At 34.8% G+C, this 115,343-nt stretch carries 109 protein-coding genes, 2 pseudogenes and 1 other annotated feature (2 of these 112 cut by a window edge); of the genes and pseudogenes, 78 read left to right on the top strand and 33 right to left on the bottom strand.

Going from position 1 to position 115,343, the window contains the following annotated elements:
- The 4 genes from BKP37_RS18385 to BKP37_RS18370 form a co-directional block, all read left to right on the top strand.
- Nucleotides 1–615: the 3' portion of an ABC transporter substrate-binding protein gene (locus tag BKP37_RS18385; protein WP_071311082.1), read on the top strand. 381 nt of this gene lie to the left of the window's left edge; the window shows 615 of its 996 coding nt (coding positions 382–996); the start codon falls outside the window, past its left edge; it ends in the stop codon at nucleotides 613–615.
- A gap of 116 nt (nucleotides 616–731) precedes the next feature.
- Nucleotides 732–1,730: an ABC transporter permease gene (locus BKP37_RS18380; protein WP_071311081.1), complete on the top strand. Its 999-nt coding sequence runs from the start codon at nucleotides 732–734 to the stop codon at nucleotides 1,728–1,730.
- Nucleotides 1,717–2,511, top strand: a complete 795-nt coding sequence (locus BKP37_RS18375; RefSeq protein ID WP_071311080.1) for an ABC transporter ATP-binding protein — start codon at nucleotides 1,717–1,719, stop codon at nucleotides 2,509–2,511. Before BKP37_RS18380 ends, BKP37_RS18375 begins: the two co-directional genes overlap by 14 nt.
- A 152-nt stretch (nucleotides 2,512–2,663) precedes the next feature.
- Nucleotides 2,664–3,230: a hypothetical protein gene (locus BKP37_RS18370; protein WP_071311079.1), complete on the top strand. Its 567-nt coding sequence runs from the start codon at nucleotides 2,664–2,666 to the stop codon at nucleotides 3,228–3,230.
- 143 nt (nucleotides 3,231–3,373) lie between these two features.
- Here the strand turns inward: BKP37_RS18370 and BKP37_RS18365 are convergent, their stop codons facing one another.
- From BKP37_RS18365 to BKP37_RS18350, 4 genes are all read right to left on the bottom strand, one after another.
- On the bottom strand, nucleotides 3,374–4,540 hold the full coding sequence (locus BKP37_RS18365) for a KamA family radical SAM protein (RefSeq protein ID WP_071311078.1): 1,167 nt from the start codon (nucleotides 4,538–4,540) through the stop codon (nucleotides 3,374–3,376).
- A gap of 284 nt (nucleotides 4,541–4,824) precedes the next feature.
- A complete protein-coding gene (locus BKP37_RS18360; protein WP_071311077.1) occupies nucleotides 4,825–6,768 on the bottom strand; it encodes a TRAP transporter permease in 1,944 nt (647 codons plus the stop codon).
- A 190-nt stretch (nucleotides 6,769–6,958) separates the two neighbouring features.
- Nucleotides 6,959–7,906 (bottom strand): TAXI family TRAP transporter solute-binding subunit, encoded by a 948-nt coding sequence (locus BKP37_RS18355; RefSeq protein WP_071311076.1) that lies wholly within the window; start codon nucleotides 7,904–7,906, stop codon nucleotides 6,959–6,961.
- Nucleotides 7,907–8,291: 385 nt separating this feature from the next.
- Nucleotides 8,292–9,704 carry an MATE family efflux transporter gene (locus BKP37_RS18350; RefSeq protein WP_071311075.1) on the bottom strand — a complete coding sequence of 471 codons (1,413 nt, stop codon included), beginning with the start codon at nucleotides 9,702–9,704 and terminating at the stop codon, nucleotides 8,292–8,294.
- Nucleotides 9,705–10,045: 341 nt separating this feature from the next.
- Here BKP37_RS18350 and BKP37_RS18345 point away from each other — a divergent pair, with 341 nt between their 5' ends.
- From BKP37_RS18345 to BKP37_RS18305, 9 genes are all read left to right on the top strand, one after another.
- Nucleotides 10,046–10,777, top strand: a complete 732-nt coding sequence (locus BKP37_RS18345) for a helix-turn-helix transcriptional regulator (protein WP_139193180.1) — start codon at nucleotides 10,046–10,048, stop codon at nucleotides 10,775–10,777.
- Between the two features lie 499 nt (nucleotides 10,778–11,276).
- Complete coding sequence (locus BKP37_RS18340; protein ID WP_071311073.1) at nucleotides 11,277–12,581, top strand: sugar ABC transporter substrate-binding protein; 1,305 nt, start codon at nucleotides 11,277–11,279, stop codon at nucleotides 12,579–12,581.
- Nucleotides 12,582–12,892: 311 nt separating this feature from the next.
- Nucleotides 12,893–14,221: a carbohydrate ABC transporter permease gene (locus BKP37_RS18335; protein ID WP_071311072.1), complete on the top strand. Its 1,329-nt coding sequence runs from the start codon at nucleotides 12,893–12,895 to the stop codon at nucleotides 14,219–14,221.
- Nucleotides 14,222–14,225: 4 nt separating this feature from the next.
- A complete protein-coding gene (locus BKP37_RS18330; RefSeq protein ID WP_071311071.1) occupies nucleotides 14,226–15,071 on the top strand; it encodes a sugar ABC transporter permease in 846 nt (281 codons plus the stop codon).
- 193 nt (nucleotides 15,072–15,264) lie between these two features.
- Nucleotides 15,265–16,905, top strand: coding sequence for a glycoside hydrolase family 13 protein (locus BKP37_RS18325; RefSeq protein WP_071311070.1), 1,641 nt, complete (start codon nucleotides 15,265–15,267; stop codon nucleotides 16,903–16,905).
- 45 nt (nucleotides 16,906–16,950) lie between these two features.
- Nucleotides 16,951–18,672 carry a glycoside hydrolase family 13 protein gene (locus tag BKP37_RS18320; RefSeq protein WP_071311069.1) on the top strand — a complete coding sequence of 574 codons (1,722 nt, stop codon included), beginning with the start codon at nucleotides 16,951–16,953 and terminating at the stop codon, nucleotides 18,670–18,672.
- A gap of 200 nt (nucleotides 18,673–18,872) precedes the next feature.
- Nucleotides 18,873–19,919, top strand: a complete 1,047-nt coding sequence (locus BKP37_RS18315) for a LacI family DNA-binding transcriptional regulator (RefSeq protein WP_071311068.1) — start codon at nucleotides 18,873–18,875, stop codon at nucleotides 19,917–19,919.
- Between the two features lie 210 nt (nucleotides 19,920–20,129).
- Complete coding sequence (locus BKP37_RS18310) at nucleotides 20,130–21,215, top strand: AI-2E family transporter (protein WP_071311067.1); 1,086 nt, start codon at nucleotides 20,130–20,132, stop codon at nucleotides 21,213–21,215.
- A 284-nt stretch (nucleotides 21,216–21,499) separates the two neighbouring features.
- Nucleotides 21,500–21,868 carry a rhodanese-like domain-containing protein gene (locus BKP37_RS18305; protein ID WP_071311066.1) on the top strand — a complete coding sequence of 123 codons (369 nt, stop codon included), beginning with the start codon at nucleotides 21,500–21,502 and terminating at the stop codon, nucleotides 21,866–21,868.
- Nucleotides 21,869–23,608: 1,740 nt separating this feature from the next.
- Here the strand turns inward: BKP37_RS18305 and BKP37_RS19820 are convergent.
- On the bottom strand, nucleotides 23,609–23,740 hold the full coding sequence (locus BKP37_RS19820; RefSeq protein ID WP_139193179.1) for a DUF3941 domain-containing protein: 132 nt from the start codon (nucleotides 23,738–23,740) through the stop codon (nucleotides 23,609–23,611).
- A 255-nt stretch (nucleotides 23,741–23,995) separates the two neighbouring features.
- Between BKP37_RS19820 and BKP37_RS18300 the strand changes: the two genes are divergently transcribed.
- Nucleotides 23,996–24,844: a YitT family protein gene (locus tag BKP37_RS18300; protein ID WP_071311065.1), complete on the top strand. Its 849-nt coding sequence runs from the start codon at nucleotides 23,996–23,998 to the stop codon at nucleotides 24,842–24,844.
- Nucleotides 24,845–24,911: 67 nt separating this feature from the next.
- Nucleotides 24,912–25,394, top strand: a complete 483-nt coding sequence (locus tag BKP37_RS18295) for a BsuPI-related putative proteinase inhibitor (protein ID WP_071311064.1) — start codon at nucleotides 24,912–24,914, stop codon at nucleotides 25,392–25,394.
- Between the two features lie 77 nt (nucleotides 25,395–25,471).
- Here the strand turns inward: BKP37_RS18295 and BKP37_RS20260 are convergent, their stop codons facing one another.
- From BKP37_RS20260 to BKP37_RS18275, 5 genes are all read right to left on the bottom strand, one after another.
- Nucleotides 25,472–25,642, bottom strand: coding sequence for a hypothetical protein (locus tag BKP37_RS20260; protein ID WP_169823191.1), 171 nt, complete (start codon nucleotides 25,640–25,642; stop codon nucleotides 25,472–25,474).
- A gap of 15 nt (nucleotides 25,643–25,657) precedes the next feature.
- Nucleotides 25,658–28,660 carry a DEAD/DEAH box helicase gene (locus BKP37_RS18290; protein ID WP_084034879.1) on the bottom strand — a complete coding sequence of 1,001 codons (3,003 nt, stop codon included), beginning with the start codon at nucleotides 28,658–28,660 and terminating at the stop codon, nucleotides 25,658–25,660.
- Nucleotides 28,650–30,242, bottom strand: a complete 1,593-nt coding sequence (locus BKP37_RS18285; protein WP_071311063.1) for an SWIM zinc finger family protein — start codon at nucleotides 30,240–30,242, stop codon at nucleotides 28,650–28,652. Before BKP37_RS18285 ends, BKP37_RS18290 begins: the two co-directional genes overlap by 11 nt.
- 64 nt (nucleotides 30,243–30,306) lie before the next feature.
- A complete protein-coding gene (locus tag BKP37_RS18280) occupies nucleotides 30,307–30,612 on the bottom strand; it encodes an AzlD domain-containing protein (RefSeq protein ID WP_071311062.1) in 306 nt (101 codons plus the stop codon).
- Between the two features lie 3 nt (nucleotides 30,613–30,615).
- A complete protein-coding gene (locus tag BKP37_RS18275) occupies nucleotides 30,616–31,359 on the bottom strand; it encodes an AzlC family ABC transporter permease (protein WP_071311061.1) in 744 nt (247 codons plus the stop codon).
- A gap of 131 nt (nucleotides 31,360–31,490) precedes the next feature.
- On the opposite strand from BKP37_RS18275, the gene BKP37_RS18270 reads away from it, so the two are divergent.
- On the top strand, nucleotides 31,491–31,751 hold the full coding sequence (locus BKP37_RS18270; protein ID WP_071311060.1) for a DUF6154 family protein: 261 nt from the start codon (nucleotides 31,491–31,493) through the stop codon (nucleotides 31,749–31,751).
- An 86-nt stretch (nucleotides 31,752–31,837) separates the two neighbouring features.
- Here the strand turns inward: BKP37_RS18270 and BKP37_RS18265 are convergent, their stop codons facing one another.
- Nucleotides 31,838–32,392 carry a hemerythrin domain-containing protein gene (locus BKP37_RS18265; RefSeq protein WP_071311059.1) on the bottom strand — a complete coding sequence of 185 codons (555 nt, stop codon included), beginning with the start codon at nucleotides 32,390–32,392 and terminating at the stop codon, nucleotides 31,838–31,840.
- 168 nt (nucleotides 32,393–32,560) lie between these two features.
- On the opposite strand from BKP37_RS18265, the gene BKP37_RS18260 reads away from it, so the two are divergent.
- Nucleotides 32,561–32,764 (top strand): hypothetical protein, encoded by a 204-nt coding sequence (locus tag BKP37_RS18260; protein WP_071311058.1) that lies wholly within the window; start codon nucleotides 32,561–32,563, stop codon nucleotides 32,762–32,764.
- On the opposite strand, the gene BKP37_RS18255 is transcribed toward BKP37_RS18260, so the two are convergent.
- The 5 genes from BKP37_RS18255 to BKP37_RS18240 all read right to left on the bottom strand — a co-directional run bounded on the left by BKP37_RS18255 (nucleotide 32,761) and on the right by BKP37_RS18240 (nucleotide 36,663).
- Nucleotides 32,761–33,111: a DUF1360 domain-containing protein gene (locus BKP37_RS18255; protein WP_211271469.1), complete on the bottom strand. Its 351-nt coding sequence runs from the start codon at nucleotides 33,109–33,111 to the stop codon at nucleotides 32,761–32,763. The two genes, BKP37_RS18260 and BKP37_RS18255, sit on opposite strands and share 4 nt — an antisense overlap.
- 1,061 nt (nucleotides 33,112–34,172) lie before the next feature.
- Nucleotides 34,173–34,772, bottom strand: a complete 600-nt coding sequence (locus BKP37_RS18250; protein ID WP_071311056.1) for a hypothetical protein — start codon at nucleotides 34,770–34,772, stop codon at nucleotides 34,173–34,175.
- Between the two features lie 374 nt (nucleotides 34,773–35,146).
- A complete protein-coding gene (locus BKP37_RS18245; protein ID WP_071311055.1) occupies nucleotides 35,147–35,377 on the bottom strand; it encodes a DUF3813 domain-containing protein in 231 nt (76 codons plus the stop codon).
- Entirely contained in the window at nucleotides 35,377–35,508 is a 132-nt protein-coding gene (locus BKP37_RS20825) for a hypothetical protein (RefSeq protein ID WP_281243098.1), read from the bottom strand. Before BKP37_RS20825 ends, BKP37_RS18245 begins: the two co-directional genes overlap by 1 nt.
- A gap of 348 nt (nucleotides 35,509–35,856) precedes the next feature.
- Nucleotides 35,857–36,663 (bottom strand): Cof-type HAD-IIB family hydrolase, encoded by an 807-nt coding sequence (locus tag BKP37_RS18240; protein WP_071311054.1) that lies wholly within the window; start codon nucleotides 36,661–36,663, stop codon nucleotides 35,857–35,859.
- A gap of 170 nt (nucleotides 36,664–36,833) precedes the next feature.
- Between BKP37_RS18240 and BKP37_RS18235 the strand changes: the two genes are divergently transcribed.
- The 4 genes from BKP37_RS18235 to moaD are packed head-to-tail and all read left to right on the top strand — an operon-like array spanning nucleotide 36,834 to nucleotide 39,341.
- The gene (locus BKP37_RS18235; protein WP_071311053.1) at nucleotides 36,834–38,111 is read left to right on the top strand and encodes a molybdopterin molybdotransferase MoeA; all 1,278 of its coding nucleotides are present in this window, start codon (nucleotides 36,834–36,836) and stop codon (nucleotides 38,109–38,111) included.
- Nucleotides 38,112–38,121: 10 nt separating this feature from the next.
- Entirely contained in the window at nucleotides 38,122–38,649 is a 528-nt protein-coding gene (gene mobB, locus BKP37_RS18230; protein WP_071311052.1) for a molybdopterin-guanine dinucleotide biosynthesis protein B, read from the top strand.
- A complete protein-coding gene (locus tag BKP37_RS18225) occupies nucleotides 38,642–39,115 on the top strand; it encodes a molybdenum cofactor biosynthesis protein MoaE (protein WP_071311051.1) in 474 nt (157 codons plus the stop codon). Before mobB ends, BKP37_RS18225 begins: the two co-directional genes overlap by 8 nt.
- On the top strand, nucleotides 39,108–39,341 hold the full coding sequence (gene moaD, locus BKP37_RS18220; protein WP_071311050.1) for a molybdopterin converting factor subunit 1: 234 nt from the start codon (nucleotides 39,108–39,110) through the stop codon (nucleotides 39,339–39,341). The genes BKP37_RS18225 and moaD overlap by 8 nt, the downstream gene beginning before the upstream one ends.
- A 7-nt stretch (nucleotides 39,342–39,348) precedes the next feature.
- On the opposite strand, the gene BKP37_RS20255 is transcribed toward moaD, so the two are convergent.
- Complete coding sequence (locus BKP37_RS20255) at nucleotides 39,349–39,501, bottom strand: hypothetical protein (protein WP_169823190.1); 153 nt, start codon at nucleotides 39,499–39,501, stop codon at nucleotides 39,349–39,351.
- Nucleotides 39,502–39,893: 392 nt separating this feature from the next.
- Here BKP37_RS20255 and argC point away from each other — a divergent pair, with 392 nt between their 5' ends.
- From argC to argF, 7 genes are all read left to right on the top strand, one after another.
- The gene (argC, locus tag BKP37_RS18215; RefSeq protein ID WP_071311049.1) at nucleotides 39,894–40,931 is read left to right on the top strand and encodes an N-acetyl-gamma-glutamyl-phosphate reductase; all 1,038 of its coding nucleotides are present in this window, start codon (nucleotides 39,894–39,896) and stop codon (nucleotides 40,929–40,931) included.
- A gap of 32 nt (nucleotides 40,932–40,963) precedes the next feature.
- Nucleotides 40,964–42,202 carry a bifunctional ornithine acetyltransferase/N-acetylglutamate synthase gene (argJ, locus tag BKP37_RS18210; RefSeq protein WP_071311048.1) on the top strand — a complete coding sequence of 413 codons (1,239 nt, stop codon included), beginning with the start codon at nucleotides 40,964–40,966 and terminating at the stop codon, nucleotides 42,200–42,202.
- An 18-nt stretch (nucleotides 42,203–42,220) separates the two neighbouring features.
- Complete coding sequence (gene argB, locus BKP37_RS18205; protein WP_071311047.1) at nucleotides 42,221–43,003, top strand: acetylglutamate kinase; 783 nt, start codon at nucleotides 42,221–42,223, stop codon at nucleotides 43,001–43,003.
- Nucleotides 43,004–43,079: 76 nt separating this feature from the next.
- Complete coding sequence (locus BKP37_RS18200; protein ID WP_071311046.1) at nucleotides 43,080–44,237, top strand: acetylornithine transaminase; 1,158 nt, start codon at nucleotides 43,080–43,082, stop codon at nucleotides 44,235–44,237.
- 101 nt (nucleotides 44,238–44,338) lie between these two features.
- Complete coding sequence (locus tag BKP37_RS18195; RefSeq protein WP_071311045.1) at nucleotides 44,339–45,418, top strand: carbamoyl phosphate synthase small subunit; 1,080 nt, start codon at nucleotides 44,339–44,341, stop codon at nucleotides 45,416–45,418.
- Nucleotides 45,411–48,593: a carbamoyl-phosphate synthase (glutamine-hydrolyzing) large subunit gene (locus BKP37_RS18190; RefSeq protein ID WP_071311044.1), complete on the top strand. Its 3,183-nt coding sequence runs from the start codon at nucleotides 45,411–45,413 to the stop codon at nucleotides 48,591–48,593. Before BKP37_RS18195 ends, BKP37_RS18190 begins: the two co-directional genes overlap by 8 nt.
- 21 nt (nucleotides 48,594–48,614) lie before the next feature.
- Nucleotides 48,615–49,592: an ornithine carbamoyltransferase gene (argF, locus tag BKP37_RS18185; RefSeq protein ID WP_071311043.1), complete on the top strand. Its 978-nt coding sequence runs from the start codon at nucleotides 48,615–48,617 to the stop codon at nucleotides 49,590–49,592.
- A gap of 308 nt (nucleotides 49,593–49,900) precedes the next feature.
- On the opposite strand, the gene BKP37_RS18180 is transcribed toward argF, so the two are convergent.
- A complete protein-coding gene (locus BKP37_RS18180; protein ID WP_071311042.1) occupies nucleotides 49,901–50,587 on the bottom strand; it encodes a Crp/Fnr family transcriptional regulator in 687 nt (228 codons plus the stop codon).
- A 410-nt stretch (nucleotides 50,588–50,997) separates the two neighbouring features.
- On the opposite strand from BKP37_RS18180, the gene lpdD reads away from it, so the two are divergent.
- The 10 genes from lpdD to BKP37_RS18130 all read left to right on the top strand — a co-directional run bounded on the left by lpdD (nucleotide 50,998) and on the right by BKP37_RS18130 (nucleotide 62,144).
- A complete protein-coding gene (gene lpdD, locus BKP37_RS18175; protein WP_084034875.1) occupies nucleotides 50,998–51,324 on the top strand; it encodes a prenylated flavin chaperone LpdD in 327 nt (108 codons plus the stop codon).
- A gap of 317 nt (nucleotides 51,325–51,641) precedes the next feature.
- The gene (locus tag BKP37_RS18170) at nucleotides 51,642–52,739 is read left to right on the top strand and encodes a TIGR04053 family radical SAM/SPASM domain-containing protein (protein WP_071311041.1); all 1,098 of its coding nucleotides are present in this window, start codon (nucleotides 51,642–51,644) and stop codon (nucleotides 52,737–52,739) included.
- Nucleotides 52,740–53,162: 423 nt separating this feature from the next.
- Nucleotides 53,163–54,371, top strand: a complete 1,209-nt coding sequence (locus BKP37_RS18165; protein ID WP_245712565.1) for an MFS transporter — start codon at nucleotides 53,163–53,165, stop codon at nucleotides 54,369–54,371.
- Nucleotides 54,371–56,494 (top strand): formate dehydrogenase subunit alpha, encoded by a 2,124-nt coding sequence (gene fdhF, locus BKP37_RS18160; protein WP_071311040.1) that lies wholly within the window; start codon nucleotides 54,371–54,373, stop codon nucleotides 56,492–56,494. Before BKP37_RS18165 ends, fdhF begins: the two co-directional genes overlap by 1 nt.
- Before the next feature lie 21 nt (nucleotides 56,495–56,515).
- Nucleotides 56,516–57,058: a 4Fe-4S dicluster domain-containing protein gene (locus BKP37_RS18155; protein ID WP_071311039.1), complete on the top strand. Its 543-nt coding sequence runs from the start codon at nucleotides 56,516–56,518 to the stop codon at nucleotides 57,056–57,058.
- An 82-nt stretch (nucleotides 57,059–57,140) separates the two neighbouring features.
- Nucleotides 57,141–57,674, top strand: a complete 534-nt coding sequence (locus BKP37_RS18150; protein ID WP_071311038.1) for a Rieske 2Fe-2S domain-containing protein — start codon at nucleotides 57,141–57,143, stop codon at nucleotides 57,672–57,674.
- Nucleotides 57,667–57,849 carry a hypothetical protein gene (locus tag BKP37_RS18145; protein WP_071311037.1) on the top strand — a complete coding sequence of 61 codons (183 nt, stop codon included), beginning with the start codon at nucleotides 57,667–57,669 and terminating at the stop codon, nucleotides 57,847–57,849. Before BKP37_RS18150 ends, BKP37_RS18145 begins: the two co-directional genes overlap by 8 nt.
- 281 nt (nucleotides 57,850–58,130) lie before the next feature.
- On the top strand, nucleotides 58,131–59,426 hold the full coding sequence (locus BKP37_RS18140; RefSeq protein WP_071311036.1) for a NarK family nitrate/nitrite MFS transporter: 1,296 nt from the start codon (nucleotides 58,131–58,133) through the stop codon (nucleotides 59,424–59,426).
- Nucleotides 59,427–59,509: 83 nt separating this feature from the next.
- Nucleotides 59,510–61,018, top strand: a complete 1,509-nt coding sequence (locus BKP37_RS18135) for a NarK family nitrate/nitrite MFS transporter (protein WP_071311035.1) — start codon at nucleotides 59,510–59,512, stop codon at nucleotides 61,016–61,018.
- Between the two features lie 415 nt (nucleotides 61,019–61,433).
- On the top strand, nucleotides 61,434–62,144 hold the full coding sequence (locus BKP37_RS18130; protein WP_084034873.1) for a Crp/Fnr family transcriptional regulator: 711 nt from the start codon (nucleotides 61,434–61,436) through the stop codon (nucleotides 62,142–62,144).
- A gap of 143 nt (nucleotides 62,145–62,287) precedes the next feature.
- Here BKP37_RS18130 and BKP37_RS18125 read toward each other — a convergent pair whose 3' ends face one another.
- Nucleotides 62,288–62,833 (bottom strand): hypothetical protein, encoded by a 546-nt coding sequence (locus BKP37_RS18125; RefSeq protein ID WP_071311034.1) that lies wholly within the window; start codon nucleotides 62,831–62,833, stop codon nucleotides 62,288–62,290.
- A 286-nt stretch (nucleotides 62,834–63,119) separates the two neighbouring features.
- On the opposite strand from BKP37_RS18125, the gene BKP37_RS18120 reads away from it, so the two are divergent.
- The 6 genes from BKP37_RS18120 (at nucleotide 63,120) to BKP37_RS20250 (ending at nucleotide 66,662) form a co-directional block, all read left to right on the top strand.
- Nucleotides 63,120–63,839 carry a YwiC-like family protein gene (locus tag BKP37_RS18120; RefSeq protein ID WP_071311033.1) on the top strand — a complete coding sequence of 240 codons (720 nt, stop codon included), beginning with the start codon at nucleotides 63,120–63,122 and terminating at the stop codon, nucleotides 63,837–63,839.
- Between the two features lie 83 nt (nucleotides 63,840–63,922).
- Nucleotides 63,923–64,105 (top strand): YjzC family protein, encoded by a 183-nt coding sequence (locus BKP37_RS18115; RefSeq protein WP_071311032.1) that lies wholly within the window; start codon nucleotides 63,923–63,925, stop codon nucleotides 64,103–64,105.
- Nucleotides 64,106–64,210: 105 nt separating this feature from the next.
- On the top strand, nucleotides 64,211–64,336 hold the full coding sequence (locus tag BKP37_RS20820; protein ID WP_281243097.1) for a hypothetical protein: 126 nt from the start codon (nucleotides 64,211–64,213) through the stop codon (nucleotides 64,334–64,336).
- A 77-nt stretch (nucleotides 64,337–64,413) separates the two neighbouring features.
- Entirely contained in the window at nucleotides 64,414–65,157 is a 744-nt protein-coding gene (locus BKP37_RS18110) for a hypothetical protein (protein ID WP_071311031.1), read from the top strand.
- Nucleotides 65,158–65,548: 391 nt separating this feature from the next.
- Complete coding sequence (locus tag BKP37_RS18105) at nucleotides 65,549–66,475, top strand: NAD-dependent epimerase/dehydratase family protein (protein WP_071311030.1); 927 nt, start codon at nucleotides 65,549–65,551, stop codon at nucleotides 66,473–66,475.
- 10 nt (nucleotides 66,476–66,485) lie between these two features.
- Nucleotides 66,486–66,662, top strand: coding sequence for a hypothetical protein (locus BKP37_RS20250; RefSeq protein ID WP_169823189.1), 177 nt, complete (start codon nucleotides 66,486–66,488; stop codon nucleotides 66,660–66,662).
- On the opposite strand, the gene BKP37_RS18100 is transcribed toward BKP37_RS20250, so the two are convergent.
- Complete coding sequence (locus BKP37_RS18100) at nucleotides 66,659–68,254, bottom strand: peptide chain release factor 3 (protein WP_071311029.1); 1,596 nt, start codon at nucleotides 68,252–68,254, stop codon at nucleotides 66,659–66,661. The two genes, BKP37_RS20250 and BKP37_RS18100, sit on opposite strands and share 4 nt — an antisense overlap.
- Before the next feature lie 343 nt (nucleotides 68,255–68,597).
- Here BKP37_RS18100 and BKP37_RS18095 point away from each other — a divergent pair, with 343 nt between their 5' ends.
- The gene (locus tag BKP37_RS18095) at nucleotides 68,598–69,554 is read left to right on the top strand and encodes a BMP family ABC transporter substrate-binding protein (protein WP_071311028.1); all 957 of its coding nucleotides are present in this window, start codon (nucleotides 68,598–68,600) and stop codon (nucleotides 69,552–69,554) included.
- 228 nt (nucleotides 69,555–69,782) lie between these two features.
- Complete coding sequence (locus BKP37_RS20330) at nucleotides 69,783–70,121, top strand: hypothetical protein (RefSeq protein ID WP_071311027.1); 339 nt, start codon at nucleotides 69,783–69,785, stop codon at nucleotides 70,119–70,121.
- 253 nt (nucleotides 70,122–70,374) lie between these two features.
- Here BKP37_RS20330 and BKP37_RS18085 read toward each other — a convergent pair whose 3' ends face one another.
- Nucleotides 70,375–70,680 (bottom strand): hypothetical protein, encoded by a 306-nt coding sequence (locus tag BKP37_RS18085; RefSeq protein WP_071311026.1) that lies wholly within the window; start codon nucleotides 70,678–70,680, stop codon nucleotides 70,375–70,377.
- A gap of 233 nt (nucleotides 70,681–70,913) precedes the next feature.
- Between BKP37_RS18085 and BKP37_RS18080 the strand changes: the two genes are divergently transcribed.
- On the top strand, nucleotides 70,914–71,852 hold the full coding sequence (locus tag BKP37_RS18080) for a beta-ketoacyl-ACP synthase III (protein ID WP_071311025.1): 939 nt from the start codon (nucleotides 70,914–70,916) through the stop codon (nucleotides 71,850–71,852).
- A 57-nt stretch (nucleotides 71,853–71,909) separates the two neighbouring features.
- Entirely contained in the window at nucleotides 71,910–73,151 is a 1,242-nt protein-coding gene (gene fabF / locus BKP37_RS18075) for a beta-ketoacyl-ACP synthase II (RefSeq protein WP_071311024.1), read from the top strand.
- A 357-nt stretch (nucleotides 73,152–73,508) separates the two neighbouring features.
- On the opposite strand, the gene BKP37_RS18070 is transcribed toward fabF, so the two are convergent.
- Both BKP37_RS18070 and BKP37_RS18065 read right to left on the bottom strand, forming a co-directional pair.
- Nucleotides 73,509–74,504 (bottom strand): LCP family protein, encoded by a 996-nt coding sequence (locus tag BKP37_RS18070; protein WP_071311023.1) that lies wholly within the window; start codon nucleotides 74,502–74,504, stop codon nucleotides 73,509–73,511.
- A gap of 310 nt (nucleotides 74,505–74,814) precedes the next feature.
- The gene (locus BKP37_RS18065; protein ID WP_071311022.1) at nucleotides 74,815–75,522 is read right to left on the bottom strand and encodes a Crp/Fnr family transcriptional regulator; all 708 of its coding nucleotides are present in this window, start codon (nucleotides 75,520–75,522) and stop codon (nucleotides 74,815–74,817) included.
- Between the two features lie 188 nt (nucleotides 75,523–75,710).
- Between BKP37_RS18065 and BKP37_RS18060 the strand changes: the two genes are divergently transcribed.
- The 4 genes from BKP37_RS18060 to BKP37_RS18045 all read left to right on the top strand — a co-directional run bounded on the left by BKP37_RS18060 (nucleotide 75,711) and on the right by BKP37_RS18045 (nucleotide 80,096).
- Entirely contained in the window at nucleotides 75,711–77,855 is a 2,145-nt protein-coding gene (locus tag BKP37_RS18060) for a DNA topoisomerase III (protein ID WP_071311021.1), read from the top strand.
- A 117-nt stretch (nucleotides 77,856–77,972) separates the two neighbouring features.
- Nucleotides 77,973–78,806, top strand: a complete 834-nt coding sequence (locus BKP37_RS18055; protein WP_245712569.1) for a DUF2268 domain-containing putative Zn-dependent protease — start codon at nucleotides 77,973–77,975, stop codon at nucleotides 78,804–78,806.
- A gap of 224 nt (nucleotides 78,807–79,030) precedes the next feature.
- Entirely contained in the window at nucleotides 79,031–79,243 is a 213-nt protein-coding gene (locus tag BKP37_RS18050) for a YuzI family membrane protein (RefSeq protein WP_084034903.1), read from the top strand.
- A gap of 106 nt (nucleotides 79,244–79,349) precedes the next feature.
- Complete coding sequence (locus BKP37_RS18045) at nucleotides 79,350–80,096, top strand: YjbA family protein (RefSeq protein WP_071311019.1); 747 nt, start codon at nucleotides 79,350–79,352, stop codon at nucleotides 80,094–80,096.
- A gap of 56 nt (nucleotides 80,097–80,152) precedes the next feature.
- Here the strand turns inward: BKP37_RS18045 and trpS are convergent, their stop codons facing one another.
- Nucleotides 80,153–81,139, bottom strand: coding sequence for a tryptophan--tRNA ligase (trpS, locus tag BKP37_RS18040; RefSeq protein WP_071311018.1), 987 nt, complete (start codon nucleotides 81,137–81,139; stop codon nucleotides 80,153–80,155).
- A gap of 60 nt (nucleotides 81,140–81,199) precedes the next feature.
- Nucleotides 81,200–81,454 (bottom strand) — a binding site (T-box leader).
- Between the two features lie 244 nt (nucleotides 81,455–81,698).
- Here trpS and BKP37_RS18035 point away from each other — a divergent pair.
- Nucleotides 81,699–82,280 carry a TlpA disulfide reductase family protein gene (locus BKP37_RS18035; protein WP_169823188.1) on the top strand — a complete coding sequence of 194 codons (582 nt, stop codon included), beginning with the start codon at nucleotides 81,699–81,701 and terminating at the stop codon, nucleotides 82,278–82,280.
- 48 nt (nucleotides 82,281–82,328) lie between these two features.
- On the opposite strand, the gene BKP37_RS18030 is transcribed toward BKP37_RS18035, so the two are convergent.
- Together BKP37_RS18030 and BKP37_RS18025 are read right to left on the bottom strand one after the other, a co-directional pair.
- The gene (locus tag BKP37_RS18030; RefSeq protein WP_071311016.1) at nucleotides 82,329–83,318 is read right to left on the bottom strand and encodes a sodium:calcium antiporter; all 990 of its coding nucleotides are present in this window, start codon (nucleotides 83,316–83,318) and stop codon (nucleotides 82,329–82,331) included.
- Between the two features lie 503 nt (nucleotides 83,319–83,821).
- Nucleotides 83,822–84,358 (bottom strand): HD domain-containing protein, encoded by a 537-nt coding sequence (locus tag BKP37_RS18025; RefSeq protein WP_071311015.1) that lies wholly within the window; start codon nucleotides 84,356–84,358, stop codon nucleotides 83,822–83,824.
- 282 nt (nucleotides 84,359–84,640) lie between these two features.
- On the opposite strand from BKP37_RS18025, the gene BKP37_RS18020 reads away from it, so the two are divergent.
- From BKP37_RS18020 to spxA, 5 genes are all read left to right on the top strand, one after another.
- Nucleotides 84,641–84,871, top strand: coding sequence for an excisionase family DNA-binding protein (locus BKP37_RS18020; protein ID WP_071311014.1), 231 nt, complete (start codon nucleotides 84,641–84,643; stop codon nucleotides 84,869–84,871).
- Nucleotides 84,872–84,897: 26 nt separating this feature from the next.
- A complete protein-coding gene (locus BKP37_RS18015; RefSeq protein ID WP_071311013.1) occupies nucleotides 84,898–86,100 on the top strand; it encodes a putative glycoside hydrolase in 1,203 nt (400 codons plus the stop codon).
- Between the two features lie 508 nt (nucleotides 86,101–86,608).
- Entirely contained in the window at nucleotides 86,609–87,160 is a 552-nt protein-coding gene (locus BKP37_RS18010; RefSeq protein ID WP_071311012.1) for a GNAT family N-acetyltransferase, read from the top strand.
- A 55-nt stretch (nucleotides 87,161–87,215) separates the two neighbouring features.
- Entirely contained in the window at nucleotides 87,216–87,344 is a 129-nt protein-coding gene (locus BKP37_RS20815) for a hypothetical protein (protein ID WP_281243096.1), read from the top strand.
- Nucleotides 87,345–87,631: 287 nt separating this feature from the next.
- Nucleotides 87,632–88,030 carry a transcriptional regulator SpxA gene (gene spxA, locus BKP37_RS18005; protein WP_071311011.1) on the top strand — a complete coding sequence of 133 codons (399 nt, stop codon included), beginning with the start codon at nucleotides 87,632–87,634 and terminating at the stop codon, nucleotides 88,028–88,030.
- Between the two features lie 1,684 nt (nucleotides 88,031–89,714).
- On the opposite strand, the gene BKP37_RS18000 is transcribed toward spxA, so the two are convergent.
- The gene (locus BKP37_RS18000; RefSeq protein ID WP_071311010.1) at nucleotides 89,715–90,389 is read right to left on the bottom strand and encodes a TerC family protein; all 675 of its coding nucleotides are present in this window, start codon (nucleotides 90,387–90,389) and stop codon (nucleotides 89,715–89,717) included.
- 512 nt (nucleotides 90,390–90,901) lie between these two features.
- Between BKP37_RS18000 and mecA the strand changes: the two genes are divergently transcribed.
- From mecA to pepF, 4 genes are all read left to right on the top strand, one after another.
- The gene (gene mecA / locus BKP37_RS17995; protein WP_071311009.1) at nucleotides 90,902–91,567 is read left to right on the top strand and encodes an adaptor protein MecA; all 666 of its coding nucleotides are present in this window, start codon (nucleotides 90,902–90,904) and stop codon (nucleotides 91,565–91,567) included.
- Nucleotides 91,568–92,057: 490 nt separating this feature from the next.
- Nucleotides 92,058–93,569: a cardiolipin synthase gene (gene cls, locus BKP37_RS17990; protein WP_071311008.1), complete on the top strand. Its 1,512-nt coding sequence runs from the start codon at nucleotides 92,058–92,060 to the stop codon at nucleotides 93,567–93,569.
- 110 nt (nucleotides 93,570–93,679) lie between these two features.
- Nucleotides 93,680–94,879: a competence protein CoiA gene (locus BKP37_RS17985; RefSeq protein ID WP_169823187.1), complete on the top strand. Its 1,200-nt coding sequence runs from the start codon at nucleotides 93,680–93,682 to the stop codon at nucleotides 94,877–94,879.
- 293 nt (nucleotides 94,880–95,172) lie between these two features.
- The gene (pepF, locus tag BKP37_RS17980; RefSeq protein WP_071311006.1) at nucleotides 95,173–96,993 is read left to right on the top strand and encodes an oligoendopeptidase F; all 1,821 of its coding nucleotides are present in this window, start codon (nucleotides 95,173–95,175) and stop codon (nucleotides 96,991–96,993) included.
- 718 nt (nucleotides 96,994–97,711) lie between these two features.
- Here the strand turns inward: pepF and BKP37_RS17975 are convergent.
- The 4 genes from BKP37_RS17975 to BKP37_RS17960 form a co-directional block, all read right to left on the bottom strand.
- The gene (locus BKP37_RS17975; protein WP_071311005.1) at nucleotides 97,712–98,620 is read right to left on the bottom strand and encodes a ClpXP adapter SpxH family protein; all 909 of its coding nucleotides are present in this window, start codon (nucleotides 98,618–98,620) and stop codon (nucleotides 97,712–97,714) included.
- 27 nt (nucleotides 98,621–98,647) lie between these two features.
- Nucleotides 98,648–99,031 carry a globin domain-containing protein gene (locus tag BKP37_RS17970; RefSeq protein WP_071311004.1) on the bottom strand — a complete coding sequence of 128 codons (384 nt, stop codon included), beginning with the start codon at nucleotides 99,029–99,031 and terminating at the stop codon, nucleotides 98,648–98,650.
- A 162-nt stretch (nucleotides 99,032–99,193) separates the two neighbouring features.
- Nucleotides 99,194–99,820 carry a lytic transglycosylase domain-containing protein gene (locus BKP37_RS17965; RefSeq protein ID WP_071311199.1) on the bottom strand — a complete coding sequence of 209 codons (627 nt, stop codon included), beginning with the start codon at nucleotides 99,818–99,820 and terminating at the stop codon, nucleotides 99,194–99,196.
- Nucleotides 99,821–99,865: 45 nt separating this feature from the next.
- Nucleotides 99,866–100,450 (bottom strand): CYTH domain-containing protein, encoded by a 585-nt coding sequence (locus BKP37_RS17960; RefSeq protein ID WP_071311003.1) that lies wholly within the window; start codon nucleotides 100,448–100,450, stop codon nucleotides 99,866–99,868.
- A 291-nt stretch (nucleotides 100,451–100,741) separates the two neighbouring features.
- Here BKP37_RS17960 and BKP37_RS17955 point away from each other — a divergent pair, with 291 nt between their 5' ends.
- The 4 genes from BKP37_RS17955 (at nucleotide 100,742) to BKP37_RS17940 (ending at nucleotide 103,641) form a co-directional block, all read left to right on the top strand.
- Nucleotides 100,742–101,131 carry a UPF0738 family protein gene (locus tag BKP37_RS17955; protein ID WP_071311002.1) on the top strand — a complete coding sequence of 130 codons (390 nt, stop codon included), beginning with the start codon at nucleotides 100,742–100,744 and terminating at the stop codon, nucleotides 101,129–101,131.
- 62 nt (nucleotides 101,132–101,193) lie between these two features.
- Nucleotides 101,194–101,826, top strand: a complete 633-nt coding sequence (gene yjbM / locus BKP37_RS17950) for a GTP diphosphokinase (protein ID WP_071311001.1) — start codon at nucleotides 101,194–101,196, stop codon at nucleotides 101,824–101,826.
- Between the two features lie 110 nt (nucleotides 101,827–101,936).
- Complete coding sequence (locus BKP37_RS17945; RefSeq protein ID WP_071311000.1) at nucleotides 101,937–102,728, top strand: NAD kinase; 792 nt, start codon at nucleotides 101,937–101,939, stop codon at nucleotides 102,726–102,728.
- Nucleotides 102,729–102,747: 19 nt separating this feature from the next.
- Nucleotides 102,748–103,641: an RluA family pseudouridine synthase gene (locus tag BKP37_RS17940; protein WP_071310999.1), complete on the top strand. Its 894-nt coding sequence runs from the start codon at nucleotides 102,748–102,750 to the stop codon at nucleotides 103,639–103,641.
- A gap of 27 nt (nucleotides 103,642–103,668) precedes the next feature.
- Here BKP37_RS17940 and BKP37_RS17935 read toward each other — a convergent pair whose 3' ends face one another.
- Nucleotides 103,669–104,121 (bottom strand): hypothetical protein, encoded by a 453-nt coding sequence (locus tag BKP37_RS17935; RefSeq protein ID WP_071310998.1) that lies wholly within the window; start codon nucleotides 104,119–104,121, stop codon nucleotides 103,669–103,671.
- A 32-nt stretch (nucleotides 104,122–104,153) separates the two neighbouring features.
- Nucleotides 104,154–104,894, bottom strand: coding sequence for a bis(5'-nucleosyl)-tetraphosphatase PrpE (gene prpE, locus BKP37_RS17930; RefSeq protein WP_071310997.1), 741 nt, complete (start codon nucleotides 104,892–104,894; stop codon nucleotides 104,154–104,156).
- Between the two features lie 220 nt (nucleotides 104,895–105,114).
- Between prpE and BKP37_RS17925 the strand changes: the two genes are divergently transcribed.
- The 12 genes and pseudogenes from BKP37_RS17925 to BKP37_RS17880 all read left to right on the top strand — a co-directional run.
- Entirely contained in the window at nucleotides 105,115–107,187 is a 2,073-nt protein-coding gene (locus BKP37_RS17925) for a cation:proton antiporter (protein ID WP_342707807.1), read from the top strand.
- 33 nt (nucleotides 107,188–107,220) lie between these two features.
- A complete protein-coding gene (locus tag BKP37_RS20245) occupies nucleotides 107,221–107,367 on the top strand; it encodes a hypothetical protein (protein WP_169823186.1) in 147 nt (48 codons plus the stop codon).
- Between the two features lie 494 nt (nucleotides 107,368–107,861).
- Nucleotides 107,862–108,650 carry an enoyl-ACP reductase FabI gene (gene fabI, locus BKP37_RS17920; RefSeq protein ID WP_071310996.1) on the top strand — a complete coding sequence of 263 codons (789 nt, stop codon included), beginning with the start codon at nucleotides 107,862–107,864 and terminating at the stop codon, nucleotides 108,648–108,650.
- Between the two features lie 323 nt (nucleotides 108,651–108,973).
- The gene (locus tag BKP37_RS17915; RefSeq protein WP_071310995.1) at nucleotides 108,974–110,380 is read left to right on the top strand and encodes a peptidoglycan-binding protein; all 1,407 of its coding nucleotides are present in this window, start codon (nucleotides 108,974–108,976) and stop codon (nucleotides 110,378–110,380) included.
- A gap of 293 nt (nucleotides 110,381–110,673) precedes the next feature.
- Complete coding sequence (locus BKP37_RS19490; RefSeq protein ID WP_084034865.1) at nucleotides 110,674–110,754, top strand: YjcZ family sporulation protein; 81 nt, start codon at nucleotides 110,674–110,676, stop codon at nucleotides 110,752–110,754.
- A 308-nt stretch (nucleotides 110,755–111,062) separates the two neighbouring features.
- Entirely contained in the window at nucleotides 111,063–111,419 is a 357-nt protein-coding gene (locus BKP37_RS17910; protein WP_071310994.1) for a DUF1360 domain-containing protein, read from the top strand.
- 23 nt (nucleotides 111,420–111,442) lie between these two features.
- The gene (locus BKP37_RS17905) at nucleotides 111,443–112,165 is read left to right on the top strand and encodes a sugar phosphate nucleotidyltransferase (protein WP_071310993.1); all 723 of its coding nucleotides are present in this window, start codon (nucleotides 111,443–111,445) and stop codon (nucleotides 112,163–112,165) included.
- Between the two features lie 22 nt (nucleotides 112,166–112,187).
- Nucleotides 112,188–113,167, top strand: a pseudogene (rfbB, locus tag BKP37_RS17900) (dTDP-glucose 4,6-dehydratase).
- A complete protein-coding gene (gene rfbD, locus BKP37_RS17895; RefSeq protein ID WP_071310992.1) occupies nucleotides 113,168–114,016 on the top strand; it encodes a dTDP-4-dehydrorhamnose reductase in 849 nt (282 codons plus the stop codon).
- Nucleotides 114,013–114,468 carry a dTDP-4-dehydrorhamnose 3,5-epimerase family protein gene (locus BKP37_RS17890; RefSeq protein WP_071310991.1) on the top strand — a complete coding sequence of 152 codons (456 nt, stop codon included), beginning with the start codon at nucleotides 114,013–114,015 and terminating at the stop codon, nucleotides 114,466–114,468. Before rfbD ends, BKP37_RS17890 begins: the two co-directional genes overlap by 4 nt.
- Before the next feature lie 27 nt (nucleotides 114,469–114,495).
- A complete protein-coding gene (locus BKP37_RS17885) occupies nucleotides 114,496–115,275 on the top strand; it encodes a glycosyltransferase family 2 protein (RefSeq protein ID WP_071310990.1) in 780 nt (259 codons plus the stop codon).
- A 31-nt stretch (nucleotides 115,276–115,306) separates the two neighbouring features.
- Nucleotides 115,307–115,343: pseudogene (locus BKP37_RS17880) on the top strand (polysaccharide biosynthesis protein) (its annotated part continues 227 nt past the right edge of the window); the annotation flags it as partial.

The raw sequence follows: 115,343 nt of genomic DNA, 5'->3' as shown, positions 1-115,343 counted from the left end.
CCAGTTGGCGCAGGTATTGTCGAAGCAATGGATCAACCAGGAAAAAACATTACTGGTGTTATTGATTTACATCCTGAATTTACGAATAGAACGATCGAATTTATTGATACCAATTTTGAAGGTGCGAAAGTTGGTTATATTTATAATTCTGGTGAAGCAAACTCAGTTTCTCAATTAGAAGCAATAAAAGAATCTTTAGAAGGATCAAGTCTTTCGTTAGTAGAAAGGACTGTAGCTACATCTGCTGAAGTACAACAAGCAGCTGATTCATTAGTTGGAAATGTTGATGTGTTTTTAATGACAACTGATAATACAGTTGTTCAGGGTTTAGGTTCTTTAGTTGGTACTGCTAATGACTATGGTATACCATTAATCGTTGGTGATCCTGAATCCCTTGAAGCAGGTGGTTTTGTCACATATGGTGTTGATTTCTTTTCTATTGGATACCGAGCAGGTGAAATGGCTGCATTAATTTTAAAAGGGGAAAAAGTACCTTCTGAAATGAATGTAGAAATACCACCTGAATTAACATTATTAATTAATAAGAGTGCAGCAGAAGCTCAAGGTGTTGAATGGAATGCCGAGTGGGATGAAATTGCTAAAATTATAGAGTAATATCGTTGGTGGAGATTTGAATATTTTTTTATTTTAGGTGTCATGTGGTCAGACATTACTGACTACATGACATTTTAAATAAGTATGTGACTTATATTTAGGAAGGATGGGGTTTTGTGTTTATCTCTATTTTTGGCTCAATTGAATCAGGTATCATCTATGCACTAATGGCATTAGGGGTTTACCTCACCTTTCGTATACTTGATTTTCCAGACTTAACGGTAGATGGGAGCTTTGTGACAGGAGCAGGAGTTGCCGCAATAATGGTTATTAATGGATACTCTCCTATTATTGCAACAATTGGAGCTGTAGTCGCTGGGTTTATTGCTGGTTGTGTCACAGGGATTCTTCATACGAAAGGGAAGATTAATCCTTTACTATCAGGAATATTAATGATGATCGCACTTTATTCTATTAATTTACGTATTATGGGGAGACCGAATTTACCTTTGTTAAATGAGACAACGCTAATTAAGCAAATTACAGGCTTTTGGCAAAATCTAGGCTTCGACCAATTTTTTAATGGAATATTAGCATTTTTTGGGGTTTCACATATGCCTCGGACATGGGCAGTTATTTTTGCTGGACTAATTATTACATTCATTGCAAAGTTATTATTGGATCAATTTTTAAAAACTGAGGTTGGCTTAGCATTAAGAGCAACGGGCGATAACAAGAAAATGATTCGTAGCTTCTCTGCTAATACAGACTATTTAATTATTGTTGGTTTAGGAATTTCAAATGGACTAGTAGCATTGTCTGGGGCATTAATTGCTCAGCACGGTGGCTTTGCAGATTTGGGTATGGGTATTGGAATGATTATTATTGGTTTAGCGTCAGTAATTATCGGAGAAGCACTTTTTGGTACAAAGACTATTGCACGTACGACCCTAGCAGTTATCGGTGGTGCCATTATATATAGAATTGTGGTTGCCTTGGCACTTAGAGTAGAGTTTTTAGAAACAGGAGATATGAAATTAATTACTGCTCTTATCGTAACAGCTGCTCTTATCGTCCCAAAAGTAATGGCAACACAGCAAGAAAAAAGGCGGAAGCAGCGTAAACGACTAGAGTTATCAAAATCTCAAGGAGGGGAAAGAAATGCTACAACTTAATAATATTAGCATCACCTTTAATGAAGGAACCCTTGATGAGAAAAAGGCCCTTCAGAATATTAATCTATCTTTAGAAGCAGGGGATTTTATCACCGTTATTGGTAGTAACGGAGCAGGTAAGTCAACATTAATGAATACCATATCCGGATCCTTGTTACCCGATGTTGGGGAAGTTTATATCGGTGGAAATAAAGTAACTCATATCCCCGAATATAAACGGGCAGCACTCATCGGTCGTGTTTTTCAAGATCCAATGGCGGGCACCGCACCTAATATGACAATTGAAGAGAATTTAGCGATTGCTTATAGTCGAAATCAGCGAAGAACATTGAGGTTTGGTGTTAATAAGAAACGAAAAGAAATGTTTCGTGAATATTTACAATCACTGGGATTAGGGTTAGAACATCGTTTATCAGCAAAAGTAGGTTTGCTATCGGGTGGAGAAAGGCAAGCACTGTCGCTTTTAATGGCTACTTTCACAGAGCCAAATATTTTACTACTTGATGAGCATACTGCTGCACTTGATCCCTCAAGAGCAGAAATGATTACTACATTAACCGGTGATATTGTAAGAACATACAAATTAACAACAATTATGGTTACTCATAATATGCAGCAAGCGTTAGATTTAGGAAATCGATTAATAATGATGGATAAAGGTCAAATTATCTTAGATATTGCCGGTAAAGAAAAACAACAATTAACAATTGATAAGCTAATGAAAGAGTTTCAGCGTATTAGAGGCACAGAAATGGCTAGCGACCGTGCACTCCTTGGCTAGAACCTATTAGAAAAGTGTTAGGGCTATTGCCTAAATTGTACAAATACCTAAAAACTAATTGGAAAATTATCACAAGACATCCTCCCATTTCATAAGATTGATAGTGTCAACTTAAACAAGTACCTAACTTACAATCAGGAAGGGGTAATAGAATGTCTTGTGGATGTAATAGTAATAAACACATGCATACAGGAGTAATGCCATACCAAATGAGTATACAGCCAGGGGGATCACCACATCATATGGGAATACCACCGCATCATATGGGGGTACCAGCACCAGGAATGATACCACATCATATGGGAATACCATCCCCAGGAATGGTGCCACAACAAATGGGAATGCCATCGCCAGGAATGATGCCACAACAAATGGGAATGCCATCGCCAGGAATGATGCCGCAACAAATGGGAATGCCGGCACCAGGAATGATGCCACAACAAATGGGAATGCCGGCACCAGGAATGATGCCACAACAAATGGGAATGCCGGCACCAGGAATGATGCCACAACAAATGGGAATGCCGGCGCCAGGAATGATGCCACAACAAATGGGAATGCCATCGCCAGGAATGATGCCACAACAAATGGGAATGCCGGCGCCAGGAATGATACCACAACAACAAACTGTTGACCAAATGCCTACTATGCTGGATTATGATGATGATTTAGAAGAATTACAAATGAATTGGAATGTAAATAATCCTAATTTGTATTAGTTTTTCAATATGTCCATAGTAAGTGTTGATTGGACAATTCTTTCAATAAAAAAAGGAGCTAACCTTACTTTAAAAGTTAGCTCCTTTTTGTAGATTAAGAAAACATAAATTTCTTACTTGGAAAGTGTTAGCTTATAGTTTTCTTAACTTCTAACTAGTTCTTTTTCACTCATGATCTCATTTGCTGATTGAATTGCTTCTTCCTTCTTAACTGGTGCTTTCCAATATTTTTCATTTCCAGGCAAATCATCAAACCAAGCGGCATCTTTTGGACAATCAAGAACCATGAACTTTCCGTATTCTTTATCTCTAGATTGATGGTATTTAAGGTATGCTTTACCATCTTCAATTGCTAGTATTTCGATTTTTCCAGATGTATGGCTCATAGACAAGCGAACGCGTTTACCTAACCCAGATGTACGTGCTTTTGCTTGTTCAACAATATGATAAGCTTCCTCTAATGTAAGTACAAAATCGTTATTTCCTGCCACTGGGCGGTTGATAAAGAAATAGTAAGGTGTTACACCAGCCCATGACAAACGATCGAGTAATTCACCTAAAACAACGGGATCATCATTAATTCCCTTTAATACTGGAGTTTGGTTAACAACAATTGCTCCGGCATTATGGAGAGCTTGAAACCCTTTTTTAGCTTCTTCTGTAATTTCTCTTGGATGATTAATATGTGCCATAATATAAATGCGTTTTTCAGGAGTTGAATATTCCCGAATAAGATTGAGGAATTCTTGATCTTCATAAATACGCATTGGATTAAAAACCGGCATCTTTGATCCTAATCGGATAATTTTTACATGGTCAATCGCTCTTAGACGTTCTATAATCAGACGTAGTTTTTTTGTACCTAAAATTAATGAATCGCCACCAGTAAGTAGCACGTTGTTAATTTCAGGATTCTCGGCAATGTACTCAATTCCAGGATTAACGTCATTCATTGCTTCTTTAATTTCATTCCGGAACAAACGCTTTCTAAAACAGTAACGGCAGTAAGCACCGCATACTTCAGAAACGATTAATAAAGCTGTTGTTCCATATTTATGCTGACATCCAGGTACAACATAGTTAGTCGCTTCATCGGAAGCATCCCAGCGCCCATATTCGGCAAGCTCTCCTTCATTTGGAATAACGAGTTTACGGATGGGATCGTTCGGATTATTCCAATCAATCAGACTTAAATAATAATCATTTACACGGAAAACGTATTTCTCGGTAATTTTTTTCAATTTTTCCCGCTCAACCTCTGGTATCGCCTCAATTTTGTTTATGTCAGTTACATATTTTGGCATTACCATCCTATCAGCTCCTTTTAATAGAATTATAGTAATCAAAATTAAGTATAACAAATAAAGACAAATTCGGTCAAAAAATTACTAGTTTTTAATAGATGATTACAAAAAAATGTTTTTGATAGTTAAAACATACAAGAAAAGCGCAAGCGCCTTGGTCACGAGCTCTAAGGCTGCTTGCGCTAGACAGTTGCTAAGTTAGAAATTTATAAATTCTGATTATATAAAAAAAGAGAAACCCACAACATTTGTGAATTTCTCTTTTATATAGCTCAAAAATTTAATGCTTATTATGCATTAGCCTTTTGATTAAGATGTCTCTTTTTACGGAAATGTTGAATGGCCCCGATTGAAACAAGTAAAACAAAACCTATAAAAGAAAATACCAAGTTATTAGGATAAATCAATAAAATACCAGAAGTGAGTAACATAATTCTTTCAACGAATAATGGTTTATAGACAAAATAATTCATCATCGCTGCACTAATAGCGGTCATTCCAATAAGTGCCGTTAATAATACTGGAGTAAAGGTTGAAAATGTTGCATTTTCTAATACTAAAACCGGATTATAAACGAAAACATAAGGAATGATAAATGCTGCAATTGCTAATTTCAGTGCATTAATCCCAGATTTCATAGGATTTGCCCTAGCTATCCCCGCCCCAGCGTAGGCTGCGAGACAAACAGGTGGTGTAATATCTGCAACAATTCCAAAGTAAAAAACAAACATATGGGCAGCGATAACAGGCACCCCAAATTCAAGTAATGCAGGTGCAGCCATTGAAGCAGTAACTACATAATTTGCAGTAGTCGGTAGTCCCATACCTAATAAGATACAAGCAAACATTGTAAAGAATAAAAGTAAAAAGAAACTTCCACCAGCTAAATCTAATATTCCACCAGCGATTTTTCCACCTAAACCAGTAAATACTACAATTCCAACAATTATCCCTGCACTTGCACAAGCAGCAATAACAGGAAGTGCTACTCTTGCACCCTGTTCTAAAGCTTGGAATATATCACGTATCGACATGCGTGTATCTTTTCTAGTTAAACTAACTAAAAAAGAAACTAAAATACCCCATAAAGCTGCATAAGTAGGCGTGTATCCGTAAAATAGCATACCGACGATGGTAAATAGAGGGAGGAGTAGGTCTGCGCGTTTAGCTAAACTTTTGAAAGACGGTAATTCACTTTTAGGTAAGCCTAAAATTCCATTTTTCTTTGCTTCAAAATGTACTCCCATAAATACTCCTGAAAAGTATAAGATAGCAGGTACGATTGCTATAATAATAATTTGACTATATGGGATACCTGTATATTCAGCCATAATGAATGCAGCAGCTCCCATAATTGGTGGCATAATTTGTCCACCAGTAGAAGCAGAAGCCTCAGAAGCTGCTGCAAATTCAGGTTTAAAACCAGCTCGTTTCATCATAGGTATAGTAAATGAGCCCGACCCAACAGTATTAGCTACCGAACTACCAGTAACCATACCTTGAAGTGCACTAGCAGAAACCGCAGCTTTTGCTGTTCCACCGGTAAAACGCCCTGTTGCTCCAAATGCTAAATCATTAAAGAATTGGCCGATACCAGTTTTCGTAAGCATAACACCAAAGAATAAAAACAAATAAATAAATGTTGAAGAAATTTGAATAGGAATCCCAAAAATAGCATTGTCACTATATACAAGTCTTCTTACTAAACCTTCCCACGAAAAACCGCGATGGCCAAAAACTGGAATGTATTTTCCCCATAAACCATATGCTATTGCGAGTAAAGCAATAATAACGATAGGTAAACCTACAGCACGGCGTGTGGCTTCTAGAAGTAAAGCGATTGTTAAGGAAGCAACAATAACGTCCATAGTAGAAAATCCAGTTGTTAAAGCTCGTGTCGTTAACCATTCATAATTATAAATAATATAAAAATTACAACCTAACGATAAGAAAGCGAAAACTACGTCATACCAAGCAATTCCTGGCTTCTTAATAAGTGATCGCTTAACAGGGTATAAAAGAAAAATAAGCGATAATCCTGCACCAAGATGAATGGCTCCTTGAATCATAGATACATAAGACCCTTTAAGTGCAGTGTAAAGTTGAAAAAATGTTAAAGAAATAGCAATAATCGTAATAAGCCAAGCCCACTTCTTAAGATTGGTTCTATATGCCGCTTCTCGATCATATTTGGCTAAGAGTTCTTGTTCGTTTAGATCATTTTTATTAACCATGAATTCACCACCTGAATAATAAATTAAAATCGATGAAAAAGTAGGAGGCTTAATATTTCCTGCTTTTTCATCGATATCCGTTTCAAACGGAAGTTTTTGATGAAAATGCAATATATGTAATATGGTAAAGAGTTACGTGCTGCATACGTGTAAAATAGACCGAACGTAAAGTCCGGTCTATTTTTCTTAATTATTTAAGACCAATTTCTTTGAAGTACTTTTCTGCTCCTGGATGGAAAGGTAAACCTTCTGACCCGTTAAGAGCATTTTCAATTGTTAAGTGTTGTGCTTGATCATGTGTCACGTTAGTAGCATTTTCAAACATAGCCTTTGTGATGTTATAGCCTAAATCTTCATCAATTGTATCTAAAGATCCTACTAAAACTGCATACGCAGTAACTGTACTTACAGGTGCATCTAAGAAGTCATATGCATCTGCAGGAATTTCTAAGTGACCGTACTCACTATTAGCTAGGATGTAATCTAAGGCTTCACCTTCGATATTAAGAATAACAATATCGCGGTTTAGTGCTAATTCTGTTACAGCAGAAGCAGGTAATCCTAGTAAACCAAATAGAGCGTCGATGTTTCCATCTTGTAATTGACCAGCAGCATTACCAAATCCTTCAGCAAATTCAGTATAGTCACCATCTTGAATGCCGTGTGCTTCAAGAATTAATTTAGCCGCAGCTTGAGTACCGCTACCGGCTGGACCAATTGCTACTCGTTTTCCTGCTAAGTCAGCAATTGAAGTAATTCCTGAATTCTTTGTTGTGACAACTTGCATAACTTCAGGATAAATGTGGCCGATAAAACCGAAATTTTCTACAGGTGCTTCAAAGGCACCTTCTCCATTAACTGCTTCCTGTGCAGGAATGTGAACAGTCATTCCTAGATCCATTTCTCCTTGGCCAATCATAGAAAGATTTTCAACAGATGCACCTGAAGAAACTGCACTTATTGAAAGACCATCGATTTCAGCGCTAACAACGTTAGCAATTTCTGTTCCTAGTGGGTAATATGTACCGCCTGGACTTCCAGTTCCAAGTTGCAATTGTGTGTCAGTGTCACCACAAGCAACTAGAAGTAGAGAAATGCTTAGTAGCAAACTGAAAAGAATCAACATTTTCTTTTTCAAATTAATTCCCCCTATTATTATTTTTTTATAAATTTGTACTAACATAAATTAGGTATGCTAGGTTTCTATATATTATTTTATACAGAGAAATATTTTTTTGTCAAAAAAGATTAAGTAGAAACTCTTCGAAAATGGTAATTTTTTGAACTATTCAAATGAAAAGATTAAAAAAAAGGCTGTTTTATCGAGTACTTAGTAAAAACAGCCTTTAAGCAAGGGGAGTATGAGTTTAAAAATGATTAAAAGGCTTTCCAAACTCATGTTACTGTTATTTTATGTTAAATAATTTTGCTAAACAAGATACTGATAACAAAAAGTGTGGGAAGTAATATTACAAATTATTAATTTACATAGTTGACCGATTACAAAAGCGGAAAGGAATTGATTAATGAGACGTTGAAGGAAAACGTTTTTTTTCTTGGATGGACATTGGCCTTTCAGTTTCTTTGTCTACAAAGGACATTTGCTTCCATTTTTTCGATCTCCAACGTTTTAACATTAGTAAACCCCGTAGCCATTCGTCGGCACTAAAGGCAATCCAGACACCAATTAGTCCTAGGCCAAAGTGAATTCCCAAAATGTATGAAAGGACAACAGCAACTCCCCACATAGATAATATTCCGATATAAACGGGATATTTTACATCACCAGCAGCACGTAGTGAACTAATCAAAACTAGATTAAAGGCCCTTCCAGGCTCTAAAATAATAGTTAATAATATTAGTGTACTTCCTAGGTTTATTATATCGGTATTATTTGTGAAAATACTAAAAATTGACTTACTAAACATGCTGAAAATAATTGCCATAGCAGTGGAAACTAAAATTGCAATTTTTAAGCTTTTTATACAGCGTACGTAAGCGGCTGTAAACTTTTCTGCTCCAACGTATTGTCCAATTAAAATTTGCGTACCTTGGCCAATGGCCACTGAAAAAAGTAAAATAAACATCATTATGTTTTGTGTATAAACTTTAGAGGTTAAGGCAATTGTTCCCATAGAAGCTATAAAATAAGTAATGGCTATTTGGGATGTATTATATGCAATATGCTCACCAGCAGACGGAATTCCAATTTTCAGAAGTTTCTTTAGTTCCTCCTTTGGGAACTTCTTGAATAAAAATGCTATTGGTATATTTCCTTTTATTCGATAATAAAGAATGATAATCATTGCAGTAAGACCAATTGTACGACTTATCGAAGTTGAGATTGCTACCCCAGTAACACCTAGCACAGGAAAACCGAATGGTCCAAAAATAAAAAGATAGTTTCCGATAACATTGAGTAAATTCATTCCAAAAGTTACGTACATAGCATCTCTAGTGAAACCATGGCTCCGTACAATGGCAGCAATGGTCAGAATTAATGCCTGAATAAATGAGAAACCACCAACAATTTGCAAATAAATCAATGAAGTTTTCATTAGTTCTGAAGGAATATTCATTGCCTTTAATATTGTAGGTGCAAGAATGAATATAATAATGCTTAACAAAATTCCGAAAATGAGATTTGCAGCGATAGAAACAACGCCGATTTTGTTTGCTTCTTCCTCTTTTTTTGCACCTATATATTGGGCAATTAAAATACTTGTACCTGCTGCGATAAAGCCGAACATGACAATTATTAGATTAAGCACTTGGTTAGCAACACCTACTGATGCAACTGCATTATCATCATATTGGCTTAGCATTAATGTATCAGCGCTGCCCATAAGCATGTGTAAAAAGATTTCAATAAAAATCGGCCAAGTTAATGCGAATAAAGTTAACTTAGCTGCTTTATTAGACTTTAAGTTTTTCATTTACTTTTTCCTCCAGTTTTCCAATAAGTTATTTTGTATATCCCGCTTTTAGGAGCAGTAAAACCTACGTAGATTGAAGTTGTTTTATATTGGACAATGACGAATATTACAGTAGTATAAGTGTATAAGTTTTTGTAAGCGATATAAAGATATAATCTCGATAATAATTGGACTTTTACGACTTGGAAGGAGTGTTTTTTTTGAATACTTTGTGTTTTTCGGCACCGCCTTTTCCTACATATATCACGGGTAGAGCCCATTGTTTTAAAAAAGGGAAGAAGCATATAAAAAGAATCTTTTCTGTTTTTGACCTATTAATTGTTAAGAGTGGGGTCATTTATATGAGCGAAAATGGTGTGAATTATGATGTGAAAGAAGGGCAATATATCATTTTGGCACCTGGTCTTGAACACTTTAGTTATAAGCCTTGCGATACAGATACACATTACTATTGGTTGCATTTTGATATAGATGTACATTATGAACTAAAAGAAGTTGATGATATTAATTGGGGAATGATTATCAAACAAGAAAAAACAGGAATTGAAGCTGCAAAACATGTATTGCATATTCCGAGATACGGCACTCTTATTAACGAAAAATTTATCGATTCTGAAATAACGCGTTTATTTTCTTTAGATAGTACGAATAAGCCTGAAAAACGATTAAAAGAACAAATTATTTTTCAAGAAATATTATTACAGTTGCAATCGGATGCTATTCGAATTCCGACAAGTGCTGAACAAGTTACAAAACAGGCAGTAGCATATATTCAAGCGAATTATTATAAGGAAATGATAAAGATGGACAATCTTTCAAAAGAGTTACTTCTTCATCCTGACTATATAACACGATGTATGCAAAAAACGTTAGGGGTAACGCCAATGCATTATCTAACTTCCTATCGATTGACCAAAGCAAAAGATTTTTTATCAAATACAAATGAGAAGCTAGATTCGATTTCAAGACAAATAGGAATTCTGGATAGTGCATACTTTACAAGAGTGTTTAAAAAGAATGAGGGAATAACACCAAGCGAATTTCGTAGATTAGCCAGACGGGAAGGGAAGTAAATAAAAGTAGATATTAACACCATACTGAAGAAATGTATTAGACATTTCACACTATTTATTAATGAAAGATATAAAGTGAGATTGGTGCAAACGAGTGCGTGGCGTTCAGGGGTGTGGTCATCTTAACAACTCAGCGAAGGCTTTTTCCTATAATTTCCCTACCGCACTATTTAAAGATTTCCGTAAAAAACCTCTTGTTTTTTTAAAAAGTCATATGTATAATAGCTTTAAAGACAAACAGTGCAAGCGTTTTCCTTGATGGTTACGTAATGCTTGTTTTTTTGAAAACATTGCGCAAGCGTTTGTCTCGAGTGAGGTTGGATGCTTTGGAATTTGTGATAGTCAGAAATTTAAAAGTAAGATATTTTTTGCATAGTTATTTTAATTTGTATTCATACTTAGTAAGAAATTTCTTACTTTCGTGTATGATGGCATCACTTGTAAGCGGTTCATCTCATTTGACTAAAAAACTTTATTGGAAATATAAGGGGGAAAGAAAATGGTTAAGAGTATGAAATTTTTATTACTTTCATTTTTAATGTTAATGTTGCTGACTTTAGTTGCTTGTGGCGGGAATGATGATGCTTCTAAAGAAGACACGGATGGAGCAGTAGATAATGGAGTAAGTGAAGAAAATGATTTTGATTTTGAAATTGTACCAGAAGAAGGAGCGGAACTTTTATTTTGGAGTGAAGGAGAAGAGAACTTAGATTGGGCAAGGGAAATGGCCGAAGCATTTGAAGCTGAGTATGGAGTTCCTGTACAGGTAGAAGAAGTTAACCAAGAAGATGCTCCAGAACGTTTAGCTACAGACGGGCCATCTGGACTTGCTGGCGATGTTTTTGCTTCAACGCACGATCGTATTGGTCGAGCCATTTCAGCAGGATTAGTGCTAGAAAACTTTTGGCCCGAAGAATACGAAGCTGAATTTATGGATGCTGCCATTCAAGCAACATCATTTGATAATGTTCTTTACGGATATCCAGCTCGAATTGAAACATACGCATTATATTACAATAAGGATTTGGTAGAAACAGCTCCGATAACAATGGACGAGTTGATTGAAGTAGCGAAAGAACTAAATAATGAGATTGATCGTGGTTTTTTGATGGAGCCTGGTAATTTCTATTTCACGTATGGATTTTTCGGTGGTTATGGTGGTTATGTATTTGGTGATAATAACACAGATGTAAATGAGATTGGGTTAAATAATGAAGGTTCTGTGAAGGCAGTTGAATTAATTAAGAAACTTCGCGATGAAGTTGCACCAGGTGTAGCAGCGGAAGATATCACTTATGATGTGAGGACATCACTATTTGAAACTGGAGATATGGCATTTGATATTAATGGACCATGGGCAATTCAAGGCTATAGGAGTGCGGGAATTAATTTTGGTATTGCACCACTTCCTGTACTTGATAATGGTCAAAATCCTAAAAGCTTCTCTGGTGCTGGTGCATTTTATGTTAATGCATATACTCCATACCCTGACGCTGCAGCATTATTTGCACAATTCATTACTAGCGAGGAAAGTTTGTTGAAATTATATGAAACAGTTGGTCATTTACCACCGCGCTTGGCGCTACTTGATAATGAACTGATCCAGAGCAATCCATTTGCAGTAGCCTTCCTTGAACAAGCAGAGCATGCTGTTCCGATGCCAAATGTTGCAGAAATGCCTTTAGTTTGGGGACCAATGGAAGCTGCAGTAAATGAAGTTTGGAACAACGATGTTGATATCCAAGAAGCTCTTGATCGAGCAGTAAATACGATTGAAAACGCAATCTTAGAGCAACAACAGTAACTATAATTTTGATTTGAAAATAAATTATGTGTGTTCATTGAGTGAGGTATAGGAAGAGTATTCCTTTGCCTTCTCAATGATCATTAATTATCCCACTATTTAGGGGGCAATAATATCCCCGTCTCGAAAAATCTAAAATGATCGGAGTAGCAAAGATGGGGGTTAAGTGCTCCTTAATGTCCGGTATAACAATGTAAAATTGGTAAGAAGGAAGTAAAAACCCCAACTTATTAAGTTAAGTTAATAAAACGTAAAGAATAATAGATGTTATTAAAAAGAATGTCACTCTAAAGTAAAGGAGTATGAATACTATGGAGAATAAGCTTCAAATATCAAGCACTTCAAATAATAGTCATAGCAAGATCGCTGCTGTGTTATCAGCACTTTTTATGGGGTTAGGACAAATTTATAATAAGCAGTATATCAAGGGTATTCTATTATCTTTGAGCAAGGTTTTAGTATTAGTCTTTTTTTCAAGACCAATTATTGATGGATTATATGGGTTAATTACCTTAGGTGAAACACCTCAAGTAAGACAAAGAGGACGTATCATTGAGCAAGGGGATCACTCCATATTATTAATGGCAGAAGGACTTCTTTTATTGTTTTTACTTATTGCTATATTATTTGTTTATTATTTTAATATTCGTGACGCCTATCAAATAGGTAAATTACGCGAACAGGGAAAAGCTATTCAACCGTTTAAAGCTACGATGAAAAATGTTTGGGAAAACGGTTTTGCTTATATACTAATCACCCCTACAGCTTTGTTCATGGTTCTATTAACAGTTTTTCCGTTAATATTTACTGCTTTAATAGCATTTACAAATTATTCCTCGCCTAACTACTTACCGCCAGCTAATTTAGTAGATTGGGTTGGACTTCAACAGTTTGTTCGATTATTTACAATGGAGTCGTGGAGAGGAACGTTTATTGGCGTTTTCTCTTGGACAATCATTTGGGCAACGTTATCAACTGTAATGGTCGTATTTTTCGGTCTTTTTGTAGCAGTTGTATTATCGCAAAAAGTAGTAAAGTTTACGAAGTTTTGGAGAAATTTATTTATTTTACCGTGGGCAGTACCGGGTTTTGTGACAATCTTAATTTTTAGAAGTATGTACAACGGTCAGTATGGAATTATTAATGATATGTTAAGAGCAGTCGGCTTAAATGGAGTACCGTGGTTATCGGATCCGATGTGGGCAAAAGTAGCAGTTTTATTGACTAATCTTTGGTTAGGTTTCCCATTTTGGATGGCATTGTTTACTGCAATATTAACAACAATTAGTAAAGAATTATATGAAGCAGCCGAAGTGGATGGTGCAACTATTGTTCAGCAGTTCAGAAAGATTACCCTTCCAATCGTAATGGTTGCGGCAATACCACTGATGGTTTTCACATTTGCTTTTAACTTTAACCAGTTAACATTTATCTACTTAATGACCGAAGGTGGGCCAACAAATTCAAGTTATAACTTTGCAGGTCATACGGATATCCTGCTTTCGTGGATCTTTAAAATGACTTTAGATAATGGGCAATATGCTATTGCGTCTGCGGTTGCACTGTTGGTTTTCCTTATCATTGCAGGTTTTGCGTATTTTAATTTAAAAAATACGAAATCAATGAAAGGAGATTTTTAAAATCATGACTAAACAAAAGTTAATGAAATTCACTAATTATTTTATTGTTTATAGTATTTTAATTATCTTAGCGCTTATTTGTTTGTTTCCCGTATATTTTGTATTTATAGGGTCAGTCAACCCAGGGAGTTCGTTACGTGCAGCTCAAATTTTTCCGAGTTTTGCTGATTTAAACTGGGGGCATTACCGTGCGTTGTTTGAGGAATATAATTATGTCACTTGGTACAAAAATACAATGAAAATTGCTGTATCAAACATGCTTATTGCTACATTCTTTGGGGTTTTATCAGGATATGCTTTTTCAAGATTTAATTTTAAAGGCAAAAGACAAGGTTTGATGGCCATTATCATTTTGCAAATGTTCCCGACAATTATGGGAATGATCGCGATCTACACTTTGTTAGGTTCTTTTGGGTTATTAGATACTCATCTCGGTTATATTTTAGTTTTAGCTGCTGGGAGTGTTGCGTTTAATACTTGGATTGTTAAAGGTTTCTTTGATGGTATTCCAAGGAGTTTAGAAGAGGCAGCAAGGATTGATGGAGCTTCTAATTTACAAATATTTGTTCAAGTCATGCTTCCACTTGCAACGCCAATTGTTGCTTTTGTTGCCTTTAATAGCTTCATTGGTGCAAGTATGGACTTTATTATGGCAGAAGTTATTCTTCGCTCTAGTAATCAATGGACGTTAGCTCAAGGATTGTTTACATTAATTTCTGGTCAGGCGAATAACAATTTTACGGTGTTTGCAGCTGGAGCAGTATTAATTTCAATCCCACTTATGTTAGGATTTTTCATATTCCAAAAATATATCGTAGAAGGATTAACTGCTGGTGCAGAAAAAGGATAATGAAAAAAGTAGGTGCTTTTCATGCTTAAAAGGTTCAAAGTGTTATCAATTATATTGTTAGTTCTATCATTTGGAATGATTATATATTCCTCTTTGCTCCTTTGGATCGTAACGAATTCTTAAATAAATAAGTAAACCGTGTAGGGTTAAAGGGATTATTAATAGTTGAGTGAGATATAGGAGGGTGGAAATAATGGTTAAAACATGGTGGAAAGAAGCAGTTGTATATCAAGTGTATTGGAGAAGTTTCTACGATACAGATGGAGATGGTTATGGAGACTTACAAGGTGTTATCGAAAAACTAGATTATATTAAAAGCTTAGGTATAGATGTAATTTGGTTAAATCCATGCTATGAATCTCCTGACTTTGATAACGGCTACGATATTTCTAATTACTATACGATCATGGATAAGGCCGGTAATATGGAAACGTGGGAACACCTATTAACTGAGGTTCATAATCGTGGAATGAAATTAATTATGGACCTAGTTGTTAATCATACGTCCAATCAGCACCCCTGGTTTATCGAGGCGAGTTCATCAAAAGATAATCCCAAACGTGATTGGTATATTTGGAAAGACCCGATAGATAACAAAGAACCTAATAATTGGCGATCCTATTTTACTCCTTCAGTTTGGGAGTATCATGAACATACTGGCCAATACTATATGCATTCATTTGCTGTCGAACAACCTGACTTGAATTGGGAGAACAAAGAGGTTCGTGAAGAAATATATAAAATGATGCGTTACTGGCTTGATAAAGGGATCGATGGTTTTAGGTTAGACGTGATAAATTTGCTTGCAAAACTAGATGGATTTCCTAGTGTTGAAAACCCTAATAATATTAATTATTTAGGAAATAATCCTGGTATCCATGACTATTTGAAAGAAATGAACAGAGAAGTTTTACGCGATTATGAAATTATGACAGTTGGTGAAATACCATTTGTAACCCCGGAAGATGGATTGAAATATGTTGGTGAAGACCGAAATGAACTTAATACATTATTTCATTTTGAAGTAGCAGATGACATGCCGTCTTGGGATATGGTTCGGTATAAAGAAATTCAAAATAGATGGTATAAAGGGCTGAAAGGGAAAGGGACAAATTCACAATTTTTGAATAATCATGATCATACGAGACAAGTAACACGCTATGGAAATGATGGTGAATTTCGAATTCAATCTTCAAAACTTTTGGCAACGATGATCCATACACTTCCTGGGATTCCGTATATATTTCAGGGTGAAGAAATCGGCATGACGGGAGTACGATTCGATTCAATTGATGATTATCATGACATTGCTATGAAAAACAAATATAAAGAAGAGGTTGAAAAAGGACGAGATCCCGAAGAAGTATTTGAAAGCTTATTAATGCTAAGTCGGGACAACTCTAGAACACCTATTCAATGGGATGATTCGCGTCATGCGGGCTTTACAACAGGTACACCATGGATTAAGGTTAATCCAAATTTTAAAGAAATAAACGTGGATAAAGCCTTGGTAGACCCAAATTCTGTATTTTATTATTATAGGAAATTAATTCAATTACGAAAAGATAACCCAATAATGATTTATGGAGATTACCAAGATTTATCAAAAAATGATGAAAAGCTATATGTATATACACGAAGTTATGAAGATAAACTTTGGCTTGTAACATTAAATCATTCAAATGAAGAAACTGTTTTATCAATAGATAACTATTATAAAGGTAAATATAAAAAGTTAATAATTGCAAACTATGAAGATGTGGTTGATCAAGAATTTAAAGGGACTATTGTATTAAGACCTCATGAAGCTCGAATATATGAACTGAAGCAATAGTAAAACAAAGAATTCTTTTTTCAAAAGAGAGAAGGAGGAACAATCATGAACACAAAATGGTGGAAAGAAGCAGTGGCGTATCAAATTTATCCGCGTAGTTTCATGGATTCCAATGGAGATGGAATTGGAGATATTCAAGGAGTAATATCAAAATTAGATTACTTAAAGGACTTAGGTATAGATGTTATCTGGATATGCCCTATATATAGTTCACCTAATGATGATAACGGCTATGATATAAGTGACTATAAAGGAATTATGGAGGATTTTGGAACGATGTCTGATTTTGATGAACTCCTGACTGAAGTTCATTCAAGAGGCATGAAATTAATTATGGATTTAGTTATTAATCATACATCTGATGAACATCCTTGGTTTATTGAAGCTCGGTCATCAAAAGACAATCCATACAGAGATTATTATATTTGGCATCCAGGGAAAAAAGGTAAGGAGCCAAACAATTGGGAATCTATTTTTAGTGGTTCTGCTTGGGAATATGATGAGAAAACTAATGAATATTATTTGCATGTTTTTTCGCGTAAACAACCGGATTTAAACTGGGAAAATAAAGCTGTACGAAAAGAACTTTACGACATGATTAATTGGTGGTTAGATAAAGGTATTGATGGTTTCCGAGTAGATGCGATTTCTCATATTAAAAAGATTAAGGGTTTCCCGGATATGCCGAATCCGAAAAAGTTAAAGTATGTTCCATCACTTGACGGACATATGAACCAAAAAGGTATTGATGTGTTTCTTAAAGAGTTAAAACGTGAAACGTTTGACAAATACGATATTATGACTGTTGGTGAAGCAAACGGTGTGAAAGCTGAACATGCTGAGGAATGGGTAAGTGATAAAGATGGCTATTTCAATATGATTTTTCAATTTGAACATTTAGATCTCTGGGGGAAAGATACAGAAAAAGGGAAAGATATTGCTGCCCTAAAAGAGACGTTTACAAAATGGCAAACAGAACTTGAAGGAAAAGGGTGGAATGCGCTGTTTCTCGAAAATCATGATCAACCACGTTCTGTTTCAACGTGGGGGAATAGTGGTAAATATCGAGTGGAATCTGCCAAAGCTTTAGCGACATTATATTTCTTAATGCAGGGAACGCCCTTTATTTATCAGGGGCAAGAAATTGGTATGACGAATGTAAAGTTTAATTCAATTGACGATTATAATGATGTAGCGATTAAAAACTTATATAAGAGTGAAATTGAAAATGGGAAAACTCATCAAGAAATTATGAATATCATTTGGCAAAATGGCCGTGATAATTCACGAACACCAATGCAATGGAATGATGAAGTAAACGCAGGGTTCACTAAAGGAAAACCTTGGATAAAGTTAAATCCAAATTATAAACAAATTAATGTGCAACAAGCAATGAAAGACCCAAATTCTATTTACAATTATTACAAAAAGCTTATTCGACTTCGCAAAGAGATGCCGGTGCTAGTTTATGGAAGTTATGAACTAATCTTAGAAGAGCATGAAAAGATCTATGCCTATACTAGGACATTAGAGGACAAAACTGTTTTAATTATGACTAATCTTTTTGAAGAAGAGGCCGTGTTTACTTTGCCTGAAAGTCTAAGTGAGAAATCAACAAAATTTTATGTCGGTAATTATAATGTAAATCCAGATGAAGACTTAGAAAAAATTGTATTAAAGCCTTATGAAGCAAGAGTTTATATTTTAATAACTAATAAAAACAATTGTCACCGCAGTACAATAAGTGAACTAGCATCAATGAAATAAAATTAGTGAGAATAAATACTATTCGTTTTTGATCTCTTTCTTTATTGAAAGTTTAATTTCACAAGAAAAAATTATTAGCAAGGGTAAATTTTCCCTTGCTAATAATTTTTTGTAGGTATGAAGAAAAATTCATTGTTAATGAATGTAAAAATAGCTAAACTATATAAAGAGTTGATAAAAATAGAGAAAAGAGGGGAACTATGGCGGTAACAATAAAGGACGTTGCAAAACTAGCCAATGTTGCACCATCTACAGTGTCACGAGTTATAGCTAATAGTCCTAGAATTAGCGAGAAAACAAAGGTGAAAGTTAGAGAAGCGATGGAGAAACTTGGTTATCATCCAAACTTTCATGCTAGAAGTTTAGCGAATAAAAGTACAAATACTATAGGTATTGTCATGCCTAGCTCTGCAAATAAGTCGTTCCAAAATCCTTTCTTCCCTGAAGTAATTAGGGGAATAAGTTCTAAAGCCTATCAAGAACGTTACGGCTTATATTTATCGACTGGGCAAACAGAAGAAGAAATCTTTCAAGAAGTCGTACATATGGTACAAGGGGGAAGGGTAGATGGGATTATTCTTCTGTATTCAAGAGTAAATGATAAAATTATGCCTTATTTACAACAACAAAAATTTCCTTTTGTTTTAATAGGGCGTCCATACAAAGAAGAAATTCATGGTATTACTTATGTAAATAACGATAATTTTAAAGCGGCGAAAACGGTTACGGAATATTTATTATTGTTGGGACATCGAAATATTGCTTTTATTGGTGGAGAGTTAGATTTTGTTGTTGCAGTCGACCATAAGAAAGGCTACGACCAGGCATTAATAAATGCAAATATACCTATTAGGGAAGAATATATCATTTCTCATCATGAATTAGAGCAAGGTGGAGAGGATGCGATCATTCAGTTAATGAGTTCATCAGTACCACCAACCGCTCTTATCGGTTTAGATGATATTATGACTTTCAGTGTGTTAAAGATGTTAAGTGAAATGGGAATACGCGTTCCGGATGATATATCAATTGTCAGTTTTAATAATGTTTTGATCTCGGAGCTTTCTTCTCCACCTATGACTACGGTTGACATTAATATTTTTGGACTAGGCTATGAAGCGATGAAGCTTTTAGTTGAAAAAATAAAAGAACCTACAGAGGAAGTTAATAGTGTAATAATTCCTCACAAATTAGTAAAGCGTCAAACTTGTAAAGCATTAAATAGAACAGGTAAAAAGGATGAATGAGCAATAATAGCCTTCATCTTTTTTCGCATCAAGAAAATGCTGAGGTATTCGTTTCATATTATAATTATTGTTCAACTGTGTGTCCACTTCAGAGGTAAGAAAGATTTTTTTTAGCGCCTCTTAAATGTCCTTTATAGTAATTAAAGTTGTGCTATAATAATACAAGTTTAGTTAATTACAATTAAATGGAAAAAGAGTGGAGGGAAGCTATTGTCACAATATAAATGGTTTCGGGTATTTTTAGGAATTATTATGTTGTTCTTAATAATTTACTTAGGAACACTTGTCCAATTTATTTTTCGACCAATTGTTGTTTTTGTTGAAGCGCTATTTGTTCCGTTTCTACTTGCAGGCGTGTTTTATTATTTATTTCGACCAATTGTAAATGTAATACATAAACAAAAGCTTCCGAAAACTTTAGCTATTATAATAATTTACCTAGCTGTTGTTGGTTTAATAACTGTCTTAATACTATTAATTGGACCAATATTACAAAGACAGGTGAATAGCCTAGTAAATAATTTTCCGTATCTGATCAACGAGATACGGGCTTTAATTATTCAACTTCAAGAAAATGATTGGATTAATCGTTTCGAATGGTCAGAAACACTAACTCTAGAAAAACTATCAACAAATATGACTCATTATATAAATCAGGCCTTTAATATTATAAGTACGAACATTGCAGGATTAGTTAGCTTTATCACAAATGTAGTTGTTGTATTTATTATTATTCCATTCATTCTTTTTTACATGTTAAAAGAGGGGGAAAAAGCTCCGAAACAAGTATTGAAACTTCTACCTGAAAAACAAAGGATAGAAGGACAGAAAGTTTTAGGAGAAATGGATGTGAAATTAAGCTCTTATATTCAAGGTCAAATACTTGTGAGTATGTGTGTAGGTATATTAATGTATGTAGGTTTCTTAATTATTGGTATAGAATATTCATTAATTTTAGCTCTGATTGCCATGTTTACAAATGTTATTCCTTTTGTGGGGCCGTGGATTGGGACTGTACCAGCTGTTATTGTAGCAATCATTGATTCACCTTTTATGGTAATAAAAGTGTTAATCGTAATTGTTGTTGTTCAGCAATTTGAAAGTAATTTTATTTCGCCACAGATTATGGGTAAAAAGCTAGATGTGCACCCATTAACAATAATTTTATTATTAATTGTTGCAGGAAGGTTTGCAGGAATCGTTGGAATGTTATTAGCGGTACCGACTTATGCAGTATGTAAAGTTGTTGTATCACATACATATCGCTTACTGAAGTTGAGAAATAGAATAGAGTGATAAAGATCATTGGTCAAAATTTATCTTCCCTTGGATAAAATAAATTAATAGAACAAAATATAAACAGGAGTACAATGATATGTACTTCTGTTTTTGATGTTTATTGAGTTTGCTTATCTTTAATCGTTTGAAAGGATAAAATTCAACGATTAGGAGTATTATTATTGATAGTTATGAGGTAGCGATCTAGAAACGTAAATTATGGCAGCACATTCCTTGTAAAAAGATATATAGTTAAGTAAACTGTATGTGTATAGTGTTAATTATGGAGGTGAAGGTTTAATATGGCTTTTATCAATGAAGGTGTTAAACAAATTGATGTAAATGAACTAAAAAAAATTCTTAAGGATAAACCAAAGAATACAGTAATTATAGATGTGAGAGAGCGAGAAGAGTATGAAGCTTTTCACATTCCTGGTATTCCGTTAATACCGATGCATAACATACCAAATATTTTAGAAGAATTAAAAAGTGATAAAGAGTATATTTTCGTTTGCCGTAGCGGTAGTCGGAGTCACCATGTAGCTCGATTTTTGATAGAAAATGGAATAAAAGAAGCGCATAATTTTTATGGTGGAATGCTCACATGGGATGATGAAGTTAAGACTGGTTTAGAAAATGTTGTAACTGATGTTTCAAAGCTATATCAGTAAGTAGGAGGGAAAACCTTCTGCTTACTTTTTTATTAGTCTCCCAATAGATTTGTATATGTTTTTGGGACGAGGGATTAAATCTACACTGACAAAAGTAATATCAACCAATAATAAAAAAATTTCAAGTAATAACAGAAGGAGGGTAAATTGGAGCAGGGTAACCTCTAATGTTATTTGAATTAATGTTTATATCTTATATTGAATATACCTTTGTAATTGGACCTAATTATTATTAAAAGTTACGAGTAGAATTTAATGTAGATATATCGACTTTTCGTTTACCGTAACAAATGGGGCATTCTACTTTAAAATTGAAAAGAATAAAGCGAGATTCCTTTACTTTTCCAGTACCTTTACATTTATTGCAAACTACAACAATTGCCATATCGTCACCTCATTTGGGTTTGGTACAAGACTAAAAAAGAAAAGTGTTGCAATAGAAGATTAGTTATATATATCTACCACTATAACAATAATAACATATAACTCCAACTAAAGTTACTTATAACTATTCTATTGTAATATTATGTAACATGAAAAGTATAGAGTTAACCAGATATGAAAAAAAAGGAGAAATTTATTAACGGGTTCCGTTACCTATCGCAAACATTAAAAATGCTTTATTAATTGACCGTCAAATTTCATGCTAATTTGACGGTCAATTTTTGTTGATATAAAATGATTTCCTAATAAATTTATACAAATTATGTATCACAAAATGTTATCCCAATTGTCCATAGACACCAGCCAGTATATATTTACATTTCTATATACAATTTCATACACATTAATCCGAACATAAATTTACTAATAAAAAAGTTGTATAAAGCTGATGAAGGACAAAACCAGGCAGAAACGCATGCCGAGTGTCCTTCGTAAAGCCGATGAAGGACAAAACCAGGCAGAAACGCATGCCGAGTGTCCTTCGTAAAGCCGATGAAGGACAAAACCAGGCAGAAACGCATGCTAAGTGTCCATCATAAAGCTGATGAAGGACAAAACCAGGCAGAAACGCATGCTAAGTGTCCATCATAAAGCCGCTGAAGTGCAAAACCAGGTAGAAACGCATGCCGAGTGTCCATCATAAAGCCGCTGAAGGACAAAACCAGGCAGAAACGCATGCCGAGTGTCCTTCGTAAAGCCGCTGAAGGACAAAACCAGGCAGAAACGCATGCTAAGTGTCCATCATAAAGCCAATGAAGGACAAAATCAGGCAGAAATGCATGCCGAGTGTCCATCATAAAGCCGCTGAAGGACAAAACCAGGCAGAAACGCATGCCGAGGGTCCATCATAAAGCTGATGAAGGACAAAACCAGGCAGAAACGCATGCCGAGTGTCCATCATAAAGCTGATGAAGGCCAAAACCAGGCAGAAACGCATGCCGAGTGTCCATCATAAAGCTGATGAAGGACAAAATCAGGCAGAAACGCATGCCGAGTGTCCTTCGTAAAGCCGCTGAAGGACAAAACCAGGCAGAAACGCATGCCGAGGGTCCATCATAAAGCTGATGAAGGACAAAACCAGGCAGAAACGCATGCCGAGTGTCCATCATAAAGCCGATGAAGGACAAAACCAGGCAGAAACGCATGCCGAGGGTCCATCATAAAGCTGATGAAGGACAAAACCAGGCAGAAACGCATGCCGAGTGTCCTTCGTAAAGCCGCTGAAGTCCAAAATACTAATAGACGTAAAAGTACAATTATTTTTTAGATGTATGCACGAGGTTGCTTTCGATTTTCTTATAAATGGTCTGTTTTTTTAGAGTATTGTCTTTCGCCACGTTCAGTGTTCTTTCCTCTTTGAACATTTTTCATATGGAGTTTTGCATTATTGTCTTGTTTCTTTTTGTCGTCATCTTTTGTATGAGGCATATGTTAAAGCTCCTTTCACTTAAAGTCTATAGATATTTTTTCCTAACAAAAGGTATTTATGTGAGTGAATTTCATAATTAACAAAATCGAACCGCATAAAACTATAGGTTCAACGTACCTAGGGATAGTATTTTAGTGGTGAGAATAATGAATTGTGAAAATTAATTAATGATTGAGCCTTATATGAAAAATGGTATGTCTAAAAATAGGAAAGACTGTATAATAGGTTAGATATTGTAAAGTTTAGGGAGAAATATGAACAAGGAAAGGAGCTTTTTAATTTTGGAAGAAATAAAGAAAATAATCATATATTCAATTGGTTCAATTTTATTAGCTGTATCGTTAAACTTCTTTTTAATACCAGCAAATGTTTTTGCAAGTGGATTTACTGGTATAGCACAAATATTAGGGGCACTAACACCTTTATCAACGGGTATTTTTCTATTCTTACTAAACATACCAGTTGCTATTTTAGGTTGGTTAAAAATAGGAAAACGTTTTACTCTATATAGTTTTTTAAGTGTAGCTGTAACAACAATTTTCTTAGAGATTTTACCAATTGTCTCAATCTCTCAGGATATTTTGTTAAACTCGGTTTTCGGTGGAGTTATTATGGCTATTGGCGCTGGCCTTATTTTAAAATATGGTGCTTCCTCAGGTGGAGTTGATATTATAGCTTTAGTATTAGCAAGATATAGTGAACGTCCTCTAGGAACATATTTCTTTGTCATTAATGGAACGATTGTATTAACCGCGGGTCTACTTTTCGATTGGGAAAAAGCATTATATACGCTGGTAACACTATATGTTGGTTCGAGAATTATTGATGCTATCCACACCCGCCATGTGAAGCTAACTGCGTTAATTGTAACTAGTAAACCTGATGATTTACAAGCGGCGATTCATGAAAAGCTTACAAGAGGAATAACACGTATTCCAGCTAGAGGCGGGTATTCTAAAGAAGATAAAGAGATGCTTATGATCGTTATCACTAGATATGAACTATATCATCTGAAGAAAATTATTGCAGAGAAAGACGATAAAGCTTTTACTAATATTGTTGAAACAGCCGGAATCTATGGATTGTTTAGAAAAGAGAGTTAGGAGAATTTGCAGTCTAACTGTTTAAAATAACGGCATAAAAATAGATGTATCAAAGGTGGTGAAATTTTTGTTAAAGATCAGTAAATTCATCATTCTAATGAGTATTATTGTTATTGGTGGCTGTGGTACAAGTAATCAAACGAATGATAATCAAGGTGAGGAAGGAAAAAAGATGGTAAGTACTAATATGAGTGTGTATGAATTAAACAATAAGCTTATCTTTGAACTGTCATTAAGTAATAACACAGATGAACATAAACAATTACAATTTCCTTCTGGGCAACAATTTGAAATAACTGTAATTGATGAAAATGATAATATTGTTTATCGTTATAGTGAAGGAAAAATGTTTATTATGGCAATAGTGATGAAAGAACTACAACCTTCTGAGACACTAAATTGGTCAGAGGAATGGGATATGAAAGTAAATGGGGAAAGAATTTCAGCAGGAACTTACACTGCTATTGGTGAACTACAAATTATGGCGATTAATGAAGAAAGTGTTGAGCGAGAGCAATTTAAGGTCGAAAAGACAATTACTGTTGAATGAAGGTGGAGCATAGACTGCCCCACCTTTATTATTTACCAATTCCAATGGACGCTTTGACTCACAAAAGGAGTTCAGCATTATCGATTTGGTATATCTTTTTGTATTCGTTTTTTTACAGCTTCTAAAAATAAATTCCAATCATCACTAAGGTTTTCTTTGTTAGAAGTTTGAGTATTCTTCTTCGGTAATTCCTTTGACATATGCCAATATTGATGAAAGGGTTCAGGTAATTGATCTTTGGATGTCATTTTATACTCCTCTCATTACGATAGATTAGAACTGCGCAATTTAAGGAATTGTTCTAATTCACTTGTTGACAACTCAGATAGTTTATTTTCATTTGTATTTAGTATTTGATCAGACAGTTGTTGTTTTTTTTCTAACATTGTATGAATTTTTTCTTCCAATGTCCCTTTTGTAAGTAGTTTATGAACAGTAACGTCTTCGGTTTGACCAATTCTGTACGCTCTGTCAGTAGCTTGATTTTCTACAGCAGGATTCCACCATCGATCGTAATGGATGACGTGGGTAGCTGCAGTTAAATTAAGTCCTACTCCACCAGCCTTCAACGAAAGAATAAAAAATGGTGCATTCCCATTCATAAAGTCATGAATAAGCTCTTCACGCTTTTGTCTTTGTAAACTACCATGTAAAAATGGTAGCGTTGTTTGTAATTTTTCTTCTAGGCCGTTTTGAATGATTGAACCCATTTCTTTATATTGAGTAAAAATAAGCGCCTTTTCTTGGTTAGAAACAATGGTATCGGCTAAAAGCATTAGTTCTTCCCATTTTTCAGAACGATTTTCAAGACTGCCACCGTCTTTTAAATAGTGCGTCGGGTGATTACAAATTTGTTTTAGTTTTGTTAGGCTACTTAAAATTAATGCTCGGCGTTCCATTTCGGAAACAGAATCTATTTTCTCAAACAGATCATTAATTACTGCCTGATACAAACTAGCTTGTTCAACAGTTAATCCTACACGATGGATAATTTCTTTTTTACTAGGAAGCTGGATGTGAATATGCTTATCTTGTTTTGTTCTTCTAAGTAAAAATGGTGAGATCATTGATTGTAGTTCATTAAGCTTTTCTATATTTTGTTCACTTGCTTCAATTTCTTTAATGTATGTCTTTGAGAATTGTTGGTACGAACCAAGAAAATGATCATTTAATAAATCGATGATTGACCAAAGTTCTTTTAATCGATTTTCGATTGGAGTACCCGTTAAGGCAATTTTATGAACAGCATCAATTTGTTTAATACTTTTTCTTTGTTTCGTTTCAATATTCTTTACATGTTGCGCTTCATCTAATATAAGAGCTTCCCAATTTCTGGCCGTCCATAAAGACTCATCTCGAACAGATAAAGAATATGATGTAATAACAATATCAACATCAGTAAGCTCATCAATAGAGCGGTTTTGTCCATGATGAACATAGACGTTAAACGTTGGAGCGAATAAATGTAACTCGTGTTCCCAATTTCCGATCAATGATGTTGGGCAAATAAGAAGGAATGGTTCATTTAACTTTCCATTATTAGCTTCTTTTACGGCAAGTAAGTATGAGATCGTTTGTATCGTTTTCCCTAACCCCATATCATCAGCAAGACATGCGCCAAAACCAATTTTTCTCATATTTAATAACCAAGAATATCCATCATGCTGATATGGACGCAATGTACCGTTTAATTCTTTTGGTAAGGGGGCCTTTTCCCAAGTATGAACCATTAAATCCTGTAATAAAGATTCGATTTTCTTATTCCATTGAGCCTCCCATTTGATATTTTTTTCAATTTCATCTTGTAAATGAAGCTGATAAGCTTGCATATAAGTAAGTTTCTTTTTTTCTTTGTATAGTTTAATTTTTTCTTGAATTCTTTCCGCTGTATTTACATCCCAAAGTACCCATTTACCCCTTAGTTTCACAATCGGTTGTTTGTGATTTACGAGTTCATGAAATTCTTCTTCGGAAACAGTGACTCCACCAACGGATATAGAATAATCAAATTCAGCAATTGATTGCCAATTTAATAAAGGTTCAACATGACCTCTATATTCACTAATTTCTTTTTGTTTAAGGGTAACGAAGAAATCATCTTCTTTTTTATGCCACCAACTAGGAACAAGAACCGATATTCCGAGTTGATCTAATTCTATTTGATTATCTCTTAATAAATCATACGCTTCTCCAATTGATACCTTTATAGAAGGTTTTGTTAAAGAAAATTTTTCAAAGTCTATGATTAGGTTTTGGGTATTTTTAAGTGCTTCTTTAAAGAAAGTTATCGGATTTTCTCTCCATGGATGATTTCCAACAAGAAGCTCATTAACATCAATCATTAATGTTGGGTCTTTTCGATCTTGAATAAATAATGTTATTTGCCAATCATCCGTTCCTTTTTTCTCTTCAACCCGAACCCCAAGTTTGAACGGAGCCACTTCAACAGCACCAATACTCTCTAAAAAATGTTGATGTGCTTCAGAAGAGTGAGATATTGGTTTATCTTCTTGAAGGTCGCTAATGATAGCTTTTACATAGGATGACTGACTTTCTTGAAGTTTGTTAAAGGATTTTATTATTTCTTGATCATTCCTTATTAAATGACTGACGTAACTGTTGATAAATGAAAGAGAAAAGGCTTTTAAAGATGCTTTTTCTACTTCTTTATCAATGATAGAGTAATTTGTTGGTAGTAGTGCTAAAAGAGAAAATGGCGAACTATCTTCCCATTCCTTAAAAGGAAAATTAGGTATGCTCCACTCGCCATTTTGATTAGGTATTAAATTACCTTCAATTAGTTCATTTAACAGTGTTTTCATTAGCTGTTGCAGAAAAAGAAAATCATCAGCAAGTTGCCATTCATCTGTATTAATTAACTGCAAAAAGGCAGAAATATACAAATGAATATTGTGATTAGGAATTTCTAACCCATTTATTGGGAATTGGTGAGTTTCGTAAGTTAATGGTACGTGATAAACAGGAACACTGCCAGCTAAACTGTAAAATAAGCGATTGTTTAAAGGTACTTGAATATGACATTCTGCAGTTTCTAAAAAAGTCCCGTAAAATGATGGCTCGTGTTGACGAAATAAAGCTAACTTTAACTCAAAAGGAGAATAAAGAAACGGGTACTTAAATGGTTCTATGTCTACATATTTTTTATGTTTTTTTTGTTCTGCCCATATGAAAATACTATACCCTGATTTTTTTTTTAATAGTCCACCATGGACAATAATAGGGTTTGGATTATAACTATTTATCAATTTTATTCAGCTCCTGAATAAACGCACGGAACGTTTTAAATCGTTGTTTTAGTCCGTTTTTATATAAATCAAATGTGTGTGTGTTGTTCAGTTTTTCGTAAATAATTTTTAATTTTTTTATAAAGGCAGCCGCTTCTTCATAATGAACTCGAGATTTTTTTTGTACTAATCTTTCCACAAGTTGATGATAGAATGGTAACAGTAGCTGTGGTTGTTTTTTTATTATTACCTTTAACATTTTTTCGATTTCAGGAGAGATTACATTCACATCTTTTTTATGTGTTAATAATGAATGTATTCCTTCTTCAAAAAGCTCTTCTTCTGTCACAATATTATAATAAGTTGCTTCAGTTTGAGGACGATATAAATCAGCTTTTAGTTTAGGAATGATATATTTTAATATTTTTCGTTTTTCTAATGGATTGCTCTTCTTAATCCTCGATTTATATGAAACGAACTGTGGGTGTTCAAGCCAGTTTTTCCAAACAATCGTTAACTTTTCTTCTTCACTACCAGTTTCTATTAACATTTCTTCAAAGAGTTTTCCAAGCATCGTACCTTTTTTTGGTTTTTCGTGCGGAAAAAACAAATCAAACCAGTGTTTCATCATAACAAAATCTTTTTTTTGCTCCATTAATAAAAAATGGTCAACAAGTTCACTGCTATGTAGGTTAGATTTAAGTTGTTTCAGTAAAGTTAAAGAACTAGCGCCGTCATTCGCTTGTAAATATAATAAGCTAGCCAGTTTTGTTAAATAGAATTGGTTTTTTTTATGTTTAAGGCTTAATAATTGCTTTGCGTGATTAATTAATACAGTTTCTCTTTCCTCGCATAATAACCAAGTAGCAATTAGTTTTTCATATGGTGCTTCTATTTCTTTTTTATTTTTTTGGTCGAGAAGAAGTGATGTGTACCATTCATAAAAAGGCACGTTCGCTTCAATAACTTCTTGTTTTAGGAACGGATATCCTTGTTGAATTAGCTCATTAAAAAAAGCTAAAAAACGATTTTGGCGAAAACGATATGTATCGTAAGCAGTTGCTTTTTTTATTATTTCATCGATTAGTACTGTGAAACTAATAATTTTAAATTGAGATGCCATTTTTGCTTCAATTTGATCAAGCTCCTCGAAAAATTGTTTAACAATATATTCTAAGTGGTCATTACTGTAATGGCCACTTTTCGAAAGTAGTTGATATATTTTATCTACATATGGCTGTATGTCATCTATTAAGTGCTTTCTCACAATCTCAGGATGATCAATCTGTAGATATGTTGTAGATACTAATGAAAGAGATGCTGTTTCTTGAAGTATCTTTTCTAACTCTAATAAAACGGCAACCATATGCTTGCAATTTTTCTCATAAGGACAATTACAATGACTCTGTTTTAAATCATTTAAAGCAATTGTAACTTTATAAAAGGTAGTTCCTTGAACAGTTGCAGAGAAGCTATCGTTTAATAAATACGTGTCGGAAACATTTCCGTTGTAAAAATAACTTTTACCACGCTCTATAATACGACTTTGAAAATAATTTTCTAAAAAATATTCAATATTATTAAGTAATTGTTTTTTCTTCATAGGTCACCACTTGTTTATTTCGTTATCACTCTATTGTAATACGAAATGTTACTAGAAAACAAATTCAGATAAAAAATGAATATATTGTTAAGGTTGTTATCGCACTGACAACTACTACAATGAGATTTGCACCTAAAAGCGCGATGATAAGCGCTGTGATACCGCCAATGACCCCAAACCAGATATCTTCTTGAATGAACAGTATTCCAGGAAAAATAAGTGCGCCCAAGGCAGCGTATGGAACGTTTTGAAGTATAGCTTTGACCTTTGGGGGCATTTCTTTTCCGTTCATCGTAATAAGGGGTAGCACTCTTGGAATATATGTAACGATAGCCATTCCGAAAATAATAAGGAAAATGTTCATAGACATAATTTATCCACACTCCTGATTTTTACCTAATTCTTTATTTAAATAAGGTTGTTTTTTTGAATATATAACTTCAATGATTATTGATGAAAGTATTGTCGCGCATATAATGGCCCAACCACTCGGGATAACAAATGTAAATAGAGAATTAAATATTGCAGCAAAACTTGCGAGTGAAATTACTTTTCGATGTTTTTTTAATGACGGAGCCAATAACGCAATAAATAACGCATATAGCGCAATCGACATACTCTTTTGAAGCGTTTCTGGTAATGAAGTGCCAATGACATAACCGATTCCTGAATTAATCACCCAACTAGAATATGCAATAAATGCTACTCCGAAGATGTATGAACTTGATAATCGTCCTTCTTTTGTTGAAGTTACTGCAAATACTTCGTCAGTAATTCCAAAGGCATAAATTCCTTTAATGATTGGATGGTCTTTTTCTGCCTTATCATTAATAACAGTCGTCATCAATAAGTGACGTATATTTATAATAAAGGTTGTAAAAATAATCTCAAGTGCACCTGTTCCAATTGCAATCAAACTTAGTGACATATATTGAGCTGCCCCCGCAAATACAAAGGCACTCATTGCGAGTGTTTCGGTTATAGTCAATCCAGTTGTATTCGCAATAAAACCAAAAGTAAGTGCCACTGGCATATAACCGAGAGCAATACTTAACCCGGCAGTTAAACCTTTAGAAAAATCTAATCTTCGTTTTTTAATTGTAGGAAAAAGCAACATATTTATCTTAGTTCTCCTTTTCATGATAGTTAACTCATATTTTACCCCTCCATTACAAACTATGTAAATAAAATTAAATAATAGCTGAGTTGCATTTACGAAAACTTCCTAATACAAAAGAGGTGTTTACATTGAAAATTATTGATGATGTGTTTGAAATGTATAGGAATCATTTAACAGGTGACGAAGAAGACATTTTTGTCATCATTTATGGGATATTGGATGGCATGAAAACGAGTGATTTGGAAAAGGTTTTTTTAGAGTTAAATGAAGAAGAGAAGTTTGAAATGGTTGCTTTGTACTTATATGAAAAGCTCAGATTGAAAATGTCAGAAGAAGGTATTGGTCACATTGGAAATGATGATGATCAAGGAACGAACATATTACATTAAAAAAAGAATGTTGAATAGTTTAAAATATGAAATGGAGCCTTACGTCCCCAATATCAATCAAACATAATTCAACATTCTCAGTTAATTTATTTTATTTTTTCAAATTGAATGATTAGTTCTTGTTTTTCTTCATCGGATAACATTTGTTCAGCCATAGGAAATAGGATGTTTTCTTCTTTCATAAAATGATCTGTTAAAGTCATATATACAATTTTAAGGTGGTGAAATAAAGAGAAGGCCTCCTCTTTCGATACTTCCTTATTTTCTTCTTTTATTACGGAAACCTTATCCATAAATTCTTTTAAGTTTAACTTAGCTGTAGAATGTTCATATTCCATCACTGCAATTGGACCACCTTCACGTCCAATATATTTAACCATCATCTCAAAAAGGACATCCTCTTCTCGATTGGAATGAGGTTCTAGTTCAGTAATGAAAGAAGTAATTTTATCATGTAACTCATAAACGGATTTTGTCCAATTAGTTGTATCATCTTCTTCGTATGTTTCTATCATTTGATTAAATTCTGCCATTTTCGCTAGAAGTGAAGGGTGTTCATCAATTAATTGCTTTAATGGGGCTGAGTAATTAATTTCCTTTGGATCTCCAAATGCCCCAGAACAAGGTGTGTTAAAATTCATTCTTTTTCCTCCTATAATTTAGTAATTGTTTTTAGAGTACAGTATTTCGCCTTTTCTTATAAAATTAATCTTAACTAATAAAAATAAATTATGAGGTGACAATGGTCACAATTGTGAAAATATGAATGCCTTTCTTGTGTTTGGGGATTTTAAAAGAGAGGTGATAATATGAGTCATAAAGACGATAATTTAATTGAAATACTACAAACTTCTTTAGACCAAGAAGAAGAAATGATGCGAACTTATTTAATTGCTGCTGAACGAATTCATGAAAGCGAAGAATTAAAACTTCGCTTACGGGAATTCGCAGAAGGAAATGCTAAACGTTCACGTCAGTTGATGGATGAAATAAAGCGTATCGATCAAACTTAGTGGGTGTGTTTGTTTAAGGCTTGAATGGCTTTAGTGCCAACTCCTACAAACGTTTCTAGTATCGTTTGACCACCAGCGATTGCGAAAATAAATATGGCAGGGACAAATATAGAAGGATAAAGTAAATAACCTAATCCAAAGATGATCGCACTCCAAATACCTGTACACCAATAACAATTTAATAAGTAACCTAACATTGAATCAGGTACCTTTTTTGTTTTTTTGTGTCCCTCCTCATTGATTGTTTTTTCCTTTAAAAAGGGTTTACGTATAAATTCAGTAACCTTATCAAAAACGATTAAATGAGTAAACCGATAGCTAGCTAAAATGATCATAACAAATAACATCCAATTCAATTCAATTACCAATTGAAGGCCCTCCCTAAATTTGGATAGTGTCTCTACATGTTATTTACTTAAAATATGAATTTCATACAGGTTATGTGGAAGAAATTAGGGGTGCTAAGTAGCGAAAATAACTGGTAATAATACCTAGCTTAAATTTGTTACGTTCTATAGTATAATAAAAGAGGTTTTTCAATTTCTATCTTGAGATTTATTCGAGCCCTTTGAATAAATCTCTTTTTTTTTACAAGTTAAGAAGTATAAAATTTCTAACTTGGAAACTGTCTAGCGCAAGCAGCCTACGAGCTCGGTCACTTCAGTCAAGTTACTGACTTCAATGTCTCCTTGGATTTCTTCTTGAATATGCTCCATGCTACTTTGCTTCGAGGAAGCCTACTTCAAAGCTATGCTAGAAGACGCTAAAAGCACGTAGGAAGCCAAAGAGCGGCTTCTGTCAAAGGCCTTCCAGTGCCTTTCGCTCGTGACCAAGGCGCTTCCGCTTTTCTTGCAGTATCAGAATTTATAAGTTTCTAACTCGAAAACTGTCTAGCGCAAGCAGCCTACGAGCTCGGTCACTTCAGTCAAGCAACGGACTTCAATTACTGCTTGAGATCCTTCGTCGATTAGCTTCATGTAGCTTTGCTTCGAGGAAGCTTGCTACGAAGCTATGCTAGAAGACGCAGAAGCACGTAAACGAAAGAAGCCAAAGAGCGGCTTCTGTCAAAGGCCTTCCAGTGCCTTTCGCTCGTGACCAAGGCGCTTCCGCTTATCTTGCAGTATCAGAATTTATAAATTTCTAACTTGGAAACTGTCTAGCTCCAGGCGCCATCGACTCGATCACTTCAGACCTTCTCTTTCGGTCAAAAACCCGACCGCTACGAGCAGGTCTTCCAGTGTTTGTCGCCGATAGGCGGGCGCCTTGCGCTTTTCTTGTTATCAGAGTAATTATTTGCTTTGTGGTAGTAATAAGGAGACTATTGCTCGTAGTAATAAACGGGGATTTTTCGCAAAAAAACACCCGAATTGTTTAAAACAAGTTCGGGATTTAGCTTTTTTATAAGTCATTAAAGTAATTGTTCAATTTCTTTTTTACGTTTAGATAATAGTTTTAGCTTTCGTTTTTGTTCTTTAATTGCACAATTATCTAGAGCTTGAAGAGATTCGTGAAGTTCCATTAATGTGTAGTCAATTTCCAGGTTAAGGATATTAATAATCGTTTCTGGATCGAGATCATGATCAAAATCTCGATATTCAATAATTGCTCCATATTGGTTCATAACGATCTTTTCACCTCCATGAATTTCTGTAATGGACTGGATAACACCATCCTTGAAAAATGTAATATAATGTGGACCCTCGGTGTACGTTTTGATGAAACCACTACCTCGATACTCTTTCATAATCAATTCTAGAGCTTTTGCTACTAATTCTTCGCTCACCTTCAAACAGTCAACAGTGATAGTAAGTTTTGTGCCGTTTTTCTCAAAAGGGATTTCGTGTATTGAATGATTTGTATCTATAATTAAGTAAATAATATCATCGTTGTACCGCCAATAAAGGGAACATTTGTATTCCATCATCTTATTAATGAATTGCTGGAGCGATTGTTTGGATAATTCTACATGAAGATCATGGAATTCAGCTTCGAAAAAATGTGGAACCATCTGACCACTCCTAACTTTTGAAATTCAAAAGCTGTTTTTTATTATCGTATGAAGGGGACGGCGTGAAAAGAAGTAAAAATTGTGTATTTTAATAAGAGGAAATATATTTATTTTTATGTTTGTCCCCTCGAGATCAAATAAAAAAAGACAGCTAGAATATATATGCTTCTAGCTGTCTTTTTAAATGACTATAATGTTGAAATTTTTAGGAACAGAACGCATCTTACAGATGGCAGAATTTTTCAGGTCAGTTCAAGGAAAAACTTTCAGCAAAATAATCTAATCTGATTTAATAACCTAAATCGCAGGGTGGAGGTTTCCACGTATTAGTTGGTTAAGTTGTGATCATGCACCCATTATCCCTATAGTAGAGATTATTGGTACTCTGGTAAGTTATGCTCAAGGTTATCTATTTGATCCTGGAGTTCAGCGAGTTGGCGTTTTTCAGCAATTGTCGATTGGGCAAACGCTGAAGAAAGGTTATTTTTTGCCTTCGAAATTTCTTTTGTTGCCATTGCAATTTGTTCAGGAGTAGAGGCTGTTTGAACCATTTTTTGTGCATGCTCTACAGCTGTTCTAGCTTGTTGAAAAAGTTGGTTCCCCATTAGCATTCCCCTTTGTTTGTGTTATTTTCAACTTCATCCATTGTTTTAACATTACGTTCGCGCTCATTTGCTGGTTGAACATAGTCCTTACCTTGTTGCACAAAGCGTTTTGATTTAGATTTTTTACTCATTTTTGATCTCTCCTTAATATAAAAAGGTGCAAACTTATTTTTTTCTATTTTCATCAAAACTACACAGGTAGAATTATGAATTTTTTATGGGGGAATTGCATGTATGCGCTATCACTAATTTACCTATAAATAAGCAACTTCGAACCATAGTAGACCAAGGAGTAAGATTGGTGTCCGAAAGAGGAGTACATTTCCTCTATGGTAACCATAGTGGCCTGATAGGACCAAAAACAGTCACAAAAGCGTAAGAATGCAACTCAAAGGAGAAGAAATGAAATATAGTACATAAAAAAACGCTTGGGGATATTTTCCAAGCGTTTAAATTCTGAATATTTAACGACTACCTTCTTAAATACTCAAATATCCCTCTAAAAATTCAGCGATTCCATCTTCTTCATTTGTTAATGTTGTTGCATTAGCAAGAGTTTTTAATTCAGGAATAGCATTTTCCATTGCTACACCTACCCCAGCGTAATCAATCATTTCTAAATCGTTGTCTTCGTCCCCAAAGGCAATAATTCGTTCTTTAGGGATAGAATAATAGTTCGCAATTTTTTGTAAACCAACCGCTTTATTTAATCCGGCTTTAACGATTTCTATTACATTCCATGGAGCTCCCCAAACACGTTGATCGATGACTTCCGCATGAGCATCACGTAATAAATTTTTTAATTCTTTTACATGGTCGTCTTGTGGATGTATCAATATTGAAGTAGGATGATCAGTTAAGATATGGTGTAAATTCCCAAATTTTATAGGAGATTCACCCATTGTAAATGTTTCAATTAAAACTTGATCGTAATACCTTAAATAAAATTCATCGATAATTTCAACCATAATATTTTTAACCTGGAATGCTTCACAAGTTTCAATGATCATTTTAGCTGTATTGAGTTCAAGAGGGCTATGATAAAAACCAAAATCTTTTTGTAATGGATGATGAACAAATGCTCCATTAAAATTCACAATAGGAGTATTTAAGTCTAATTCCTCATAATACATATTACTAGCACGATAAGGTCTACCCGTTGCTATACAAACGATGTGACCAGCTTCACGAGCTTTTTGTATTGCGTGTTTATTTCGGTTAGATATGGTTTTTTTATCTGTTAATAACGTACCGTCTAAATCAATAGCAATCAAATGCTGTTTCATATGTCCTCCTAAAATAAAATATTATCGCATTATATTTCTATATATTACCTTCTTCAAAAATAATTGTCTAATTAGACTGAAAGATAATCAGCCAATGTGAAAAAGTTCATAGATTTGTCTAAGAATTATCTGATAAAATATAAAGAGAACTGTGAAAGGTGTGACCTAAAATGTTAACAGACAGAAAACCGATTAAGATACATGAAGCTATTGAAGCTGTTTTGGAGTTTGCGAAAGAAGGCGAAATAGAATACATACCAATTGAAGAGAGTGATAATCGCATATTAAAAGCATCTATAAAAGCTGATCATGATATCCCTCCTTTTGATCGTTCACCATTAGATGGATTTGCTGTTCGTGCTGAAGATACAGTTTCAGCTTCAAGTGCTAATCCAATTGAATTGGAAGTAATCGAAACTGTTGGTGCTGGTGGGTTATCAAACAGCATCCCTCAAAAAGGCCAAGCAATTAGAATAATGACAGGAGCAAAAATGCCAGAAGGTACTGATGCAATTGTTATGTTTGAATTAACAAAAGAAATTGAGAGAAACGGTAAAACATTTGTTTCAATAAGTAGAAAATTCAATCCTGGAGATAATATATCTTTTCAAGGAGAAGAAACGAGATCTGGTGATGTTTTAGTAGAAGCTGGTCGACAGGTTGAGCCAGGGGTAAAAGCCCTCTTGGCTACATTCGGGTATAGTAAAGTTCCAGTAGCAAAAAAACCAACGATCGGTGTGTACGCAACAGGAACAGAATTATTGGATGTTCACGAAGAACTTAAGCCGGGTAAAATACGTAATAGTAATTCATACATGATTAGCTCACAAATTAGTAAGGCTGGGGCAATACCAAAGTATTTTGGTAAATTAGTTGATGATTTTGATCGTTGTTTTGAAGCGGTAAAGAATGCACTTGAAGAAGTTGACGTGTTAATTACTACTGGTGGTGTCTCTGTTGGTGATTTTGATTATTTACCAGCTATATACGAAAAATTAGGGGCAAATGTGTTATTTAATAAGGTTGGAATGAGACCGGGAAGTGTTACCACGGTTGCTGAATATAATGGGAAACTTCTGTTTGGTTTGTCTGGTAATCCTTCTGCATGCTTTGTTGGATTTGAATTGTTTGTGCGACCGTGGGTTCAAATTTTCTTAGGGTCAAAGAAACCACACCTACAAATGGTTCATGGAGAACTAAAATCTGATTTTCCAAAAGCGAATCCATTTGTACGATTTATTCGTAGTAAAATGACGATCGAATCTGGGAAGGTCTTTGCTGAACCAGTTGGACTTGATAAATCTGGGGTAGTTACCTCGCTTGCGAATTCTGATGCGTTAGTAGTGCTGCCTGGTGGAACCCGTGGCTTTCAAAAAGGTGATACCGTTACAATCCTTCTTTTAAATGGTGAAGGTGGCACGGCAATTTTTAAAGAAAAACGTAGCTAAGGAGATTTTAATGAACCAACAAATCATTCAAGTAGCCGGGTTTAGTAACAGTGGGAAAACGACCCTAGTAGAAAAGCTCGTTCGTTTATTAACAAAAGAGGGGTATCGTGTTGGAACACTGAAGCACCACGGACATGGTGGTCAATTGACATCTACAGATTATGGAAAAGATTCATGGAAGCATAGTCAAGCTGGTAGCATTGCTTCTTGTGCAGTTAGTGCTGGGGATTTACAATTAACTATTAATAAAGAGCAACATTGGGAAGTGGATGAATTGCTTTCTATTTACTGCAAACTTCCGATAGATGTTATTGTTATTGAAGGGTTTAAAATGGCTCAGTATCCAAAAATAGTGATATTGAAAGAAGAAAAAGATGTTACATTATTATCTAAATTAAAAAATATATTCTGTGTCATTAGTTGGTTTCCTTTAGAAACTGACAAGAAAATGCAAGGAATTTCTTATTTCCAAATAGAAGAGGAAGGTCACTATACCAATTTCATATTACAGAAGGTGAAAGGGCAGGACAATGAGTGAAAAACTATTTTTAATTACAGAAGCGGAAATCTCAATTCAAGAAGTTGTCGATAAAGTTGTTCATCGTAATGCAGGCGCAATAAACACGTTTATTGGAACTGTTCGTGAACTTACAAAAGGAAAGAAAACGGTTTACCTAAAATATGATGCTTATACTAGTATGGCAGAAAAAAAGTTAGCACAGATCGGTAATGAAATTCAAGAAAGATGGCCTAATTCCTTAGTGGCAATTTCTCATCGAATTGGTCATCTGGATGTAACTGATATTGCTGTTGTCATCGCTGTTTCAACTCCACACAGGGCAGATTCTTATGAAGCTAGCCGTTACGCCATTGAAAGAATTAAAGAAATAGTACCAATTTGGAAAAAAGAGCATTGGGCAGATGGAGAAAAGTGGATGGGTGATCAATTAGAGAAAACACCGTATCCAGCAGGAAAGCCAGAGGAGGAACATTTGAATGATTAAAGTATTATTTTTTGCAGAATTAGAAGAAATAGTTGGAGCAAGAGAGTTAGTTATTGAAAAACCAGAAATGACAGTTAAAGATGTAAAGGAATATTTAAAAAGTCAATTTTCTAATTTGCCAGTCGATAGAGCCATGATCGCGGTTAATGAAGAATATGTAGAGGAAACTGACATAATTAAAGCAAATGATACTGTTGCCTTAATTCCACCGGTAAGTGGTGGTTGAAAAAAAGCTACCTTTGGGTAGCTTTTTTTGTACTAAGGTAAGAAAGCATAAAATTTTTGAAAGTTGGAAACTGTCTAGCGCAAGCGCCTACGAGCTCGGTCACTTCAGTCAAGCAACTGACTTCAATTACCTCTTGAAATCCTTCGTTGATTAGCTTCATGCAGCTTTGCTTCTGCGGTTACTCGTCGCAGCGCAAAAGTAAAATGGACTCATAAATAAAATTAAATAACAAGGACATGGATATTTTAAAACTTTAAGGCTCAGAGAGTAATTCACTAAGCCTTAAAGTTTTACATTTTTATACCTTATTAGTAATAGATATTAATATGTGAGAAAAATTATTTATTTGAAACACATGAATATTCATAAATTATTTGTATAGTCAATCAATTCGAACTATTAATGTTAATATAAGTATTGTTCGTCTTTTTTCTTTAAAAAGAATATTTATAAAATATAAAAATACAGTTGATTTTATTTTTATTCAATCTTATAATAAAAAACAACATTAAAAATGTGAGAAGATATAACCGCAGAAAATGAGGGAGAAACATGAAGGCAGCGATAATTGGAGCGACAGGATACGGAGGGGCTGAATTAGTTAGAATTCTGCACCAACATGACTACATAAAACAATATTCAGTCTATACGTCATCCCAAGTCGGAATGAAATTTAGTGAAAGCTATCCACAATTTAATCAAATCACTAATGAACAATTAAAAGAAATTGATATAGATAAGATTTCAGAAGAAGTAGATGTCGTTTTTATGGCGACTCCATCAGGGATATCTAATGAGCTAACACCAAAAATCTTTGAAAGAGGTCTAACGGTAATTGACCTTTCTGGTGATTTACGTTTTAAAGATCAAGATGTTTATGAAACATGGTACAAGAAAAAGGCTTCGCCTAAAGATGTACTACAAAAGGCAGTATATGGCTTAACGGAAATAAACCGTGAAATAGTAAAGGATGCGAAGTTAATTGCTAATCCTGGTTGTTATCCAACAGCTACAATTTTAGGACTGTATCCTTTATTAAAAAATGTAAAAGTCGACCTTGATTCTATTATTATCGATGCAAAGTCAGGGGTTTCAGGAGCAGGGCGGAAAGCGAGTTTAGCTACTAGTTATTGTGAAGTGAACGAAAATTTCCGTATTTATAAAGTGAATGAGCATCAACATATACCAGAAATAGAGCAAGCTCTTAAGACTGTTAATCCTGAACTAGGACCAATAAAGTTTAATACTCATCTTGTTCCGATGACAAGGGGAATTATGGCTACGATATATTGCAAACCATTAAATAAAATGACCGAAAAATCACTTCGAGATTTGTACCAAGACTTTTATCAAAACGATACATTTGTACGGGTTCGTGAGGAAGGGAATTATCCATCAACAAAAGAAGTTTATGGTTCAAATTATTGTGATATTGGAATTACGTATGATGAACGAACAGGCTGGGTGACCATTGTTTCGGTAATCGATAATTTGATGAAGGGTGCTGCGGGTCAGGCGGTTCAAAATTTAAATGTAATGCTAGGAATTGACGAGGGGACTGGGCTCTATGGTCCACCACTGTTTCCATAACGCATGCTAAATAAATAAGAGGTGAAGAAAAGGTGGATACAGCAACAAAACAATTATTAGTTACTCCTGTGGAGGGTGGTAGTATTACTACTCCCAAAGGGTTTCATACAGCGGGCATACACACGGGTGTAAAACGTTATAAATTAGATTTAGGGGTATTATATTGCGAGGTTCCAGCTAGTAGTGCTGCGGTTTATACGTTAAATAAAGTTCAAGCAGCTCCCATAAAGGTGACAAAAGAAAGTATTGCTAAGGAAGGTAAGTTACAAGCAGTGATTGTAAATAGTGGCAATGCAAATGCGTGTACCGGAACAAAAGGAATGGAAGATGCTTACACTATGCGCAAGACAACTGCAGAAGTATTTGAAATTCCAGAGCATTATGTGGCTGTATCATCTACAGGGGTAATCGGAGAATTTCTTCAAATGGACAAAATCGTTAATGGTATAAAGAAAATAAAAACATTAACACAAATGGATTTTGAATCTGCGGAACGTTTTAACGAAGCAATATTAACAACAGATACAATAAATAAAAGAGCTTGTTTTCAAACGACAATTGATGGTAAAACTGTTACGTTTGGGGGCGTTGCTAAAGGTTCTGGGATGATCCATCCGAATATGGCGACTATGTTAGCTTTTGTTACTACCGACGCAAATATTGAGCCAAACTGGTTACAAATGGCTTTGAGTGAAGTAATTGACGAAACCTTTAACCGTATTACTGTTGATGGTGATACGTCAACAAATGATACAGTTGTTACGTTAGCTAGTGGTATGGCAAATAACGACCAATTAACGAAAGATCACCCTGAATGGAATCAATTTGTCCTAGGTTTAAAAATGACATGCGAGCATTTAGCAAAAAAAATTGCACGTGATGGTGAAGGGGCTACAAAGCTAATAGAGGTTCAAGTTAAAGGTGCGTTAAATGATCAAGAAGCTGGGAAGGTAGCTAAGTCAATCGTCGGTTCAGATTTAGTAAAATCTGCAATATATGGAACAGACGCTAACTGGGGAAGAATTATTTGTGCAATTGGTTATAGTGAAGCAGAAATTAACCCAGATACGATTGATATAGCAATAGGAGAAATTGAAACTTTAAAAGATGGTATGCCAATTCCTTTTTCTGAAGAAGAGGCTACTCAATATTTATCAACGGAAAATATTGTTATCTATGTAGATTTGAAAATTGGTCATGGTTTCGGTAAAGCGTGGGGCTGTGATTTAACATATGATTACGTGAGAATTAATGCTGGTTATCGAACATAAAATTAGGAGGTCTAATCCATGAATGATGTAATGGTTGTAAAATGTGGTGGTAGCACGTTACAGGAGCTTTCGGATGAATTTTTCTCAAGTATGAAGCTCTTAAAGAATATGAATGTAACACCGATTATCGTTCACGGTGGTGGACCTGAAATAAATTCATTGCTACAAAAACTAGACGTGACAAGTGAGTTTGTGAATGGCTTACGTAAAACTACAGCAGAGGTACTTGAAGTTGCTGAAATGGTCTTAACTGGAAAAGTTAATAAGTTACTCGTAACAAAGCTACAACAAGCCGGCCTGATGAGTTTAGGAATTTCAGGGTGTGATGGGACGTTGCTTAAAGCAAGTGCCATAAATGAAACTGAACTAGGCTTTGTTGGTGAAGTGAAGCAAGTTAATGCAGGGTTGCTTTTTCAACTTCTTTCAATCAATGTCGTTCCAGTCATTGCTCCTATCGGTATGGATGACAATGGTACTCATTTTAATATAAATGCTGATACAGCTGCCGCGGCTATTGCTGAAAGTATCTCTGCTAAAAAAATGATTTTTGTTACAGATGTAGCTGGAATATTAAAAGACAATCAGCTTCAAAAGGTAGTTTCTGTTTCAGAAGTTGAGGAAATGATCAAGGACGGTACAATATACGGTGGAATGATCCCAAAAGTAAAAGGTGCAATAAAATGCTTACAGGGAAATATTGAGGAAGTATATATCATTAATGGAAAAAGTGGGAACTTAATGACTAATGGAGAATTAGTCGGTACTAAAATAGTTAAGACGAAAGAGCTTATTAACAATTAAGAATATTAATGGGAATGGTTTTTCAATATTACAAAGTATGATAATTAATCAGTCTAAAATTAAGTGGGGTGTGAGTGTGAGTTATTTATTTCCTACGTATAATAAATGGCCTATTAAAGTAAAAGAAGCTTTTGGTACATCACTAATTGATGACCAAGGAAAAAAGTATTTAGATTTTGTGGCTGGAATTGCTGTTTGTAATTTAGGTCACTGTCATCCTTATGTTAATGAAATGATGGTAAACCAATTAAATAAAGTAAGTCACGTTTCAAATTTATTTCATATAGAAGGCCAAGAAGAAGTGGCTAAAGCGTTAACGTCGAACTCAAGTGGTGATGCGGTATTTTTCTGTAATAGTGGTACTGAAGCTAATGAGGCTGCTATTAAATTAGTTAGAAAAGCTACTGGGAAAAAGAAAATTATTACATTTTATCAATCGTTCCATGGTCGTACGATGGGGAGCCTTTCAGCAACTGGCCAGGATAAAATACATCATGGATTTGGGCCTTTATTAGATGGTTTTTCTTATGTGTCATTTAACGACTCAGAAGCTTTAAATAAAGCAGTAAATGAGGATGTTGCAGCTATTATGCTTGAAGTTATTCAAGGAGAAGGTGGCGTCCATGGTGCAAGCGCTGAGTTTATAGAAACCATTAATCAATTAAAAGAAAAGTACAATTTATTAGTTGTTGTTGATGAAGTACAAACGGGAATAGGTAGAACAGGTAAAGCATTTGGTTATCAACATTACAATCTATCTCCTGATATTATAACTGTCGCAAAGGGTCTTGGTAACGGTTTTCCGGTCGGAGGGTTAATCGGTAAAGCAAAATTAATTGAAGCTTTTGGACCAGGAAGTCATGGTTCAACGTTTGGTGGTAACCCACTAGCAATGGCAGCAGCTAATGCTACTCTACAAACAATTTTCCAAGATTCGTTCTTAAAAGATGTGGAAGAGAAAAGTAACTACTTTATTTCCAAATTAGCTGAAGTCCTTAAAGACTCAGAGGTTGTTAAAGAAATAAGAGGAAAAGGTTTCATTCTTGGAATAGAGTGTAACCAAGATGTAAGTTCTTTCATAGTAGGATTAAGAGATAAAGGATTATTAGTATTAAATGCTGGGCCTAACGTATTAAGACTTTTACCACCGTTAACAGTTACGTATGAGGAACTTGACATAGCAATAAGTTTAATTTCAAACACGTTAAACGTAAAACTAGTTGAAAGTAAATAGTTATCTGAAACCGTTAAATTTTTTTTTAAGGTTGAGTGAATAAAAATACGGTTTATATAATGAATATTCGTTCGTTGGATGTTTAGAGAGGGGGAAGTAAAGTGAAGGGATATATAGTTTTATCAACAGGTGAAACTTTTGAAGGTGAGCTTTTAGGAAATGTAGAACAGGTTTATGGTGAAGTAGTTTTTTTCACTGGGATGACAGGGTATGAGGAGGTCATAACTGATCCTTCCTTTAAAGGTCAAATGGTTGTTTTCACCTATCCCCTAATTGGGAATTACGGAATTAATGGAATAGATCAGGAAAGTGTTGGGCCGCAAGCATCTGCTCTAATTATGCAAGGATGTAGAAGTCAAGGTTATCATTATGAAGCGATCGATTCGTTAAAAGAATATGCTGAGAAACACTCATTACCCATATTGGTGGGAGTTGATACTAGAGCGGTTGTAAAAAGAATTAGAGAATTAGGTGATATGGGGGCTATTATCACTACTAACCTGGATAGTGTTGATTTTTCATCAAAACAGACAATTGGTACGAGAGATCTAGTTCAAGAGGTTTCTACAACTACAATTGAAAGTTTTGGCGATGGAGACCATCATGTTGTGATGGTTGATTTCGGTTATAAAAAATCAATTGTTACATCACTTATGAAATTAGGTTGTAAAGTAACGGTTGTTCCTTATAATACAGATGAATTGACGATTGCTAATTTAGGTCCTGATGGAATTCTTTTTTCAAATGGACCGGGTAATCCTAAGAAATTACTTCATTTAACAGGTCAGATTAAGCGTTTAGCTACTACTTATCCAACAATGGGGATTTGTTTAGGGCACCAACTTTTAGCACTTGCATTTGGTGGTGACACTGAGAAGCTACGCTTTGGTCATCGAGGAGCAAATCAACCAGTTCAAGACTTGCTAACAAAAAAAGTGTATATTACTTCTCAAAACCATAGTTATGTTGTTACTGATAGTAGTTTAAAGGAAACGGGTTTTACCCCTCGTTACGTTAATATAAATGATAGATCAATTGAAGGTATGTCTCATAGCAAATATCCAATCACATCAGTACAATTTCATCCGGAGGCACACCCAGGACCATCGGATTCAGAAGAGATATTTTTACATTTTCTAACGGACATGAGTAGTAAGAGGAGAGAAAAAGTGTATGCCTAAGCGTCAAGATATAAAGAAAATATTAGTTATTGGCTCAGGTCCAATCGTGATTGGGCAGGCTGCTGAATTTGATTATGCAGGAACCCAAGCATGTCTTGCTTTAAAAGAAGAGGGATGCAAGGTAATTCTTATAAATAATAACCCTGCAACAGTAATGACAGATAAAGCATGCGCAGATGTCGTTTACTTTGAGCCATTAACGGTAGAAAGTGTTGAAAAAATTATTCAAAAGGAACGTCCTGATGGCATTTTAGCTACACTTGGTGGGCAAACAGGATTAAATTTAGCATTATCACTTCATAAAGAAGGGGTATTAGAAAAGTATGGTGTTCCATTATTAGGTACTCCAATTGAGTCAATCATGAAGGGTGAAGATCGAGAAGAGTTCCGTGCTTTAATGCACCAATTAGAAGAGCCTGTACCTGAAAGTGAAATTGTAGAAACCATTGAAGGAGCACTACAGTTTGCAAACCAAGTAGGTTATCCAATCATCGTTCGTCCTGCCTATACATTAGGTGGTGCTGGCGGTGGAATTGTGAATGATGAGCACTCGTTAAAAAAGGTAGTTAAAGGTGGGTTGAGTGCTAGCCCAATTAACCAATGTTTAATTGAAAAAAGTATTGCTGGTTTCAAAGAAGTAGAATACGAAGTCATGAGAGATGCTAATGACACGTGTATTACAGTTTGTAATATGGAAAATATTGATCCAGTTGGTATTCATACTGGTGATTCGATCGTTGTTGCACCTTCTCAAACATTAACAGATGTAGAATATCAAATGCTTCGTTCGGTTTCTGTGAAAATCATTCGTGCATTAGGAATAGTGGGTGGGTGTAATATTCAATTTGCCCTTGATCCTTATAGCAAAAATTATTATTTAATCGAAGTAAATCCAAGGGTTAGTAGATCTAGTGCCTTAGCATCTAAAGCTACAGGATATCCAATTGCACGAATTGCGGCTAAATTAAGTATTGGATATCATTTGCATGAACTATTAAATCCAGTTACCGGACACACATATGCCAGTTTTGAACCTGCTCTAGATTATTGTGTTGTAAAATTTCCACGTTGGCCATTTGATAAGTTTCCACAGGCTGATCGTAAGCTAGGTACACAAATGAAAGCGACTGGAGAAGTAATGGCGATTGAAAGAAATTTAGAGTCAGCTTTTCAAAAAGCCATTCGTTCTCTAGATATAAAAGGAATTTCGGGATTAGAAATGGAAAGTGTTAAGAAGTTTACAGATGAACAGTTATGGAAAAGTGTTAAAAAAGCAGATGATCTCCGCTTCTTTGCAATTTTAGAATTAATGCGAAGAGGAGTAGTTGAAGAAGACATTCACGAAGTAACTCAAATTAATTATTTTTATTTGAGAAGCTGGAAATTCTTAATTTCTATGGAACAAAAGGCGAAACAGCTTTCTTATGAAACAGTTTCTAAAGAAGATTTAGAACAACTCAAGATTAGCGGTTTTTCTGATAAATGGCTTGCTGCTACTTGGAATGTTGCTTTAAGTGACATAAGAAAAAAGCGTGATGAATTTAATATTCATCCTTCGTATAAAATGGTTGATACTTGTGCTGGTGAATTTGTTGCGAAAACAGCTTATTATTACTCTAGTTGGTCAGGAGAGCAAGATGTAGAAACTGCATCAACAAAGAAAAAGATCATCATCATTGGTTCAGGGCCAATTCGTATTGGGCAAGGGATTGAGTTTGACTATGTTTCTGTTCACGGTGTATTAGCACTAAAACAAGAAGGTTATGAAGCTATCCTTATTAATAATAATCCGGAGACAGTGAGTACAGATTATGAAATTGCAGATCGATTATATTTTGAACCATTAACAACAGAAGATGTTTTAAATATCATTGAACTAGAAAAAGCAGACGGTGTAATCGTTCAGTTAGGCGGTCAAACGGCTATTTCTTTAGTTAAGGAATTAGAAGATGCGGGTGTTCCTTTACTTGGAACCAATCATGAAACGATTGATAAATTAGAAGATCGAGACTTATTTTATCAATTCATGAAAGAAGTTCAAGTCCCACACATTCCTGGTGTAACAGCTCTTAATGAAGTAGATTTAATAACGAAAGCTGATGAAATAGGTTACCCAGTATTAATTAGACCATCTTATGTTATCGGTGGTCAAGGAATGATGGTTTTCCAAAGTCGTGAGGAAATGGTCGATTACGTAAATGATGAATTTACAAATGTATATTTTCCAATTTTACTTGACGCTTATTACCCTGGAGTAGAAGTAGAAGTGGATGCATTAACTGATGGGGAAGACATTGTGATACCTGGTATGTTTGAGCATATTGAAAAAGCAGGTGTTCATTCAGGTGACAGTATTTCCGTGATACCACCATTGAACCTTGCAGAAAATCACAAAGAAACAATTGTAGAATATACGAAACGTATTGCAAATGGCATGGAATTTAAAGGAGTCTTTAATATACAATTTGTACTTTATAAAGAAGAAATTTACGTTCTAGAAGTAAATCCAAGGGCTTCAAGAACAGTTCCGATACTTAGTAAAGTGACTGGAATGAATATGATCGACGTAACAACTAAGCTTTTAATGGGGCGCAAATTAAAAGATCTTGTAGCTACTTTAGGATATCAAGAGGAACCACCATATTATACAGTGAAAGCCCCAGTATTTTCGCACTCTAAACTTCCGGACCTTGATCCGAAGTTAGAAGCAGAGATGAAGTCTACAGGTGAACTTATCTCGATTAGTGATAATATTGATGAGGCATTTAGAAAAGCTTTTGTTTGGGGTGAGAGAGATATTCCTCAAATCTTTAAGAAAAAGGGAAGTATTTATTGTGAAGTGAGTGAAGCAGAAAAAGGACAATTTTTGTCGCTAAAACAACAATTAGAAGAAAGAGATTATGTAGTTTTACAAAAAGACGATGTTTCCTTCCAAAGTTGGTTAAATGATGAAAATAGTGTGTGTTTTTTAAGTGTTAATGTTAATGATCAGGATGCTAAATGGAGAAGAAAGGAAGCATTAAAAAATCGTTTGCCAGTTGTAACTGAAATCTCTACTTTCACTTGTATCGTAAACTGCTTAAACACCAATGACTATTCGGTTTCTTCAATAAATCAATGGTTGGAAATGTATGAGAGTAAAAAAAGTGAAAGAAAACAAAAAATTAAAAACTAATTACTAAAGGATGTGGATTTCTTGACTGCACTACCGGTAACTGAGTCAGGATTAAATATAGAAAAATATAAAGGGAAAAACCTTCTTACATTATTAGATTATTCTTCTGAAGAAATAAAAGAGCTTCTGGATTTTTCGATATTACTAAAAAAATATCAAAAAGAAGGTGTGCCCCACCCGTTACTTGCAGGGAAAACACTTGCAATGATATTTGAGAAGTCATCGACAAGAACAAGAGTTTCTTTTGAAGTTGGAATGAATCAGTTAGGAGGATCAGCTTTATTTTTAAGCTCTAAAGATTCGCAGCTTGGAAGAGGTGAACCAATTTCTGATACTGCTCAAGTACTTTCGCGATATGTAGATGGGATTATGATCCGAACGCATGGACATGAAATTATTGAGGAATTAGCGAAATTTTCAACAATCCCAGTTATAAATGCATTAACAGAAGATTTTCACCCTTGTCAGGCACTTGCTGATATTTTAACCATTTATGAAGTAAAAGGAACGTTTGAAGGGATTAAAACTGTATATGTTGGCGATGGTAACAATGTAGCTCATTCATTTTTAATTGCTTGTGCAAAAGTAGGTATGGATGTAGCGATCGCAACACCTAAAGGTTATGAACCAAAAGCTTGGATCATGAAGGAAATCGAGGCTATTTGTAACGAAACAGGAGCAAAACTTCTTATTACAAATGACCCGATTGAAGCAGTAACTGGTGCAGATGTTATTTATACAGATGTCTGGACAAGTATGGGGCATGAAGAAGAGACAGCCAAAAGACTTGAAGCATTTAATGAGTTTCAAGTAAATAAAGCTTTAGCTAGCCATGCCAAGGATGATTATATATTCCTTCATTGCTTACCGGCTCACCGTGGAGAAGAAGTAACGGTTGATGTAATTGATGGGGAACATTCATATATTTTTGATCAAGCGGAAAATCGACTGCATGCTCAAAAAGCTGTATTAGTAGCATTAATGGGGGATGCAAAATAGTTATTAAATCAAAAAAGAGTTGGCCTAAAGACTTTAGGCAACTCTTTTTCTTGTTGGAAGGCTATGTAGTTTTAGATCAAGTGACGGGTTGTTAGGTAGCTTCATCAAGGAATTCATTACATTGCTATAAAAAACATTTAGAATAGGCTTCAACAAATTTGCTCCAGCGATTACTCGTCACACAAAACAGTGCTTGGAGAAAGCGTTCTTTAGAGTAATAGTTATAGTCACTGAAGTACGCAGAAGTCCAAAAGCGGTATCTTTGAAAGGTCAATAATCTCGTGGCTGCTAACATAGTGCTATCGTTTCTAGTTTATATAATCTTTTAATGCATCAATATTATGAATAAATAAATACCCCTGTTTTTTTGTAACTATTTTTTGTTGTTTTAACTGATTCATTAATCTTGTTACACTTTCTCGTGTTGCACCAAAAAAACTTCCTAAATCTTCATGTGTTAATTTGAGCTTAATTTTTATTCCGTCTTCAGTAGCACTTCCGTATTCATCCGCCAACCTCACTAAAGTAGCTGCTAATGCTCCGAATTTCCCGTATAATGCTACATCTCGCAGTGTAGTTTGAGAAATTCGAAGTCTTTCTGAAAAGTCCCGGAACAAAGATATTGCTAGATGAGGATGCTGTAATAAAAAGGTTTCTAAGTCATCATTTTTAATATAGGAAGTATTGCCGCTCTCAATACAAGTGGCTGTAGCAGGGTATGTGCTTCCGGGTTTACAGAATAATGCCACTTCTGCAAACATTTCTCCTGATTGGCGAATGCTAAGTACGATTTCTTTTCCATCTGGTGTACTTTTATTTATGCGTACTTTTCCTTCATTTACAAAATAAATTGCGTCAGCAGGGTCATATTCATGGAAAAGAACTTCTCCTTTTGTCATCTTTTTAGTTTGAATAATATGTGTAAGTTGTTCTTTTTGTTCCAACGGTAATGCAGAAAAAATAGGTATATTATGAATAAAGCGACTAACAGGCATAATTTTTTCATCTCCTTTGGAAAAAATATCAATTTTAAGTAAACATACGATATAATATTGGTTAAAAAAACTATATTCAATATAATGAATTTCATAATTGTTTATTTTCGCCACTCTGATACTAAATGCTGTTGGATGTAGACCGTTTCCAACAACATTTAGACTTATGCAGCTCCATTTAGGTAATTATGAAACTCACTGAATAGTTTAAAAATACCATAACATAAGTGAAAATTGTTGTGCAAAACTTCACATTGATACGAGGAATGTAATATTTTCAGTTTAATATAGTTTCCTCGATTTCTTAAAGGTGAATTTATTAACAAAATATTCACTGTGATATGTTTCACATTAATTATACATTGAATTTGATAAGATTATCTCAAATCACGGATATAGGGGGAGCAAATGTGATTAGTTGTGAACTAAATCGAGTTGGTGTCGATGATCTTATCATTGTATCGGGTGGGACAGGACCACATATCGGTGCTGTTGTCATTGCGGATTATACGGACAGCGAAGTTAAGATAATAAGTTATGGATTTCCAAATCATAAAGAAGAAGATTTATTTATAGAATTAGCCAAAGTCTGGTGTCATACGTTTCAACAAAAAACCGTTCTTTTAGGTGGAATTCATATTGATAATGCTACCAAAGCTCAAATTGAAGATCTTGTTAATCAAACATGGGATAAATTTTTTCAATTTATGCTTGATCAAAAAAATTGTAAAGGTTAAAAATGAAATACAAAAGTGAGGGACGTTAAGTGATTACTTAAGGAACCTCATTTTTTTGTGCTGTTTTATCCCGCTATTAAGGGAAGTAAGCCCCCCTCTAAGCGTAGCGTAGGCCGGGAATCCATTCAGATGTTCTAGCGAAGCTAAAACGAGTTCTCCTTGATTCCTAAAAAACTAAGAGTATTTATTTAGTTTTCTAATTTAAGTCTAAATAATGTGGCTTTAAAAACATTGTGATATATCTCACTGAGTTAATTCGTGTTTATCACATATGATGAAACTATGAAGAACTTAGATAAAAGAGCGGAGGAGACCTTATGAATTTATCATTCTTATCAGAGAAACCTAAAAATTATGATGAAAATCCGTTCATAGTAATTTGGGAAGTAACAAGAGCTTGTGCCCTTAAATGCTTACATTGTCGCGCTGAGGCACAATATAAAGCTGACCCAAGACAACTATCTTTTGAGGAAGGTAAGAAATTAATAGATGAAATAGCTACTATGGATAACCCATTATTTGTATTTACAGGTGGAGATCCATTAATGAGAGCTGACCTTTATGAATTAGCCAAGTATGCAATAGAAGAAAAGAAGTTACCTGTCTCAATGACGCCTAGTGCTACACCGAAAGTGACGAAAAAGGCAATTGATCAAGCGAAAGAAGTTGGTTTATCACGTTGGGCATTTAGTTTGGATGGTTCCACTGCCGAAATACATGACCATTTTAGAGGGACAAAAGGTTCCTTTGATTTAACAATGAAGGGAATCGATTACTTAAAAGAGTTAAATATTCCTATTCAAATAAATACAACGGTTTCTAAATATAATGTTGATGATTTGCCAGCTATGGCTGAAAAAGTAAAAGAAATGAATGCAGTGCTTTGGAGCGTTTTTTTCTTAATACCTACTGGTAGAGGTATGGAAAAGGATATGATTTCTGCTGACGAACATGAAGAAGTAATGAAGTGGTTATTTGAAATTCAACAAAGCATGCCATATGGAGTCAAAGCTACAGAAGCTCCTCATTATCGCCGAGTAGTTATTCAAGAAAAGAAGCGATTAAATCTAAAGGCTCCTGAAGGAAATAAGCGTCTTGATACGTTGGGTCGTGCTCCTAAAGGTGTTAATGATGGGGATGGATTTGTATTTATTAGCCATATTGGCGATGTTTATCCAAGTGGCTTTTTGCCCGTAAAGTGTGGAAATGTACGAGAAAAGCCACTTCCTGAGATTTATCGAGATAGTCCGGTATTCAAAGATTTAAGAAATAAGACGCTACTAAAAGGGAAATGCGGAGTTTGTGAATATAAAGAAATTTGTGGTGGCTCCCGTGCGAGAGCATTTGCACTTACTGGAGATTATTTGGAAAGTGATCCTTATTGTGCCTATATCCCTAAAAAGTATAAATCTTAATTAACAACAATCAGTGCGGTGGACCTTTACCACGCACTGATTTTTTTTGTTGGCCAGGAAACTATAGATTTCTTCCTTGTGGACAAGGTTGAAGTTAAAGGTAGAAAAATTTAATAAATATGTAAAAAAATGCAGAAAAAACAAGTTTTATTTGGTGGTTGAAATGTGTATATTTTGTGAACGGGTAACGTGTAAGCCGACAAAAAGAATGTTGATAAATAGAGGTTCTTTTACATGTTTTACACTTTGTTAATATTACAAATGACATTTCTGTGATAAAATTCACACCTTTGCTGTGAGAAATTGCACAGTGAGTGATAAGGGTCTCTTCTACAATAAGGGTAACAGAACGTTTAGCACTTCTAACAGCTAAAAGGCCTATAGTTGTTCCATGTGCGTACTTCAAAAAAGGAGTGAGAAAAGATGAACAATCTAGAAAGAACTTATTCTACTAATAACCCTAATGAATCAAACGATACAAAACCTAGAATAAAGAACCTTGAAAGATCTTTTTATTCAAAAACTAGTATGTATGCATTTTTTGTAGTTGCATTCTTGTTTATCACAATGTGGATCGGTACAGCTCAGTTCAAAAAAATTGATCTAATGTTGGCTGGCTATAAGGTTGCCTCTTTTATATTTTTCATTGGTATTACAGTTAGAATGGCTTCTTGGCTAATACGTCCAGCTACAAATGAGATGGTAAAACGAAGTATTAAGAATTTATTTACTAAAAAGCGTACAAAAAGAAATATTGCAGCAATCGTAAAAACTTTCGTAGATAATATTATTTTACAAAAATTTATCTTTAAACGTGGATTGTACAGAGGTATACAGCATTGGTTAATCGCTTGGGGTTGTATGGGTTCATTTGCAATTACATTTGGATTAACATTTGGTTGGATGCATTTTAGGCTAATCGATGCTACAACTTATCAGTTGATGGTAATGAACATTCCGACAATTAAAATGGTAGCGAACGGTTTGTTTGCTGAACTAGTTTATAACGGATTAAACATTACTGCACTGATGGTTTTAGTGGGTATCATTATGGCCCTAGTAAGAAGAATTAATAATCATGATTTGAAGGTTACTGAACGAGCTGAATTTGATTTATTACCACTTTATATACTTTTAGCGGTAACGGTATCTGGGTTATTATTAACAGTTTCATATAAGTTTTTAGGTGGATTTATTCACCCGCAACTAGCTTTAATACATCAAGTAACGGTCGTTTTATTTTTGATTTACTTTCCATTCGGTAAGTTGTTCCATTTACCTATTCGCCCTTTAGCAACAGCCGTACCGATGAACTATCAGGAAGAGGTTATGGTTGATACTAGATCATGTAAAAAATGTGGAACCAAATATAGTAATGATGACCAAATCGCTGACGTTAAGAACATCCTACATTCTCAACAATTTGATTTAAAACTTGAAGATGGAACTTTTTTAGCAGATTATTGTCCTAGTTGTCGTAGAAGAATTCGTGTAATGAGTCAATTAAATATGGGTTCAGTTAAGGGGAATCCTTACGGACCAGTTCAAACAAATAACGGCATTCATATTCCTGGTTTTGGTAGGGGACGATCTGAAGAATTTTATAACAAGGCAATAGAGGAGGAAAAATAATGACACAATTTATTGCAAAAGAAGGAGTTAAAAACCTTCATCATGAAGGTGAAAAATTAATTACAACTCATTGCTGTTATTGCGGAATGCAGTGTGGGATGCATATAAGATTAAATGAAAAAACAGGTAAGGTCGTTGGAGTAGAACCACGATATGATTGGCCTGTTACCTTAGGGAAGATGTGTCCTAAAGGTGTTACTGCTTATCAAACGGTTGATCACGAAGAAAGAATTACAACACCATTAATTAAGAAGAACGGACAATTTGTAAAAGCAACATGGGACGAAGCGCTGGATTTAATCGAAAAGAATTTTAAACAGCTACAACAAAAACATGGTAAAGATGCACTCTCAGTTTACGGTGGTGTATCAATGACAAATGAAAAATGTTATCTAGTAGGAAAATATGCACGTGTTGCTTTAGGGACAAGATTTGTTGATTATAACGGTCGATTTTGTATGAGCTCAGCTGCTGGTGGTTTTATGAAAACACTTGGAACTGACCGTGGTTCAACATTACCTTGGACAGAGTTAGAGCATACAGACTGTTTCTTTATATCAGGGTGGAATGCTGCTGAATGTCACCCTACATCGATCCAATGGTTATGGAAAGCAAGAGATAAAGGTGCAAAAATGATTGTTGTAGATCCTCGTGAAACTCAGATTGCTAGATTAGCAGATGTTCACTTAGATATTAAATCAGGTACAGATTCAGCTTTAGCAAACGGAATGTTACACATTATTGTTCGTGACGGTTATGTAGATGAAGCTTATGTTAAAGAACGATGCAACAATTATGAGCAAATGAAGGAACAAGTGAAACATTTTACACCTGAATATACTTCTGAAATTACTGGAGTATCTGTTGAAAAAATTGAAAAGGCTGCACGTATTTACGGACAATCTTCACGTTCAGTAGTTATGTTCTGTCGTGGTATCGAACAACAAACAAAAGGTGTTGATAATGTATGCATTTACACATCAATGGCATTGTTACGGGGCCAAATAGGTAAATTTGCATCAGGTGTTGCTACGGTTACGGGGCAAGGAAATGGTCAAGGGGGGCGTGAGCACGGGCAAAAAGCAGATGCACTTCCTGGATACAGAAAAATTGCAGATCCTGAACACGTAAAGTATGTTGCAGGAGTTTGGGGAATTAAACCTGAAGAAATGCCAAAAGCAGGTGTTTCCGCTTATGAAATGTTTGACGAAATACAAAAAGGAAATATTCGTGCTATGCACGTGATGTGTAGTAATCCGGCAGTATCTGCACCTAATACAGAATATGTTTGGGACAGCTTTAGAAAATTAGATTTCTTAGTAGTTAGTGATTTCTTCTTGTCTGAAACATGTGAATTTGCAGATGTTGTATTACCAGCTACAACTTGGGCTGAGGATGAAGGGACAACAACGAACCTTGAAGGCCGTGTCATTCGTATTCGTAAAGTGAAAGATCCAATTGGTGAGTCTAAAACAGACTGGCAAATTATGAAGCTTATTGCAGAGCGTATGGGAAAAGGGAAGTTTTTCCCATACGAAAATGTACCAGAAATTTTTGAAGAGTTCCGTATCGCATCAAAAGGTGGAAAAGCGGATTATTACGGGATTACGTATGATCGTATTGATAAAGAAGATGGTGTTTTCTGGCCATGTCCGTCTGAAGATCACCCTGGAACGCCAACAATGTTTAAAGAAAAATTTGATACACCTAATGGAAAAGCCAATTTAGCGGTAATCGATTGGCAGGAACCAGCGGAAATTCCAACTACAAATTATCCACATACGTTAACAACTGGACGGGTTGTATTCCATTATCTATCTGGAACTCAAACGAGAAGAGTAAAGTTCTTGATGGAACAATGTCCACTACCATATGCTGAAATGCATCCAGAATTAGCAAGCCAATACAATCTATCAAATGGAGATAAAGTGAAGTTAACTACGCCGCGTTCTTCAATGGTATTAGATGTTCGGTTAACAAAAGCAATTCGAAATGACCATGTTTTTGTTCCTTATCATTGGGGGAAAGAGTTATCAGTTAATCAGTTAACAAATCCAGCACTAGATCCAACATCAAGAATGCCAGAATTTAAAGTTTGTGCTGTGAAAATAGAGAAAGTGTAACGGAGAGGAGAGAGTCAAACTATGAATAAAATTATGTATCTAGAATTTGAACGTTGTATCGGTTGTAGATCTTGTCAAGCAGCATGTCGTGAATGCGGTGGTCATGATGCAAAAGAACGGAATTATGTTGAATATGTTGACTTTTTAGAGAGTCGTCAAACATATCCAATGCTCTGTATGCAATGTAAAGACCCAGCATGTGCAAGAGTATGTCCGGCAAATGCAATCCAAATTACTGGAGAAGGTGTCGTTCTTTCAGCAATGGAAGAAAAGTGTATTGGTTGTAGAAACTGTACATTTGGTTGTCCATTTGGAATTCCGAAGTTCGATTTTGAAGAGAATAAAATGTATAAGTGCGATATGTGTTATGACAGAACTCAACATGGTATTTCTCCAATGTGTGCGTCTGTTTGTCCAAGTGACGCAATTCGTTTCATCGATTTTGATGAAATGCAAGCATTACGCCGCCGTAGAACACAAATGAATTTAATTGAAGGAAAAAAACCTACAGAGCAAGATAAGTGGCAGTATGTACCTGAGTTTTTTGGCGTGTATAGTGACTAAGTATTGAGGAAAACCCTTCCTCACTTAAAGCGAGGGGTTTCCCCTCGCTTTAAGTAACCAAATTTATGAATGGAGGGTAATCATGACAGAAAAAAAGAAGCTAGGTCGTAATCAAAAAGATACAGACGATGACATGATTAATTTAGTAGACAATTTAAATCGTGATGACGATTTGAAATATAACCGCAGAGCCTTTTTAAAAACAGCAGTAGGAACATCTGTAGCTTTAGGGGTAGCAACTATCCCCTTTTCAGTAAAGGCGATGTTAGGTATGAATGAGAAAGAAAAAGAGAGAGTTGAAATTGCTAAACTTGAAGATCTTCCAGTAGGTGAATCAGTAACTTTTTATTACCCAACTGAGAAAGATCCAGCTCTTCTAATACACACAGTAAATGGAGATTTAAAGGCATATAACAGCGCTTGTACTCACCTCATGTGTCCAGTTTTTTATGAGAAGACTCAAGATGTATTATTGTGTCCTTGCCACGCTGGATATTTTGATATAAATAATGGTCATCCAAAAGCCGGACCACCCCAGCGAGAATTACCTTTGATTGAAATTGAAGTTGAAAATGGTGTGGTTTATGCAGTGGGGAGGCAGTATCGCCATGGGTAAAAAAACGTGTTGGGCGGTAATTATTGTCTCAATTATTATTAATGTAATTATGCTTCAATGGACAGTTGAGGCGTTCCTAGGAAGGGAATATGACTTTTTATTCATTTATAACATTATAAGTTTAATTTCAGCAGCAGCAGCAATATTTGCTTATTTTCAGTGGCGCAAGCTCTAATATAATAGCTAGTAAAGTTACGCACGTTTTCATAAGGAATCCAATAATGGGTTCCTTTCATTAGGTCGCTATTTGTTGGAAATATTTAACTTTTTTGATTTGGTCAATGAAAAACAACATTTAAACTATTTTAAAAGTATTTAACATAATAAATTGAACAATTCGTGAACATCGATTAATTAGTGATTTATTTCACACCCTCATGGTAGTCCATCAACTATCATGAAAGTAACTTATTTTTAACGTTTATTAATTAAGAAGGAATTCTAGGGGGAATTATTATGGCAAGAATTACAAGGTGGGATCCTGAAAACGAACAGTTTTGGGAAGCCGAAGGTAAAAAACATGCAACGAGAAACTTATGGATCTCTGTTCCAGCGCTTTTTCTAGCATTTGCTGTTTGGCAAATTTGGTCGGTAACAGCAGCTAGTTTAAACGATATAGGTTTTAATTTTACTAGTGCAGAGTTATTTACTTTAGCAGCACTTCCAGGTTTATCAGGTGCAACATTACGTATATTTTATACATTTGTTGTTCCAATTTTCGGTGGACGGAACTGGACAATTATTAGTACAGCATCATTGCTTATTCCAGCAATAGGAATAGGAATTGCAGTACAAAATCCCGAAACTTCCTTTATGACGATGGCTATTCTTGCTGCCCTATGTGGTCTAGGTGGAGGAAATTTCGCTTCATCAATGTCTAACATTAGTTTCTTTTATCCGAAAAAAGCAAAAGGGACAGCTTTAGGAATTAATGCTGGTATTGGTAATTTAGGAGTAAGTGCTGTTCAGTTTTTAGCTCCTTTAGTAATAACTGTAGGAGTTTTTGGAGCGGTGGTAGGGAACCCTCAAGTATTACCTGATGGTTCTCATGTATGGCTTCAAAATGCAGCATTTGTTTGGGTTATTCCAATTATTTTAACTGTTATTGCAGCATTTTTCGGAATGGATAACTTACCTGGAACAAAAGCTTCTATTAAAGAGCAAGCAGTCATTTTCAAAAATAAACATACGTGGATTATGACGTGGCTGTACACAATGTGTTTTGGTTCATTTATAGGGTATGCAGCAGCGTTTCCACTATTAATTAGAACAGAATTTCCAGAAGTAAATGCTCTGCAATTTGCTTTCTTAGGACCTTTAGTTGGTGCGTTAATTAGACCATTAGGGGGATGGATTTCAGATAAGTTCGGTGGTGCAATCGTAACATTTTGGGATATTATCGTTATGATTGCCGCAACAGGTGGAGTAATTTATTATTACAATCAAGGAAACTTTACAGGGTTTTTAATTATGTTCCTCGTTTTATTTGTAACGACTGGTATTGCTAACGGGTCTACGTTTAGAATGATACCATATATTTTCAACAATCAAAAAGAAGCAGCAGCTGTTATTGGTTTTACCTCTGCTATTGGAGCATACGGTGCATTTTTAATTCCAAAAATTTTCGGTTGGTCGATTGATACAACAGGAATGGCAAATACTGCCCTATATATTTTCATTGCGTATTATGTTATAAGTTTAGTTATTACTTGGTTTTATTACTCTCGTAAAAATGCAGAAGTAAAGTGTTAGATATATAGCAAGTAGCTCTTCCGATAATTTTTCGGAAGGGTTACATAATAAAATTTATATCCTTTTGATGGGGGATGATGTTCATGACTAGTAAAGAATTATTTCAATTTAAAAATCCACGTACAAAAACATTACATTTAACGTGGATCGCATTTTTTATCTCATTTTTTGCTTGGTTTAATATGGCGCCTTTGGCTGGGACGATGATTGAGTCAGTAGGGTGGTTAACAACTGATCATATGGCAGCTCTTGCAATATTAAACGTTGCCTTAACAATTCCAGCTAGAATAGTCATTGGAATGCTATTAGATAAATATGGCCCTAGAAGAGTATTTTCCATTTTACTTATTGTGATGGCAATACCTACTTTTATGTTCGCATTTGGTAACACATGGATGCAATTGTTTATATCACGATTATTATTAAGTTCAATTGGAGCAAGTTTCGTAGTTGGGATTCGTATGGTTTCAGAATGGTTTCCACCGAAAAGTGTAGGGTTTGCGGAAGGTTTTTATGCTGGTTGGGGTAACTTTGGTTCAGCAGCTGCAGCAATTATTCTTCCATGGGTAGCAATAACCATGTTTGGTGGCGATGATGGTTGGCGTTATGCGATTGCCTTTAGTGGTATAGCGTGTCTTATTTACGGAGTTATTTATTGGTTTGTAGTTAGTGATACACCAGAAGGGAAAGTATATCAAAAGCCGAGAAAAACAGCAGCAATGGAAGTAAGCTCATACGGAGATATGATTCAATTAATTATTTGGACAGTTCCATTAGTTGGAGCTTTAGGGTTACTTTCATGGCGGTTAAAAAATTTAGAGTTTATTTCAGAGCAAGCATTATCAATTATTTATGTTATTTTGATTATCGTATGTATATATCAAATCGTTCAAATATTAAGAGTGAATTTACCAATCTTAAAGGCTGGTGTGCCTGAAGATGATAAATATAAATTTAAAAATGTCGCAGCACTAAATACAACATACTTTGCAAATTTTGGAGCAGAGCTTGCGATCGTCTCAATGCTTCCGTTATTCTTTTTAACGACATTTGGTTTAACAGCTACAGCTGCAGGGTTAATTGCATCTTCGTTTGCTTTTGTAAACTTATTCGCTAGACCTTTCGGTGGTTGGTTATCAGATAAGATGACAAGTAGAAAAACAGTTATGTTAATATATATGTTTGGAATTGGACTTGGCTTAGTTGGAATGGGGATGATTAACTCTGAATGGCCATTGGTATTAGCTGTCGCTATAACAGTAGTAACGTCAATGTTCATTCAAGGAGCTGAAGGGGCAACATTTGCTGTTATCCCATTAATTAAAAAGCGTATTACAGGTCAGATTTCTGGTATGGCTGGTGCATATGGAAATGTTGGAGCTGTTGTTTACTTAACAATCTTTACTTTAGTAACCCCTCAAACCTTCTTTTTTATCTTAGCTGGCGGAGCCTTTGTCAGTTTCCTATTTTGTCTTGTTTTCTTAGATGAGCCTAAAGGGTCACACGGAGAAGAATACCAATTATCGAGTGTGGACTTAGCACAACAACAATTAGAACAACAATCAAGTTCAAAACAGTCAAAAGGAGCCTAACTAGGCTCCTTTTGATCTATGCAAAAAGTTATTTAATTTGTATTCACATAAATTTGTATTAAGAAGTTCATCCCAGTATATAAATGATTTTTTCTAAAAATAGTTTTAGTCATTACAGTAACGTTGATCAATTATATTACTATAAAAAAAATAGAGTTTATTAAATGGGTAATTTCATATTTTTACATTTTAAATTAGGTCGAATCGGTTTTACATATTACTTACTTCATGTTACAATTTTTGAGTATTATGTTTGTACACAAAATAGTCACAATACAATAACGCTATGCATATGTAATTTATACTTTTATTAATATGAATATAGTGTTAAGATAATAAATGTGTCCTGATGTCTTCAGGATATTTATTATTCACTACAATGTTTATTAATCCTATATGAAAAGAGGTTTTCTTAATGGAAAAGAAAGAGCTGACAATGAAGCGTTTCTTTAATGAGCTGTCAAAAGAAAACCAAGAATTGTTATTATCAATAGGCTTGGAGATCAGTGCAAGCAGTGGAACGTTTTTATTCTATGAAGGGGATTTTCCTGAGAATGTTTATTTAATTCGATCAGGGAAAGTCCGTTTAAGTAAAATGACTGCAGATGGAAAAGAGTTTAGCGTACATTTAAAGCAAAAGGATGAATTAGTTGGAGAAGTAGGACTATTTAATGATATGTCGATTAGTGTTACTGCTGAAGTAATTGAAGACTCTGTTCTTGTTAAATTTGAAAGATCCTCTTTAGAGGAGATATTTCGGAAAAATGGTGAAATTGCAGTAGCTTTTATGAAATGGTTTGCAAGACACACTCAATCGACACAGGCAAAATTCCGCGATTTAATTCTTTGTGGGAAAACAGGTGCGTTTTATTCGACATTAATTCGTTTTAGTAATTCATACGGCCTTAAAACTGAAGAAGGAATTCTTATTAACGTCCAATTAACAAATCAGGATATTGCTAATTATATTGGTACGACAAGAGAGAGTATTAATCGAATGATTAATGACTTGAAAAAGGATAACGTTATCAAAGTAGATAAAGGCTATATCTTAGTTAAGGACATCGAATTCCTAAAAAATTACTTGCATTGTGGTGACTGCCCTGTAGAAATATGTACGATTTAGAAACGACATGGACCTTTTTTCATGTCGTTTCACTCTTTGAATATCCACTTCACTAAGAAACTTTAGCTAGTTAAGTTGAGTCGCTCATAATTACATATAGATTTATTGATCGTTTTAGTAACTATTAAATTCACTTAAATAATTTAAAATTCTCCTATAGCAATGATCTTCAATTGTTCACCAGTAAATGTTTGTTCACCGTTATGCGTTATTAGTTTACATTCAGTTATATAGAAATCATCATTTGTACTCTCAGCTTTTGTTGACTCTACTAAGATGCCTTCCCCAAGAAGCAATTGATTCTCATACACTTGAACCTTTTGCCCTTCCATAGAAACATGCTTAGCCCCCTCTAAAAACTGTACCCATGCGCTCCAACCGTGATAAATATATGCTTCATTTCCATTATCTAAATAGCCCATCAATGCTTGGTGATCGTCCACTTTTGCTTGAATGCTTTCTACAATTATTTTTATTATTTTGTGAAGGTGTTTATATTGTTCAAATGATAATTCTTTTGAAAATTGAAGTTTTAGTTGGTCATTAGAAGTATCATTAATAATAGTAGCCGTATAATTAGTCGTTTGTTCGTCTAAAACATATACTCCTTCATTATATTTGAATTGAAGTCCTCGTAATGTTTCGAAAATTGGTTGAAACCCTTTATATGTTAATATTACCTCGAGCATTTTGCCAACCCCTATTAATTAATAATTTACGTACATCATAGCAAGAAAGTTCTATATACACAGTGTAAAATGTCACAAATACTATCCCCTATACAATCTTGAATTTCATCATTCGTTAAGTCACGAAAATATTATATCTAGTTTGTTGAACCGTCCGTAACTAGATATAAACTTATGGGTTCTTTTTTGGGAATTTTGGAATTAATCATTCGTGATAATAATCACTTTGTTTTCATTATTTTTTAAGTAAAATAAATGTATAAAGAAATGAGAAATGAGGGATCATATGAATTGGTTTATACCAAGGGAGCATGGAGCTTGGGCGATGTTAATTGTTCCTTATTTATTAGGGATGCTAGCAAGTAACCCGTTGTGGCTTCATCTGCCCTTTTTTATAGGAGTAGTAGCTTTTTATTTTGCATCAAGTCCATTTTTAACAATGATTAGAAAACCAAATTTAAAGAAAGAAATTATTCCTTCACTTATTATTTATTTAAGTATAGGATCATTATTTACGTTTCCCATTCTATTTATTATCCCTGAAATAATTATTATAGGGGTCCTTATTATTCCGTTCTTTCTAATCAATGTTATCTTTGCAAAACTGAAAAAGGAACGATTATTTGTTAATGATTTTTGTGCTATTATAGCCCTGTCATTTTTAGTAGTTATTTCTTATTACATTGGAAATCGTATCATTGATCTTAGAGCGCTTATCTTAATGGTCATAAACGTTCTCTTTTTTACAGCAAGTGTATTCCATGTAAAAACATTAATTCGGGAAAAAGGTAATCAAATATTTTTATGGAAGTCTAATTTATTTCATGGTTTTACAGTTGTTAGTTTTTTAGTTTTAGCTATGCCTGTGATTTCAGTCGTTTTTTTTGTTAGTTCATTAAAGGCATGGTTTATGCCAAAGAATAAACGTTATAAGCCAGTTCAAATTGGTTTAATTGAAATTGCTAATAGTGTCATTTTTTTGGTTATAGTAGGGATATTTTTCTAATGAAACAAGTAGTTTCCTTAATAATTCACATATTTAAATCCATATTAATAAAAGAAAGTGATTATTATTAGGGGTGATTTTATATGGGACAAAGTCGTCAATTTACTCATGGTCAAAAAGCACCGAATAATGGTATATATGTGGAAATTGGTGAAACTGGGGATATGGTACAAAACCCCAAAAAAGTAAAGTTAAAAGCAGGAGATAATTTTCCTGAAACAAGCAATCAAAATCGCAAATGGACATATAAAAGTAAATTTAAGTAACAGCTACGGCTGTTACTTATTTAAATTCAAAAAATTTTATCAAAACTAAATAATGTACATATACACTGGCATAAACTAATAAAAACGGTTCGCGGAGGGATATTAATGGACGAAAAAAAGCAAGAACTAGAAGCTTTGTTAACACAGTTAGAAACAAACTTAACTACTTATGGAAAAGAGAGGATTGAAGAATTGAAAAAGGAGTTATTTGAAATTGAGAATTATGAATAAAATAGGCATTGTCCTGTTCAAACTAAAATATCCTTTGCATACATTATAAAAGGAATGAAATTTGCGAGGGATTTATAATGACTATAAAAGAGAGATTTTTTCTAATTGGGGAAGAGTGGAATGTTATTCATTTACCGAAAAAACCAAATGGCTTTGCAATTTTCATCATCGGTGATATAAACCATTTTGTAAATTCAAAAACTAGTTCGTGGCATCAAAGACCTGACCATTATCAGTTTATTGAAGACTTAAAAAATGCTGGATATACTGTCATTTACTCTAATTTGTATGGGAGACATTGGGGGAGTGCTGAAGCCTGTCATTTTTTACACCGCATTTATGATGAAGTAACGAAAAAAGAAATTTTAAATAAAAAAGTCCACATTATTGCTGAAGGGATGGGGGCATTGGTAGCGGCTCAGTTAATCCCAACAAAAGAATCATCGTTTCGCTCTATAGTCATGATTAACCCATGTCTTAACCTATCGCACTACTTTCAAACAGAAAAACGGAATAAATTCTTTTATAAACGTTTTCTAAAAGAGTTAAAGAGGGCTTATTCTATAGAGACTACGGAGTTGGAAAAGAAGATTTCTTCCATGGATATTAATATGTATAAGGCTATGCCAGTCCCGTTAAAAATTCTCCATTGTATGAACTCTACTCCTTATACGTTAGAAAACCATGTAAGACCATATGAGAAATTGTGCAATAATGAAAATAACAGTGTAGAAGTTGCAATTTTTCTTAAAAATAAGCCATTTGAACAGTTAGCAAAGCCAGCTATTGAATTTTTTAAGAAAAATGAATGTAATCTATAATTATAAAGTGTCAGCATACCAAAGTATCTAGAATAATTACTACTATATTCTATGATTACTTTCATGGTTTATCCGGCACTTTTGTTATGGAATAGGTACATTTTGTTTTCAGATTAAGAGTTATTTAATGTATTTCATCATTTATCTGAATTTTTTAGGGTAAAAGACCCCCACCTCTAAGAGTAGCGTAGGTGGCATTTTCCAATCAGGTGGAGTAGACTCTTCACCTGATTTTCCGATGTTTCAACTTGCTGAAACGAGTTCACTATTCTTATCATTAGTTATAAATTTTGTGCAGCTAGGTTTTGATAAACTGGAAATTCACTCATTGACATATTAATTACTGTTTTTTCATATATATAGTAAATAAATAAAACGGGGGAATTATTATATGAAAAAAATAGTAGTGACTGGCGCTCTTGGTTTTATAGGTTTTTCATTATGCCTCCGATTGTTAGATAAAGGATTTAAAGTAGTCGGTATTGACGGAATGATTAATAGCCAATTAAAAGGGTTTTATGAGGAAAAACTTCTATGGGTAGGTAGGAATTCTCAGTTTCATTTTATAAATAAAAGGATTGAAGATACTGATATAAAAGCAGTTCTTAGAGGTGTAGATACAGTTTATCACATGGCTGCGTCTACAAGTAAAGAAAGAAGTTGGGATGAACTTCCGAAAACCATTGAAGATAATGTTGGTGTTACAGAAAAAATAATTTCTGCTTGTGAGCAAAATACGAAGGTGATTTACACGTCTTCTACACAAGTTTACGGTGAGAGAACAGGAACGATTACCGAAAATACTCCCTTGAACCCCATTACTCCATATAGTTTAACAAAGATGGCAGCGGAAGCTTTAATTAAAAGCAAATGCAAACAATTCGGTGTACCTTATGTTATTTTTCGACTTCCAACAGTTTATGGTCCTTGGCAAAGAGATGATATGTCCTATTGTAAATTAATAGTAAAGGAACTTATGTCAGATAAAAATACTTCTGCCACTTCAGATCGAGTAACCGAAGATGTTTTGTACATTGAGGATATTCTTGATACACTAATTGAAGCTGGAATAAAAGACGAATGTAAAAATGAAGTGTTTAATTTATCAACTGGAAAAGTAAACGAATGGTTTCGGGGTTTAGCCTTAATTAGTAATAAAACAATTTCAGAACCTAGTGATAAACGATTATTAGTTAGTATAAGTAATGAAAAAGTTGTATCGCAACTAGGGTTTAAGGTTGTAACAAATCTTGAAACGGGATTAAAAGCACAAAAAAATCACATAAAAAAATACAAGCACTTATATTTAAGACAGTAGGAGAGAGGCAATGGGTCCAAAACAAATCATAATTGGATTACTAGTGTTTATTATTATTACAGTGGCAACTTTTTTTCTATTAAATCTGATTCTTCAATTACCTGAAGGTGGTAGCGTTATAATTGCTATTGTTGTCGGAGTATTGGCTGAAGTGTTATATCGAAAGAAAGCTAGGTCTATGACCTAGCTTTCTTTAATAAATGAATTCTCATAAAACTTTATGTTAGGATATTTATCTTGAGCAGTTCTCATTTGATAGTCGTTTTCAAAGAGTACGACTAGACGATCATCACGATCTTTCGCAAGATTTCTTTGTGTGCGAATAAATGCATCTAAATCCTTTTTATCTCCTGAAACCCAGCGGGCGTGAGAGAAAGGTAATCGTTCGAGGCGAATATCTACTTTATACTCTGCTTTTAAACGATGTTCTAATACTTCAAATTGAAGGACACCAACAACACCTACAATTTGTTGTTCAACAACCTTTTGGTAAGTTTGAAAAAGTTGGATTGCTCCTTCTTCAGTTAATTGACGCAGTCCTTTTTCATAAGACTTATGCTTAAGCGCATCTTTTACAGAGATAACACAAAAGTGCTCTGGTGAGAAGTGTGGCATTTCTTCAAATTCAAAAGAACCATTTTCAACTAAAGTATCCCCAATTCGAAATGTTCCTGGATCAAATAATCCAATGATATCTCCTGCATATGCTTCTTCAACTGCGTTACGGCTTTGGGCTAAAAATTGGGTCGGTTGTGCTAGTCGTAAAGGTTTGCCAATTCTTACGTGATTAACATTCATACCTTTCTTATAGATCCCTGAAGTAATCCGTAAAAAAGCAATTCGATCACGATGGGCCGGATTCATGTTTGCTTGAATCTTAAAAATAAAACCGGAAAAATTTTGATCTAGTGGATTAACGATTCCTTCTGTACTTTTTCTAGCTGTAGGTGAAGGGGCCATTTTTAGAAAATGGTCGAGAAACGTTTGAACTCCAAAATTAGAGATAGCACTACCAAAGAAGATAGGAGTGAGTTTTCCGGTATTAATAAGTTCTATATCAAATTGATCTCCAGCAACGTCTAATAATTCCATTTCCTCTCGAAACTGATTTACTAAACTTTCATCGTTAATCACTTCATCAATAAGGGGGTCATCAGAACCATTAACCTCAATGATAGTGATTTTGCTCGGCTCATTATGATTGTATAGCTCTAATCGTTTTTGATGTCGATCATAAACCGCTCTAAAGTCTTGCCCCATCCCGATTGGCCAATTCATTGGATAAGATTGTATGCCTAATACTTCTTCTAATTCTTCCATTAATTCAAAGGGGTCTTTTCCTTGACGGTCTAGTTTGTTAATAAATGTAAAAATAGGTATTCCTCGCATACTACAAACTTTAAATAATTTAATTGTTTGTGCTTCGACACCTTTAGCAACATCGATCAGCATTGTAGCAGAGTCAGCCGCAGTTAATGTTCGATATGTGTCTTCACTAAAATCTTCGTGTCCTGGAGTATCAAGTATATTTACATGAAAATCTTTATACTGAAATTCCATCACTGAACTAGTAACAGAAATACCTCTTTGTTTTTCGATTTCCATCCAATCACTCATAGCATGTTTAGAGTTTTTTCTTCCTTTAACTGTACCTGCTTCGCGAATTGCCCCACCAAAATAAAGTAACTTTTCTGTAAGGGTAGTTTTTCCAGCATCGGGATGCGAGATAATAGCAAAGGTTTTTCTTGATTGTACCTCTTGTTCATAGGAAAGTTTCATAAGTTTGAGCCTCTTTCTTTATTACATGTAATATGGGTCAATTTCATCATTCCATTAATCTAACCAAATCACTATATTTAGTTGAGAACACATTAGTTCAACTAAATATAGTATCTTGGTGGTATTAAATTTGTATGATGATATTCATTAAAGTCAACTAACTATTAAATAAAATGTTCAATTTTATATTACTTTTACATTTCAAATTCTAGTTTACCATTGATTGATTTTACCATATTTAATATAGTGAAAAAAGGGAGTATTATTTTATAATATTTTATTAGGTAAAATAATTGTAGAAAGCGATTTATTAAAACCTCTATAAGGAGAGTGCTTAATACTTATGTCTTTTTTTCGAATTAGTCTGATCGTAACATTACTATTAATTTCAATAGGGTGTTCCACTTCTACTGAAACTAATATGTCAACGAAGGTGGGCCTACTGCTACCAAGTAATATTGACGATCAGGGCTGGAATAGTAAAGGTTACAAAGGCTTATTAAATATTCATTCCAAAATGAATGTTGATGTATTTTACAAGGAAGAAATCAATTCAATGGAAAAAGTTAACGATGCAATTTTAGAATATGAAAAACTAGGAGTAAACCTAGTCTTTGGTCATGGAAAGATGTATGCTATGAAGTTTTTAGAATTGAAAGATCAGTACCCACATATGCACTTTATTGCTTTTAATGGCGATGTCTCAGGAAAAAATATTACTAGTCTTCATTTTGAAGGTTATGCAATGGGCTTTTTTGCGGGGATGCTTGCAAGCGAAATGTCTGAGACAAATGTAATTGGGGTAATTGCCGCTTACCCTTGGCAGCCAGAAGTAGAAGGATTTGTAGAAGGTTCTCAATATCAAAATCAAGATGTAGATGTCATAGTAAACTACGTTTCTAGTTGGGGAAATATTGATAAGGCAATTGAGCTATATAATGAAATGAAATTAGAAGGTGTTGATGTATTTTATCCAGCAGGTGACGGTTATCATATACCAGTTATTGAAGAAGTTAGAAAACATGGTTTATATGTTATTGGCTACGCTGGAGACCAATCTGATTTAGGACAGTCTACTGTATTAACAAGTACAATCCAACATGTTGATCAGCTTTATGAATTAGTTGCAGAAGAATTTTTTAATGGGAAACTAAGTACAGGGAATCGTTATTTTGATTTTGCTGAAGGAGTCATTTCTTTAGGTGAGTTCAGTCCAGAAGTGCCAGAAGACATTCAAGTGATGATTAGTGACGAGGTTCAACGATATATCGATACTGGAAAACTTCCAAATGAAAAATAGTACGGCGAATAAATTTTAAGTATCAAATTTTAAACATGTAAGGCTATCTAGCTCCAAAGCCAATGGTTCATACCCATGGCACTGGAGCTTTTCTTATCCGAAAAAGGGCGTTTCTCCCCCTAATATCGCCCTTTGGACATGCTCGTTATGGGATAGATGCACATAGGATAGTAAAGACCTAGATGAAAGACCGGGGTCTTAATTATTACAAGTAAAGGAGGTTCAATTATGTATCCCGGTATGCATTATGCCCATTATCCAGGACAATATATGATGACGAGAGATTACGGGCATGGAAAACATCATCATCCGCGTCCCCCACGCCCACCATATCCCCCACAACCCGAATATTCACCAGTTTTACCATTTTTAGCTGGTTTGGCGGGCGGTGGGTTATTATTTAGTGCTTTTTCTGGACCAGGAAAGCCATATGGCCCACAACCATACGGTCCGCCACCGCCATACGGTCCGCCACCGCCATACGGTCCGCCACCGCCATACAGCCCGTACCCATATGGTTCACAACCATACGGTCCTCCGCAATATGGACAACAGCCATATCGTTAAAGCAATCTTTGGGTAAGGGTTTGTTCACATTTTTCGCCAAAATTAGGATGACTATTAATAGTCATCCTAATTATTCTTTAGGCATGCATCAAAAAAAATTTGAAAGTTAATGAATTTATCATACAGTTTTCACATGACTGAAATACTATGTCTAGTTGGATTTGCGTACTCATCTAGATATAGTTTTATGCCACTAGATTATGCTCAATTTGGAAAGAAAAAAGAACAGTATTTTACCTTTTAACTTATTATTTTATTTTTTGGGACTACCAAAGCTTTTGAATAGATCGACTAATGGTCCCATTTTTTTTAGGGAAGGTCCTAGTTTATTAACCAATCCCATAAATTGATCAAATTGCTCTACCATTTGGACAAAATCTATTTCTTGTGTTGGAGAATTTTCACTATTGTGTTTATTGCTTTTATTACCCTCCGTTTGGTTAGGCATACTTTCTTTACTTGCTTCTTCATCTATTGAAGGGTGTACTGTTGGTCCAAACATTAGTTCATCAAAAAAATTTCTTGCTTGTGGAGTTTCTTGTTGTTTGTTATCTTCCAATTTTCAATCCCCCTTTAAAAAGAATTATACAATATAAACGTATGTCAACTTACATAAGAGAGTGTGGGAAGAAAGCGCCCGATTGTATAATGATTGCTAGACAAAGTCAATAAGATGAATTAAAATTATGATCAGGTCATAATATTAACTAGTATAGGATATAAAATGACACAATTATGAAAAAAAGTAAATGTGACTTATAATATAGAAATATATAAAAGGAGGACAAAGGAATGCTCAATGTTGGAATTCTAGGTATGGGATCGTACGTACCAGAAAATGTAATAACCAATGTAGATATGGAAAAGAAAATAGACACTTCAGATGAATGGATTAAAACTAGAACTGGTATTGAAGAACGCCGATTTGCTCCAGAGCATCATGATACTTCACATATGTCATATTTGGCTGCCAAAGATGCTTTAGAAATGGCCAATATCTTACCTGAAGAACTTGATCTAATTGTAGTAGCAACAGTTACTCCGGACCGACCATTTCCTTCAGTATCAGCTGTTATTCAAGATCAACTCGGTGCGAAAAAAGCTGCAGCTATGGATATAAGTGCTGCATGTTCCGGTTTTATGTACGGTATGATTACAGCAAAGCAATTTATTCAGTCTGGTGATTATAAGTATGTATTAGTTGTTGGCTCAGAAAAATTATCTAAGCTGATCAATTGGGATGACAGAAATACCGCGGTACTATTTGGTGATGGAGCTGGAGCGGCTGTTTTAGGCCAGGTTTCTGAAGATAAAGGAATATTAGCTTTTGAATTAGGAGCTGATGGTGGTGGGTGCGAGCACATTACTCAAGAAGGCCCACACTTGACTATGAATGGACGTGAAGTGTTTAAGTTTGCGGTACGTCAAATGGGTGAATCGGCATTAAGTGTAATTGAAAAAGCTGGTCTGACAAAGGAAGATGTTGACTATCTAGTTCCGCATCAGGCGAATATCCGAATTATGGAAGCGTCGCGACAAAGACTCGATTTACCTGAAGAGAAAATGGCAAAATCAGTCCATAAATATGGGAATACTTCAGCTGCTTCTATCCCTATGACCTTAGTTGATGAACTGAAAAATGGAAAGATTAAAGATGGTGACATTGTAGTATTAGTAGGATTTGGTGCTGGATTAACATGGGGCTCTGTAGTACTACGTTGGGGTCGTTAACCTAGGTAAAGTCACAAATCTTTTAGAATGTCATTATATAAAAGGAGAGAAAAGATAATGAAGCAAAATCGTGTTGTAGTTACAGGAGTAGGTGCGGTTACTCCTTTAGGTAATAACGTTGAATCTACATGGGACAACGTAACAGCTGGAAAATCAGGGGTAGGATTGCTTACGAGAGTAGATGCATCTCAGTTTCCTACAGGTGTTGCTGCTGAATTAAAGGATTTCGATCCAGGTAATTTCATGGATAAAAAAGAGGCAAGAAAAATGGATCGCTTCACTCAATACGCAGTAGCAAGTAGTTTGATGGCTGTTGAAGATGCAAAGCTTGAAATTACTTCTGAAAATGCTGATCGAATTGGTGTATGGATTGGCTCTGGTATCGGTGGAATGGAGACATATGAACAACAGTTTAAAATTTTCTTAGAAAAAGGACATCGCCGTGTAAGTCCGTTCTTTGTACCAATGCTGATTCCTGATATGGCTTCTGGACAAGTTTCCATAACACTTGGGGCAAAAGGGATTAATTCTTGTACAGTAACTGCTTGTGCTTCCGGTGCTAACTCCATTGGTGATGCATTTAAGGTTATTGAGCGCGGAGATGCTGATGTTATGATTACTGGTGGATGTGAAGCACCAATTACGAGTATGTCAATGGCTGGTTTTAGTGCAGCAAAAGCACTATCTACTAATCCTGATCCAAAAACTGCAAGTCGCCCATTTGATTTAAATCGTGATGGATTTGTTATGGGTGAAGGTGCAGGAATTCTAGTCCTTGAATCATTGGAACATGCACAAAAACGTGGTGCAAAAATTTATGCAGAAATCGTAGGTTACGGTGCAACTGGCGATGCATACCATATCACAGCACCTGCTCCTGAAGGTGAGGGAGGAGTTCGGGCAATGCGTATGGCATTAAAAGATGCAGGGCTCAATCCAGAAGAAATTGATTATATGAATGCTCATGGGACAAGTACTCATTATAATGATAAGTATGAAACGTTAGCAATTAAGCAAGTGTTCGGAGATTATTCCAAACAATTAGCTGTCAGTTCGACAAAATCAATGACAGGACACCTATTAGGTGCAGCTGGAGCTGTAGAAGCTATTTTCTCAATAAAGGCGATTGTTGAAGGAGTAATCCCACCAACAATTAATTACGAAACACCAGATCCTGAGTGTGACTTGGATTATGTACCAAATGAAGCAAGAAAACATGAAGTGAACGCAGTTCTTAGTAACTCATTAGGATTCGGTGGACATAATGCAACGTTAATATTTAAGAAATTCAACGTTTAGATAAACGGAAAGTATTTGAGTATAGAGTGTAAAAAAGAAATTTTTTGAGAAGTTAGAAAAGGAACTACAGCCAACATGGCCGAAGTTCCTTTTTTACATAATCAGAATTTATAAATTTCTAACTTGGAAACTGTCTAGCTCCAGGCGCCATCGGCTCGATCACTTCAGACAAGAAACGGACTTCAATAACTACTTGAATAACGTCTCTGAATAGCTTCATGCAGCTTTGCTTCGAGGAAGCCTACTTCGAAGCAAAGCTGTCAGACGCAGAAGCACATAGATTTTGGTCAAAAACCCGACCGCTACGAGCGGGTCTTCCATTGTTTGTCGCCGATAGGCGGGCGCCTTGCGCTTTTCTTAATCGTAAGCAAATTCCTGATCAAGCTCTAAAAATTCTTTAATGGCTTGTTTATTTTTTTCGATATCTAATTCTAGTACCGCGCCAGCATGGTCATATCTAGCATCAACAAATGATCCTTTAACTGGAATTGTTATTGTTTCAACCTTTTCAATTGGCTTTAAGAAAAAATTTGTACCATAATCTAAAAATTGTTTGTTTTGGATATTAGTTTGAATATAAGGTTCAATGGAACCTAGTAACTTCGGAAGTCTAGTTATTCCCGAGAATGTTAGGAGTTCATCCTTTAATATAGTTAGAACTTCTTGTTGCCGTCTGACACGTCCAAAATCATTTTCGTGATCACTACGAAAACGTACATAGTTTAAAGCTTGTTGCCCATCTAAACTCTGTAGCCCAGGTTGAAAATCGATATGGTCTCGACCTTTAGAATAATACATTCTTCTTTCGATGTCTATTTTAATCCCATCAGGTGCAATAATATCTACTACTCTTTGGAAGCCATCGAAATCAATCATCGCGTAGTAATGGAGGTCAATATCAAAATTGTCTTTAATTGTTTTACGAAGTAACTCCGGTCCACCTAAAAAGAAAGCGGTATTAATTTTATTGTTTCGATATCCTGGAATGGTGACATATGTATCCCGCATTAATGAAATTAACTTTATTTTCCCTTGTTTCGGTTGGTATTGAGCTATCATAATTGTGTCTGATCTTGCAGCGCCATCTTCTTCCTTATCCACTCCTAATAAAAGGACACGTATTAATTCTTTAAACTGATCTTTGCTGGCATTAAATTCGATTTCTTCAAATTCATGTTGATTACTATTATCTTCTATTAATTTAAGAGATTGCTTTCGGGCATTTTCAAATTGATAAGTCGAATAGACTACAGTAGAGATTGCTAATATAATCAGTATAGAAAGTGCTATGTAAATAGGTTTCTTTTTGCTTTTTTTAGGCTTGTTTCTTGTTGGGCTTCCTTTTCTGGTCAACCTTAATCAACTCCTTTAAGCATACCAATTAGTATAGCAAAAAAGCACTGTTTTTAGTACTAAATCCCCGAATTTATTGGATTTATCTGAAAGTTTTTAGGGTGAAAGACTCCCACCTTTAAGCGTAGCGTAGGTGGAATTTTCCGATGTTTCAGCTTGCTGAAACGAGTTCACTCTAATTAATGATGATATAATATATAATTCACCCAACTAGATATAGAATTATGCATCTCGGAGTAGGTAATTATGAAATTCACTCAGCTAACAAAAAAATCCATTAACTAGAGTTAACAGATTTGCTTAAAGTAAGTTAAATTGTACAAATTTCAACTGGACATCTTTCGCAACGTAGATATTTCTTTAAATAGTCGATATTTTTGATTAGGATGTTATCATCTAAAATTGAAATGATATTTTCTTTTTTTAGATCTTGTAACATTCGGTTAGCAGTTTCCCTAGATGTACCAATGAAATTTGCAATTTCTTGGTTTGTGAGCTTTATTGGTATTAAAATATCATTATGGTATTTTACACCATATGAATTGCTAAAACGAATAAGGATAGAATAAAGCGCTCCTACTTTACCGTAAAGAAGTAAATCGGAAAATTTTGCTTGTGTTGATTGGGTATTTCTAGCAAAAAGCTTAATGAAAGCTACGGCAATGTCACCATTTTGTAGAAATAACGCTTCCAAATTTTCTCTTGTAAATTTATAGAGGGTAGAGTCTTCAATGACTTCTGCTGTCATACTAACTAACATATCATTAAATAAACTAAATTCACCAATAATGTCGTTATCTTGTTTCAAATGAAGGAAAAACTTTTTATGATCGATCGTCATTTTACTTAGTCGCACTTTTCCGGAACGGATCAAGTAAATATTAGTAGCTTCTTCTCCTTCGTAAAACAGGGTAGTACCTTCTCTAGCGTGAATTTTCACTCCGTGCTGTAACAAAATATCTTGGTTTTCTTTTGATAGTTGACTAAAGAAAGGTGTAATTTTTACGACTTTGTTCATTCCTATCACTCCATATATACTCTCGTTATATTTTGTCACAAATAAAGAATATCATAAAAACATTGGAATTTGAATGGCTTTTGACAGAATACAATCATTAATAATCCAAAAGAATAGCTTCATATTTTGCCACATTCCATAAAAACTCGTAAAATAGGTATGGACTTATGATAATGAGGAGATTAGCAATGAAATTACTTATAGCTGAAAAACCTGATCAAGCAAAAGCATTAGTATCACAATTTAAAACGAAAAAACAAGATGGCTATTTAATTATCGAGCCGAATAAATGGTTTCCTAACGGTGGCTATTGCACTTGGGCCGTTGGTCATTTATTACAGCTTTCCGCTCCAGAAAGTTATTTTCCAAGTTGGAAAAAATGGACATTAATAAATTTACCTATGATTCCTGATAAATTTCAGTATGAGGTCGTAAGGTCAAAAAATAAGCAATATCAAATTATTAAAAAATTGTTACAAAAAAAAGAGGTAACAGAAATTATTCATGGTGGAGATGCGGGGCGAGAAGGAGAATTAATTATTCGTAGTATTATACAAATGAGCAGGGTTCATAAACCAATGAAACGTTTATGGATTTCTTCGTTAACTCCAAAAGCAGTTCTTGAAGGTTTTGATAGTTTATTAACAGAAGAAAAAACAAGAAATTTGTATTATGAAGCATATACTCGTGCATGTGCGGATTGGCTAGTAGGAATGAATGCCTCAAGAGTATTTTCTATCTTATTAAAGGAAAAAGGAATTAGTGATGTTTTTTCAGCAGGAAGAGTTCAAACACCTACGTTAGCATTAATTGTAAAAAGAGAGAAGGAAATTGAAGATTTTGAATCTAAGCCATTTTGGGAAGTAATTGCTACTTTTACAATGGATGGAAAGCATTATGAAGGAAAATGGCATAAAGAGAATCACTCAAGAATTGAAGAAGAAGAAATGGCCAAAAAAATAGCGCTGTTCTGCGAAGGGAAAACGGCAGAAATAGTTCATGCTGAAAAAGAACGAAAAAAGTTTGAGCCTCCTTTATTATTTAATTTATCAGCACTTCAGGCTACCGCTAATAACATATATAAATTTCCCCCAAAAAAGACATTAGATGTATTACAGAAGCTTTATCAAAAAGGAATTGTATCTTATCCAAGATCAGATTCAAATTATGTTACAAAAGGGGAAGCAGAAACGTTTCCATATATATTAGAAAAGCTAAGTGATTTTAAAGAATATTCATCGCTCTTCCCGGTTCCGAAAAAGTCGATTGCTAATAATAAACGCTTCGTAAACGAAAAGAAGGTAACAGATCACTATGCGATTATCCCTACTGAACAAGTAAAAGATCCTACTAAATTACCAACAGACGAAGCAAAGATTTATGATTTAGTCATACGCCGTCTTATTGCAGCACATTACGATGCGGCTCAATTCGACTATACAACAATTACTACCTTGGTAGACAAACGGGCACAGTTTATCTCAAAAGGAAAGCAGCAAATAAATGAAGGCTGGAGAAAAGTTTTATATAAGCAACAAGATGATACGGATATCATTTTACCTATTTTAGAAGAGGGAGAGACTGGTTTTGTTAAGAGTGTTCATGTGAAAGCTGGGAAAACACAACCACCTAAGCGGTATACCGAAGGACAGTTAATTACGTTGATGAAAACAGCAGGGAAATTTATTGATAATGAAGAACTAGAAAAAGTTCTAAATAAAACGGAGGGGTTAGGAACAGAAGCAACTCGGGCTGGAATCATTACTATGTTAAAGGACAGGCAATATATAGAGGTAGTCAAAAATCAAGTGTTTGCAACAAAAAAAGCACGAATACTTATTGATGCAATTGGTGGTGCTATTTTAGCTTCTCCAGAAATGACCGCAAAATGGGAACAGCGTTTAGGGGAAATAGGTCAAGGAGCGGCTTCTCCAGTTACTTTTATGGAACAAACGAAAAAATTAACGGCCAAAATTGTTGAAGACGCTACACGAAATTCAGTGAAATGGAACTTTCAAGGGCTTGAATATGAAGTGAAAAAAAACTCTAAATCAAAGTTTACTCTTGGAAAAGTAATCGGGAAGTGTAAGCTTTGTGATGGAGATTTAGTTGATAAAGGCAATTTTTATGGTTGCGGAAATTATAAAAAAACCTCTTGTAAATTTATTTTATCCAAAACAATTTTAGGAAAGAAACTATCTGAAACAACTGTCAAAAATTTATTAACAAAAGGTGAAACAGGAGTATTAAAAGGTTTTAAAAAAGGAGACAAAACATTTAATGCTACTCTCATTTGGGATGGTAAGGAAAATAAAATTAGCTTTAAATTTTAGTTCAAGTGGTGACTAAAAATGATACGTCTGCAACTCCTCATTAAAAGTAGCACCTTCCAAAATCAAACATAACTATAAGTAGTAGGATATGTCGGAGGTGTGTAAACTTTGAGTGTTGTGCAAACCAATAAAACGTTAAAGGAATTTGTAAGAAAAAGAAAAGAAACGCCAACAAAGTTACATTTTCAATTGCAACGAGAACTATTGTGTGATCCTGTAGCTGATCATTTCGAAGAGTACCATTCTATTCAGCTGCATAAATACTTTTTAGACAATGGAATGTTCTTTCCTGATGCTAAAATTTTAGAAGAAATTAATGGATTTGAAAAAAAGAAAATATGGAAGTTACTTCAAAATCATTATGAACGCTTAAAAAGTGATTGGCGGGGAGAAGAAGCCACAATATACCTTTTTCCGGTTGAAAAGAGAAATGAAATAATAATGAAAGATTTGAATGGAAAGACAGGAATTAGCTTTCACGATGTTATAGTTTTATTTTTATCCAAAAATCTTTCAGTAGAAGAAATAGAGGCGCTTCTTACTCATGAATATAACCATGTATGCCGCCTTTCGTCGTTAAACAAAGACTTTGATCAGTTAACATTACTCGATTCAATGGTTATTGAAGGTATGGCGGAAGTAGCGGTAGAAAAGACAGTGGGAAAAAGCGCATTAGCACCTTGGGTATCTTTATATAATAAAAAAGAACTATATCCATATTGGCAAAGAGTAAAAAAATTATTAAGCGTAAAAGGTAAACAAAATCATGATCCTATTTTATTAGGCGATCAAACATCACGTAAATTCCCTAAATGGTTTGGTTATTGTATTGGCTATGAAATTGTAAAAGCTTATTTGGAGAAAAACAAAGAAATACGAATGTGTGAATTATTAAAAAAGGATTCTAAAGAGATTTTGTCTACATCAGAATTTGATCATACGTTTAAGTAAGAGGAGTCTTTTTAGACTTCTTTTTTTATCCGACTCTTAAGGGGAGCAGTAAGCCCCCCACTGATTTAAGTTCAGCTTTATACAAGTTTTTATGGAAAATACCTAATTTTTAACAGGATTTTTCTAACTTTAGAAGAAGTACTAAAATAGTAGTAAAAATAAGAGTCAGAAGGGGGGATTCCCGTGGGAAAGTTTCAACAGAAGTTTCTATGGTGGGACAAGTTATGATTATTCGTTTCTTCGTATTACTGGTTGGCTTTGGACTTGCTGTAATAGGTGGTATAAGTATGATTGCGTTTTTAAACTTATTAACAGCTGGGTATTCCTTCGTATATTATCTGAAGTTCATTGGGATGAGAGTAGAACTACATCTTTTTATCATTGGTTTAGTCATGATTATCATTAGTATTTATGGGCCTTCTTCTAGGCGTAATTAACGAAAATAGTGAAAATTTTCCTTGTATTTCCCTTCACCATGGAATAAATTTCCTAACGAATGCCTATACTGTTGGTACGAACATTCAAAGACAAGGGGGCTTTCTTATGGTCCACATTCGGGATGTATGGATCAATTGGTTTGAAGGAGAAGAAAATGGTTACAATATCTGCGAGTTTTTTGAGTGGAGGAAAGAAGATAAGATTGAGCTGTTAGATTCTGTTATTGTAATAAAACTAACAAGCAACATATTCGACTACATAGAAAACAACTTGGCAGAATTACCTGAACAGCTACTAGATGATGTTTATCAACAGAGTTATCAAAGGAAAAACAATCAACGATTACAACTAGATTATTGTTTCATAGTAACAGATGGAAAAAAAGTCTTAGCAGTCGATACGTTAGGTTATAAAACTCCAATAAGAAAAAGTAGGTTAATGCCTAGACAAGAAGAAACCGTACTCGAATTAGCCATGAATGAACATGTAAATGATTACTACGTTGAGTACATTGATTTACCTAAGGAGCACCATATTTTATCACCAGATCCTAGGTTGATGAGTGGGTTAATCCGGAAAGAACGTCAATTGAAACAGCTGTTATTTATGGCACTAGATCAGCTATATTCAACTGGTAATGTTGCGGAAGTCCGCTATTGGTTCACAGAGTGGTCACCAAATAACTATGAAAGTATTCAACAAATGTGTTTTGATGAAGCGTGGGAGAAACTTTTTAATGAGGTGAAGATGGGCTGGACAAGCCAGCATTATCACCTATGCGAAAGAATGGTAAAAGGACACTCCTTTTTTGAAAAATTATGGGAGCTTCAACATGCTGAAAGTGTAAAATAACAGGAGCAAAGCGCTCCTGTTATTTTGCTTTATAATGGCTAGTATAGAGGAAATTATTACCTTTTTCGATCTAAACCCATGGCTCTTTTTGCTTTAGTCAATGTTTTAGAGGCAACATTATTAGCTTTTTCAGCTCCCAAATCTAAATAATGATCAAGTTCTTCAGAATTAATGATTTCATGGTAACGGTCATGGATAGGTTTTAATGTTTCAATAACAGCTTCACCTAACGCTTGTTTAAATTCACCGTAGCCTTTCCCTTCAAACTCATTTTCTAATTCTTCAATGGACTTGCCTGAACAAAGAGAAAAGATACTGAGTAGATTTGAAATAGCTGGTTTATTTTCTTTGTCGTATTTAACAATTCCGTCAGAATCGGTTACAGCACTTTTGACTTTTTTCATGATCGTTTTTTCATCATCTAACATAGAAACATAACTTTTCGGATTCGGGTTTGACTTACTCATTTTCTTAGTTGGATCTGTTAATGACATTATTCTTGCTCCTACTTTTGGAATACGTACCTCCGGAATTGTAAAGATGTCATTGTACTTTTTATTAAAGCGTTCTGCTAGATCGCGTGTTAATTCTAAATGTTGCTTTTGATCCTCTCCCACTGGCACGATGTCTGTATTATAAAGTAATATGTCAGCTGCCATTAATGGTGGATACGTTAAAAGTGCACTAGATACAGCTTCTTTTCCATCAGATTTATCTTTAAACTGTGTCATTCGCTCTAATTCACCAATGTAGGAGACACACTGCATAATCCAACCTAATTGGGTGTGTGCACTTACTTCTGATTGGATAAATAAAGTTGACTTGGTTGGGTCAATTCCAGCTGCAATATATAGAGCTGCCAAGCTTCTTATATTTTTGCGAAGTTGAAGTGGATCTTGTGGAACTGTGATGGCATGCTCATCAACTATACAAAAATAACAGTGATTATCATTTTGAAGTTCCACAAAATGTTTCATTGCTCCTAAATAATTTCCAAGTGTTAAAGTTCCACTTGGCTGAATGCCTGAAAAAATCGTTTTCATGTTCTTACTTCCCTTCTTTAAATAAAAATGACAATACAAAAAGCCCATTCATCCCGAAAAGATAGGGACGAATGGACCGCGGTACCACCCTAATTATTCTAACTTAGTTAGAATCACTTTAAACCGTACAGCTGTTGAAGCGATACGAAGTCCTTGATAACGTAAAGGACTAAACGCCGAGGCCTACTTACAATCATTATTGGTTCGGTTCGGTTGCTCAAAAGCCCATTCTATATTGCGCTACTATCTGTTTCCCACCATCACAGACTCTCTAAGAGTTTAACAATATATACTATTCTTCATCATCGCAAAGCATATAAATTCTAAATATTTACAATTACGTTAGGGGATTTAGTATTTTTATTATTCCCATGTTTTTGAAAAACTTTCTCCTTAATAGTAGAAAAACCAAGTTTTTCTAATTATATAAGACAAAATATAAAAAAGCAATCTTGTGTTTTGACTGAAAGAATGATTGCGTAATGGTTTAGTGATATGTGCATATATATGTACTATGTTGATGGGCTGGTTAACTAAAATTAGTAAGGTGGTGAAAAAGTTGATTTTTAAAAAGAATTTTATTTATTTAGCAATTTTTTCTTTAATTTTTCTTTTTTTAGCTTTTAGCTATGAACGTTCAGATTCAGTATTAAAACGGTTGGATCGAGAAACGATTGCATCTAATCAACAAGGTGTTTACAAAGGAAATATTGCCGAGGATTTTCAGCTTTTAAATAGTGTCGGTGAAAAGGTATCTCTATCAGATTTCCGAGGAAAAAAAGTGATTATTAATTTTTTTGCGACCTGGTGTTCTCCTTGTCAAGAAGAAATGCCAACACTTGTACAATTAGACAAGGAAATTAACGATGAAAAGTTAGTTCTTTTGGGAATAAATGTTACGAAAGAAGAAAGGAATGTAGACGACGTTCGAAGGTTCCTTAATCATTATGAAGTACAATATGAGGTTTTATATGATGGAGACGGTAAAGTGATGAAGGATTACCATTTAATCGGAATACCCACTACGATATTTATAGATGAAAATGGAAAAATTGTAGAGCGATTAAATGGGATTGTGACAATGGAGATGTTATTAGCTCACCCGTTTTTACAGGGGTTATTAAACACGAATAATCGATGATGTTTAGGGAAATGAAGAACGAGGCTACTCTAGCAGCCTCGTTTTCTGTTAGTTTATGAAAATTAGAAAACTTGATACGAAATAGAAAAATATAAGTACTGCGGAAGGTAACCAATAAACAGTTTGAGACTTTTGCACTTTTGAACGCAGTAATGAATATAATATTATTACACTTAGTAAAAACGTAGCTATTGCAGTAATACTGTGTACGGCTGATGCTGCTGATAAAATTGAAGCTGGACGATAGAAAACATCAGAACCAATTAATATTAAAATGTTAAATAAGTTACTACCTAAAATGGAGCCAATCGCTAGATTATAGTTCCGTAATTGGATGGCAATTAACACTGCAACTGCTTCTGGTAATGAAGTTGAAGCTGCAATTAAGAAACTACCAACAAAACTTGAACCTAGTCCTGTAATAACGGCAATTCGATCACCGGTTATTGATAAAAGTGAACCTGAAATTAAGATAACAAACGCTGCAATAATAAATCCTATGATTGCTTTTTTTAATGAAATTGCTGATGTTTGAGAAACGCCATCCTCGTCTTTGTCTTCATCTTCAAGGTTGGTTACTTTTTTAGAAATGAAATACATCCCACTGGCATACATGATGATAAGAATAATTGTATCGAAACCAATGCCTAAAATTGAGTAAGGTAGTTTTAAAGTTAAAGCAAGAAAGATAAGACAAGATAGAAGCATGCCAACGCTTATGGTATAGACATGGCTATGTGAAGCACTTTTGAAAATTTGGTTTTTACGATAGTACAGATCGAAAGCTGCAATAATTAAAAGGTTAAACATGTTGCTACCTAAAACACTACCGACAGCGAGGTCAGTGTTTTTTAAACCTACAATTGCGGTCAAGGTCGTTGTCACTTCAGGCAAGGAAGTAGCTCCTGCTAAAAAGAGTGTTCCGACTAACATTCCTCCTAATGAAGTTCTTTCACTTAAAACGTCTGCATAAGTGGAAAGTTTGATTGCTGATAATACTGTAAATATTGCTGCAATGAAAAAGAGTAAAAATACCATGAGTTGTCGCCTCCTGAAATTTTGAAAAAGAAAAAGACCCTTTTATGAAAATGCTTTAGGAATCTAAAGCATTTTCATAAAAAGGTCTTGCGTACTTTGTCGAAAACACAAAGCTTAATGAACCGAGTGAATATTCACTGAAATGACGATCCATTAACCAGTTGGTCGCTACTCCCCTTTTTGGGCTTATTCTTTTGTTGAACTAAATGTATCACGGAAAATGAAAAACGTCAATAATATATTTTCATTATTTATGAAACAAAATAAATAATACATAGAGAAAGGAGAGGAATTGAGCTTGAAGCCAAGTTCTTCTCCTAAACGTTTGTCCTTATTAGTTTTTTGAAATCAGAAAACTGTGTAGTTCCTGTGTTTTCGCCTTTGGTTACTTTATCAATGATCTTGAAGTTAATAAGCAGATAAGCTTGAATTGCTTTTTTTATGTAAAAAGCCGCTTTCGCAGCTTTTTATAGTAGTAATACAGAAATTGACATGATCTTTCTTTACAATGAAGCAATTTGATTTTGCTGAAACATTTCATTGTCTATTTGTTCATCTAATTTAATGATTAATAATCGTGCCTTTTCATCATCGATTTTTCGATAGTGGTGGTTCCCATTTGGTTCCTCATCCATTTCATCAGCTAAAGCAACAACTTTTTGAAGAGGGTCTAAACTAAGCTGTCCATCTGGTAAGTAAGAGTCAGTGTGTAATAAAATAGCTAAGGCGATTTTTTTTGCCTTTGCTGGATGTTCACCTAACCTAATTAATAACTTATGAGCACGTTCTGCACCTTTTATAGCATGAATGTCATTTTTCTTGTATAACTCATAATCCCATTTGCCATCTCGGTACCATGTATAGTGTCCTATGTCATGCAAAAAAGCTGCTTTAGTCGCTAAATCAGAATTTACATTATATTCTTTGGAGAGGGTAAATGCATGATAAGCAGCCGCAATGGCGTGTGCCATACCAGATCTTTTAATATACTTCTGTGTAATACGATGGTCAAAAATAGTCAGCAATGTAATGTCTCTCATCATGATCTCCTCCTTAAATTTTCTTACACCAATAATATAAATTTTTACTATTATACATATGTTGGATAATAAATGCAAGTGACAAAATAAGGCTCATTTTGAAATTGGAAAGAAGTTAAGGGGACAATTTGATAATAAACGGGAAAAATGATAAGGAAAGTTGCTGTAGCTTGTCATTAAATGTCACTATTTTACGATGAACTAGTTGGTATTCATTACGAACAATTGTATAATCCTAATATATAAGGAACTTTAAAGCTGAGAAAATGGGGAGGGATTAGGTTGTATGTTACAGTAAAAGAACTGGCTGATTATTTGCACTTATCACCAGACTACGTTTTTCAGCAAATAAAAGTTGGAAATATTAGGGCAGTGCATGATGGGGAGCAATATCTAGTGAATAAAGAGCATTTTAAGAAAACTCTAGAAAATATTGAAAAACAAATGAGATTATGGAAAGAAGAACAATTACAAGAATTACCTACTGACATTGATGTAAAAGACGAAGATTAATAGAAAAGGAATTGAGGTATGTAAATATGGGGAAGAATTTACTGAAGATATTTACAATATTATTTTTCGTATCGTTGTTAGGAGCTGGAAGTTTTACTTATGCAACTATAGAAAAAACAGTCGCAGAGCATGCAAATAAACTAACTGAATTACGTCAAAAGGAAATTCCAGAACCAATGTCAAGGTTTCTTTTCCAATCAGGATATCACTTTGAATATCCTGATGCTGTTCGTGGTATTTATGTTACTGGCCATTCAGCTGGTGGTGCAAGGTTTGAAACATTAATTGACTTAATTGATAATACAGACCTTAATGCAATGGTTATAGACATTAAGGATGATCATGGATATTTAACGTATACTCCCGATTCGAATTCACCGTATTTAAACATCAGTCAACGCTATATTAAAGATACAGAAAAATTAATGAAGCGTCTCGAAGAACACGAAATTTACCCTATTGCCCGCATAGTTGTTTTTAAAGACACAGTCTTAGCAGAGAAGCGCCCTGATCTATCATTTGTACAAAATGGGAAGGTGTGGAAAAACGGAAGAGGTGAAGCATTCGTCAATCCATTTCTAAAAGAGGTTTGGGATTATAATGTTGCAATTGCTGAGAAAGCAGCTCAACTTGGATTTAAGGAGATTCAGTTTGATTACGTAAGGTTTCCAGAAGGTTTTGAACGAAGAGATGAAATGTTAACGTATGAGGTAGGAGAATATAATGATGGTGATCGAGATAATGTCCAAAAGCGGGTTGATGCTGTAACTGATTTTGTCGCTTATGCACGCGAGAAGCTGCAGCCATATGGTGTAGATGTTTCAGTTGACATTTTTGGATATTCAGCAACAATTACTGAGGCACCAGGAATTGGTCAAAATTTTTCAAGGATCGCACAAAATGTTGATGTTATTTCATCAATGATTTATCCGAGTCATTGGACTTCGTATTTTGGCATCGCAAAACCTGATTTAAATCCGTATGAACTAGTTACAGAATATGCCAAAGTAGAAAATCATGTTCTCGGGAAGTTGGAAAATCCACCTACTTCAAGGCCGTGGATCCAAGACTTTACAGCTTCCTACTTAGGTGCTGGTAACTATCGGGTTTACGGAAAAGAGGAAGTGGAAGCACAAATCCGAGCACTATATGAAAATGGGATCAATGAATTTTTGTTATGGAATGCTGGTAATCGCTACACACCAAATGTAAATTATAAAATGGATTAAAAGGTAAAACGATATTAAAGGGTGGTAGTTGGCTATCAAAGCAATTACGATCCTTTTTTACAGTATCAGAATTTATAAATTTCTAACTTGGAAACTGTCTAACGCAAGCAGCCTACGAGCTCGGTCACTTCAGTCAAGCTACTGACTTCAATAACTACATGAATAACGTCTCTGAATAACTTCATGCAGCTTTGCTCCTGCGGTTACTCGTCGCACGAAAAACAATTGCTCCTGCGGTTACTCGTCGCACAAAACACTGCTTCGAGGAAGCTTACTACGAAGCTGCTTTGCTCTTGAGCAAATGGAGAGTGGCACAGGAGCAGCTACTCTGACCAAGGCGCTTGGGATTTTCTTGCCATATCTTGAGTATCTTTTAACATATTAAAACAAAATTAGTCCTTTTTTACTAAGTGAAAATCAATAAACTTAGTTTAACAATTATTAAAAAACGCATATACTAATAAGTGAAGACATGTTATTAAAAAGTATAAGCTACTTGGAGGTAACCATGAATTGGTATGAAAAGCTGAATCAATATTTCCCTATTGAAGAAATGAAATCAAAAGAGCATATAGAGCTGTTACTAAAAGAAAAGGGAGATATTTATCACAAAGATGAAGGTCCTAATCATGTCATGATGTATGTAGAAATGGATGACTTTATCTTTATTGATTATTTGTTTGTATCAAAAAATGCTAGAGGCCAAGGGTTAGGAAAAAAATTATTAGATAATCTGAAAGCAAAACAAAAACCAATAATACTTGAAGTAGAACCTATTACCTATGAAGACACCGACACAAAGAAACGTTTTAATTTCTATGAAAGAGAAGGCTTTCATCATGCTAAATCCATTGGTTATCGTCGTAGATCCTTAGCAACGAAAGAAATAACTGAGTTGGAAATTCTTTATTGGTCGCCAGAAAACGACGAAGAAGAAACTATTTATGAAAAGATGAAAGAAACGTACGAAACTATTCATACGTACAAAGATAAACAATTGTACGGTGAAGCTTATCAAAAAGTTGATGAAGTTCTTTCCTTCGACGAGGAACAGGTTTAATTTAAATTGTCTTTGCTCTCTATGATTAATATTAAAATAAGGGAAGGTGCTTATTATGAAAGGGAGAGAGAAGAAACGAAAAAAGAAAAGAGAAATTTGGAAAGATTTATTAAAGAAGAAATTTCCTGGGTGGCAACCGATTCCAGGGAGAAAACCACTTTCTCAATCTAAGACAACAGCATAAAAAAAAGATTGGTGTCCTATGATTTGTAATAAGGGCACCTTTTTTCTTATGGAAGTGTAAAAATTATAGGGTTACATGAGTAATTCAAATTTGAATTAATGACAGATTTTAGAGTGGTAGGTTAACACTATGTACAAGTTGTATAAATTTTGTTTATTTTTTTTGTTAGAAGGGTATTCAAATTAGAATAATTATTGTATAATTTGATTATCAACTAACAGTGTGTTTTTACTTTTAATTGAGAATCAGAAGAAAAGATATAGATAAATAGAAGGGAGAATTGAATAATGGTTACACTATTTACATCCCCAAGTTGTACATCTTGTAGAAAAGCGAAGGCCTGGTTAGAGGAGCATAATATTGAATTTGTTGAGAGGAATATCTTTGCTGAACCTTTAACGATTGATGAGGTAAAAGAAGTAGTTCGCATGACTGAAGACGGTACAGATGAGATTATTTCAACTCGTTCAAAGGTGTTTCAAGAGTTAAATGTTGAAGTAGAGTCATTATCATTACAACAACTCTTTAAGATTATTAGTGAAAATCCAGGTTTATTGCGTCGCCCGATACTAATCGATGAAAAACGATTACAAGTAGGATATAATGAAGCGGAAATAAGAAGGTTCTTACCACGTAAAGTTCGTACATTCTTCTTACAAGAAGCTCAAAGAGCAGTTAACGAATAGAATATATATAAAAGCAAAAGAGCAGCCGATTAGTCTAACGGGCTCCGTTACCTATCGCAAACATTAAAAATGTATTATTAATTGACCGTCAAATTTCATGCTAATTTGACGGTCAATTTTTGTTGATATAAAAGGATTTCCTAAAAAATTTATACAAAATATGTATCACAAAATGTTATACCAATTGTCCATAGACACCAGCGTGAATATATTTACATTTCTATATGCAATTTCATACACATTAATCCGGACAAAGTTGTGTATAAAGCCACTGAAGGACACAACTAGGCAGAAACGCAGTCTAAGTGTCCTTCATAAAGCCGCTGAAGGCCAAAATCAGGCAGAAACGCAGTCTAAGTGTCCTTCATAAAGCCGCTGAAGGCCAAAATCAGGCAGAAACGCATGCCGAGTGTCCTTCATAAAGTTGCTGAAGGACAAAATCAGGCAGAAATGCAGTCTAAGTGTCCTTCATAAAGCCGCTGAAGGACAAAACTAGGCAGAAATGCATGCCGAGTGTCCTTCATAAAGCCTCTGAAGGACACAACTAGGCAGAAACGCAGTCTAAGTGTCCTTCATAAAGCCGCTGAAGGCCAAAATCAGGCAGAAACGCAGTCTAAGTGTCCTTCATAAAGCCGCTGAAGTCCAAAATCAGGCAGAAACGCATGCCGAGTGTCCTTCATAAAGCCGCTGAAGGACAAAACTAGGCAGAAACGCATGCTAAATGTCCTTCATAAAGCCACTGAAGGCCACAACTAGGCAGAAATGCATGCCGAGTGTCCTTCATAAAGTTGCTGAAGGACAAAATCAGGCAGAAATGCAGTCTAAGTGTCCTTCATAAAGCCACTGAAGGACAAAACTAGGCAGAAACGCATGCTAAATGTCCTTCATAAAGCCACTGAAGGACAAAACTAGGCAGAAATGCATGCCGAGTGTCCTTCATAAAGCCGCTGAAGGACAAAACTAGGCAGAAATGCATGCCGAGTGTCCTTCATAAAGCCTCTGAAGGCCAAAATCAGGCAGAAACGCATGCTAAATGTCCTTCATAAAGCCACTGAAGGCCAAAATCAGGCAGAAATGCAGTCTAAGTGTCCTTCATAAAGCTGCTGAAGGACAAAACTAGGCAGAAATGCATGCCGAGTGTCCTTCATAAAGCCTCTGAAGGCCAAAATCAGGCAGAAACGCATGCTAAGTGTCCTTCATAAAGTTGCTGAAGGATTGCACTAACTAACGCGGCGATACTTCAATCAGATATTCAAAATAGGCTGTTTTCACAAGGGGTGTTGTGATTGAATTTCCAGGACTATAGTGGAATGGAGCGGAAGGCACTTGACTCCTGCGGGAAAAAGAGGAAAAGTACCTACAATAAAGTATACGAAAACAGCCAAAAAAATCTGGAATGTTCAATCAAATTAATGATTGATCTTTTTTTATATTAGGATATAAGAAAAGCGCAAGGCGCCCGCCTATCGGAGACAAACACTGGAAGGTCGGCAAGTAGCGGTCTGCCCTTTTCGTTTGAAATGACGTATTGGACATTCTCAGTATTTTGAACAATCTGAATTAATTAATGCAACGCTAGTGATTAGATTTCATGAATTCCATCATTCATTGTTCTCGCCGCTAAGGTGCTAAATCTAGTTACGTTGAACCGACGTAACTAGATTTAGATTATAGATGCGCTCAATTAACATTCAATATTGCTTTTCATTCGTTTTGATAGCCAACCGATACACATGATGAAAATTATGATTAATGTTTGCATAAGGGATGCGAAGGTGGGATGGCTATTAAACAGTGGAGCTAACATTGGTTCATGAGCGATCATCTTTGTAGCGGTAAATGCTAGGATGCCAGCTCCGAAATAAATAATAATTGGAAAACGTTGCATCGCAAATAAAATAATCCGACTACCCCAAATGATAATTGGTACTGATACTAATAAACCAATGATTACTAATGCTTTATTCCCGTGAGCAGCCCCTGCTACAGCTAATACATTGTCAAACCCCATAACAATATCAGCTATAATAATTGTTTTGATAGCGGCGAATACCGTTGATTTGCCTTGGATATCACGATCATCATTTGTATCAATTAATAAATGGTAAGAAATATAAAGTAATAAAGCTCCTCCAATTGCCATAAGCATTGGTATTTTTAACAGGTAAACGGCAACTAGAGTAAGTGTTATTCTCGCAATGATTGCAAACATAATTCCTAGTACAATAGCTTTATTTCTAATTTTTTCGGGTAAGTTACGGCAGGCTAGAGCTACAACGATAGCGTTGTCTCCACCTAGAACAATATCAATACCAATAATCGTTAATAATGGAATAATAAAATCCATTTGTAGGCTCATGGACACACCTCTAATCTCTTAAATGAATAAACAACAAGTATAACACTTATAAATTGACTAAATAAATGTTAAAATAAAAGGACAACTTATTAACTAAACATATCACTTTTTACTTGATTTCATTCCTTTTTTTTAGGAAGCAAAAAAATAAGTTTGAAAAAGCTGTTTAGGTTCAGTGTCTACACTTTAGGTTACTTGGATCATTATGGCGCGTAGACTTTTCTTAATTCTAAAGAAATAATGTGATTTTTGCTTCGCATATAATTTCCATTCTGAATTGATTTATCATAGAATAGAAGTATAATATATGAAAAGGAATTGCTTCATTTGCACTAATATAAAATGTGTTCAAAATAAGATGAGAATAAAGCCGAAAGGTTGTATAAGCCTACTTGTTTTTGGAACATCCTTTTTAAAAGGGAAGTAATTGGGAGAGGGTTAATCCGTGCAATCTCTAGGGGAAAAGCATGTCCCTTCCGCCATTTAAATTTGCAAGAAGGGAGAGTAGAATTATGGAGATAGAAAGACTGAATGAGTCAACAATCAAGTTTTTTATCACGTATAAGGACATAGAAAATCGCGGCTTTGATCGAGAAGAAATTTGGTATAATCGTGAACGAGGCGAGGAACTATTTTTCGAAATGATTAATGAAGCTAATGACCAGGGAAATTTCGAGTTAGAAGGTCCTTTGTGGATCCAAGTTCAAGCTCTTGATAGGGGTTTGGAAATTATTGTTACTAGAGGCCAAATAACTGACGGTAACGTAAGAATAGAAATACCTGTTTCTAATGACCAAACTAACTTACCTGTAGATGAAAATATTGTAGATATGCTTGATGAGAACTTTGTGAACAATAAAGATCTTCAAGAAGATGAGGAGCCAGAATTATTAGATCTTGTTATTGGCTTTGATGATTTTGAAGACATAATTTCATTAAGTCATCATATAGAAGTAAGAGGGTTTAATAATGCTCTTTATCACTTTGAAAATAAATATTATTTGTTTGTTATGTTTACTGATGAATTTCCAGAAGATGAGCAAGATGATATACTAAGTCAAATTTTAGAGTTTGGCTATGAGTCAGAAATTACGATTCATCGTATCCAAGAGTATGGCAAGGAAATCATAGCGGACGAAGCATTACAAGAGTTACGTACAAAGTTCGATAAAAAATAGAACTGACTTTTAAAGAAAGGGTCAGGCACTTCCTTTAAAGAAAATGTGAACACAATGATAATGAAGTTTCATTATTTTCACTAAAATTTAGGAAGCGTCCCCCTTTTTTCTTTTTTAGTATTAAAGATAAGGGACTACGTTTTCTAATGAGTGAATTGAGAATATGGGCAGCTCCATTGCTTGCGAGTTCGGCTACGGTATTTATTATATAATCAGAATTTATAAGTTTCTAACTTGGAAACTGTCTAGCGCAAGCAGCCTACGAGCTCTGTCAATTCAGTCCTTTTCGGAAGCCAAAGAGCGGCTTCTGTCAAAGGCCTTCCAGTGCCTTTCGATCGTGACCAAGGCGCCTTGCGCTTTTCTTAAAGAAGACTAAAGTGAGTTTAGAAAAGTACTTATTAACTCTCGCTTATGACAAATCCGCTTGCGTTTTTTTGTTACCTTCATAGTAAAAACTGAATTTTTAATATTTATAAGGAAGGTAAAGATTATGAAAAAGAAACTTCAAATACTATTGTTTTTATTAATTATTGGGATCGTCCTATACTTAACGAAAGATTACTGGGAAGGTTGGATAGTTGGGGGAGTAAGTATACTTTTTTCACTATCTGCATTCTTTATTGCAATTGTAATCTTTTTAGAAAACCGTCATCCATCAAGAACCGTAACATGGTTGATGGTTCTTGCTGTTTTTCCAGTTTTAGGTTTCTTCTTTTATTTAATGTTTGGTCAAAATCATCGTAAAATGAAGACATTTACTGAAAAAGCGATTTTGGATGAACAAGCTCTGCACTTAATTGAAGGAAATAAACCATTAAATGAGAATGAATTAGGTAAAATGGGTGAAGATCAACAGCTCCTATTTCGACTTGCCCATCGGTTAGCCAACAATCCTATATCTTTTTCAACTGAAACAAAAGTTTTAACAGATGGGAAAGAAACGTTTACCCACATATTAAAGGCGATAAACGATGCCACAAATCATATTCATATGGAATATTACATCGTTAGAAGTGATGAGATTGGAAATGAGATAAAAAATATATTAATTAAGAAGGCGAAAGAAGGAGTTAATGTTCGTTTTCTTTACGATGCAGTTGGCTGCTTTCAATTACCCCAAACCTACATTAATCAGTTAAAAGAAGCTGGAGTAAAAATGGTGCCATTTGCTCCTGTTAAAATGCCATTATTAAACCATAAAATAAATTACCGAAATCATCGTAAAATTATAGTGGTAGATGCTCAAATTGCTTTTGTTGGGGGCCTGAATATCGGAGATGAATATTTAGGTAAAAACCAATATTTCGGTCATTGGCGCGACACTCATTTATTTGTAAAGGGTGAAGCTGTTCGTTCACTGCAGCTTATTTTCTTGCGTGACTGGTATTATATGACAAAAGAAACCTTGTTGATGCAGAGTTATCTGGCTCCAAATCTGCCAAATGAAGAACGTTTAGGTGGAGTACAAATGATTGCTAGTGGACCAGATACGCGCTGGGAAGTAATCAAAAAGTTATTTTTCTCTATGATCACTTCTGCAAAAAAATCAATTTGGATCGCATCACCCTATTTTATTCCAGATGAAGATATCCTTTCTGCTTTGAAAATAGCAGCGTTAAGTGGTGTAGACGTGCGTATTCTAGTTCCTAATCGACCTGATAAAAAAATTGTCTTTTATGCATCTCGCTCTTATTTTCCTGAATTACTAGAGGCGGGGGTTAAAGTCTATGAATACAATCGGGGATTTATGCATAGTAAAATTTTAATTGTTGATAGTGAAATTGCTTCGATTGGAACAGCGAATATGGATATGAGGAGCTTTCATTTAAACTTTGAAGTAAACGCCTTTTTATATAAAACTAAAAGTGTCCATACCCTTGTTAGTGATTATATCTACGATATGGAACATTCTACGATCATAAGTTATGAACAGTTCCAAAAACGTTCCATACTTAAGCGAATTGTAGAGTCTACATCAAGGTTATTATCACCTATGCTCTAGTTTTTTGAGAAGAAACTAGAGCATAGTAAATTTAACTAAACTTTATGTGGAATGCTGTTCCATTACTTGGTAAACTGATAGAAAATACAGTAGATAATGGAGTGGTTTTATTGCTAGTTGCGATCACAAAACAAGGAACAATAATTTCATTGGGGGATAAATTTCTTGATAAACAAAAATTATTAAAATTAAGAGAAGTAAAGAAATTTTATTGTCCAGTATGCAAGCAAGAAGTAGTCCTAAAACTAGGTACAAAGCTTTCTTGGCATTTTGCTCATAAAAAAAACAGTCGTTGTCATGAAGAATTAGAAGGTGAGACTGTCTATCATATAAATGGGAAAAAATTATTATATGAATGGCTAAAAATACAAGGCTTTGATGTACACCTTGAAGCATACATAAAGGAGGCAAAACAAAGACCTGATTTATTAGTACACATTGAGAAAAATACTTTTGCTATTGAATTTCAATGCGCAAAAATTTCCCCTGAACTATTCTTAAAGAGAACAAATACCTACCGAACATACAATTATATACCAATTTGGATTTTAGGAGGAAATCAATTAACTAGGGATAAAGGGAATTTCTTTAAGCTTAATTCTTTTCATTGGTTGTTTACCTATCATTCGAAATTAGAAAAAGATAGGGTCCAACTTCTCACATTTTGCCCTCAAAATAAACAATTTGGTAAATTACACAATATAACTCCACTTTCAGTTAACCGCTCATTTGCATTCCCAACATTTTTTCCACTCGATAAATTTCATTTTTATAGTATTTTCAAACCTCATAGCTACTTAGTTCCAAAGGAAATATGGTATAGAACGAAAAGTTTTTGGCGTCAGCATCGATTAAGATTGAGTCAGTCTGAACAATACGTAAGAGATTTATATATTCGTAAAGGTCATCCTCTTTGGTTATTCCCTTCTGAAGCTGGTGTACCTTCGCCTTCTTATTATTTTATTGAAACCCCAACCTATATTTGGCAAAGTTGGATTTTAGAAACGTTTGTTGTTAATAGAAACCCCGGTGAAAGATTCCATTTTACTATAGTAAAACGAGCGTTTCATACGGTAGTACAAAAAGCGATTTTTCGTATTCGTACACTTCCTCTAATTGAATTTGGAAGTTGGGAAATAGCTGTTCAAAACTATTTGTTATTTTTGTGTACGATAAATGTTTTGACTACAACAGATGGTCAACTATTTGTTAAAAAGAAAGACATAGTATACCCTAAAAATATAGAACAAGCACTAATAGAGGACAAGCAACTTGTGGTGGATAGGTTTAAAGAGCGTGGCATAAAGTAGTAGAATCGTGCATAACGAAGTGAGTACCGTGCAGAACCGAGAGGTAAACGTGCATAAATTGAGCACCGCTAAGAAAAGAAGTCTAACTTAACTACTTGATATTGAATGAAGTGGTATAAACGAGTCGTTTTCCTCGCCTAAACATTTTCTTTATCCTGCTACTCCTTTAAAATACAATAAACATTTCGGTAATGGTAATATTTTTCTGAGAAAAAAGGATTAATTCTATATAGTAACGAAGAATATATATATTGAATCAGTATGTTTTTTGTACTATATGGAGGTGCGATTATATGTCAGATCAAACAAAAACGAAACAGCTTTCAAAGCGTGAGGAGATCCCGGTAGAAAGAACTTGGGATGTGGAAGCGATCTTCTCAACTGATAAAGATTGGGAAAAAGAATTTAATGAATTAAAGTCTGAAATGCCTAAAATACAAGAATTTAAAGGGAAATTAGAAATAAGTAGTGATCAGTTATATCAATGTCTAAAATATCAAAATGAGTTAAGCATGCGCTTAGGGAAGTTGTATGTTTATGCTCATTTAAAAAGTGACTCAGATACGACAAATTCGTTTTATCAAGGTTTAAACGACAGGGCTTCAAATCTAGCCACACAATTTAGTAATTATTCATCGTTCATTATTCCAGAATTATTAAGTATACCAGAAGAAAAGATCGCTAAATTCGTCGCTGAGAATGATGACTTGAAAATTTACAAGCACGCATTAGATGAAACGAATCGTCAGAGACCACATGTGTTATCTGAAAGTGAGGAAGCAATATTAGCTCAAGTAAGTGAAGTGACAGCAAGTTCTTCGAATACATTTGGAATGTTAAACAATGCCGATCTAAAGTTCCCTACAATTAAAGACGAAAACGGAGAAGAGATTGAAGTTACTCATGGACGTTTTATACGCTTCATGGAAAGCAGTGATCGTCGAGTAAGAGAAGATGCGTTTAAAGCGATTTACGAAACGTATGAGAAATATAAAAATACGTTAGCTAGTACATTAAGTGGGAATGTAAAGAAAAATTTATTTAATGCTAATGTGAGAAATTATCAATCAGCACGACAAGCAGCCCTAGATAATAATAATATTCCTGAAGTTGTTTATGACCAATTAGTTGATACAGTTAATGATCATTTACATTTATTACATCGTTACGTTGCCTTACGAAAAAAAGCGTTAGAGCTAGATGAAATCCATATGTATGATTTGTACACACCAATCATTAAGGACGTAAAAATGGAAGTTACTTATGAAGAGGCCAAGGACCTTGTAATAAAAGGTGTAGAGCCACTAGGGGAAGAATACGTCAATATCGTTAAAGAAGGCTTTGAAAAACGTTGGGTTGATATTGAAGAAAATGTTGGGAAAAGAAGTGGAGCTTATTCTTCTGGAACATATGGAACAATGCCTTACATTTTAATGAATTGGCAAAATAACATCAATAATTTATTTACGTTAACACATGAATTCGGTCATTCTGTTCATAGTTATTACTCAAGAAAAACTCAGCCATATCATTATTCTGGATATTCAATTTTTGTAGCTGAAGTTGCTTCAACTTGTAATGAAGCGTTACTTAATGATTATTTATTAAAGGTAACAGAAGATAAGAAAAAGAAACTATACTTATTAAACCATTTCCTTGAAGGGTTTAGAGGAACAGTATTCCGTCAAACGATGTTTGCAGAGTTTGAGAAATTAATTCATGAGAAGGCTGGAAATGGAGAACCGCTAACTCCTGAATTACTTTCGAAGACATATTATGACTTAAATAAAAAGTATTTTGGTGACAACATTATTATTGATGATGAGATTGCGATGGAATGGGCAAGGATTCCCCATTTTTATTACAATTTCTACGTTTATCAATATGCAACTGGATATAGTGCTGCGACGGCGTTATCAAAACAAATCCTAGAGGATGGAAATTCGGCAGTAACTCGTTATTTAGATTTCTTAAAGGCTGGTAGTTCAGATTATCCAATTGAAGTACTAAAGCGTGCTGGTGTGGATATGACTAGTTCAGCGCCTATTAAGGAAGCACTAACAGTGTTTGAAAAAACACTAAATGAAATGGAACAATTATTGTTTGAAAAGTAATCTATGGCTTTATCAATTTGGTATGAAAATTAAGTTTTGATAATATAAAAAGACTGTTAGTTAAGAGCTGGATCGTCAATTGCACGAAACAAAAAGCCTTATACCGACAGTCTTTTTTCAAATGCTTTTTTCAATCTTCTCATGAAAATCCACGAAAACGTCTGCGTTCGTTATAGCAGTGAACGGTGAATAGAATAGAAAGTAATAATAGAGGAGCTGCAAGCCAGATTGGAAAAAAATCCAATAAACTTAAGATAAAAATTACGAAAGTAATGACGATGAAAAATACCCCTATAAAGAACATGATCTGATACATAGTTGTCCCACCATCCTTTAATAATGTCTAAGAACACTTTTAAGACAAGGATTAAATCCTCACCGAATGAAAGTTGAACTTTATTAAATTCCTATGATAGCTATGGACAAGTTATTCGTCATGTTAATCGTGAATATTTTGTGAAATACTTCACGAAATGGTTGAATTTCTTACAAAAAAGAGGTAAATTATAATTGTGAACAAGATCACATAACTCCCCCTAAGTTTATGTGAATGAAATCACAAACCCCTTTTAAAAGTTTTAATCCCTTTTATTACTGTGTACGGAAAACCTTGACAATTAATGAATGCAATGAAGGCTAGGTCTCCCCAACCTGGCCTTTTTGCATGTTTAAATACGAAATACGTTTAAGGTTTTCTTGTCCTAGTATCTCCTCGTCATTACAACTCACCAATATAACGCCAAAACGTTCCATATTTCACAGGGACACGTTCTACGATTTGGCGCAATACAAGTTTCTTCATTTCCTTTTCAACTTCTTCAATTGATAAATCATAAACGACTGCTATTTCCTTTGAAGCAACAAAATTATGGTACTTTAAAAAATCTTCAAGAAAAACAGGTGGAGAAGGAATGAGTTCTTCGTGATACATCTCTTCAAGGACTTTCACATAAACGTCAAAATTATATAATCCTTGTACCATGAGACCTTCATCTTCCACGTTATTATTGAACACTACAAGTGTTGGAAAACACTCTACACCCATTTCTTTTGTTGTTTTTAAATCGCATTGAAGTGCTTTAATTGCTCCCCTTGAATGAAGGTCCTTTTTAAATTCAACAAGATCTAAGCCTTCGATGCTTTCAGCGCACTCTAATAGGACTTCTTCTTTAGCGATATTTTGTTTGGCTAAAAACATAAGTTCACGTAGTTTCCGTAAGTATTTCATACCAATCTGCTTACCTTGAAGTTCTGATGCTTTAATAGCTATAGAAGCTGCAAAGGGGGTCGAAATTGGGTTTTCTAGCCAAATGTCACCATCACAAGACATTCCTGTTCTACTTGCTGTTTTTTCCCAGGCATTTGCTTTTTCTTTATTGGACGTCTTGTTTTGACAGCACTGTAACTTTGCACCAATTACATAGCGTATTTTAAAATAATGATAATAGTAAGTTTGTAACTTTTTAAGAATTGGCTCAAGTGCCCAACATTCTGGACAGAGGGGGTCTATAAAAGTATAGATTTCTAATGGTTTGTTTTTAGGTTTAATAGGTTGTAAATGCTCTTCTTCAGATCCGCATAACCCTAATTTGTCATTGCAATTGGAGTCAGAGTCATTGAAAGACAATGTAGATCCCTCCTTTTCGTTCATTCTTTAAGTGCTAGTATTAATCATGTGGTGTGCAGTTTGTGTTAAGCGCTCAAAGACATAGTCCCGAACTGGACCTTCAAGACCTATATCAGTCATTGCTTCATTCATGCATTGAAGCCAAGCGTGGGCCCGTTGTGGCGTGATCGGAAAAGGCATGTGTCTCGCTCTAAGCATAGGATGTCCATGTTCATCACTATATAAAGTAGGTCCCCCGAGAAACTGTGTTAAAAACTGCTTCTGTACTCTAGCTGTTTCGGTTAAATCATCAGGAAAGATAGGTGCTAGGAGTGGATGCTTCTGTACTTTGCTGTAAAAGCTTTCGACAAGTTGATCAATTACTTCTTTACCACCTATTGCTTCAAAAGGGTTGTTAGACTGTGCACTCATAAGTTGTCTCCTTTAACTAGTGTGTAGCCTTATTTTAGCAAGGGGGGGACTTCATCGCAAATAATTAGCTTCTAACTTTATATTGTTAAGTAATTACCTTTGGTGAGGAGAATGATTTCGAACTAAAAACTCCCTTTCGTTAAAAAGAGAGTGGGAATAACATCAGATACTTAAGTAAGTATCGAGCACTTTTGGTACGTAGTTTCTTGTTTCATTAAAAGGCGGTATTCCACCATATTTATCGACATTACCTGGACCAGCATTATAAGCGGCTAGAGCAAGTGACACATCGCCATTATACCGATCTAACATTTGTCTTAAATATTTTGTTCCACCTTCAATATTTTCTTTGGGATCGAAAACATTATTAACATTTAAACCACGAGCTGTAGCAGGCATTAGTTGCATTAAACCAAGAGCCCCTGCGTGACTTCGTGCATTAGGATTAAAGTTTGATTCATGTTTTATAACAGAATAGATTAATTTAGGGTCTACATTAAATTTTTTTGCTGCTTCTTCAATATAGTGGTTGTATTTTCCCTCACCTGTAGTAGTGAGAGTTTGTAGTGGTTCTTTTGTAGTCCTTGGTAGGCTTACTTTGTTTGTTCCATGTAAGTTTGATAATAAAAGTGAAGGATCTAGCTTCTTTGAAACGTTAAGGTTTTGAAGCGTTTGGTTGAAATTATTTTCTAATTTTTCTTCTAGAAAAGTTGAAAACAAGGATTCAAAAGATGTTGATTTAAGTTGGTTACTTTTTTGCATATTTCGAATTGCTTGTAGCTCTAACATATGTTGAAAATTAGTCGAGACTTTCAAAGATTCCACCACCTAAAGTTATTTGCACTCAGCTTTTCTTAAAAAGAATCGTTTGATTTTGTTTTCTGTTTTTTTGATAGGAATTTGGAGATTGATAAAGAGTTCCGAGAAAATTTCTTTTCCTATTTCTTCGTCGGTTACTTCATACTCAATTTCGAAATCTTCTACCCCTAAATAAATGCTATGATCAAACACCAGTGTTCCGCCATGGTAGGAAATTTCAGCTCGATTAGTTATTAAAGATCCTAAATACTTACATTTGCTTAAGTCAATTTGAAAAGATGTATAAAGTTGAGTAGCGATAGCCCCTTTAGGTAATGCTTCTCCATTAAAGGAACGATTGGCTTCTTCGTATGTTAATTCTTGATGAGTTTCTAAAAGTCCAACTTTGTGTGGCTGCTTTAATGTTAATGTGTACTTATTTTGTTTTTCTCTAATACGAAGAGCACTCCCGGAAGCTTTTATCTGAAAATTCTCGGTATCAAAATAGTAATTTTTTTGTTTTTTAAAGTCTGATTCTTTTACAGAAAAATGAGAAAGTAGTTTTAAAAAATCTTCTTTAGTGACAATATTTTTAAATTCAATTTCGATTTCTTGTTTCATTATTGATAACCTCTTTGCTAGCCTAATATATCGAAGTGATTATTAGCTTATTTTTTAGTTGTAAAACTGACTACCTTTAGCTTGTACAATCTTGGTCCTCACTTCATCTCGTTTCGGGGGCCAAAAAGCGCATTCAGTCAAAGTTTTCTAGTGATTTTCGTTTCGTCACCAAGGTACATTTTCTTTTTTTATCATACTACGATTTGTCGAATATTGATAGTTTTCTAATTATCGAAAAAATGTATTTTATGATACACTAAGGGCGTAAATAGTTAATTGGAGGATTTAGGAATGGCTAAAAAAATTGAAGTTACAAAAATACAACTTGATGATCGTGAAGGAAAGGTATATGTTGATCAATCCGATTTTTTAGTAGGTAAAAAAATTCAACCTGAAGGTCGTATGTTAACTGATTCAGAACTTTTGTCATTTATCTATATTTTAGATGTAGAGGATGACTTTATTTATGTGAGTTTTGCCGAAAAGTTTTGGAATGAACTAAATACCGCTAGAAATAAAGAGTTACCTTTATTTCTACAAATTAATGAAACAAACCGTATACCATTTATTCAATTCCAAGAAGAATTTACATATTTACTATCTAATATTCAAGAAAACAGCAATTATGGTGAAAGAATGGTACAAGCTGTTAATCAGACGTTCTTTAGTAAAGAATCTTAATAAGGTGAGGAAAAACTGGACAAAGTTTCACATACATAGATATATATGAGGTGATATGATAAATGAATTGGGATGTTTTTTTGGCTCCTTATCAACAAGCTGTAGAAGAATTAAAGATTAAGTTAAGGGGAATTCGTAAGGAGTACAACATGTGTTCTACAAAACATACTCCAATTGAATTTGTTACAGGGAGAATTAAACCGGTTTCCAGTATTATTGACAAATCCAAACGGAAAAAAATCCCTTTAGATGAGTTAGAAACACGAATGCAAGACTTAGCTGGGGTTAGAGTGATGTGTCAATTTGTTGAAGATATCGATAGTGTCGTAGAATTAATTCGTTCAAGGAAAGATTTTGAAATCATTGAAGAAAGAGATTATATTACTGAGAAAAAGCGAAGTGGGTATCGTGCATATCACCTAGTTATTAGATACCCAGTGCATACGATAGAAGGAGAAAAAAAGATCCTCGTGGAAATACAAATAAAGACTTTGGCTATGAATTTTTGGGCGACGATTGAGCATTCGTTATTATATAAATATAGTGGCGAAATTCCAGGGAATATTATTGAACGTTTACAAAGTGCAGCTGAAGCGGCGTTTAAATTAGATGAAGAAATGTCTCAAATTCGTGGCGAAGTACTTGAGGCCCAAGTTTGCTTTAGAAGAAAAGAAGAAGAGCAAAGAAACCATTAAATTTTTATAGAACGGAAAAAAGAAAATTTATAGCTATGAAGTACTTTGTTCCTATTAAAGCTTTCAAAATTTGCATTTACATATGAACGAATAGGAGTTGTTCTAGTGAAATGAAATTTGCAGTTACTTCCCGAGGGGATGAAAAGTCCGACGGTTTGATGCAAAAAATAAAAAATTATCTACTTGAATTTAATCTCGTTTACGATATTGACAACCCTGATATGGTGATTACTGTTGGCGGAGATGGAACGTTACTCTACGCTTTTCATCATTACGCTCATCGCCTGAGTGATACTGCATTTGTGGGAGTTCATACTGGACATCTTGGGTTTTATGCCGATTGGAAGCCTGAAGAGGTTGAGCGATTGGTGATCCATATTGCAAAGACTCCTTTTAAAATTGTGGAATATCCTTTAGTTGAAGTCATTGTAAGACATAATGATACAACAAAATCTGAACGTTACTTGGCACTAAATGAATGTTCTGTAAAAAGCGTGGTCGGAGCTTTAGTTATGGATGTTGAAATCAAAGGTGAAATGTTTGAAACATTTCGTGGGGATGGACTTTGTATTTCAACACCATCAGGAAGCACAGCATATAATAAGGCTTTAGGAGGAGCAATATTACACCCTTCGATATCTTCAATTCAAATGGCTGAAATGGCATCGATTAACAATCGTATCTATCGAACGGTGGGTTCACCTCTAGTTTTACCACAGCATCACACATGTTTATTAAAACCACAAAGTGAAGGAGATTATCACATCACAATTGATCATCTTTCAATCATTGAAAAAGATGTAAAATCTATTCAGTGTCGAGTAGCTGAAGAAAAAATAAAATTTGCGCGCTTTCGACCGTTTCCATTTTGGAATAGAGTGAGAGACTCATTTATTAAGTAAAGGTTAGAAGGTAGTTTAAATGCATGGAATCATTTTGCGATGGAAAGTAGAAAATAAAGATCATCATTGTCTTTTAAGGGATTATTTAAGAAATGTAAAAGAAATTTCTAGACAAGCGTTAACAGCGGTTAAACAGCATGGTGAGTTACGTGTTAATGATGAAGAGGTAACTGTAAGAGCTTTATTGCATGAAGGTGATGAGGTTACCGTCGTTTTCCCCCCTGAAGAACGTAGCGACGGTATGGAAGGAAGGCAAATTCCTTTATCGATTGTTTATGAAGATGAGCACATATTAGTTATTAACAAACAACCCAATCTACCAACAATACCGTCTATTTATCATCCTAATCGATCATTAGCGAATGGAGTTCTATATTATTATGACGTCAACAACATTCCAAGTACTTTTCATGCTGTAAATCGGCTTGACCGGGACACGTCTGGGTTACTTATCGTAGCGAAGCATCGATATGCCCATGATTTATTTTCTCGACAACAAAAACTAGGAAAAGTAAAACGTACGTATTTGGCCGTTGTTCATAACATAATGGAAAGAATAGACGGCACAATTAACGCTCCAATAGGTCGCAAAGAGGACAGTATTATTGAACGTGAGGTTAGAAAAGATGGTCAAGAGGCCGTTACTAATTTTAAAGTCATTAGGTACCTTAAGAAGGAAACGGTCGTACGTTTAATTCTTGAGACAGGAAGGACTCATCAAATTCGTGTTCATATGGCATCTATTGGCCATCCTCTCCTTGGGGACGATCTATATGGAGGTTCAATAGAAAAAATAAGTCGGCAAGCATTACATAGTTGGAAACTACAGTTTTTTCATCCGTTTTTACAACGCGAATTAAATTTTAGCGTAGAACCACCTGAGGATATGAATAAACTTATAAATGAATTGTAGCCGTTAGAAAAACATGAAGCGCATTCCTTATTCAAAAGGCGCTTCATGTTTTTTGACATTTGGAATAAGAAATTGGATAATTTCCATTCCGTTTTCATCGCTTATCACCACTTCAACCATATTAATAAGTTCATCATCATCTAGTTGCGCATCGTATAAAAATGATTCAGAAATAAAGTACTCCTCATTACCATCAATATAAAAAGGCTGTTTCTGTGCATTTCCCAATGTGAAGTCAATAACTTCTGCTCCAATAGCCTCTTGTAATGTTTCATCATAAATAATGAATTTTGCATAGAGAGGTCCCACTTTATTACGGTTCTCATTTTTCATTACAGCATATAAAGATACAGTGGAAAGTTCATCATCAATAATGATCCTACTCTCATCTGTGTTTGGAGTTATGTTTGGTTCATTACCACATGCAGTTAATAAAGAAATGGACAGTATTAATATTACTATTTTTAATGAATTACTCATTAATTTCTCCTTTCTATAATGTACAAGATTAGTTAATCATCAAACGTGCGAAACTTTTCCGGTACAAATGGTTGTTTAGAAGCAACAGAAACCGTTTCTTTTTCGGGGTAACGGAATGCTGTTAATGTCCCACCGAAAACGCAGCCTGTATCGATATTAATCGTTTCATTAATAAGACGAGGCATTTTGACAGGCGTGTGACCATAGACAATAAAAGCTTTATCGTTTGTATGTTTTTTAGCCCAATCCCTCCGCACAGGAGTACCGTCTGGATTTTTTTCACCAGTAATATCACCATATAACACAAACGTTTTTACTTTTTTATCAGTTCTACCAATGTAGTCAGAGCGAATTCCAGCGTGTGCAATGACAAGCTTTTGTTGATCTAAAAGTAGATAAAGGGGAGCATTTTCATATAATTCCATGAATGATGAGCGAAACGATGCATATTGATCTTTATTAAGTGCTTTTATTTCAGCTACAGTTGTCTCTAAGCCGTGGGTTTCTTGAACTTTACGCCCTAGAAAATATCGGTATAATTTATCGCAATGATTACCAGGAGTATAATACGCTCGATCATTTTTTACTAATTTTGAGACAATCTCGATTACCTTTAAGGAGTGAGGACCTCGGTCAGTTAAGTCCCCAACAAATGCTAATTTTCTGTCTTTCGGATGAACTGGGTAGCCTTCATGCCAACTATACCCTAGTTTTTTTGTTAATTGTTCAAACTCATCATAACAGCCATGAATATCACCAATAACGTCAAACATGTAATCCCATCTTTCTAAAAAAGTATGTAGTTCTCTATAGTTATAGCATATCAGTCTTATAAATAACCTATACTTTACGGAATAATAAGTTTAAAGTAAAAATTAAATTACTAAGGATAATAGCTTTTTTATTGACAAGGTCATACCAGTCTTTTATGATTGTAGAAGTTTTTGCCATGAAACATAAAGGGTTTAGTAATAAAGAAAAGGTTGTGATACATTGTTTACTTTAGAATTACCTGTTACTGATCCTGTTCTTATTTTTGCCTTGGCTATGGTTATTTTTTTATTTGCACCAATTATTATGAACCGCTTAAGAATTCCAGGAATCATTGGACTTATTTTTGCTGGGATCTTCGTTGGCCCTAATGGTTTAGGTATTTTAGATCGAGACCCTACAATTGTATTATTAGGAACTGTCGGACTTTTATATATCATTTTTATTGCTGGCTTAGAAATAGATTTAGATGGATTTCAAAAATATCGAAACAGAAGCCTAGTATTTGGTTTATTGTCTTTTACGATACCTTTTGCCCTTGGATTTGCGCTAGGGATCATTATGGAATATTCTATTCCCGCTGCGATCTTACTCGGTTCAATACTTGGTTCTCATACGTTACTCGCATATCCCATTGCTAGTCGTCTTGGAGTCGCGAAGAACAAGGCTGTTACGACCGCAGTTGGTGGGTTAATTATGACCGATACACTAGCCCTGTTAGTGTTAGCTATTATTGCTGGGATGAAACAAGGCGATATTAATATTACTTTTTGGGTACAACTAATTGGTTCTTTAACTCTTTTTTCACTTGTTGTGTTATTTGGAGTACCTGTCATTGCAAAGTTCTTTTTCCGTAATATGAGTAGTCATGGTTCGATGGAATATATCTTTGTCATGTCAATATTGTTTGTATGTGCATATATAGCTATTGTTGCTGGTGTTCAACCGATTATTGGTGCTTTCTTAGCGGGGCTAGCGTTGAATAGATTAATTTTCGAACAAGGCCCACTAATGAATCGGATAAAATTTATCGGAAACGCGATATTTATTCCTTTTTTCCTTCTTTCCGTTGGAATGTTAATGGATTTTCGAGTACTTCTTGAAGAGCCAAAAGCGTTAATTTTTGCTTTCTCAATTGTAGTCTTAGTTAACATCGGAAAATTGTCTGCAGCATGGGTATCGGGAGGGATTTATCGGTATTCAAAGGATGAAGTTAAATTAATGTACGGGTTAACGATTCCACAAGCAGCAGCTACTTTAGCAGCGACACTTGTTGGATACGAATTAGGTTTGTTTAGCTTAGCTCTTGTCAATGGGATTATCATTATGATTTTAGTAACTTGTATGATTGGACCATATCTAGTTGAGAAATATAGTCGCAAAATCGCTGAGGCTGAAGAAGAACAGCCGTATGAACGAAGTCAGGCACCGGAACGAATATTAATACCTTTAGCAAATCCAAAAACAATAGAAGGACTATTTGATTTGGCATTTATTGTTAAAACTCCGACATCAAATGAGCCGTTGTATCCGATCTCAGTTGTCAGAGAAAATGGGGGAGACGAAGCAGCAAAAGTGGCAGAGGCAGAAAAGATGCTTGGTCATGCTGTAATGTACGCAGCTGGTGCTGACATACCAATTCGTCTTTTAACAAGAGTTGATTATAATGCAGCTTCAGGAATTATTCGAGCTATGACAGATACGAGAATATCAACCGTAATTGTAGGTTGGAATGGGAAACTTTCAACACCTCAAAAAATATTAGGTGGGATTTTAGATCAAATTTTAGAGCAGACAAACCAGATGATGTTAGTGGCAAAGCTTATTCATCCTTTGAACACAACAAAGCGAATTGTTTTAATTTTACCCCATTTAAGTTGTAAGAAGCCTGGATTTAAGGAGAGTATTCGTATTGTGAAGTTAATGGCTAATCGTTTGGGAGCTACTTTGCTTTGCTTAGTTGTAAAAGGAGATCAAAACTATTATGGAAAGCTCGTTAATGAACAAAAGCCTGATGTAGATGTGACATTAGAAACAGTAGATAAGTGGATGCATTTAGAAGAAAACTATTTACACCGTTTTAAAAAAGACGAGTTAATAATTGTCATTAGTGCACGCCGTGGAACGGTTGCCTGGCATCCATATTTAGAAAAATTACCAAGGAAAATTTCAAAATCAACGTCAGAGAATTTTATTGTTATATTTCCTGAAGAAGTAGAAACGGTTGACCTTAGAGGTTCAAGGGGAACTACTCTACCAACAACATTTCTTCCAGATAGAGAATATGATCAGTAATATAGGCAAAAATATTCTAGAGGTGAATGGTACATGGAGGAAATCGTCATTATTTGTCCTAGCTGTCAAAAACGAGATGCTCTAGAGAATGTTTTAACTGCTCAATCAAATCAAAATGTCATTTATGAATGTTCTTATTGCCATTTTAGCAAACGTAATATTGAAACGAGTAAAGGGTAAGTCACTTTAAGTGTTCTTACCTTTTTTTATAAGATAAGAAAGCATAAAATTTAACTTGGAAACTGTCTAGCGCAAGCAGCTTACGAGCTCGGTCACTTCAGTCAAGCAACGGACTTCAATTACTGCTTGAGATCCTTCGTCGATTAGCTTCATGCAGCTTTGTTCCTGCGGTTACTCGTCTCACAAAACAATGCTTCGGGAAGCCTACTTCGAAGCATTGCTGTCAGACGCAGAAGCACATAGATTGCGGTCAAAGAGCAGACCGCTACTTGCTGACCTTCCAGTGTTTGTCGCCGATAGGCGGGCGCCTTGCGCTTTTCTTGAGTTATAAGTAAAGTGAGGTGAAGGAAATTTGGTTTCTCACTTTAAAATCGTGAAAATACTGTAATGTATTCTAAAAAAACACTTCTTGCTTATTTATAGGTACATGCTATAATTATTAGGACCAAGTGCTAATATCAACTTATTGTATTTAAATAAAAGGAGGACTATCGATGTACTTATCGTTAGAAAATCGTACATTTGTCGTAATGGGAGTTGCGAATAAACGTAGTATTGCCTGGGGAATAGCTCAATCGCTATCAAAAGCAGGGGCTAGACTTATTTTTACATATGCAGGAGAAAGACTAGAAAAAAATGTGAGAGATTTAGTTGCAACATTAGAGCGAGAAGATCATCTAGTTTTATCATGTGATATCTCAAGCGATGAAGAAATAGATGCTACATTTAACACAATTAAAGAAGAAGTAGGCGTCATTCATGGTATTGCCCACTGTATCGCATTTGCTAATAAAGATGAGTTAGGTGGAGAATATTTAGCGACTACACGAGAAGGCTTTTTACTTGCTCAAAATATTAGTGCTTATTCTTTAACAGCTGTAACTAAGGCTGCTCGTGAGCTTATGACAGAAGGCGGAAGCATTATTACACTTACATATTTAGGTGGAGAGCGCGTAGTTAAGCATTACAATGTAATGGGAGTTGCTAAAGCGTCATTAGATGCTAGTGTGAAATATTTAGCTAATGATCTTGGCCAAGAAGGGATTCGTGTAAATGCAATTTCTGCTGGTCCAATTCGTACGCTAGCTGCAAAAGGGATTTCAGACTTCAATAAAGTTGTTGAAGAGTTTGAAGAAAATGCTCCGTTAAGAAGAACGGTGACACAAGAAGAAGTAGGAGACGCTGCCCTATTTTTAATGAGTGATTTATCTAGAGGAATTACCGGAGAAATTCTTCACGTTGACGGTGGTTATAATGTTATTGGCTTAATGAAAAACGAATGAAATTTTGAATTAATAAAAGTCTGTAATTTGCGATTGTTCGTAAGTTACAGGCTTTTTTTTCGTCATTTATTTAATTGAGCAAATTTACCTATATAGTATCTAATTGCGTTATATTTATCTGATGAAGTTCACTCAATAATAGTCGATTTTTCGAAGTTATTAATCAAAAAAAATCTGTTATTATTGGTGTAAGCTTAACTGTCTAACTAAAATTAGGATTAACTTGTGCTCACGATTCTAAGATCATAAAAATATTATAAAAAAGGAGTATGTATCAAATTTTACCAAAATTTAAGAATAATAGGTAAAGGAGAGTCGAGGGGATGGCGAACATACAAGATATTCGAAATCAAACACCAAAAGGCTCTAACCGTCGTGATATATCAAGGATTACGAAGATTGCTAGACACCATAGTGCAACTACTGGTGGAGATTTCTGGAGTTTTTGGAATAATCGTTGGAAAGGTCTAGGTTGGTCTACGGGTGGTTATCATGAAATCATTCTTCGAGATGGTACAGTGCAACTTTGTTATGATCCAACTGTGATTACCAATGGTGTAGGTGGTCATAACAGTACAACGTATCATATCGCAATGGTGGGTAATGGTTCATTTACTGATCTTCAAGAGAAAGTATGGCAAGAAAGAGCAAATGGTGCGATAAATCGCTTTAATCTTTCTGTGAATGATGTATTAGGTCATAGAGAATTTGCAAATCAAAGTACCCAATGTCCAGGGATTGATATGAATAAAATAAGAAATGAACTGAGAAACAGTTCAGCAAAAGGGTCCACTCCAATATCTAATACTGGAGAACTATTCCTACGCCGAGGAGACAAAGGAGAAGAAGTAAGAAAGCTGCAAAATGACTTACTAAAAGTAGGAGAAGAGTTACCAAGATTTGGAGCAGACGGAGATTTTGGATCAGAAACAGAAGCAGCAGTAAGGTCGTTCCAACAAAAGCATGGATTAACAGTAGATGGTATCGTTGGTCCTAAAACGCTAGGGAAGTTAGCGGAACTGTTAAGTAATAGCGCAGATAAAGGATCCGTATCCTCCCCTAAAACTGGAGAACTAATCCTACGCCAGGGAGACAAAGGAGAAGAAGTAAGAAAGCTGCAAAATGACTTAGTAAAAGTAGGAGAAGAGTTACCAAGGTTTGGAGCAGATGGAGATTTTGGATCAGAAACAGAAGCAGCAGTAAGGTCATTCCAACAAAAGCATGGATTAACGGTAGATGGTATCGCTGGTCCTAGAACGCTAGGGAAGTTAGCGGAACTGTTAAGTAATAGCGCAGATAAAGGATCCGTATCCTCCCCTAAAACTGGAGAACTAATTCTACGCCAGGGAGACAAAGGAGAAGAAGTAAGAAAGCTGCAAAATGACTTACTAAAAGTAGGAGAAGAGTTACCAAGGTTTGGAGCAGATGGAGATTTTGGATCAGAAACAGAAGCAGCAGTAAGGTCATTCCAACAAAAGCATGGATTAACAGTAGATGGTATCGCTGGTCCTAAAACGCTAGGGAAGTTAGTGGAAGTGTTGAAAAAGAAAAGTTCTGATAATAGTCTGTTTAAAGATGTACCTAGTAATCATTCAGCCTATAAAGCTATAAAGTTCGCTCATGACAAAGGTATTATGAAAGGGTTTGAAGATGGTACGTTCCGTCCTAATCAACAGGTGACAAGAGGAGAGTTAGCTCAAATAATTCAAAATCTAGTTAATAAAATGTAAGGTGCCCACCATTATTGGTAGGGTATTTTTTTGCTTTCTGAAAGTAAATAGTATACATGACAGGACTTTAATAACCTAGTTTATTACCTCTATAAAGCATAAAAGTCTTGTGGTTTAATGTAGAGCATTCCTAGTATTTCCATTGTGTAGAAAGTCAATGGGAAATTTAAAAAAATGGCGCCCAAAAATCTCATTTTTAATAAAAGTTAAGGAGAAGTACAAACAAAATAATTTTTTTTACATACAAATATTAGTAAGAGGCCGGCCTCTACATTAGGTTGGAGGTGAGAATTATGCATAAAACTTCAGGATATGCGCTTGTTTTAGTGCTGTTTATCTTACTAGTTATTATTGGAACTGCTTACGTTTGGTAATGAAATAGATAAATGTCTTATAAGGTTGTTGAGTGAATTTTTCTCAACAACCTTTCTTTGAGTACATTTTATAAAGAATAATAATTTAGCTTTTTCGAAGTTGGTAGTACTGTTTATTAAGAGAAGGATAATACAGCGACTTAATCGAAAAAGGACATGGTTTATGTTTTGGTTTTAATAAAATGATGTTTCATTCTTGAATTTCTTTCATATGCTAAAAAAGAGTATTCATTTAAGTATAGAGATGGACTTGTTAAAAGATTAAAGCCTTACGTAAAAAAAGTTTTCTCAAAGAGAAGGTGATAAATATGAGTGTAAGTTGGCTTGAATTATTATTACTAATCTTAGCAAGCTTTCGCCTTACTAGATTAATTGTCTTTGATACGATCACACAATTTCTTCGTAGTCCATTTCTTGAAGTTATCGAAGAAACATTACCTGATGGAACTGTTGCATCCTATATTCAAGTAAAAGGGACTGGTATCAGAAAGTTTTTTGGGGAACTATTAAGTTGCTATTGGTGTACAGGATTTTGGTGCTCGTTAGTCATCGTTTTAGGATATCTTTGGTACCCATTTATCATGTATCCGTTCATTCTTATTTTTGCGGTTGCAGGAGCAGCTTCTTTTCTCGAAACAATTCTTGGAAAGTTAGTAGAAGATTAAAAGAAAACTAGGTGGGTGAAAAAATGAAAGGAGTCATTCTTGCAGGCGGAACAGGTTCTCGTTTAAGTCCGATAACGAAAATTATGAATAAACATCTCCTTCCAGTAGGACCTTTTCCGATGATTTATTGGTCTATTATAAAATTAAAAGAAGCAGGGGTATCTGAAATATTAATCTTAACGAATCGAGAACATTTAAGTTCGTTTATTCAACTATTAGGTCTTGGCGAAGATTATAAAGTGAATTTACAATATAAAGTTCAAGAAGATGCAAAGGGGATTGCTGATGCAGTTTCGTATGCAAAATCATTTGTTAAAAATGAAAAATTTATTGTGATGCTAGGAGATAACATTTTTGAAGATTCCCTTACTCCCTACATTCAATCATTTAAAAAACAAAAAAGAGGAGCGCGAGTTTTATTAAAAGAAGTTAGTAATACGACACGTTTTGGTGCAGCTGTATTAGACGGAAAAAACAACGTCATTTCATCCATTGTTGAAAAACCAAAAGAGACCATTTCACCTTATTGTGTAACGGGTATCTATATGTATGATGAAAATGCCTTTAAATATATTGACTCAATCCAAGCCTCGGATCGTGGAGAATTAGAAATTACCGATGTAAACAATTTGTATTTAAGTGAAAAGCAGTTGCATTATGATATTTTGCAAGGCTGGTGGGTGGATGCAGGGACGTGGGAATCTTATTATCAAGCAAATTCTTTTGTTTATAAACGATTAATGTAAACAAAAGTAGGAGGTAACAGTATTGAGACAAGAGTTATTAATTACAGGTGGAGCTGGATTTATTGGTTCAAATTTTATCGAACATCTTTTAAGTAAATCTAATAACAGCATCACCAATATTGATTCGTTAACGTACGCAGGAAATGTTGATTCAATAGAACGCTTCAATGAAAACCCTAATTATCGGTTTATTCAGTGTGATATTAGTCATCTACAACAATTAGAAAAAGTGTTTGATCGGACGTATGATTTGATTATCAACTTTGCAGCAGAATCCCATGTTGATCGAAGTATTGAAAATACATTGCCGTTTGTTAATACGAATGTATTAGGAACTGTTAATCTTCTGCAAGCAGTATTCGAGGGGAAAGCAAAAAAATGCTTCAAATTTCTACCGATGAAGTGTACGGCTCATTAACTGATGACGAGGATCCATTTACTGAAAAAAATCCGCTTTCCCCGAATAATCCGTATTCAGCGAGTAAAGCAAGTGCAGATTTGTTTGTTCGCTCATTCGTCAACACTTATAATCTACCAATCATCATTACACGTTGCAGTAACAATTTTGGTCCATATCAACATTCAGAAAAGTTAATACCTAAAGTCATCATTTCTGCATTAAACAATAAAAAAATCCCATTATACGGTGACGGTCTTCAAAAACGTGATTGGCTTTATGTTAAAGATCACTGTCGAGCGATTAAAAGCGTGATCAAATTAGGTAAACCAGGAGAAGTTTATAATATTGGTGGCGGCTTTGAATGTACGAATAAAGAGGTGATTCAGTTTATTCTAAACTATCTAGAGAAGAGTGAAGATTTAATTGAGTATGTCGAAGATCGAAAGGGCCATGATCGCCGTTATGCAATCAATCGAGCAAAAATAGAGGAAGATTTAAACTGGAAACCGAGCTACTCATTCCATGAAAGTCTAGTTGAAACAATTGAGTGGTATAAACAAAATAGCGAATGGGTTAATGACGTTATAAAAGCAGGTGATTAGATGCGGGTGTTAATTACTGGAGCAAACGGGCAGCTAGGCAAAGAGCTAGTAAAACAACTAGATAAGCAGCACTATAGTGTATTTGCGACATCACGAATAGATCTTGATATTACCAAGGAGTCAATCGTCGAAACAAAAATTTCGCAAATTAGACCAGATATTATTATTCATGCAGCAGCGTATACTGATGTCGATCAAGCTGAATTTAACAAAAAAACAGCTTTTGAAGTCAATGCACTAGGAGCCTTTTATGTAGCACGTGAAGCTAAAAAAATTGGTGCTAAAATGGTTTATATAAGTTCAGATTATGTATTTAGTGGTGACAAATCAACTCCTTACAATGAAGACGATCCGCCAAATCCAATATCGGTTTACGGTGCGAGTAAATGGTTAGGTGAAAGATTAGTTCGCTCAACTTTACAAGAAAGTTATATTATCCGAACTTCTTGGCTATACGGTCATGGTGGAAATAATTTCGTAAAGACGATGATCAATTTAGCCAAACAGCAAAAAGAAATAAAGGTGGTCAATGATCAAGTCGGTTCGCCAACGTATACGAAAGATCTCGTTGAAATTATTCACCGGATTTTTAATAAAGGGTATGGGATCTATCATGTAAGTAACAATTGCTCTTGTAGCTGGTATGAGTTTGCTAGAGAAATATTTTTAGAGGTTGGTAATGATCCCACTCTTGTCATATCGATCACAACAAAGGAATATGGTGCAGCTACTATAAGACCTAGTTATTCTGTAATGGAATGTAAAAAATTAAAAACTGAAGGAATTAAAATGCCGAGATCTTGGCAAAGCGCATTGCATGAATTTATGAAAAAGGAGTTGGCTAAATGATCGAAGGAGTTAAGGTTAAACGGCTCACAAAGCATTGTGATGATCGCGGCTTTTTTGCGGAAATTTTCCGTGATAGTGAAGGGCTACTTGAATCGTTTGCTCAAGCCTCAGTTTCAATGAGTTATCCTGGCGTTATTAAAGCTTTTCATTATCATGATCATCAAGATGATCTTTGGTATTTCCCTAGTGGTAATGCTCAAGTAGTTCTTCATGATTTAAGAGAAGGCTCGGCAACATTTGGCACCACTGATGTCCTTTATATGGGAGAAGAAAATCCTATCGTTCTATTAATTCCAAAGGGAGTCGCACACGGGTATCGTGTGTTAGGAAACACCCCTGCAACAATTGTTTATTTTACATCAACAGAATATGACCCGAAAAATCCTGATGAGAAGCGAATTCCTTTTGATGATATGCGGATTAGTTTTGATTGGACGACGAAGAATCGTTAGATTTTATTAAGAAAGGAGAGAACCTAATTGCCAAGAGTCTCTATCATAATGACTAGTTACAACAAACCGAAATTTGTAGGAAAAGCTATTGAAGGAGTATTAAACCAAACATTTACTGATTTTGAATTATTGTTAATGGATGATAACTCAAATGAAGAAACTCAAGAAGTTATAAGACCTTATTTAATTGACAAGAGAATAAAGTACTATCAGAGTAATATACAAGAGATAAGTGAAAGGGTAAAAAAAGTAAGATATGCAGTATTAATAAACGAAGCGATAGTTAAATCAAAAGGAGAATTTATTTCATACGCTACAGATGATAATATCTATCGTCCAACACGAATTGAGAAGATGATTCGATATTTAGAGGAGCACCCAAATTCTAATATTGTTTATTCAGCTTCAAAGACATCACATATTGACAAATATGAAAATGTCTTAAAGGAAGTGATTAGACCAGCGAAACAAGTACAATGGTTAGCTTCATGTGTCATTGATCATTGTTCAATCATGCATCGTAAAGCTATTTTACAAGATGTTTACGATAAATGGGGTTCTTATTGGGATGAGAACCCAGAATTTTACCGGGTAGGGGATGCAAGATTTTTCTGGAGATTAAATCATTTTTGGCCCTTTCACCCTCTTAATGAGGAATTAGATGATAATTATATTACAGAAACTTCTATACACCATCAGTTATTTGCACAAGAGAAGAATAAATTTGTTGAACAGTTACCTCCACAACGAACTTGTACGGAATTGCGTGAATATTTAAGAACGTATCAAAGGGGGGGAATGGAATGAATGAAGAAATCAAATGAATTAATCCTCATGAATTCCATTCATGCACGTTTGCCCCCAGAAAGCAGTCA

It is taken from the genome of Anaerobacillus alkalilacustris (assembly GCF_001866005.1).
GTDB classification, from domain to species: domain Bacteria; phylum Bacillota; class Bacilli; order Bacillales; family Anaerobacillaceae; genus Anaerobacillus; species Anaerobacillus alkalilacustris.
The sequence above is the reverse complement of the archived record's forward strand: the minus strand, read 5'-3'. Positions and strand labels throughout refer to the sequence as shown.

Bases quoted from the DNA above. Each gene is read 5' to 3' on its own strand.
- BKP37_RS18375 (WP_071311080.1), top strand. From the start codon at position 1,717: ATGCTACAACTTAATAATATTAGCATCACCTTTAATGAAGGAACCCTT.
- BKP37_RS18370 (WP_071311079.1), top strand. From the start codon at position 2,664: ATGTCTTGTGGATGTAATAGTAATAAACACATGCATACAGGAGTAATG.
- BKP37_RS18365 (WP_071311078.1), bottom strand. From the start codon at position 4,540: ATGGTAATGCCAAAATATGTAACTGACATAAACAAAATTGAGGCGATA.
- BKP37_RS18360 (WP_071311077.1), bottom strand. From the start codon at position 6,768: ATGGTTAATAAAAATGATCTAAACGAACAAGAACTCTTAGCCAAATAT.
- BKP37_RS18350 (WP_071311075.1), bottom strand. From the start codon at position 9,704: ATGAAAAACTTAAAGTCTAATAAAGCAGCTAAGTTAACTTTATTCGCA.
- BKP37_RS18345 (WP_139193180.1), top strand. From the start codon at position 10,046: ATGAGCGAAAATGGTGTGAATTATGATGTGAAAGAAGGGCAATATATC.
- BKP37_RS18340 (WP_071311073.1), top strand. From the start codon at position 11,277: ATGGTTAAGAGTATGAAATTTTTATTACTTTCATTTTTAATGTTAATG.
- BKP37_RS18335 (WP_071311072.1), top strand. From the start codon at position 12,893: ATGGAGAATAAGCTTCAAATATCAAGCACTTCAAATAATAGTCATAGC.
- BKP37_RS18330 (WP_071311071.1), top strand. From the start codon at position 14,226: ATGACTAAACAAAAGTTAATGAAATTCACTAATTATTTTATTGTTTAT.
- BKP37_RS18325 (WP_071311070.1), top strand. From the start codon at position 15,265: ATGGTTAAAACATGGTGGAAAGAAGCAGTTGTATATCAAGTGTATTGG.
- BKP37_RS18320 (WP_071311069.1), top strand. From the start codon at position 16,951: ATGAACACAAAATGGTGGAAAGAAGCAGTGGCGTATCAAATTTATCCG.
- BKP37_RS18315 (WP_071311068.1), top strand. From the start codon at position 18,873: ATGGCGGTAACAATAAAGGACGTTGCAAAACTAGCCAATGTTGCACCA.
- BKP37_RS18305 (WP_071311066.1), top strand. From the start codon at position 21,500: ATGGCTTTTATCAATGAAGGTGTTAAACAAATTGATGTAAATGAACTA.
- BKP37_RS19820 (WP_139193179.1), bottom strand. From the start codon at position 23,740: ATGCCTCATACAAAAGATGACGACAAAAAGAAACAAGACAATAATGCA.
- BKP37_RS18300 (WP_071311065.1), top strand. From the start codon at position 23,996: ATGAACAAGGAAAGGAGCTTTTTAATTTTGGAAGAAATAAAGAAAATA.
- BKP37_RS20260 (WP_169823191.1), bottom strand. From the start codon at position 25,642: ATGACATCCAAAGATCAATTACCTGAACCCTTTCATCAATATTGGCAT.
- BKP37_RS18285 (WP_071311063.1), bottom strand. From the start codon at position 30,242: ATGAAGAAAAAACAATTACTTAATAATATTGAATATTTTTTAGAAAAT.
- BKP37_RS18280 (WP_071311062.1), bottom strand. From the start codon at position 30,612: ATGTCTATGAACATTTTCCTTATTATTTTCGGAATGGCTATCGTTACA.
- BKP37_RS18275 (WP_071311061.1), bottom strand. From the start codon at position 31,359: ATGTTGCTTTTTCCTACAATTAAAAAACGAAGATTAGATTTTTCTAAA.
- BKP37_RS18265 (WP_071311059.1), bottom strand. From the start codon at position 32,392: ATGAATTTTAACACACCTTGTTCTGGGGCATTTGGAGATCCAAAGGAA.
- BKP37_RS18260 (WP_071311058.1), top strand. From the start codon at position 32,561: ATGAGTCATAAAGACGATAATTTAATTGAAATACTACAAACTTCTTTA.
- BKP37_RS18255 (WP_211271469.1), bottom strand. From the start codon at position 33,111: ATGTTATTTGTTATGATCATTTTAGCTAGCTATCGGTTTACTCATTTA.
- BKP37_RS18250 (WP_071311056.1), bottom strand. From the start codon at position 34,772: ATGGTTCCACATTTTTTCGAAGCTGAATTCCATGATCTTCATGTAGAA.
- BKP37_RS18245 (WP_071311055.1), bottom strand. From the start codon at position 35,377: ATGGGGAACCAACTTTTTCAACAAGCTAGAACAGCTGTAGAGCATGCA.
- BKP37_RS20825 (WP_281243098.1), bottom strand. From the start codon at position 35,508: ATGAGTAAAAAATCTAAATCAAAACGCTTTGTGCAACAAGGTAAGGAC.
- BKP37_RS18240 (WP_071311054.1), bottom strand. From the start codon at position 36,663: ATGAAACAGCATTTGATTGCTATTGATTTAGACGGTACGTTATTAACA.
- BKP37_RS18235 (WP_071311053.1), top strand. From the start codon at position 36,834: ATGTTAACAGACAGAAAACCGATTAAGATACATGAAGCTATTGAAGCT.
- mobB (WP_071311052.1), top strand. From the start codon at position 38,122: ATGAACCAACAAATCATTCAAGTAGCCGGGTTTAGTAACAGTGGGAAA.
- BKP37_RS18225 (WP_071311051.1), top strand. From the start codon at position 38,642: ATGAGTGAAAAACTATTTTTAATTACAGAAGCGGAAATCTCAATTCAA.
- moaD (WP_071311050.1), top strand. From the start codon at position 39,108: ATGATTAAAGTATTATTTTTTGCAGAATTAGAAGAAATAGTTGGAGCA.
- BKP37_RS20255 (WP_169823190.1), bottom strand. From the start codon at position 39,501: ATGAAGCTAATCAACGAAGGATTTCAAGAGGTAATTGAAGTCAGTTGC.
- argC (WP_071311049.1), top strand. From the start codon at position 39,894: ATGAAGGCAGCGATAATTGGAGCGACAGGATACGGAGGGGCTGAATTA.
- argB (WP_071311047.1), top strand. From the start codon at position 42,221: ATGAATGATGTAATGGTTGTAAAATGTGGTGGTAGCACGTTACAGGAG.
- BKP37_RS18190 (WP_071311044.1), top strand. From the start codon at position 45,411: ATGCCTAAGCGTCAAGATATAAAGAAAATATTAGTTATTGGCTCAGGT.
- BKP37_RS18180 (WP_071311042.1), bottom strand. From the start codon at position 50,587: ATGCCTGTTAGTCGCTTTATTCATAATATACCTATTTTTTCTGCATTA.
- BKP37_RS18170 (WP_071311041.1), top strand. From the start codon at position 51,642: ATGAATTTATCATTCTTATCAGAGAAACCTAAAAATTATGATGAAAAT.
- BKP37_RS18165 (WP_245712565.1), top strand. From the start codon at position 53,163: ATGAACAATCTAGAAAGAACTTATTCTACTAATAACCCTAATGAATCA.
- fdhF (WP_071311040.1), top strand. From the start codon at position 54,371: ATGACACAATTTATTGCAAAAGAAGGAGTTAAAAACCTTCATCATGAA.
- BKP37_RS18155 (WP_071311039.1), top strand. From the start codon at position 56,516: ATGAATAAAATTATGTATCTAGAATTTGAACGTTGTATCGGTTGTAGA.
- BKP37_RS18150 (WP_071311038.1), top strand. From the start codon at position 57,141: ATGACAGAAAAAAAGAAGCTAGGTCGTAATCAAAAAGATACAGACGAT.
- BKP37_RS18145 (WP_071311037.1), top strand. From the start codon at position 57,667: ATGGGTAAAAAAACGTGTTGGGCGGTAATTATTGTCTCAATTATTATT.
- BKP37_RS18140 (WP_071311036.1), top strand. From the start codon at position 58,131: ATGGCAAGAATTACAAGGTGGGATCCTGAAAACGAACAGTTTTGGGAA.
- BKP37_RS18135 (WP_071311035.1), top strand. From the start codon at position 59,510: ATGACTAGTAAAGAATTATTTCAATTTAAAAATCCACGTACAAAAACA.
- BKP37_RS18130 (WP_084034873.1), top strand. From the start codon at position 61,434: ATGGAAAAGAAAGAGCTGACAATGAAGCGTTTCTTTAATGAGCTGTCA.
- BKP37_RS18125 (WP_071311034.1), bottom strand. From the start codon at position 62,833: ATGCTCGAGGTAATATTAACATATAAAGGGTTTCAACCAATTTTCGAA.
- BKP37_RS18120 (WP_071311033.1), top strand. From the start codon at position 63,120: ATGAATTGGTTTATACCAAGGGAGCATGGAGCTTGGGCGATGTTAATT.
- BKP37_RS18115 (WP_071311032.1), top strand. From the start codon at position 63,923: ATGGGACAAAGTCGTCAATTTACTCATGGTCAAAAAGCACCGAATAAT.
- BKP37_RS20820 (WP_281243097.1), top strand. From the start codon at position 64,211: ATGGACGAAAAAAAGCAAGAACTAGAAGCTTTGTTAACACAGTTAGAA.
- BKP37_RS18110 (WP_071311031.1), top strand. From the start codon at position 64,414: ATGACTATAAAAGAGAGATTTTTTCTAATTGGGGAAGAGTGGAATGTT.
- BKP37_RS18105 (WP_071311030.1), top strand. From the start codon at position 65,549: ATGAAAAAAATAGTAGTGACTGGCGCTCTTGGTTTTATAGGTTTTTCA.
- BKP37_RS20250 (WP_169823189.1), top strand. From the start codon at position 66,486: ATGGGTCCAAAACAAATCATAATTGGATTACTAGTGTTTATTATTATT.
- BKP37_RS18100 (WP_071311029.1), bottom strand. From the start codon at position 68,254: ATGAAACTTTCCTATGAACAAGAGGTACAATCAAGAAAAACCTTTGCT.
- BKP37_RS18095 (WP_071311028.1), top strand. From the start codon at position 68,598: ATGTCTTTTTTTCGAATTAGTCTGATCGTAACATTACTATTAATTTCA.
- BKP37_RS20330 (WP_071311027.1), top strand. From the start codon at position 69,783: ATGTATCCCGGTATGCATTATGCCCATTATCCAGGACAATATATGATG.
- BKP37_RS18080 (WP_071311025.1), top strand. From the start codon at position 70,914: ATGCTCAATGTTGGAATTCTAGGTATGGGATCGTACGTACCAGAAAAT.
- fabF (WP_071311024.1), top strand. From the start codon at position 71,910: ATGAAGCAAAATCGTGTTGTAGTTACAGGAGTAGGTGCGGTTACTCCT.
- BKP37_RS18065 (WP_071311022.1), bottom strand. From the start codon at position 75,522: ATGAACAAAGTCGTAAAAATTACACCTTTCTTTAGTCAACTATCAAAA.
- BKP37_RS18060 (WP_071311021.1), top strand. From the start codon at position 75,711: ATGAAATTACTTATAGCTGAAAAACCTGATCAAGCAAAAGCATTAGTA.
- BKP37_RS18050 (WP_084034903.1), top strand. From the start codon at position 79,031: ATGATTATTCGTTTCTTCGTATTACTGGTTGGCTTTGGACTTGCTGTA.
- BKP37_RS18045 (WP_071311019.1), top strand. From the start codon at position 79,350: ATGGTCCACATTCGGGATGTATGGATCAATTGGTTTGAAGGAGAAGAA.
- trpS (WP_071311018.1), bottom strand. From the start codon at position 81,139: ATGAAAACGATTTTTTCAGGCATTCAGCCAAGTGGAACTTTAACACTT.
- BKP37_RS18030 (WP_071311016.1), bottom strand. From the start codon at position 83,318: ATGGTATTTTTACTCTTTTTCATTGCAGCAATATTTACAGTATTATCA.
- BKP37_RS18025 (WP_071311015.1), bottom strand. From the start codon at position 84,358: ATGAGAGACATTACATTGCTGACTATTTTTGACCATCGTATTACACAG.
- BKP37_RS18015 (WP_071311013.1), top strand. From the start codon at position 84,898: ATGGGGAAGAATTTACTGAAGATATTTACAATATTATTTTTCGTATCG.
- BKP37_RS18010 (WP_071311012.1), top strand. From the start codon at position 86,609: ATGAATTGGTATGAAAAGCTGAATCAATATTTCCCTATTGAAGAAATG.
- BKP37_RS20815 (WP_281243096.1), top strand. From the start codon at position 87,216: ATGAAAGGGAGAGAGAAGAAACGAAAAAAGAAAAGAGAAATTTGGAAA.
- spxA (WP_071311011.1), top strand. From the start codon at position 87,632: ATGGTTACACTATTTACATCCCCAAGTTGTACATCTTGTAGAAAAGCG.
- BKP37_RS18000 (WP_071311010.1), bottom strand. From the start codon at position 90,389: ATGAGCCTACAAATGGATTTTATTATTCCATTATTAACGATTATTGGT.
- mecA (WP_071311009.1), top strand. From the start codon at position 90,902: ATGGAGATAGAAAGACTGAATGAGTCAACAATCAAGTTTTTTATCACG.
- cls (WP_071311008.1), top strand. From the start codon at position 92,058: ATGAAAAAGAAACTTCAAATACTATTGTTTTTATTAATTATTGGGATC.
- pepF (WP_071311006.1), top strand. From the start codon at position 95,173: ATGTCAGATCAAACAAAAACGAAACAGCTTTCAAAGCGTGAGGAGATC.
- BKP37_RS17970 (WP_071311004.1), bottom strand. From the start codon at position 99,031: ATGAGTGCACAGTCTAACAACCCTTTTGAAGCAATAGGTGGTAAAGAA.
- BKP37_RS17965 (WP_071311199.1), bottom strand. From the start codon at position 99,820: ATGTTAGAGCTACAAGCAATTCGAAATATGCAAAAAAGTAACCAACTT.
- BKP37_RS17960 (WP_071311003.1), bottom strand. From the start codon at position 100,450: ATGAAACAAGAAATCGAAATTGAATTTAAAAATATTGTCACTAAAGAA.
- BKP37_RS17955 (WP_071311002.1), top strand. From the start codon at position 100,742: ATGGCTAAAAAAATTGAAGTTACAAAAATACAACTTGATGATCGTGAA.
- yjbM (WP_071311001.1), top strand. From the start codon at position 101,194: ATGAATTGGGATGTTTTTTTGGCTCCTTATCAACAAGCTGTAGAAGAA.
- BKP37_RS17945 (WP_071311000.1), top strand. From the start codon at position 101,937: ATGAAATTTGCAGTTACTTCCCGAGGGGATGAAAAGTCCGACGGTTTG.
- BKP37_RS17940 (WP_071310999.1), top strand. From the start codon at position 102,748: ATGCATGGAATCATTTTGCGATGGAAAGTAGAAAATAAAGATCATCAT.
- BKP37_RS17935 (WP_071310998.1), bottom strand. From the start codon at position 104,121: ATGAGTAATTCATTAAAAATAGTAATATTAATACTGTCCATTTCTTTA.
- prpE (WP_071310997.1), bottom strand. From the start codon at position 104,894: ATGTTTGACGTTATTGGTGATATTCATGGCTGTTATGATGAGTTTGAA.
- BKP37_RS20245 (WP_169823186.1), top strand. From the start codon at position 107,221: ATGGAGGAAATCGTCATTATTTGTCCTAGCTGTCAAAAACGAGATGCT.
- fabI (WP_071310996.1), top strand. From the start codon at position 107,862: ATGTACTTATCGTTAGAAAATCGTACATTTGTCGTAATGGGAGTTGCG.
- BKP37_RS17915 (WP_071310995.1), top strand. From the start codon at position 108,974: ATGGCGAACATACAAGATATTCGAAATCAAACACCAAAAGGCTCTAAC.
- BKP37_RS19490 (WP_084034865.1), top strand. From the start codon at position 110,674: ATGCATAAAACTTCAGGATATGCGCTTGTTTTAGTGCTGTTTATCTTA.
- BKP37_RS17910 (WP_071310994.1), top strand. From the start codon at position 111,063: ATGAGTGTAAGTTGGCTTGAATTATTATTACTAATCTTAGCAAGCTTT.
- BKP37_RS17905 (WP_071310993.1), top strand. From the start codon at position 111,443: ATGAAAGGAGTCATTCTTGCAGGCGGAACAGGTTCTCGTTTAAGTCCG.
- rfbD (WP_071310992.1), top strand. From the start codon at position 113,168: ATGCGGGTGTTAATTACTGGAGCAAACGGGCAGCTAGGCAAAGAGCTA.
- BKP37_RS17890 (WP_071310991.1), top strand. From the start codon at position 114,013: ATGATCGAAGGAGTTAAGGTTAAACGGCTCACAAAGCATTGTGATGAT.